Consider the following 115343-nt stretch of genomic DNA (forward strand, 5'->3'; position numbering starts at 1 on the left):
CCTCTCCGGCTTCACGTCTTCGGCGCTCGGGATGGGTGAGGGCGAGCCCGATGGGACCGGGGCCTCGGCGCGTGTATCGGGGGTGGCCACCCGCAGGAGCTGGAAGGGTTCCGCCCGGGGCAAAGTCAGGGCGCCCGCGTCTCTGCTCATGTGCAATCCCTTTGACAATTCGTTTGCGTGTCAATTCTTTGCGGCCTGCCCATAGGACGGCCCTAGGCGAGGACGGATCCCATCATGTCGTCGTGAGACGGGATGCCCTTGGCCAGGGCCGAGGCGTCATCATGGCTCTCGACCTCGTCGAGCAGGCCGCTGAAGGCCACGGCCTCCGACACCAGCGCCAGCGTATCCGGGCTCAGGACCGCCGAACTCGCATCCACATATTCCGCCTGGATCAGGATCGCGTCGGTGTAGTGCTCGCCGCCCAGATATTGGTCGAAGACGCCACCCACATCGATGATCTTGGCGACGTTCTTCGCGTCGTTGCCGCCGCTCGCCAGCCACTGATCACCACGGCCCCCGGGCAGATGCTGGAAGGCGACATCGGCATCGACGATGACGTTGGTCTGGGTGACGACGTTGATATCCCAGTAATCCCCGCGCACGAGGAGCACGCTGAGATGCCCGGTCGCGCTGCCCGCGAAGCCCGACCAGTCGTCGAGACTCGCCTGCTCGTGCCGTCCAAGCCTGCCGATCAGATCTTCGAGATGGTCGGTCACGCTCTCGAAGCCGCGGACGCCGTAATTCTCGATGGCGGCCTCGTTGACGAGATGATTGCGGCCGCCATGCAGGTGGGTCTCGCCGATCTCTTCGGCGGCTGTCGCGCCGAGGATGTCGTCGTCGATGAGAACGTTGGTCTGGGAGATCAGATTGAAGTCATGATAATCCCCGAGAACGATGATGACGTCGTAGTTTCCGAGATCGAGGAAACGTGCGGCATTGCCCTGTTCGTTACCGCCGATGAACGCTGTACTGTATCCATCGGAGGCGCTCTGGATCGCCTCGTCGTTGTCCAGAATCCAGTTGCGCTGCACCAGGGCCTTCACATCGAACACGTCGCCATCAGCAATGGTGACGTCGACCTTGAGACCATCGGGCCCGATCCTGTCGCCCCGTCGGCCTGCGATCTCATCCGCCATGAAAGTTGCGACGTTGAGCGCGAGGTTGTCCCCCGTGAGCGCCTGGGCGGAATGCGCCGTCTCCGGCAGGACCTGGTCACGATCGCTGTAGACGTTCGCCTGAACGATGGCGTTGGTCTCGAAATAGTCCCCCAGCACGACGAGGGTTCCCGCCGACTCGTTCAGGTCAGCGAGGACGGCAACATTGATGGCCTTGTTTCCGCCGGTCTCGAGAACCTGTGTGCCGGCGCCGCCGGTCTCGGGCGGTTCCGGGCGGGCCGGCGGCTCGGAGGGCTCGCTCTCCACGAGAGTGCCGTTGACGTAGGTACCGGCCTCAGCCTGCGCACCACCGCCATTTCCGTTCTCCCGGAGCGCAGCATCGTGTTCGGCGACGAGGTTTTTCCAATCGAGCGGTGCCTGCCCCGCGGGAACGAGAGCCTCGGGTATCGCCGCCCGGGCCTCCCCGAGAAGGGTTGCCAGGGTTTCAGGAACATCGAGCGGGTGCATGCCGCTCAGGCCAACACCTGACTCGCCGATCAGCGAGTCGATGTCGGATAGGAGATTCATCTGGGTGACGGCCGCGAGCTTGTCGTTCGCGCCGGCCTCGTAAGTGACGCCGTATGCGGGCGGAGCCGAATCGCCGGGCCCGGAAGGTAAAGGCTTGCCATGGGCATAGCCAAAGGACGCCGGCGCGACGCCCGAGGCGATCAGCGGGACCTTGGCCAGGACAGCGCCGAGCGAGGAGTGGACGGTCGCGGGCGCTTCAACGAGTTGCAGTGTCGGCTCAGCAAGAGGCTTCAGGAGAGATGCAGCGGGTGCAACCGGGAGGCTGACTGTAATCGCCTTGGACCCCAACTCGGGAAGATCACCCCGCGGGAGGCCATCGGGCGTCAAGTCGACGTGATACTCGACGGCACGAGTTTCGTAGGCGAACGGGTCATGAGTGACGCGGTCCGCAGGGGTGTCCTCGAAAAGGCGCAGGTAACTCGCAAAATGCCAAATGATTTCCGTAGTGCCGCCGTCCGACATGCCATTCCCTTCGCATCGATGCGGTACAGGCAGGATCCTCCCCGCCTGAAGGCAAGGGAGCCCGCGCAAATGCGCGGGCTCCTGTCGTCGCGATGGAGACTAGGAGATGTCGCCGCCGTCGGTGACGGTGCTGTCGCCGCCCACGACCGACATGTCGATGTTGTTGTACTGGATGTTGGCACCCATGACGATGTTCTGGGTGAATGCCTCCATCGACGCGACGCCGTCTGCGCTCGCCGTGACGCTGCCGCGATCGTCCAAGTCGTCCGCACCATCGGCCCGGCCACCGTCCGCGTAGGCATCCTGCTTGAACCAGGAGTCGTTCTCGACCTTGGGATTGTAGAGTCTGTCGTTGTCAGTCATCTCGCTGACTTGCGAGATGTTGAACATCGCGTCGTTTCCGGCGCCCGCAAGCGTGCCGGCGCCCACTACGTTGAGGACGTCGAAATTGAGGTTGTCGAGCTCCAGCCAGTCGTCGTCGGAGTTGTAGCTGTCCTCGATCTTCTTGAACGCGTCGGAAATGGCAACATCGACCGTGGTGTCGATATCCGTTGCATTGTAGCTGTCCTTGACGTCGTCGTCGGACACCGAGACAGACTTCGAGAAGCTGTCGTTATCCTGGTTATAGCTATTCTCGATATCGTTATCTTGGTTGTAGCTGTTCTTGACGTCGTCGTCGGACAGGTTCACCGACTTCGTGATGGTATCGTCGTCGGACAGGGAGACCGTTTTGGTGTAGGTATCGTTGTCCGTGATGGTCTTCGTGAAGGTGTCGTTGTCCGAGTAGTTGTTGCTGTTGGTATCGTTGTCCTGGTTATAGCTGTTCTTCACATCGTTGTCGGACAGAGATACCGTCTTCGTGTAGGTGTCATTGTCGTTTTTGGTGTAGCTGTCGTTATCGTTGTCGGTCTTCGTAACGGTGATGTTGTCGTTGTCGCTGGAATTGTGACTATTGGTATCGTTGTAGCTGTTGGTGTCGTTACCGACGTTCTCGATATCGTCTACGGCAACCGCAAGGCCCAGGGCCGCTGCAGCAGAGCCGGAATTGACGTTACGGGTATCGGAATCGCGAGACATGTGCGTGCTCTTTCGTCTTCGGGCACGGCTTCTCCGTCGTCGCTGATCATCTTCGTCTGCGACGGGTGCGGTCGGCTCGTGCCATTACTGTGCGGATTGTGAAATTTACGGTCGGATCTCCCGAGGCCCGCCCGACGCAAGGACCCATGGCTCTCCGTGCCGTGAGGAAGTAGTTGGTTCTTCCGAGTGCGTGACCTCCTTCCATTGCGACTGCTGTGAGGCCGCCTGTGGTGCCCCAGCCCCGCCCGAGGCGCGCGTCCGCATTCGACGTCCCGGCAAACGGGGCGGCGACAGAGACGCGAAACTCGGGACACTCGCTGTTTGAGGAAGCGCAGATGGTGAATTGCAGACGGCTCAGGCAACAGCCCGCGCACCGTCAACATCTGCTACTGGATCTCAGGCCAGCGCCCCCCATCGTCCTTTTCAGGCGGCTACGGCCAGCGATCCGGTTTTCTCGTCAACCCCAGACAGTGAACGAATGGTAAAAATAACTTTACGTTGGGTCAATGTGGAAGACGTCTTAACGGCTTCCGCTTTCGACGTAGCCGTCGGATTAAAGACCGTGGAGAGTTCATCCCTCGGGACAGCTTGCCGGAGCGCAGATGTGAGCGGATTGACGGCGTGGCTTGGACCAAGGTGAAAATGCGTGTGGGCCGTGCCCGAAAAGTACACCAACCGAGGAGTATTCCGTGACGACCCGACTGCCGCCGCGTCCCGGTTTCGAAGCGATCGAGGCCGCTGCTCCGGAAACTGCAAGCCGGCGCACTCTCATCCTGGCCCTGATCGGCAATATCAGCTTCAGCTGGTCCAACAACGAGAGCATGTTCATCTACGTGCTGATGCTGCTTCTCGACACCGATCAGACGGCAGCGGCCATTGTCTTCTCGACCCTGAACACGACGCGAGCCCGACTCGACCTCGTGCAGCGTCTTGCAGCCGTGAAAATCATCGACAAGGCAGTAGCTTCCCGGCTCGAGAAACTGATCGAGCGCTTCAATGCCTGTACGAAGATTCGGAACGAGTTCAACCACTGCATGTTCGGCCTTAATGAGAGCGGCGAGATCACCCACACTCACCTGATGAAAATCACGGAGACGAAGGGGCGCCTGAAGTTCGGCGCCGTGCGGCCGGTCGATGATGACCGGATCAGGGAGATGCAGGAGGTGATTGCCGATCTGAAGGTGCTCAATCGCGACCTGTGGGACTTTCTGCCCGTGCTGGAGGCCCACATCCGTCAGCAAAGCCAGCCCGACGCCCGCTTGCGGACCGAGCGTATCGAGCCGTGATACGAGAGGCCACCTCGGCCGCCCGCTCCTGCGCGCCATGTCGTATCGCGCGAGATGGTCATGGCGGCCCTATCGAACTCGCGGCCATGACATTCGTGTCGGGAACCTGGGCAGGCCGTCGGCGTTGTCGACGGTTTGAGCGGAAAATGCGCGGCGATCCGGGCGTTGGAGGGGCATAGATACTGGAAGTTCCGCCGGGCGAGCTCTTCCGTTCGCGGCCTTCCGGGTGTTGAATGTTCTTCGAAGGCGTTGCGTGATGTTGCGTTGCTAGTCGAGGCAGGGATGTCGAACAGATCCCGGGCCCGTCACCTGGGGGCTCAACGAGTGGCGGCCGAAGGGTCCGATCATCCCTTCATGGCTGCCTTTTATGCGGCAAGCGTCCCGATGCTGATCGCGGACGCCCTGCTCGACGACAGCCCAATCCTCTTCGTCAACGATGCCTTTCTGGATCTCACGGGCTATGCGCGCGACGAGGTCATGGGACGGAATTGCCGATTCCTGCAGGGTCCGGGCACCGACCAAGCCGTTGCTTCCCGGATTGCAGCGGCGATCTCAGCGGGCGAGCGGATCGAGACGGAGGTCCTGAACTACCGCAAGGACGGCACGCCGTTCTGGAATGCTCTCACGATCAGCCCGATCCGCAACGAGGCTGGCCGCCTTCGCTACTTTGTCGGATCACAGGCCGACATTAGCGCCAGGAAAGAGGCTGCCGTACGTTTCTCCGCTGCGGAAGAGCGCCTCGAGCACGTGGCCGACGAACTGCAATCCGCCCTCGATCGGAAGACGGCCCTCCTTCACGAGGTCGACCATCGGGTCAAGAACAATCTCCAGGTGATCGCATCGCTCGTTCACCTCCAGTCGCGGTGCCTGAACGGCGAGTCCGCAGAGAGCGCGCTTTCCAATCTGGCAGAGCGCATCGGCGCGCTGTCGACGGTGCATCGCCTGCTCGACCCTTCCGGCGATACCGGGCGTTTCGATATCGCGGCCTTCATCCGTGAGCTTCTGGAGGAAATCGGAGCCGAACCGGGCGCGAGCGGCGTCCGAGTCGATCTCGCTCTCGAGCCCCTGACGGTCCCGGCTTCGCAGGCTTCGGCCCTGGGTCTCCTCGTCAACGAAATTGCAGGCCGTGCCATGCGGCAGGCTTCCCTGGAGAGCGACGACGGACGGCTGCATATTGCCGTCCGGCAAGCGGGAACGAATCTGGTCATGACGGTCGAGGGTGACGGAGTTGGGCTGGGCGGCGATCCGGATGCCTCGGGGCTCGGTCACCTGCTGATCAACATGCTCTCGAAGCAGCTCAAGGCCGAGATCGATTGGACAGATGCACAGCCTGGAACGCGCGTCACGATCACCGTGCCGCTCGCCGGGCGCCAGGATTAGGCCAAACCTATTCCGAGCCGATCGCCTTCAGGCGATAGAGCGCCTCGAGGGCCTCGCGAGGCGTGAGAGCGTCGGGATCAAGGTCCGCGAGCGCTTCCTGAAGACGATCCGGAGCAGGCGCCTCCGGGGCCGGGCGCGCCGCGGCTGCGAACAGCGGCAGATCCTCGACGAGGTTGCGCGCCGGACGCTCGCGCTCCGTTCGCTCCAGTTCCGACAGGATGACGCGCGCCCGCTCGACCACGGCCGGCGGGAGCCCCGCAAGGCGTGCGACCTGCAGGCCATAAGAGCGATCCGCCGCGCCTGGCACGACCTCGTGGAGGAACACCACGTCGCCATGCCATTCCGCAACGCGCAGCGTGGCGTTCGAGAGCCGCGGGAGCCGCTCCGCAAGGGCCGTGAGCTCGTGGAAGTGGGTCGCAAAGAGCGCACGTCCTCGGTTTCGCTCGTGCAGGTGCTCGATTGCCGCCCAAGCGATCGACAGCCCGTCGAAGGTGGCAGTGCCGCGACCGATCTCGTCGAGGATCACGAGGGAGCGCGGGCCGGCCTGGTTCAGGATCGCAGCCGTTTCGACCATCTCGACCATGAATGTGGAGCGGCCTCTTGCAAGGTCGTCCGCGGCGCCGACACGAGAGAACAGCCGGTCGACCACGCCGATCCGGGCGATCCGGGCCGGAACGAAGGAGCCCATCTGGGCGAGGACCGCAATCAGGGCGTTCTGGCGGAGATAGGTCGACTTGCCGCCCATGTTCGGACCGGTCACGAGAAGGATCCGGCCGGCCTCCTCGCCCGAGAGATCGCAATCGTTGGCGATGAAGGCGGTTCCTCGCGCCTTGAGGGCCGCCTCGACGACGGGATGCCGCCCGCCCTTGATCGAGAAGGCGAGGCCATCCTCCATGACGGGCCTGACCCACTCCCGGTCGGCTGCGAGTTCCGCCAGGGCCGCCGTCACATCGATGACCGAGAGTGCATCGCAGGCGCGCGTGATGATCTCGTGATGGCCGACGAGTTGCGCGACGAAGCTCTCGAAATGCGTGAGCTCGATCTTCACCGAGCGATCGGCCGCGGAGGCGATCTTCGCCTCGAGGCCGCTCAATTCCGTCGTCGAGAAGCGCATCGCGCCGGCCATGGTCTGGCGATGCACGAAGGTGTCTCTAAGCGGCGGCTTCACGAACTCCTCGCCCGCCGCCTGTGGGACCTCCACGAAATACCCGATCAGGTTGTTGTGCTTGACGCGAAGCGCCCGGCAGCCGGTCTCGGCGGCATAGCGCGCCTGCAGCGCCGCAATGACCTGACGTGAATCCTGTTGAAGGGCGCGCGCCTCGTCGAGGTCCGGATCGTAGCCCTCGCGGATGAAGCCGCCGTCGCGTTTCAGGAGCGGCAGGTCGTCGGCCAGCGCGGCCGCGAGCGCCTCGGCGAGCGCCGTGTCGAGTTCCGTGAGCGCTGCGGCAGCTGCCCCGATCTCCTCCGGGAGATCGCCGGCCTGGCCGAGGAGGTCCGCCATCGCGCGTGCGGCGAAGAGCCCGTCGCGAAGAGCGGCGAGGTCACGCGGGCCGCCGCGATCGACCGCGAGCCGCGACAGGGCACGGGCCATGTCGGGCGTGCGCGCCAGCGCGGTCCGCAGGGCGTCCCGCAGATTGGACTCGGCCCGAAGATGATCCACGGCATCGTGCCGCCGGCGGATCAGCGCGAGATCCGTCAATGGCCCTGCCAAGCGCTCGGCAAGAAGCCGCGCCCCGCCGGGAGACACGGTGAGGTCGATCGAAGCGAGAAGGCTGCCGTCCCGCTGCCCCTGCAGGGTTCGCGTGAGCTCCAGATTGGCGCGGGTCGCGGGATCGATCGCGAGCGTCCGGTCCGAGGCACGCCGCCGAGGTGGTTCCAGGACCGGGCGTTGCGCGAGCTGCGTGCGCGCGACATAGGCGAGGGCGCAGCCCGCCGCTGCGATCTCGGCCCGGTCGAACGCCCCGAACGCATCGAGCGTCGCGACCCCGAAATGCTCCTTGAGGCGGCGCTCGGCGGAAGCCGGGTCGAGCCCGTCCCGGGGCAGCACCGAGATTGCCGCGGAACTCTCGGTCCAGAGGGCGCGCAGGTCCGGGTCGTCGTGGATAGCGTCCGGAAGCACGATCTCGCGCGGCGCAAGGCGCGCCAGGGCCGACGGGAGGTCGGGCTGGCCTGCGCTTTCGACGAGAAAGCGGCCGGTCGAGATGTCGATCGCCCCAAGGCCGTAGGTCCAGGCCGTGTCCGAGAGACGGCGTCGCGCGACGGCCACGAAGAGATTGGCCTCGCCGGGATCGAGGAGACGCTCCTCCATGAGCGTGCCCGGCGTCACGAGGCGGATCACGTCCCGGCGTACGACGGATTTGGATCCGCGCTTCTTCGCTTCCGCGGGATCCTCGGTCTGCTCGCAGACCGCGACCCTGTGGCCCTGTGCGATCAACCGCTGGAGATAGTCGTCGGCACGCTCGACCGGCACGCCGCACATCGGGATTTCCTCTCCGAGGTGTCGGCCGCGCTTCGTCAGGACGATCCCGAGGGCCCGGCTGGCGATCTCCGCGTCCTCGAAGAAGAGCTCATAGAAGTCGCCCATGCGGTAGAACAGGAGGCTCCCGGGATGAGCCTCCTTGATGGCGAGATACTGCGCCATCATGGGCGTGACCCGGCCAGCCTCCGCGGGGCTGCTGCGGGGCGCTTCGGGAGCGCCTCGGGCCTCTTCTGTCTCTGGCAGTGATCCGATGCGGGATTGCGCCTGTGCGCCGGCTTGGGACATGCCGGGACCCTATCAGAGGCGGTGCATGCCCGCACCCGAGGCGAACGGCCGCCGGGAGGAGTGTGGACAATCAGGGTTGCCGAAGCGGAGGCCGCTCGACGGGTTCTTGCTTGAGCGGCGGCGAGCGGGTGCTAAGGTCGCCAGCCCTTCCGCTCCGGAATAATACGACCATGGACGAAAACCGCCCCGCCCGCCGCAACCGGCCGAGCTTCACGGATCAGGAAGCGCTGCAGTTCCATGCCCAGGGCCGGCCGGGCAAGCTCGAAGTCGTGGCTACGAAGCCGATGGGGACCCAGCGAGACCTCTCGCTCGCCTATTCGCCAGGGGTGGCCGTGCCCGTGAAGGCGATCGCCGACAATCCGGTCTGCGCCTACGACTACACCGCGCGCGCCAACCTGGTGGCGGTGATCTCGAACGGGACCGCCATTCTCGGCCTCGGCAATCTCGGTGCGCTCGCCTCGAAGCCCGTGATGGAGGGCAAGGCGGTTCTCTTCAAGCGCTTCGCGGATGTGGACGCCTACGACCTCGAGATCGATACCGAGGATGCGGAAGCCTTCGTGAACTGCGTGCGCTATCTCGGCCCAACCTTCGGGGGCATCAATCTCGAGGACATCAAGGCCCCCGATTGCTTCATCATCGAAGAGCGCCTGCGCGATCTCATGGACATTCCGGTTTTTCATGACGATCAGCACGGCACGGCGATCATCGCCGCCGCGGGCCTCATCAATGCGCTTTACCTAACCGGCCGCGACATGGCCGAAACCCGGCTCGTCGTGAATGGGGCCGGTTCGGCCGGCATTGCCTGCACCGAACTCCTGAAGGCGATGGGCTTCGCGCCGAACAACGTCATCCTCTGCGACACGAAAGGCGTGGTCTATCGCGGTCGCACCGAGGGTATGAACCAGTGGAAGTCGATGCATGCGGTCGAAACATCGGCACGCAGCCTCGCGGATGCTCTCGACGGTGCTGATGCGGTCTTTGGCCTGTCCGTGCAGGGGGCCTTCACGGAAGACATGATCCGCTCGATGGCCGACAAGCCGATCATCTTCGCGATGGCGAATCCGGATCCGGAAATCACGCCGGAGGAGATCGCGCGCGTGCGGGACGACGCCATCGTCGCCACCGGCCGGTCCGATTATCCGAACCAGGTCAACAACGTTCTGGGCTTCCCGTACATCTTCCGGGGCGCGCTCGACGTGCGGGCCACGACCATCAACATGGAGATGAAGATCGCGGCGGCTCAGGCGCTGGCCGAGCTCGCGCGCGAAGACGTCCCGGACGAGGTGGCTGCCGCCTATCAGGGCACCCGGCCACGCTTCGGCCGCGATTACATCATCCCGGTGCCGTTCGATCCGCGCCTGATCCAGAAAGTGCCCATGGCCGTCGCGCAAGCAGCCATGGACTCGGGCGTCGCGCGGCGGCCGATCCCCGATATGCGCTCCTATCGCGCGCAGCTCTCGGCGCGCCGCGATCCCGTGGCGGGAATGCTCAACCAGGTCTTCGAGCGGCTGCGGCGGTTCCCGAAACGCGTGGTCTTCGCCGAGGGTGAGGAGGAGCAGGTGATCCGTGCCGCCTTGTCCTTCGTGAACCAGGGCCTCGGTACGGCCATTCTGGTCGGGCGCGAGGAGCGCATCAACGCGACCGCAGCAGCGGGAGGCTTGGACATCAGCGGGCGCGGCATCGAGATCCACAATGCGCGCCTGTCTCACCGCAACAGCGTCTATGCGCAATTCCTCTATGATCGCCTGCAGCGGCGCGGCTATCTCTTCCGCGACTGCCAGCGTCTCATTAATCAGGATCGCAATCACTTCGCGGCGTCGATGGTCGCGCTCGGCGATGCCGATGCGATGGTGACGGGCGCGACCCGCAACTATTCGACGGCGCTCGAGGACGTTCGGCGCGTGATCGACACGAAGCCCGGTCATCGTGTGATCGGCATATCGCTGTGCCTGGCACGCGGCCGTGCGGTTCTCGTCGCCGACACGGCGATGCATGAAATGCCCAGCGCCCAGGAGCTCGCCGAGATCGCCATCGAGGCGGCCGGGGTGGCTCGCCGTTTCGGTTACGAACCGCGCGTCGCATTGCTGTCCTTCTCGACTTTCGGACACCCGAAGGGCGAGCGTGCGGAGAAGATCCAGGAGGCGGTCCGGATCCTCGACGAAATGCGCGTCGAATTCGAGTACGACGGTGAGATGGCGGCCGATGTCGCGCTCAACCGGGATGCCATGGCGCTGTATCCGTTCTGCCGCCTTACGGGTCCCGCAAACGTGCTCGTGATGCCGGCTTTCCACTCCGCTTCGATTTCGACCAAGCTTGTTCAGGAACTCGGTGGCGCGATGGTTGTCGGCCCGCTGATCGTCGGTCTCGACAAGCCCGTGCAGATCGTCCAGCTCGGCGCGACCGATACGGATCTCGTCAACATGGCGGCCCTCGCGGGCTTCAATATCGGAGGCTAAAGTCCTCATCGTGCGGGCGCCCACGGCACGCCCGCTTCTCCCTTCCTTTCTCGGATCTGCAAAAATCCTTCATGACGAACAAGGCCACCACCGTCGTCTTCGACGTCGGAAATGTTCTCCTGCGCTGGGACCCGCGCAATCTCTACCGGCGGATCTTCACCGGGGCCACGGAGATGGAATGGTTCCTCGCGAATGTCTGCACGCCCGAATGGAACGTGGAGCAGGATCGAGGCCGCGACTGGGACGAGGCCGTCGCCCTTCTCGTGAAGCAGCATCCGAAGCACGAGACCGCCATCCGCGCCTTCCACGAGCGCTGGCACGAGACGATCTCGGGCGTCTTCGAGGACAACGTCGCTCTTCTCGGAGATCTGCGGATTGCGGGAGTTCCGACCTATTGCATCACGAATTTTTCCGGAGCGAAGTTCCGGGAGGCCCGTGAGCGGTATCCGTTCCTTGCCCAGTTCGATGGCGTCATCGTATCCGGCGACGAACGTCTCCTGAAGCCCGACCGGGCCATCTTCCGCCTTCTCCTCGACCGCTATGGGCTCGTCGCGGAGGACTGCGTCTTCATCGACGATTCTCCCGCGAATGTGCGTGCCGCCCGAGATGTCGGGATGGGTGCGATCCACTACGTGGAAGGCCTCGATTTGCGCAACGAATTGCGGGCCTGGGGCATTCGCGGGATCTGAAGGACGAAGAGGCGTGCGACGGGCCGCTGTGCGCAAAAGCGCGGGAATCTATGCGAGGGGAATGGCAGGACGAGACACCTGAACGGCCTCGTCATTGCGAACGGAGTGAAGCAATCCGGGTGCGCATCCGTCGATGGGTGGATTGCTTCGCCTGCGGCTCGCAAGGACGGTGAGGCGACGTCTCAGGCTAGAGGCCTGCGGTTCGCAAGCACGAGGTGGCAACGACGACGAGGACTGAGGCATCGTAACCGGCCTCTGAACCTTGCCCATCACGCCCGTTTGCTCGATCAGGCCGCATGCGCCGGTTCGATACTCCGCTTCCCATCGATGACGTCCTCGACGATCTCGCGCGGTCGCTGCGCGAGCGCGCGAACGCCGTGCTCGTCGCTCCTCCCGGCGCGGGGAAGACGACCCGCGTTCCGCTGGCGCTCCTCGACGAGCCATGGGTGAGGGGCGGCAAGATCATCCTGCTCGAGCCGCGCCGGCTCGCGGCCCGCGCGGCCGCCGACCGGATGGCGCGCACGCTGGGCGAGGAGGTCGGCGGCACGATCGGCCTGAGGGTCAGGCTCGGTTCGCGCATTTCTGCGCGGACGCGGATCGAGGTCGTGACCGAGGGCGTCTTCTCGCGGATGATCCTCGACGATCCGGCCCTCGAGGGCATCTCCGCGGTTCTCTTCGACGAGTTCCACGAGCGCTCGCTCGATGCCGATCTCGGCCTTGCCTTCGCGCGTGATGCGCAGACGGGGCTCCGGGAGGATCTGCGCCTCCTCGTGATGTCGGCGACCCTGGACGGTGCGCGCGTGGCTTCGCTCCTCGACGATGCGCCGGTCATCCGGTCGGAGGGGCGGGCCTTCCCGGTTGAGACCCGCTATCTCGGGCGGGACCCGAGCCGCCGGATCGAGGATGCGGTTGCCGATGCGGTGCTCCGGGCCCTGAGAGCCGAGACCGGCTCGATCCTGGTGTTCCTTCCCGGCCAGGGGGAGATTCGCCGTGTCGCGAGCCTTCTTGAGGAGAAGATCAGCGATCCGGCCGTGGACATTGCGCCGCTCTATGGGACACTCGATCGCGGCGAGCAGGACCGCGCCGTGGCGCCGGCCCCGCCCGGCCGCCGCAAGGTCGTTCTCGCGACGTCGATCGCCGAGACCTCGCTCACGATCGAGGGGGTGCGCGTGGTGATCGATTCAGGGCAGGCGCGCATTCCGGTCTACGAGCCCGGTGTCGGTCTCACCCGTCTGGAAACGGTCCGGGTCTCGCGGGCCGCTGCCGATCAACGCCGCGGCCGCGCCGGGCGAACCCAACCGGGTGTCTGCATTCGGCTCTGGGACGAGGCTGCCACGGGCTCGCTCGAGCCCTTTGCGCGGCCGGAGATCCTCGCCGCCGATCTCGCGCCGCTCCTCCTCGACTGCGCGGCCTGGGGCGTGACGGAGCCCACGACGCTTCCGTTTCTGGACAAACCTCCTGCCACGGCCCTCACGGAGGCACGCGGCCTTCTCCGGGACCTCGGGGCGCTCGATGAGGCCGGCCGCATCACGGAGGCCGGCGAGCGATTGCGCGCGCTGGCGTTGCCGCCGCGGCTCGCTCGCATGGTGACGGTCGCGGCCGAGAGCGGGCGCGAAATGGCGGCGGCGATGCTGGCGGCGGTGATCGTCGAGCGCGGCCTCGGAGGCGATTCCGTAGACCTGGGCGAGCGGCTCGAGCGGTTCCGCCGGGACCGATCCCGGCGCGCCGAGGACATGCGCCGGCTCGCGCAAGGCTGGGCACGCACCGCTCAGGAGGGCGTCACTGCGGCGCCCGAAGCAAACGACGACGAGGAGCCCGGCCTTCTCGTTGCACTCGCCTATCCCGACCGGATCGCGAAGGCGCGAGGCAAGCCCGGGGAGTACCTCATGGCAAATGGGCGCGGCGCCTTTATGGAGCCGCACGAGCGCCTCGCCCGTGAGTCCTTCCTCGCATTGGCGGAGATCAGCGGCGGGGCTGCCGCGGCCCGGATCGTGGCGGCGGCGACGCTCCCGCCGGATCGGCTCAACGAGGCGGTTGGCAGTGCCGCGACCGAGACCGACGAGGTTCTGTTCGACCGGGAGGCCCGTGCCCTGCGCGCCCGACACGTCCGGCGCTACGGCTCGCTCGTGCTTGCGGAGCATCCGCAGCCGGTGCCCAGGAGTCCCGAATCGGCCCGCCTGCTCGCCCGCGGAATCGGCTCGCTCGGGATGTCAGCTCTGCCGTGGTCGAAGTCGCTCGAGCAATGGCGGGAACGGGTCCAGTTCCTTCGGGCCGCGGAGGGAGCGGAATGGCCGGACCTCTCGGACGAAGCCCTGCAGAGCACGATCGAGGATTGGCTCGCGCCCTATCTCGAAGGGTGTACCAGCCTCTCCGAGATCGGCCCCGACCGTCTCTCGGAGGCTCTGAGGGCATTGCTGCCGTGGTCTCTGCAGCGGCGCCTCGAGGCGGAGGCGCCGACGCATGTCGAGGTCCCGACCGGATCGGCAGTTCCCATCGATTACGGCTCGCCGGAAGGTCCGGTATTGGCGGTGCGCGTCCAGGAACTGTTCGGCCTCGACCGCCATCCGACGATCGCAGGCGGCCGGGTGTCGCTCATCCTCCATCTCCTCTCGCCCGCTCACCGGCCGATTCAGATCACCAGGGATCTGCCGGGGTTCTGGCGCGGCTCCTGGGCTGCGGTCCGGGCGGAGATGCGCGGCCGCTATCCGAAGCATCCCTGGCCGGAGGATCCGCTCAGCGCGCCGCCGACACGGCGAGCGAAGCCCCGCGGAACGTGACGCCCTCAGGAGACTTCTGCTGCCCGTCGCTCCTCGGCGAAAGTCTTGATCAGCCGTTCGGCCGTCGCGCGGTTGAGCGCCATCGGAATATCGTAGACGAGGGACAACCGCATGAGCGCCTTCACGTCGACATCGTGCGGATGGGGCGAGAGCGGGTCGACAAAGAAGAAGAGCGCCGTGATCCGCCCTTCAGCGATGAGCGCACCGATCTGCTGGTCACCCCCGAGCGGGCCGCTCTTGAGGCGCCTGACGGCGAGATCCGGGCAGCATTCGATGACGCGCTGGCCGGTCGTGCCGGTCGCGAACAGGCTGAAGTGCCGTAGCACGTCTCGGTGACGGCTCACGAAATCGACCAACTCCGCCTTCTTGTGGTCGTGCGCTACGAGCGCGATGGTCGGCCGCTCATCGAAGGTGGGAGTGACTCTGCTCATACCTCATCCAATTCCATCGTCGCGTCGAGCAAAGTCACTATTCGTTGCCCATCCGGTCCCGCCATTGCGTCTCGCCGACCATGCAGTTGGTGCGCGCCATGTCCTGTGCCTTCCGCACCAGTTCCTGCGGCGGGGCGGCCGCGACCTCGAGCAGGATCTTCGTCTTGATCGCCTGTGCGAACTGTTCGCGCTCACGGATGGGAACCATGAACGACCCCAGCCCGCCGATGACGCAGTCCCGGTAATACAGGTCGAGATCGGGGACATCGAGATATCCCGGCTTCTTGAGCATGAGCGGCAGGCCGTTGATCGTGATGCCCTTGGCCACCGCCTCGTCTCGCGCGGGCACGACGGGACGGCCCTGGTTGTTCGGCCCGTCGCCGGAAATGTCGATGACCTGCCGTGTCGCCTCGAATCCGCTCTCAGCGAGGAGGTTCGCGGAAAAGTCGATGGCGCCGGATACCGACGTTCGCTGGGCGCGCCGCAGCGGCACCGAAGCGATCCTGTCCGCGAAGGCGAGAACGCTTTCCGGGTTGTCGAGCACCGACCACGGCACGATCACTTTCTGGTCGCCGCTGCCGGCCCATTCGACATAGGTCACCGCGATCCGGCCGATCATACCGCGCTGGATTGCATCATGCACGAGGGGTGACTTGAAGGCTTGCGCAAAACCCTCGCGCTGCAGCGCCTGTTCCTCCGGGTCCATCGAATACGAGATGTCGACGGCGAGAACGAGGGCGAGATCCACGTCGGTTGCGGCGCGGGCCGGTTGGAACGGGGTGAGCGCAAGGAGCAGGAGCGCCCATGCAGCGACGGCACGACTGCAGATCACCCGCGGCATCATGGCCTCCCGCGTTCGTCGACCCGGCACACGAGTGTGGCAGCTTCGGTCGTATCTGAAAACACGCGAAAGCGGCACAGGTTGCAGGAAGGAGCGCGAGCGGGCCCCTCCTTCCTCAGATCTTCCGGCGTTCGTCCACCAACGCCAGGGCCGCGCGAAAGGCGGCATCGGCGTCGAGATTGGTCGTGTCGAGCGTCAGGGCATCCGCGGCCGGTTTCAGGGGAGCGGTCGCGCGGGACCGGTCGCGCTCGTCGCGCCTACGGATATCCTCCAGAATGGCCGTGAAGTCGGCCGCCACACCCCGTCCGACAAGCTCGAGATGGCGGCGTCGGGCCCGTTCCTCCGCAGTGGCGGTGATGAAGAGCTTCACCTCGGCGAGCGGGCAGACCACGGTTCCGATATCGCGCCCGTCGAGCACGGCGCCGGGGAGCTGCGCCGCGAAATCCCGCTGGAATGCGAGCAGCCTTTCGCGCACGCCCGGGTGAGCCGAGACGATGGAAGCGGCATCGCCCATGCCTTCGTCACGCAAATGGGCGTCGTTCAGATCGCCGGCTGTCAGCGCCTCCGCAGCGCGCTCTGCGGCCTCCGCATCGTCCAGGCGCGCCCTTGCGTCGAGTACATGTCGCGCGACCGCCCGGTAGAGGAGGCCGGTGTCGAGATGCGGCAGGCCGTAATGCGCCGCGAGACGCTTTGCGAGCGTGCCCTTGCCCGATGCTGCCGGGCCATCGATGGCGATGATCATGGCCGTCAGTCGAGGATGGTCGCTCCGAGGCCGCGCATCAGACCCAGGAAGCTCGGGAAGCTCGTCGCGATCATGCGCCCGTCGTCGATGCGCATGGGCTCTTGTGTGGCAAGGCCCATCACGAGGAAGGCCATGGCGATGCGATGATCGAGATGGGTTGCGACTGTACCGCCGCCGGGGACCTTCCCGGCACAGCCTTCCACGATGAGATCATCTCCCTCGATGCGGTGGCGGACGCCGGCAGCGGCAAGTCCGGCAGCGACCGCGGCAAGACGATCGGACTCCTTCACCCGCAATTCGTGAAGGCCGCGCATCCGCGTCTCGCCTTCGGCGAAGGACGCGGCGACGGCGAGCACCGGGTATTCGTCGATCATTGCCGGCGCGCGTTCGGCCGGCACGTCGACGCCCTTCAGGGGCCCGGCGACGACTTTGAGATCCGCGACCGTCTCGCCACCCTCGTCGCGCTGGTTCAGGGGCTCGATTGCAGCGCCCATCTCCATGAGCGTCGTGAGGAGCCCGGTCCTGAGCGGGTTCATCATCACGCCTTCGATGACGATCTCCGATCCGGGCGTGATGAGGGCGGCGACGAGCGGGAAGGCCGCCGAGGACGGGTCCGTCGGGACCACCACGGGAGCGCCCCTGAGTTCCGGCTGGCCGTCGAGAGAGATCGCGCGGCCGTGCGGGCCAAAGGGCTCGACGGTCACGGTCGCGCCGAAGTGGCGCAGCATCCGTTCCGTGTGGTCGCGCGTCGCCTCGCGCTCGACGACGGTCGTCCGGCCCGGCGAGTTGAGCCCGGCGAGGAGCACCGCCGACTTGATCTGGGCGGAGGCCGCGGGAGTCTCATAGCGGATCGGAACCGTCTCCCGCGGGCCCAGGAGCGTGAGCGGCACGCGCCCGCCCGGGGCCTCCTCGACCACCTGGGCTCCCATCTCGACGAGAGGATCGAGAATGCGGCGCATCGGCCGTTTGCGCAGGGACGCGTCTCCGTCAAAGGTCGCGCGGATAGGATGGGAGCCGGTGACGCCCATCATCAGGCGCGCGCCCGTTCCGGCATTCCCGAAGTCGAGAACGGCTGTAGGTTCCGTCAGGCCGCCGACCCCGGCGCCCCGTACCCGCCAGCGCCCGGGGGCTTCGCGCGTGATCGCCGCGCCCAGCGCCCGGCAGGCCTCGGCTGTCCGGAGCACGTCGTCGCCCTCGAGCAGCCCCTCGATGGCCGTCTCGCCGATCGACAGAAGGCCGAGAATCAGCGCCCTGTGCGAGATCGATTTGTCACCGGGAACGCGCACGCGTCCCTTGAGACCTGCGCCGCTACGCGCCGTGATGGGAGATGGCTCTCCGCTCGTCTCGCTCACCTGACTGCCCCTTGGTTTTCGTGCCGCTCGTAACATGCGTGTCCGGCTCCGTCATCGCCCCGGCGGGTGCGGCGAGAAGGGCCAATATTGCGTTTGACAAGCCTTCCCCCCGCGACTAACGGGAGCCCTCTTCCATTACCCACAGGGCGAGCAAGCGTGGCCAAACCGGAACTCGGCACGAAGCGCCAGTGCATGAGCTGCGGCGCGAAGTTCTATGACCTCAACAAGATCCCGGGGGTGTGCCCGAAATGCGGCACCGTGTTCCAGGCTGCGATGATTCCCGTCGCGGGCCGGGTGGCTGCCCCGGTCGTGGCCCGCGGCGGCCAGGACACCGACGACCACGAGCTCGAGGCGGAGACCGGCGGTCCGGAACTCGTCTCCCTCGAGGATGTCGAGGCCGACGAGGCTGATAAGAATGTTCCCGCCGAGGAGGATGACATCGACGTCGGCGACGATGTCGCGGACGACGACACGTTCCTCGAAGAAGAGGAAGAGGGCAACGACGACGTCTCGGACCTCATTGACGGCGACATCGAAGACGACGAAGAGACTTGAGTCCCCGACCGGGGACGACTATAGAGACGCCGCTCGCTTCGGCGGCGTCCTTTCCGCGGTTGTCCCAACACCGCGGCCAGCGTGGGGCCATAGCTCAGTTGGGAGAGCGCTTGAATGGCATTCAAGAGGTCGGCGGTTCGATTCCGCCTGGCTCCACCAAATTCCCTCCTCAGAACATGAGAATCTCGATGATGAGCCGCCTTTGGGCGGCCTTCGCGTTTTAAGCGGCGAATCACCGTGAGGGTGTCGCACGCGCGCATGCACACCACGCGGCACCGCCGATGCGGGGCCGAACTCCTTCCCGCCTTGAATCAGATGACCTTCCGTGCCGGAATCCCATCGACCTGAGTCGGCTTGCAGAGTGCAGGGTGACTGTCGCCCCGGGTGATCAGGTCAGACTCGAGGGAGACGAACGGCGGAAGGGCAGGGCGATGATGGCAGTCATCTTTGAAGTCTGGCCTGCAAGCGGACGCAAGGACGATTATCTGAAGCTTGCGGCATTGCTGCGGGCAGAGGTCGAGCAGATCGACGGCTTCATCTCCGTCGAGCGCTTCGAGAGCCTCTACGAAGAGGGTAAGCTCCTGTCATTGCAGTTCTGGCGCGACGAGGCGTCCATCACGGCCTGGCGCAACCACCTCAAGCACCGGCAGGCGCAGGCCGTCGGGCGCAATGGCATGTTCGCCGATTATCGGCTGCGAATCGCCAAAGTCGTGCGCGATTACGGACCGCAGGACCGGGCGCAGGCGCCGGCCTCTCCGGAAGAGGCGGTTCCGGGCTGAAGCCGAAGATCGATTGCGTCAGGAAGACTCGTGATTCGTGGAGCGACTCGGAAAGGGGAGAGGCCTCCCCGCTCGGTTGCGGAGGTGCAGACGCTCCGATGCGCCGATGATACCCTGACTCGAAGCTCAATTCCTTGGAGAGTGTCCATGAACGAGCGCATCACAGCCACCTCGACCGGAGCCACGTCCCAACGTTCCGCTGCCGGCTTCGATCTGAGCCCCCCGACCACGGACCAGCGTAAAACTCTCGCGGCAGATCTGACACCCGACGAGAGGGAAGTGATCCTGGAGCACGGGACGGAGGCGCCGTTCTGCGGCGTGTTCAATGAGGCGAAAGCGGCGGGCACCTATGTCTGCCGCCAGTGTGGACTGCCTCTGTTTCGTTCGGGCACGAAATTCGAGTCCGGAACCGGGTGGCCGAGTTTCTTCGATCCCATCGATCGCACACATGTCGCCATCGTGCGAGACACCAGCCACGGAATGGTCCGCACCGAGATCCGCTGCGCCCGCTGCGAGGGCCATCTAGGACATGTGTTCGATGATGGCCCACCTCCGACGGGCGAGCGCTTTTGCATGAACTCCGTTTCCCTGCAGTTCGTCCCCCAGGGCGAAGCGCTTCCTGATCGGCTCGGCCGCGGAGCGCCTGAAGGAGAGCCGCTCTCCTGAAGAGCACGCCCGACCCACCGGCAAGCCCAAAAAACCCCGCTCGGAATGAGGCGGCCGAGCGGGGCAAGATAGGGGCGGGCCGGTGCATGCCGGCCTCATCTCAGGGTGGCCCAAGCCGGCTAATGAATCCATTCGCCCATTGAGACAGTCCGCCGTAGTACCTTGGGCGTATTCGGGTGAGCGATCGCGCCCTGACCTCACTTGCGCTTGAACTGACCGACGCGATTCAACACTTCGGTCGGGATCCCGTAGTCCTTTACGACGGCATCCCAGTAGCGCAAACCACAGAGCTCGCGCTGAATCATGAAGGCCCAGACCCGTTCGGCGGCTTGGTCGAGCAAGTCGGAGCGACGCGCCTTCCTGTCGGTCCCGGGCACTCCGGCATCGAAGGCGCGCAAGGTCGCAAGGGCCTGTTCGACCTGATGGCCCAGATTTCCGAGGGTTTGCGCCTTTTGCTGGAGGATCTCGTAATCGAGCACGCTCCATCCGGTCTCCGGGCTGAGGCCGGCTGATAGGCTTCGGGGCATGCGAACTGGCATCTCGGGCCTCGGCACCGTGTGAGAACGTGAAAGAGGACCCCATCGCAACGGTCCCTTGCATGCTCAGCAAGCTAGCGCAGAGAAAATCAGCGTCCAACTTTGCGCCGTATCGCGCGTTGCATCTCTGTCCAGAGAGGGAGATGCCTTGGACAGCCGCCAATACCCCAAAGATCGAAACCACATGAATGCTTTCATGAAGGTTCGCAGTGGGTTGCGCATCCAGTGCGTTGGCGATCGTGCACAGTTGGGGCAGTATTCCGGACGGGATGGTGGGTGCAGCCTCGGGACCTGGGTCCAAGGGAAGGCGACATCATGAAAAAGGTTATCCTATCGGCTGCCCTTTGGATTCTTGTGGCAAGCCTCGCTTCCACGGAGGCCTCGGCTCAAGCGACACTGGCCAGCGTCAAGCAGAAGGGGTTTCTGACCTGCGGCACGCACGACACAGGCTTCCCCGGTTTCGGCATGCGAGACCCGCAAGGGAACTGGACCGGCTTCGACGTCGATTTCTGCCGTGCCGTTGCAGCTGCCATATTCGGTGATCCGACGAAGGTTCGCTTCATGTCTCTCACGGCGAAAGACCGGTTCACAGCGGTTCAATCAGGTGAGGTGGACGTTCTGGCCCGCAACGCGACTGCCACCGTATCGCGCGAGACGCAGCTCGGCCTCGATTTCCCGGCGATTACCTATTACGACGGCCAGGGCTTCATGGTGCGCAAGGCGCTCGGCGTTTCCTCGGCGAAGGATCTGAGCGGCAAATCGATCTGCGCCGATCAGGGCACCACGACCGAGTTGAACCTCGCTGACTACTTCCGCGCCAACAACATGGAATACGAAGCGGTGAGCTTTGCGACCTCGGACGAGGCAAAGAAGGCTTATGATGCTGGTCGCTGCGATGCCTTTACCACGGACATCTCCAGCCTTCATGCCGCACGCCTACAACTCTCGAACTCGGATGATCACGTCATTCTGCCAGAGGTCATCTCCAAGGAACCGCTCGGCCCAGCCGTGCGTCACGGCGACAACCAGTGGGGCGATGTCGTCAAGCTCGTGCACACAGCCATGCTGGATGCCGAGGAACTCGGCATTACCAGAGCCAACGTCGACGAGATGAAGAACTCGAGCAATCCCGAAGTCAGGCGCCTGCTCGGAGTCGAGGGCAAGTTCGGTGACGCGATCGGTTTGAGCAACGACTGGGCCTACTGGATCATCAAACACGTGGGCAACTACGGCGAGAGCTTCGAGCGCAACGTGGGAGAGGACTCGCAACTTAAGATCAAGCGCGGCCAGAATGCCCTATGGACCAAGGGCGGCCTGCAATACGGTATCCCAGTCCGGTAGTCAGTGGCCTGTGCCGGCACCGGAATCGCACTGCCCGCTCTCGCACTCGCTGATGATCGGGTGCACGAGGACAGTGAGAAACTGCAGCCTCGTTTCACCTATGTGAGCGCAGAAGAGCGGCCCTCTGGGATAGAAAAAATCCGAGGTCCACTGCCCCCTACCACCGACCTCGACTGCGGCCTGCCAACTCCTGGCGGGCCTTTTCTTTGGGCTAAGAATGCAGGTCGGTCATCCATGGCAGAGTCGGGGACGGGCGCTGTCCCGAAAAGAGCCCGCCCGGCCCGCATAGGACCGAGCGGGAGTGCCATGGGAGGAACCGCGAACTGGAAGGATCCGGCTCGAGATCAATTTGAGCCGATCGGGTTAAAGTTTGGTTGACGTAACGGAATGATGGGCATTTTTCGGTGTCTTTCGGCAAAGGCGACTCATCCGGCGACAGGAAGATAGCCTTCGTCCGTTACAGCCAGTCCGCTTCGACCCGTCGCCATCCACAGGACTATGTGGCCGTAGCCTGCCCGAACCATCCTTGCGGGTCGCCAGCCCTCCCGCGGGTCAGGCTCAGCTGATCGCTCTCCCACCCCGTATTCGGCCCAGAGCCGTATTCGTCGGGCGGCACATCTGCCTCGGCTCGGCGTTCCATTGTTGTATGCCGCCGGCACTTGGTGCAGGAGATGTCCCGGCAGCGTGTGCACCCCTCGTCGAGGGGCTGCCGCCCTACGCACGGGCCCTCAGGCTCGGCGCTGACCTATTCCACCCGTACCGTATCGGAAAGGACACGTCATGAAACGTCGCGACTTCATCCAGAGCGCTGCAGTCGGCGTTGCCGGCGGGCTCGTCGCGAGCCCTGCCATTGCACAATCGTCGCCCGATATCCGCTGGCGCCTGTCGTCGGGATTCCCGAAGTCGCTCGACACGCTGTTCGGCGCGAGCGAACTGCTCTCCAAATATGTCGCCGAGGCGACGGATGGGCGGTTCCAGATCCAGCCTTTTGCGTCCGGAGAGATCGTCGGGACCGCCCAGGCCTTCGATGCGGTGGGCAATGCCACAGTCGAGATCGCCCATACCTGCTCGTACTACTATGTCGGCAAGGACCTGACCTTCGCGATCGGGACGGCGATCCCGTTCGGTCTCAATTCCCGCCAGATGAATGCCTGGCTGTATCACGGCGGGGGGAACGATCTGCTCAACGAGTTCTATGCGAAATACAACGTCTATGGACTGCCGGGGGGCAACACGGGAGCCCAGATGGGCGGCTGGTTCCGCAAGGAGATCAAGTCGCTGCAGGACCTGCAGGGGATCAAGTTCCGCATCCCCGGATTGGCCGGACAGCTCATGGCGAAGCTCGGAGCCGTTCCCCAGCAGATCGCCGGCGGTGATCTCTATCCGGCTCTCGAGCGCGGCACGATCGACGCGGCCGAATGGGTGGCGCCCTACGACGACGAGAAGCTCGGGTTCTACCGCGTCGCGCCGTTCTACTATTATCCCGGCTTCTGGGAAGGCGGACCGACCATCCACTTCTACATCAACCTGCAGAAGTGGCAGGAACTCCCGAAGCAGTATCAGGCCGCCCTGCAGGCTGCTGCTGCCTATGCGAACATTGACATTCAGGCGAAATACGATGCAGTCAACCCGCCTGCGCTTCGTCGACTGGTCGCCAACGGCGCACAGCTGCGCCCATTCTCCCAGGACATCATGGAGGCTGGTTACAAGGCAGCAAACGAGATTTACGATGAACTCTCGGCGAACAATGCCGCCTTCAAGAAAATCTTCGACAGCTACCGTGCATTCCGGAACGAGGAGTATCTCTGGTTCCAGGTCGCGGAATACACCTACGACAATTTCATGATCCGCGCCCGCGCCCGCGGCTGATTACGAGACATCCGCAGCACATCCCCGATGTGGAAGGCCCGCCGGAGCTATGCTCCGGCGGGCCTTCTCGTTAGAGCCGTCTTGCTGAACGCAGAGCTCCTGAGAAGGTCCAGGGGCATCCCGGGTCATCGCAAGAGCCCGCAGCCGGATGTTGACTTCGGCAGGTCCTAGAGTTCTGATCGACCCAACAATACGTACATCAAATCCGGCGCAGCGTCTCGACACGGTGCCGTCCGCCGCCGGCGATCCCTGGAGGGATCTTCGAGTGGGCGATCGGTACGGGAGGAAACGATGGCATGCTTCTCGAAAGTCTGGCCCTCGCTCGCCATTGTTGTCGGCCTTGCGCTGCCCGTAGCCGCGCAGGACTATCCGGCCCGTAACGTCAAGATCATCGTGCCCTTCGGCGCCGGAGGGCCCGCCGACGTCTATGCGCGCGTGATCGGACAACACCTCGAGGTGAGCCTCAAGCAGCCATTCGTGATCGAGAATCGGCCTGGGGCCGGAGCCATCATCGGCACCGAGGAGGTCGTCAAGGCTCAGCCGGACGGCTACACGCTGCTCATGATGTCCAATACGCATACGACCAACGAGACGCTCTTTCCAAAGAAGTCGTATCAATTGCTGCGCGACCTCGTGCCGGTTGCGCCGGTGAACTATTCCGATCTCGTGATGGTGATCCATCCTTCGGTTCCCGCGAAGGATTTGCAGGAGTTCATCGCCCTTGCGAAAGCAAAGCCCGGATTGCTGAACTATGCGTCGTCCGGACCCGGCACGCCGTATCACATGGCGGGTGAGCTCTTCAAAGCCATGACCGGAACGGACATCGTCCACGTCTCGCACAGAAGCAGCGGTGAGGCGCGGAACAACATCATCGGAGGCCACGTGCAGATGATGTTCGATGCCGTCACGACCATGGTCCCGAATGTGCAAGCCGGACAGGTCCGAGCCTTGGGCGTGACGGGCCAGAAGCGATCCGAAGTCTCGCCCGACATTCCGACGATTGCGGAGGCCGGCGTGCCCGGCTACGAGGCGACCATCTGGCTCGGTGTCATGGCTCCCAAGGGAACGCCGCAGCCCATTATCGAGAAGCTCAATGCCGAGATCGGCAAGGTCGTGAACCGGCCCGACGTCAAGGAGGCATGGGAGAAGCAGGGGGCATCGCCGATGACCATGACGCCCGCGGGATTCGGCGAATATCTGCGCAAGGATATCGACAAATGGGCCAAGGTCATCGAAACGGCCGGCATCAAGACGCATTGAGTCATCTCCATGCTTCAAAGGGTTCAACTCTGCGTCAATGGCGTCGATAGGACCATTCACGCCGATGGAGGAACATCTCTCCTGGCGGTCCTGCGCGACATGCTGAAGCTGACAGGCACACGTTTCGGGTGTGGTGCAAACCAGTGTGGCGCCTGCAATGTGCTCGTCGATGGTCGGGCCGTCGCCTCCTGCGACCTGTCGATTGGGGCTGTCGACGGCAAACGCATCACGACGATCGAAGGATTGGGAACCCCAGAGAAACCTCATCCGCTCCAGATCGCATTCGAAGCGGAGCAGGCCATGCAATGCGGCTACTGCGTCTCGGGCATTCTGATAAGTGCCGCTGCTCTGCTCGAGCGCAATCCATCCCCGTCGGCGGAAGAGGTACGGAACGCCCTCGACCGCAATCTCTGCCGGTGCGGCGCGCATAACCGCATGGTTCGTGCCGTGCTCCGCGCTGTGGCGAGCCGGCAATCATGAGCAAGGCTCCTCCCCCGGAGGGCAGTGATGGAGCCGGCTTGCCCGGCAGCCTGCGCACGAACCCGCAGCTCGCCCAATGGCTTCGCTTTTCTCCGAGCGGGTTCGTCGAGGTCTCGCCAGGAAAGATCGAGATCGGCCAGGGAATTCTCACGGCTCTTGCCCAGATCGCAGCCGACGAGCTCGATGTGAGTCTCGAGCGCATACGAATGGTTGCGGCGAGCACGGCGCGAAGCCCAGACGAGGGTGTCACCTCGGGAAGCCTGTCGGTTCAGAATTGCGGGACGGCGCTGCGATTCGCCTGCGCGGACGCGAGAGCCATCTATCTTGCTGCGGCGGCCGCGCAAATCGGCGTTCCCGCCGAAGTGCTCGACATCCAGGACGGGACGATCATCGGACCGGGCAACGCCCGCACGAGCTACTGGGAACTGGCAGATTCCATATCCCTCGCCGTGAACGCGACCGCGACGGCCAAACCGAAGGCGGTTTCGGCGCGCACGGTCGCGGGAACGGCCGCGGCGCGTCGTGACATCCCCGCCAAAGTCTTCGGCCCGGCAGGCTTTATCCACGACCTGAGATTGCCGGGCATGCTGCACGGGCGGGTGCTCAGGCCCCAATCTCCCGGCGCAAGGCTGCTGTCGCTCGACGAGGCAGCCGTGCAGGATATCGCCGGGTTCGTTGGCGTCGTCCGCGACGGAAACTTCATCGGCGTGATCGCCGAGACCGAAGAAGGGGCGCACACTGCCCTGCTTCGGCTCCGGGGCGGTGCCCTCTGGTCGGACGGCGAAACTCTGCCGGATGAGGTGCAATTGCCAGCGTGGCTCAAGAGCCAGCCGTGCGAGTCGAGCATCGTCGCCAGCCGCGAGGCGGGAACCGGTGCCACCGTGGCGCGAACGCTTCGGCGCGAATACTCGCGTCCTTTCCTGGCCCATGCATCGATTGCCCCTTCCTGTGCGCTCGCGCAGTGGAGCGAGAGTGGCGTCCACGTCTGGAGCCATAGCCAGGGAATCTACAATCTCCGGGCCGATCTGAGCCTGGTGCTCTCGACGCCTCCTGACAAGATTGTGGTCGAGCACGTGGAGGGGGCAGGTTGCTACGGTCATAACGGGGCGGACGACGTGGCACTCGATGCGGTGCTTCTCGCTCGCGCGACAGGTGGACGTCCGGTCCGGGTGCAGTGGTCCCGCGAGGATGAACTCGTTCATGCGCCCTTCGGGGCCGCCATGGCGATCGGGATCGAGGCCGATTTCGACGAAGGCGGCGAGATCGTCGGCTGGCGGCACGAGATCTGGGGCAATGGCCATGTCGCACGGCCGGGGCGAGCCGAGGTCCCTCGGCTGCTCGCGGCGACGGAACTCGCGAAGCCGTTTGCACGCGTTCCTGCATCGAATCCGCCGCTGGCGAGCGGCGGCGGAGCGGAGCGGAACGCGGTGCCGTTCTACGAATTTCCGTCATGGCGGATTATGAGCCACCGGGTGCTCGCGCAACCTCTCAGGACATCTTCCCTGCGGTCGCTCGGGGCCTTCGCCAATGTCTTCGCCATCGAGTCGTTCCTGGACGAACTCGCGGAAGAGCGGGGCGAAGATCCGGTCGCGTTTCGCCTGCGCCATCTGCGCGACCCGCGGGCGCGCACCGTCCTGGAGGCTGCCGCGGCCCGTGCCGCCTGGGCGTCGTGGGAAAAGCGCGACGGTGTCGGGCACGGCGTCGGATGCGCCCGCTACAAGAATTCCGGTGCGTATTGTGCGGTCGTTTCGGAGGTCGAGGGCGATGCCGAGATCCGGGTCAAGCGGCTCGTGATCGCCGTCGATGTCGGCGAGGTCATCAACCCGGACGGCGTCGCGAACCAGATCGAGGGTGGGGCCATCCAGGCGACGAGCTGGACGCTCAAGGAGGCCGTCCGCTTCGACCGGAACCGCGTGACGAGCGATTCTTGGGAGAATTACCCGATCCTCCGGTTCTCGGAGGTTCCCGCGGTCGAAGTGGAGATCGTCTCCCGTCCGGACGAGCCACCGCTCGGGGCCGGCGAGGCCGCTCTCGGTCCCACGGCCGCGGCAATCGCAAACGCTGTATCCGATGCTCTGGGCATACGGATACGCGATCTCCCCATGACCCGTGATCGAATCATCGCCGCGATGGCATAGGTATGCATGAACAAGCTCAGAATTCTCAGCGGAGGCGCGGCGCAGGGACTGGTGAGTGGGCTGGCTGCACAGTTCGAGCACGCGACCGGCTTTTCGATCGCAGGCGAGTTCAGCGCAGTCGGGCGGATGAAATCTAGGCTCCGCAACGGGACTCCGGCGGACGCCGTCATCCTGACCTCGGCCGTGATTGAGGAACTCACGCGGGACGGCCATGTCACCGGAGGATCCGCTGTCGCCCTCGGTACCGTCCAGACCGGTGTTGCCGTCCGCTGCGGTGATCAGGCTCCGCGGGTGGACACGACCGACACTCTGAGAAACACGCTTCTCGCTGCGGATGAGATATTCATTCCCGACTTTCAGCAGGCCACCGCTGGCGTCCACTTCGCCAAGGTGCTCCGTACGCTCGGCATCTGGAATGAGGTCGAGCCGCGTCTCAGGAGCTTTCCGAACGGAGCGACCGCGATGCGGGAGCTTGCGGCTGCGACGAGTGCACGCCCGATCGGCTGCACGCAGGTGACGGAGATCGTGAACACACCGGGAGTCCGCCTCGTCGGTTCCCTTCCGCCGGGATGCGAACTCGCGACGGTCTACACGGCGGCGGTTTGCACGGGAGCCCAACACCCGGAAGAGGCGCGGGCATTGATCGCACTCCTGTCCGGTGACGGCGCCCGCCAGATCCGCGAGCGCCTCGGTTTCATGTGAAGTCCTGAGGGGAGATGACCACGAGGCTGTGGCTCCACATCAGGATTATGAGCCGGAGGCGGGGCGATCCATCCTTAGACGGGTAGATTGCTTCACTTTGTTCGCAATGACGAAGAGGGTTTGAGGGCGGGCTGTGCAGGGCCGGAAACGGAGTAGCGCCGGACCCACTGCCGTCCTTGTGAGCCGCAGACGTGATGCACAGCCCGTCCGCCACACCTCCGTCATTGCGAGCCGCAGGCAAAGCAATCCAGAGTCATGCGCATGACTTCCGAATTTCTGCGCAGGGCTCGCCATTCGAAAGCGCATCCGGCTATGTGATGCAGCACCGCCGATTGGGCGTTACGTCAAGCTCGTGTTCACGCCCTGAAGCGTGCGAGGATATTTTCCAGCATCCGGACCGCACTGGCCTTATCGACTTTCTGCATGTCGAGTATGACCTTCAGGCCGTCCTGCTCCTCTCGAATGATCCTCTGTTCCGATGCCAGCCGATCAGATCCGCCGATGACTTTGTAGTTGCGGACCGGCTTGGAAAAGCCCTTCGCCAGAACGGGGCTCTGCTCCTCGGCCACAACGATGTCTTTGACGAGCGAGTAGGTTTCATGACTGATGAGAATGCCGCCCGGTTCGGCAAATGACTGCAGCCGCGATGCGAGGTTCACGGCGCTGCCGATGATCGTGTAGTCCATGCGGTCCTCGCTGCCGAAATTGCCCACGGTGCAATAGCCGGTGTTGATTCCAATCCTAAGTTCGAACGGTTTCTCCAATCCGGCGTCGCGCCATTCGGCCTGAAGCTCCCGCATGCGGGCCTGCATGGCAATGGCCATGGCAACACAGGCCGCGGCGTCCTCCCTGACGCCCTTGGTCTCCGGATCGCCGAAGAATGCCAGGATCGCGTCACCGACATATTTGTCGATCGTTGCTCCGTGATCCAGCGCGATCTTCGCCATCTCCGTGAGATAATGATTGAGGAGGGACGTCAGCTCTTCGGATTCAAGATCATCGGTTGTCGCCGTGAAATCTGCGATATCGGAAAAGAAGATCGTCAGCTTCTTGCGGTTCGAGGCGATCTCGACGCTCTGCTCACCCGTGAAAATCGACGAGTAGACCTGGGGCGACAGGTATTTCGAGAGCTTCGTCGACAGCACCTCCAGCTCTCGCTTCTGTTCGCTCACGATCTCATTGGCGAGGTCAGCCTGGCGCTTGGCCTCGCGGATGGCCTCTTCGGCGCGCTTGATCTCGGTAATGTTCGTATAGACGGCGACGGTGCCCCCTTCTGCGGTCTTCCGTTCGTTGATCTGGATCCAGCGGCCGTCGGCACGGCGTTGGACATGGGCCTCGCCCGGCTGTCGATGCTTCGTCAAGCGCTCGGCGATCCAGTCGTCCTCCCGCCCCTTGGCGTCCGCGACGAGACCTTGCTCGACGGCCTTGCGGATGAGCAATTCATAAGGTGTCCCGGGCGCCGGCACACCCAGCCCCGGATAGAGGATTTCGCCATATGCGCTGTTGCAGACGATCAGTCGGTCCTCCGCGTCGTACAACGAAAAGCCTTCCGAGATCGATTCGATCGCTTCGGTCAGCCGTTGCTCGCTGCGCCGGAACGCAATCTCTGCCTCCTTGGGGGCCGTGACGTCGCTCCACGAGCCGACGACCTCGACCGGTTCACCGTCGCGGTTTCGGATCAGGTGCTGCTCGTCAATCACCCAGCAATAGGTGCCGTCCTTTCTGAGGAACCTGTACTCGACCGTGTGGCGTCCTTTCTCGAAGAGGCGGACGGACTCGGCCTCGACACGCGCGAGGTCGTCGGGGTGCACGCGGCGCCGCCAGAAGTCGGCGTCTTCAAGATATTCGCGCGGCTCGTAACCGAGCCAGTCGGTGATGTTCTCGCTTACGAAGGTCGGCGCAAAATCACCCGTCGCCTTGTAGCTGTAGATCACGGCCGGTGCGCACGACATGAGATGCACGAGGCGCTCCTGTGCCGCGACGAGTGCCTCACTGAGTTGCCGTCGCGCTGTGATGTCGTTCCAGGACCCGACCACCTCGACCGGCTCACCCGCTGCATCGCGCAGCACCTGCAGTTCGTCGCTCACCCAGCAATAGCTGCCGTCCTTCTTGCGGAAGCGGTACTCGCTGGCGAGCCGTTCCTCCTCGAAGAGGCGTGAATAGGCTTTCAGGATGCGCGGCGTATCCTGGGGGTGGATTCGAACTTCCCAGAAGTCCGGACTCTGGAGATACTCCTCGCGCTCATAGCCGAGCAGTTCTTTGACGTTCTGGCTGATGAAGGTCGGCGCATAGTCGCCGCTCGCCTTGAAGCTGTAGATCACGGCCGGTGACGTAGCGAGCAGGTGCTCGATCCGCTCCCGGGCCGCCGCCGCGGCTTCCTCCGCCTTCTTGCGCTCGGTGACATCGCTCCAGGAGCCGACCACTTCGACCGGCTGGCCCTCTTCATCGCGGATCAAGTGCTGCTCGTCATTCACCCAGCAATAGGTACCATCCTTTTTCAGGAAGCGGTACTCGACCGTATTGCGGCCCTTCCTGAACAGCTGGAATGCCTCTGCCTCCACACGCACGAGGTCTTCGGGATGTACGCAGCGACGCCAGAAATCGGCATCCTCGAGGTACTCCTGCGGCTCGTAACCGAGCCAGTCCCTGATGTTCTCACTCACGAAGGTCGGCGCGAAATCACCTGTTGCCTTGTAGCTGTAGATCACGGCCGGTGCAGACGTCAGCAAGTGCACGATACGGTCCTGCGCCGCGACCAGCGCTTCGCCAATCTGCCTACGTGCCGTCACGTCGTTCCACGAGCCGACCACTTCGGTCGGCTCGCCCGCCGCGTCATGCAGCACCTGCAGTTCGTCGCTCACCCAGCAATAGCTGCCGTCCTTCTTGCGGAAGCGGTACTCGACACAGAGGTGGCCATCCTCGAAGAGGCGACCATAGTCGGCGAGGATGCGTGGAGCATCCTCCGGATGAATGCGGCTTTCCCAGAAATCGGGACTTTCGAGATATTCCTCGCGCTCGTAGCCGAGCAGATCCTTCACGTTCTGGCTGATGAAGGTTGGCGCATAGTCACCGCCCGCCTTGAAGCTGTAGATCACGGCCGGTGACGTAGCGAGCAGCCGTTCGATTCGGTCCTGGGCCGCCACTGCGGCTTCCTCGGCTTGCTTGCGCTCGGTGATATCACTCCAGGAGCCGACCACCTCTTCCGGCTGGCCGTCCGCGTCGCGAATCAGGTGCTGTGCGTCGTTGACCCAGCAATAGGTGCAGTCTTTCCGGAGGAACCGGTACTCGACCGCGTGGCGGCCTTTTCTGAACAGCTGGACGGACTCGGCCTCCACACGGGCGAGGTCGTCGGGATGCACGCAGCGCCGCCAGAAATCGGCGTTCTCCAGGTATTCCCGCGGCTCGTAACCGAGCCAGTCCATGAGGTTTTCGCTCACGAAGGTCGGCGCGAAGTCGCCCGTCGCCTTGTAGCTGTAGATGACGGCAGGAGAACTCGCGAGCAACCGGGACAGGCGGGCATGCGCAGCCGCCTTCTCCGCCTCCGCCGCCCGGCGTGCCGTGATGTCGCTCCAGGAGCCGACGATCTCGAGGGGCTGACCATTGGTGCCGCGGATCAGATGCTGCTCGTCGTTCACCCAGCAGTAGCTGCCGTCCCGTTTCCGGAAGCGGTATTCCACCGCATGCACGCCATTCTGGAAGAATGTGGCGATCACTTCCTCGACGCGGGCGAGGTCATCGGGATGGACACGGTCACGCCAGAAAGAGGGATCCTGGAGATACGCGGCCGGTGTGTAGCCGAACACGCCCCTGATATTCTCGCTGACGAATGTGGGGGCATAGTCGCCGAACGCCTTGAAGCTGTAGATGACTGCGGGAGACGAACTGAGCAGCCGCGCGAGGCGCTCCTGGGCCGCTTCATGCGCCTCCTTCAATCTTCGGCGGGCGCGGTTCTCATGCTCCCGTTCGGCGTTCCTGAGAGCCTGCTCGATGATGGCCGCGGCGCCCTGGATATCGATACCGTTCGGTGAGACCTGCAGGACCTGATGAAGCGCGGCCGTGGCGTTCCGGACGTGCTCCCTGGTGGATTCCCGAGATGTCGTCATGGCCCGAGATCCTCGACCACGCATTCACGAGCGTGGTCAAACTAAGCTGATCACGCCGCGTCTACCTGCCGATATATCCTAAGGCCCGCATTCTTTCACCCTGTGTCGCGCCTCGCACTCGACAGAGGCCCTGGCCGATGCCGCTGCCGGGGAAGCATGACTCTCGTGGGCACCGGAACTGCTCAGCTTGCCAAACGAGTGGGCCGCCGGAGCAGCATCTCCGGCGGCCCGTCGCTCGTTGCGTGATCGTCGCGCTACGATGCTGACGGCATCTCGCCCGTCAGCCAGTATTTCACGCGTGCCGGATGCTCCGTGATGTACTTTTCGACGGCTTCGTCGACCGAGGTTTCATTGGCAGCCGACATGGCGCTCTGAAGCTCGTCGATCGGCAAGTGCATGCGCATCAGGAACTGCGCTACTTTCGGGTAGTCGTTCTGGAAGTCCTGGCGGGAGATGACGTAGACACGCTCGATACCGCCCAGGGCGTTCTTCGGATCGTCCAGGTAGCGCAGCTCGTATTTTCCGAACATCCAGTGCGGGCTCCAGCCCGTCGCCACGATCCATTCCTTCTTGCGGATCGCACGGTCGAGAGCGGCTACCATCGCGGCATCGCTCGCTGTCGTGAGGTTGTAATCATCCAGATCGTAGGTCTTGAGCGCCTCCTTGGAGAGACGTGTGAGACCTGCGCCAGGGTCGATGCCCTGCACCTTGCCACCCAGCTTCTTCTGGACGTCCTCCTTGGCGAGATCGGCAATCGAGGAAACCTGATCCTCCGGGACGTAGGATGGCACGACCCAGCCGAGCTTGGCATCCGTATAGATCACGCCGAGCTGCACGGCCTTGTTGCCGACGCGGGCCCAGTAGTCCTTGTGGGTTTCCGGCAGCCAGGCCATCATCATGAGATCGATGTCACCCTTGGCGACGCCCTGGTATTGGGGCGCAATATCCGTCTGGACCAGCTCCACCTTATGATCGAGATTGGTCTCGATCAGCTTCTTGGTGAGTTTCGTGACGAATTCCGCATCGGCCCAAGCCGTCCAGCCAATCTTGATAGGGGCCTTCTGCTCTTGCGCGTGAGCGGCGCCCGTGAGGCTCAAGGCCAAGCCCGCCGTGAAAGCAGCGCGGGCAAGCGTCTTCAACATGAGAATCCTCCTTCTGAGATTCGGGTTGGGGAGTTCCGACGACAGTCGTCGCGGTGTCCGTCAGGTGCCAGCCCTGACGAAATCCGTTCCTGTTCCTGCCGTTTCCGTTTCGGCTCTTTCCGGTTTAGCCGTCGAGCCGGTGCGAGACGGGAGCATGCGCGGCAACTGCAGGGCTGCCGGGCGCGAGAGACTCTGTGTCAGCCTGTCGAGGATGATCGCGAGAACGACGACTGCGAGTCCGCCCTCGAAGCCCAGCCCGACATCGAGTCTCTGGATGCCGGTGAGTACCGTGTTGCCCAAGCCGCCGGCGCCGATCATCGAGGCGATGACCACCATGGACAGAGCGAGCATGATCGTCTGGTTCACCCCCGCCATGATGGAGGGTAGGGCTAGCGGGAACTGAACCTTCGTGAGCAATTGCCGATCGGTGCAGCCGAATGCGAGGCCCGCCTCGACATATTCACGGTTCACCTGCGTGAGTCCGAGCGCGGTGAGGCGCACGACGGGTGGCATCGAGAAGATCACCGTCGCGATCGTGCCCGGCACGGCGCCAAGACCGAAGAACATGGCCGCCGGGATCAGGTAGACGAAGGCCGGCATGGTCTGCATCAGGTCGAGCACCGGACGCGTGAGCAGGGCCGCAAGCCGGCTCCGCGCCATCACGATACCGAGCGGGATCCCGATCGTGACTGCGATCGCCGTGGCCCCGATGATGAGCGCAAGAGTCTCGATCGTCTCCTTCCAGAGGTCCATGAAGGTGATCAGCAGGAGCGCAGCCAAGGTGAAGGACGCGAAGCGCCAGCCCGTGCGCCAGAGCGCAAGTGCCGCAAGGGCGGCAATGAAGACGGGCGTCGGGACCCAGAGGAGTATATCTCGGATACCCTCGACGAAGAGGCCGATTCCGTCTGCGACGGCATCGAGGGCCGGCGAGAAATTGTCGAGAATGTACTGGACGACGGCGTCGGCGCCCGCCCCGATGCGGAACTCGTAATCCATGGTTATCCTTTCGCGCGCACTCAGGCGGCGCGATCGAGGGTCATCAGGAGGGAGGACTTGGAAATGGCGCCAAGATAGCGACCCCGTCCGTCCACGACCGGCACGGGCCAGCGGCTCTCGGCGACGCGCCCCATCACCTGACAAAGCGGCGTGTCCGCCTCGATGGGCGCCGTGTCGGGCAGGAAGGCGCGATGATAGGGGTCCGGCCCGCCCGAGCGCACGGCTTCCCTCAGCGACTCGGCGCTCACCATACCCTGGAAGCGCTTGTCGCGGGCCACCACGATGGCGACGTCGCGGTCATGCGAGCGCATCTGCTCCAGCGCAGCATTGACACTCAGGCCGGCGCGGTCGATCAGCGTCAGCTGGCTGTGGCGCGCGATATCGCCTGCGCGGAACACGTGACTGACATCGACGTTGCGGAAGAACGATCGCACGTAATCGTTTGCCGGCTGCATTACGATCTCTTCCGGCGTGCCCACCTGGACGACGACACCATCCTGCATGATCGCGATCCGATCGCCGATGCGCATGGCCTCGTCGAGATCATGGCTGACGAACACGATCGTACGGCTGTGCTCGCCCTGCAGACGCAGCAACTCGTCCTGCATCTCGGTGCGGATCAGCGGATCGAGCGCCGAGAAGGCTTCATCCATCAAGAGGATCGTGGGCTCGCTGGCGAGCGCGCGGGCAAGGCCGACGCGCTGCTTCATGCCACCCGAAAGCTCGTCCGGCCAGCTGGTAGCGTAGCGCTCGAGCCCGACTGCAACGAGTGCCTGAAGTGCCTTTTGCCTGCGCTCGGCCTCACCCACGCCGGCGACTTCGAGCCCGAAGGCAACATTGTCGATGACACTGCGGTTGGGGAGTAGCGCGAAGCCTTGGAACACCATGCTCATGTCGCGCCGGCGCAGCTCGATGAGATCACGCTTGCTCATGCGCGTCACATCCTGACCATCCACGAGAATGGAGCCCAGAGTTGGCTCGATCAGGCGGTTGAGAAGGCGCAGCAGCGTCGATTTTCCGGAGCCCGAAAGCCCCATGACGACAAAAATCTCGCCTTCGCGTATGCCGAACGTGGCATCGTTGACGCCGATCGTGCAGCGGGTCTGCGCCTGAACGGCGTCCTTGCCTTCGCCTGCCTCGATCATCTTGATGGCGCGCGATACGTTCGCGCCGAACACTTTGAACACATGCCGCAACGCGATCTTGTCGACCGGTGCGGCACCACGATTTTCTTCAGAGTGCAGCGGTGAGTCTGCCTCAGTAGTCATCGACACCTCTTTTGTCCCTTCCTCGTACCGAAGGGTGCATTCACTCCATATTGAGCCAAAATGCGCCTGAAGAGGTGCGAATATCTCTGGCGTGACGTGCACATGCGCGAGGTCACACGCATGACCGCATCCGCGAAATCTCTTCAGCGCAACAGCGATGGTCGGGCTTATCTAGACCATTGTGGCTGGCAAGCCAACCCCCTGTGACAGATTCGTGGCTTTAGGCCTGCACGCACACCGCTGATGCGAGCGCGGAGCGTTTGAGCAAAAGCGTGGAAACCTGCACGAAATCGTTGCGGCGATTGATACAGGATGAAAGCACGGTCTATTGAAAATTGACACTGCAGCGGCGTGCGAGACGATGTGTACTGCCGCGCAAGTCTCGTTCTGCGTGAGCGGCAGGAGATCTGTGAGTTGATCTCCGAGATCGAGCGTGCCGCAATGCTGCACAAGTTCCCTCGTACCATCGACAATGCTGCCGTCGCCTTACGAAGGAGCTCGCGCGATTTCGTCGGCATTCAAGCATGCGGATCGAGCGGAGCCACGACGGGTGTTGTCCGTGGCAGAGCCTGATAGCGTCCCTGCTCTTCCTGAGGCGGCGACGGGCGCATCCAGATGCGCCAGAAGCCGAAGAGGAGGCATAGGCCGCTGATTCCTCCCGTGAAGGCAAACAGACCGGCCGCTCCGGTGAAGGCCATCGTGCCGGAGGAGAGCAGAGGGCCCAAAGTCGCGCCTGCGGAATAGGCGAGGATCAATCCGCCGCTGGCGGAAACGCGTTCCGCATTGCCGAGATGATCATTGGTGTGTGCGACGCACAACGGATAGAGCGCGAACGAAAATCCTCCGAATGCGAGAGCGGCGAGGGTGAGGCCAAAGATGCCGAATTGCGTCGCAGCTGCCATGAAGCCGCTGACCAGAACCATGCCCCCGAGAACGCCGAGGATCACCAGCCGGCGATCGAAGATGTCCGAAAGCCGGCCGACCGGGAGCTGGAGCAGCACGCCGCCCAAGATGACGGCGCTCATGAATAGGGCTGTTCGAGACAGGTCGAGGCCAATCTCCCGCGCGAAGATCGCGCCCAGGCCGTAGACAGAGCCGAGGACAAGGCCGCTCGCCACCGTACCAACCATGCCGAGAGGTGAGGCCGCATAAAGGCGCCGAAAGCTCAGCCCCGCGACATCGGGCAGGTGAGGAGGAGTCATGCGGGTCAGTGCAACCGGAATGACGGCAGCCGAGAGGAGAATCGAGATCAGGACGAACAGCAGGAAGCCGGAGGGGTCCGGCAGATTCAGCATGAACTGGCCGATCGACTGACCTGCATAGAGACAGATCATATAGGAGGCGAGAATCCTGCCTCGTGTCTGGGCCGTGGCGCTGTCGTTGAGCCAGCTCTCGATACAGATATACAGGCCCGCCATGCAAAAGCCCTCCGCGAGGCGCAGGACACCCCAGAGAGGAGATGAGACATATAAGGCATAGGCCAGGGCAATCGCCGAGAGCGCGGACGCAAATGCCGTGAAGGCCCGAATGTGGCCGTATTGGGTCACCGCCCGGTACGCGAAAAGGGATCCAAGTGTCAGGCCACCGAAATAGGCGGACATCACGGCGCCGATGACCGGCGATGCCGTCCCTGCCGCTTCCAGCCGAACGCTGATGATCGTGGTGAGGGGGCCGTTCCCAGCCATCAGTAGAAAGATGGCGAGGAGGAGAACGAGCACGGAGCGAAGGATTCGCAGCATTCCGATCACCGATTACGAGCTCCGGCGCGTACGCCATGTTCCAGCTTCGTCTCTTCTCGCACGGAAAATGTCATGAACACCGCCAGCTCCTCATCGATCGGGCCAGAGTGAGAGATGGATGAGCACTGCGTCTCCTGCCCTGGCTCGATCTCGCTTGAATGCTGATGTGCGAAAGCGAACCACACGCTGCCTCGCAGTATCATGGCAAGGCCTGTCAAGTCCGCGCGCACATTCGTCAAGCCCCTGTCCGTGGGTGGACGAGCAGTCATGGTGTCGGTGCAATCGGGCGTTTTGGTCTTGTGGCGCAGCGTTTCCCTCCCTCACTCGGACGCTTTGCATCCGACCTCTCCCGCCAGGGGAGAGGCGATGTGCAAGCCGACTCCGCTGCATCTCTCCCTTGACGGGAGAGGTCGCCCCGAAGGGGCGGGTGAGGGTGGCAGCGCCAATGTCGAAAGGCATGCAAAACCCGACTCCTTGCGCAGCTCAGCTTTACGCATTCATCACTTGTCCACCGGGCATGCACTACGGATTTGGCTTGGCAGGAAAGTGCGTTTTACGGTGCCGCAAAATTGAATCCCGCGCCTCCCGTCGGGATCACAGATGGGGTATGGACCATGAGCAACCAAGCGCAGCAGCCGAAGTGCGTTACCAGCTTTCCGCGGCCTGTGGAGGGAGCGCCCGCCGACGAGAATACTGCGCAGATCATCGATCTCCTCCAGGAGCATTTGCACTTGGCCCGCGAGGGCAAGCTGCGGTCGATTGCGGTCGTGTCGGTTTCGGCCGATGGCGCCGCTATCGGAACGCAATGGTCCTGTGCTCATGGCGACAGTGCGAGCCTCATCGGCAAGCTCACCGTGCTGACGCATGATCTCATGGCAGCTCGCAAGTAGTCACAGCCGCGCTTCTGCGTGACTGCTGCCGTCACGCTTGAACTTCCCTCTTATCCGCATGGCGCGGGCCGGCACGCTGAGAGACGCCGATTCGCCGGGCCGGTGCGCGCTTTCCCTTGCAGTCTTGGAACCGGCGACCTGACAGCGAGTTCACCGGTCGAGAGTGAGACCTGGGAGGTGCGCCGTGGGCGCGAGCGGTCTCGACGTCTTCGACCGGACACTTCAGACCACCCACATTTGGCTGAACGAGATCACGGCGGCGGCCGGATCCGATCGCGAAGCTGCATGGCGCATGCTAGGCTCGGTCCTGCGGGCGATCCGGGACAGGGTGCCGCTCGAACTGGCTGTGCATCTGGGGGCGGAACTGCCCATCCTGGTACGCGGGGCCTACTATGACCAGTGGCGCCCCGAGATCCGGTGCGAGCACTATCGCACGCTCGACGAGTTTCTCGACCGGGTCGAGGCCGATCTCGGCGAGGCCCAGCCCGTCGATCCGCGGGAGGCCAGCCGCGCCGTGTTCGGCGTGCTGTCCCGCCACTTGCCCGAAGGGCAGATCCGGAAAGTCTGCAATGCCCTTCCCGAAGGAGTCCGCTCGCTCTGGCAGCGCGGGCCGGTGTCGGACGAGCTTGGCCAGATCGGGATAAACCCAGGCGGGAGCACCTGAGAGACCAAGCTCGGCCGCGTTTCTGGCCGGTGCCTGGAGCAGGGAGTGCGTGACATGGCCGACAGGCAGAGCCAGGACGGATCGGTGAACCACAGCTACGACAGGCCGGAGGTGTTGGTCTCGGTCGGAGATCTCGGACTTCCTGGAACATTGGTTCACCCGGCAGCGGGACATGGCGTCGTGATGTTTGCCCATGGAAGTGGCAGCTCTCGCCTGAGCCCGCGTAATCGCGTCGTGGCCGAGCATCTTCAGAAGAAAGGGTTCGGCACGCTCCTCTTCGATCTTCTGCTACCCAGTGAGGCGGCGGACCGGGCGAACGTCTTCGACATCACGATGCTGGCCGAACGGCTTGCTGCCGCTACGGATTGGGCGCGCACCAAGGAATTGCGAGACGTTCCGATCGGCTATTTCGGGGCGAGCACCGGCGCGGCTGCCGCGCTGGTTGCGGAGACGATCAGCCATCATCGCATTGCCGCAATCGTGTCTCGCGGCGGGCGCCCCGATCTTGCCGGTGTTGCTATCCCGCATGTTCGTGCGCCGACGCTCCTGATCGTCGGTGGCAACGATACGGAGGTGATCGACCTGAATGAGCGAGCCTTCGCGGAACTCGGCTGTAAAAAGGAATTGAAGATCGTTCCAGGAGCGGGTCACTTGTTCGAAGAGCCGGGAACACTCGACCAGGTCGTGGCGATCGCTTCCGAATTCTTCAACCGCTTTCTGCGCCAGGAAAACCTGACTCATGCTCTTCGATGATGCGAACTTTGCCGATCGCGCTGATGCCGGGCGCCAGCTTGCACGCCGCCTGTTGCCCTACAAGAGCGCCAACCCTGTCGTGCTGGCACTGCCGCGGGGCGGAGTGCCGGTCGCCTTCGAGGTTGCGCGGGTGCTCGAAGCTCCGCTCGACCTCGTTCTCGTGCGCAAGATCGGCGCCCCAGGTCATCTCGAATTCGGCCTCGGCGCCGTCGTCGATGGAGCGCATCCGGAGATCGTCCTGAACGAAGAGGCGATGGACCAGATCGATGTATCGCCACGCTACATCGAAGAGGAGGCCGCACGACAGTTGCAGGAAATCGAACGGCGGCGTCAGCACTATCTTGCAGGTCGAAGCCCGATCGACGTGCAGGGTCGGATGGCAATCGTCATCGATGACGGCATCGCGACGGGGGGGACGGTGCGTGCAGCCTTGAAGGGGCTCGCGCGGGCGCATCCGGCGCGTCTGGTGCTGGCCGTGCCGGTTGCGCCAAGGGATACGATTGCCCGGCTGCAGGATGAAGCCGACGAGGTGATCTGCCTGATGACACCCGAACCGTTCTATGCCGTCGGCGCGCATTTTGCGGATTTTACGCAAACCACTGACGAGGAGGTGATCGATCTCCTCAATCGCGCCCGTCTCTGGACGCGGCAGGAGACATCCTGAGCTTTACAGCGTCGTCCGGATCGATGGCTCGGCACGGCATTGGGATCCGGCCCTCCTGGAAGCTTCGCCAGGCTGGGATTTCCATAGCCGCGCCGGATGGCTGAGAGCCCGCGTGCTCTCGCGTATCGCCCCGTGCGTCTTGACGGATGCACCTGACCGGACGATGAGCGGACCGTCTTCATTTCGGCATTGTGCTGCGCACCTCTCCGGCTGCGATTCGAACACGGCTCCATGATCGACTATCCGCTCCATGCCTATGCGATCGTCTGCGACAATGATTGCATTGCCGATGCCGAAGGACGCTTCCCGGATGTTCTCAGGAACGATGCAGATTGGCTCTACTTTCAATCCGGGCTCGATCGTGCGGCGATCACGCTCATGGGGCGGCGGTCTCACGAGACGAACGCAAATCACAGGAACCGTCTGCGGCTCGTGATGTCCCGCTCCGTATCGGCTCTGGTGCATCGCGCCGATGGCTGGTGGTGGAACCCTGCCGAGCGATCGCTTCCGAAAGCGCTGAAAACGATCATCCCGGAGGGCGGCGAGGTGGCCGTGCCGGGAGGTCGAGACGTCTTCGATCTCCTGGGGGCTGCAAGCTTTACCGCCTTCCACCTCGCGCGAGCCCACGGACGCGCGATCCCGCGAGGGAGAGGGTTGTTCCACGTGTGCGAAACCGGCACGCCATCGGATCTTGTCCTGCGGGACGGCGGGCTCAGGCCTGGATCGATACAATGGCTCGACGAGGAGAATCTTGTCAGCTTGACAGTGTGGCGGCGCAGAGCGGAAGAAGAACTTGGCAGTTCCGAATGATGCTGGCGCCTCGGATGTCGTGAAGTGGCCGGCTGTGACTTTCGAGTCACAGCCAAAGCCGGGGGACTTCTCTAGTATTCTTCGTGCCCGACCATTGGGCGCGGGCCAATCTCCTCCCATTCTTTTATCTCGGCGCCCGGGAGACCGGGCGTCATTTTTATGGAGTTCGAGAAAGGTAGAGTGGGCTCGCCGCGAATAGTGCGCCGCAACCGCTTCCGGATCGATGACGGCACAGACCGCCACGACCGCAGCGCGATGGGCAACACCTTCGGGACGAGATGGGACGAAACGACGGGCTCGGACGGCGGGAACGAAGCCGGCGTTTGGAGCCCTATCGGATTCGGGGCAGAAATGGGCGAACAGAGTCGAGAACAGAGCAGCGTGGTGGCCTTTCCGCGGCCGGTCGAAGAGGCGCCGGCCGATGAGAACGTCGCTCAGATCATCGATCTTCTGCAGGAGCACCTCAGACTCGCACGCGAGGGCAAGCTGCGGTCGATCGCAGTCGTCTCCGTATCCGCCGATGGTGCCGCCATTGGAACCCAGTGGTCCTGCGCCTATGGCGACAGCGCCAGCCTGATCGGAAAGCTGACCGTGCTGGCGCATGACCTGATGTCTGCGCGAAGGTGAGCCGCGGCGGGCAGCCCCGCTGATGTCCGGGCTTGCTTCATAGGCGTCAATGACGGTCGCCGGGCCGATCCCATCAGTATAGCGGGCCGACAGCGCCCTGAACACCGGAGTGGTGTGACTCCACCGGTGCCTTAACCGCATGGGCTGTGATGGCCGGCCGATGCAGTCGGCGTGTCGCGCCGGAGCCATCGCCCATCGGCGACGTGCACGTGAACGATGCGCGACATGAGCAACGATGTCTTTAGGCCAAGGTAAATTCCTCGCGCCGAAGACGGCGCGGTTGCGTCCTGCCAGTGCCGCAGCGGTCTCGGGACATCGCTGGACTTTGAATGCAAATCGGCTGGTTGGACGGCGCGACAGAAAAAAGCGGTTGCCGGAGGCTGTATTTTGAATTCAAAATCGTGGTAGGAGAGGCGCAACTGCTCACCAAGAGGCGGCAGGTTGGAAATGCCGAACACCGCATCCGCAGGTCCAGGCGGAGCACAAGGAGGACTGAATGCTCTCGAAAGTTGTTGATGTGCGTTGGGCACTTGGTGTCGTGGCGTCCGCCGCTGTCGCCCTGGGGCTGGGGGCAGTGCCGACGGCTGCCCACGCCGAGTGGAAGCCTACAAAGCCTGTCGAGTTCGTTGGTGCTGCGGGTCCTGGCGGCGGCACGGATATTTTCGCGCGCGCGGTGCAACTCGCGATCCAGAACCATAACCTGATCGATCAGCCGATCCTCGTATCGAACAAGGGTGGTGGCAGTGGGGCCGAGACTTTCATTTACGTGAAGGCCGCTGCCGGCGATGGCCATAAGCTGGCCTTCGGGACCTCGAACCTCTACACGCTGCCGATGGTCGCCAAGGTGGCGTTCAAGCACACGGATTTCGAACCCGTGGCAGCCATGGTGTTCGACGAGTTCGTTCTCTGGGTGAAGGGCGATGCGCCCTACAACGATTACAAGTCGTACACCGAGGCTGCCAAGGCCGCGAACGGAACCTTCAGGATGGCGGGCGCCCTGTCGAAAGACACGGACCAGACGCTGACGCGCCTCATCGAAAAGGATACGGGCGCGAAATTCATCTATGTTCCCTTCAAGAGCGGCGGCGAGGCCTCGGTGCAACTCACGGGTGGGCACGTCCAGTCGGACACCAACAACCCGAGCGAGAGCGTCGGTCACTGGCGGGCCGGGCAGGTGAAGGCGCTGTGCGTCTTCGCGAAGGAGCGGATGCCAAAGGGCGACAAGGTGAGTCCGACTCAGAGCTGGGGCGATATTCCGACCTGCAAGGAGCAGGGTTCCGGCATCGAGACGTACCAGATGCCGCGCACCGTCTCGCTTCCGCCGGATACGCCGCAGGAGGTGGTGGATTTCTGGGCCGGCGTCCTGAAGAAGGTCACCGAGACACCGGAATGGAAGGATTATCTGACCAAGACCGCGCAGACGGGCCGCTTCATCGCCGGGGCTGAGCTCAAGACCTTCATCGACGAGGACGAGAAGCGCACCCGCAAGGTCTACGAGGAAGAAGGCTGGCTCGTGAACTGAGCCGTCTGATCCAGTGAAAGGCACGGCAGGAACGGCCGTGCCTTTCGCCGTTCAAGCAAGAGGTTGGTTCAGTGGCAAATGAACGGTCGCTCGTGTCTCGCACGAGCATGGAGGTGGCGACGGCGCTCGTCACCGGAGCCGTGGGCGTTGCCGTCATGTGGGGCGCCGTCGAACACGACATCGGATGGGGCGATTCGGGACCCGCGGCAGGGTACTTCCCGTTCCGTATCGGGATACTCATCGTCCTGGGCAGTCTCACGAACCTCATTCTCGCGCTCCGTCGCGCCCGCACCGACACTTCGACTTTCGTCACGTTCGTGCAGGCGCAGCGCGTGCTCGCCTTTGGCCTGCCGATCATAGGCTTCGTGATCGTCGCAAACTTTCTCGGGCTCTACGTCGCGTCGGTTCTGTACCTGATCTTCGTCATGGTGTTCCAGGGCGGCTATCGGCCTCTGTTCGCAATCGGCCTGGCGCTGGCTGTCGCCGTCGCGATGCGGCTCATCTTTCCGATCTGGTTCAAGGTGCCCCTCCTGACGGGGCCGCTCGAAGCTCTACTCGGGCTCTACTGAGGCGCCGATGGCCAATATCGATTCGCTTCTCCACGGCTTCAGCGTTGCGCTGACCGTGCATCACATCGCCCTGATGATGGTCGGCGTGCTGCTCGGCATCCTGGTCGGCGTGCTGCCGGGGCTCGGTGCCCCTAACGGCGTGACGCTCCTGCTGCCGCTGACCTATTCGATGGACCCGGTCGGAGCCATCATCCTGCTCACCAGCATGTATTGGGGCGCCTTGTTCGGCGGCTCGACGACGTCGATCCTGTTCAACATTCCAGGTGAACCATCCTCTGTCGCGACGACCTTCGATGGTCATCCGATGGCCAAGCAAGGACAGGCGGTCCAAGCGCTTTCCTTCGCGTTCCTGTCGGCCGGATGCGGCGCCATGGTCGGCGTCATCGTCATCACGCTCCTCTCCGGCTGGGTGACGAATTTCGCGCTGCAGTTTTCGTCCCCCGAATTCTTCGCCGTCTATTTTCTGGCTTTCGCGAGCTTCGTTGGACTGTCGGGTGCAAATCCCGCGAAGACGCTCGTCTCCATCCTTCTGGGGTTCGCCTTTGCGACCGTCGGCATGGACACGGTCTCGGGCAGCCTCCGGCTCACCTTCGGCCTCGACGAACTATTGCGTGGCATCAGCTTCCTCATCGTCGTCATCGGGCTTTTCGGCATCGGCGAGCTTTTGCTCACCATGGAGGAGGGGCTGAAGTTCGAGGGCGTGAGAGCGAAGGTGAACCTCTCGGGCGTCCTGTCGACGCTTGCTCGCCTGCCGCAATACTGGGTCGCACTCTTGCGCGGCAGCCTGATCGGGGTCTGGATGGGCATCACGCCAGGCGGGCCCACGGCAGCCTCCTTCATGAGCTACGGCCTCGCGAAGAGGTTTTCACGGCGGCGCGACCGGTTCGGGCACGGTGAGCCGGAAGGCGTCATCGCGCCCGAGACGGCCGACCACGGTGCCGGCACTGCCGCGATGCTGCCGATGCTGGCGCTCGGCATCCCGGGCTCCGCTACCGCTGCCGTGATGATGGGCGGGCTCATGATCTGGGGTCTCAATCCCGGACCCATGCTGTTCATCGAGCGGCCCGACTTCGTCTGGGGCCTGATCGCCTCGATGTATGTCGGCAATGTCGTGGCCGTGATCCTCGTGCTCACGACCGTGCCGCTCTTCGCCGCGATCCTGCGCATCCCCTTCGCGATCATCGGTCCGCTGATCGTCGTCATCTGCTTCATTGGGGCCTGGACGGTGGCTTCCTCGAAGCCGGATCTGTGGATCGCGCTGATCTTCGGCTTCGTCGGCTATGTCTTCAAGAAGCTCGACTATCCGATTGCGCCGCTCGTCCTGGCCCTCGTGCTCGGCGACAAGGCGGAGGATGCCTTCCGCCAGTCCATGCTGATGTCACAGGGCGATCTCGGCATCTTCTTCTCGAACGCCCTCGTGAGCACGATCACGATCCTTGCGATCATTCTTCTGACCTGGCCGCTCTGGGCCATGCTGATCGGACGCGCGAAGATGTTCCGTGCGAAGCTGAAGCGGGCCGAACTGGCCGATTGACAGCGGAGGCGTCGCCGGCACGCCAGAATGGCGACGACGGGTCGGCCAAGCCGTGCGACCACATCAGCGCGTGGTGTGGCGGGGAACCGCAGTCCTCGCCCGGGCCAGGACGGCAATGATGAGCGAGCTCATGGCGAGCAACTGAAAGGCCGCGCCGACGGCATGGGAATATTCCCAGCGCATGCGCAGTACCACCCAGTCGTCCGGAATCATCGTCCAGTTCCGGGTCGCGACGTTCGCGGGAAACGTATAGGTCCAGAACACGGCCTGAGCGGCGAGGAGGAACAGGACCGCGAAGACGGCGGGCCAGAAGACGAAACGCTCGCGCCGCGACATGATCACGACTGCGATCATTGAGACCAGTTCGACGAGCAGAACATATGCGAGCCTGTCCCAGCCGCGATAGGCTTGCTGAACGACGAAGTATTCTTCTCGCCGCAGGTAGATCTTGTTCGGCAGCTCGAAGAGATGCGCCAGTGCTCCGCCAAGCGCGATAGCGGTCGAGAGCAGAGCAATGAAGAACACGACGTCGTACGCCGCCGAGTGGCGGTATCCGCCGTGCATCGATGGGCCGGCAGGGGACATGCCGTGAGCATATCATGAATCGCGGCCCTTGTGGGCGACCGCGCGTCACGTGCTCGTTGTGCTATGCTGTGCTTGCAAGCATTGCAGAGCCACCCTCACCCCCGCACGCATTGCGCGGGTGAGGGAAAAACACTGCGCTCTCGCCATAGGCAGAAGTCAGCGCGCGACGATTGCGTTCTCCTTCATGAAGACCTCGATCTCCTCGGGGGTGAAGCCGTGTTCCGCGAGGATTTCTCGAGTATCTTCACCGAAGAGCGGTGCAGCCTTCCGAACCTTGCCGGGTGTCTCGGAAAACTTGACCGGCAGGCCGAGCGTCTTCACGGCGCCGAGGGTCGGATGCTCGACTTCGACGACCATTTCGCGCGCCTTGGTCTGCGGATCGGAGAGCGCCTGGTTCATGTCGTAAACCGGCCCGCATGGTACGCCCTTCTCTTCGAGCAGCGCGAGCCAGTATGCGGCCGGTTTGGTGCGAAAATGCGCGGCGAGTTCGGCCTCGAGCTCGGGCAGATGAGCCATGCGGCCGGCATTGTCGCGGAAGCGCGGATCCTCTGCGAGTTCCGGCGCGCCGATCGCCTCGAGGGTGCGCATCCAGTTCCTCTGGTTCGCGCCGCCGACGACGATCCAGCCGTCCTCGGTCTCGAAGGCCTGATAGGGAGCATTGAGCGGGTGCGCCGAGCCCATGGCGCGGGGCGCCTCTCCCGTTGCCAGTGCGATCGCCGATTGCCAGTAGGTCTGGACGAGGGCGGCTTCGAGCAGTGAGGTCTCGACGAACTGGCCCTCTCCGGTCTTCAGGCGATGCGTATAGGCCGCAAGAATGCCCATGGCCGCGAGAATTCCGGCCGTGATGTCGGAGAGCGGCGGCCCGCATTTCGCAGGAGCTCCGCCGGCCTCTCCGGTAAAGCTCATGATGCCGCTCATCGCCTGCGCGACGAGGTCGAAGCCGCGCCGGTGCTTGTAAGGGCCGGTGCGGCCGAAACCCGAGAGCGAGCAATAGATCAGGCGCGGATTGTCCTTCCGGAGATCCTCGTAGCCGAAGCCGAGGCGTTCCATGACGCCGGGGCCGAAGTTCTCGACGAGCACATCGGCGTCCTTCACGAGCCGATGCAGAATGCGGGCGCCGCCGGGAGTTTTCAGATCCAGCACGATGCCCCGTTTGTTGCGGTTCATCATCAGATAGGACGCAGCCTGATCGCCGATTTTCGGCGGGATCATGCGCCGCGTGTCGTCACCATCCGGTGACTTCTCCACCTTGATAACATCCGCGCCCATGTCGGCCAGCATCAACGTACAGGTTGGCCCAGCCATCACATGCGTGAGGTCGATCACCTTCAGACCGGCCAAAGGACCCATGGATTCCTCGTCGTCGTTCGTAGATTGCGGAGTGCGGGCGGCAGTGCCGGCCCGCGAAATGTATCGCTCAGGGGAGCGGGTGCTTTCGATCGGCGCGGCGGCCGTCGAGGTCATTCCCCGGTGAAGTTCGGAGCGCGCTTGTTCAGGAAGGCATCCATGCCTTCGCGGAAGTCGCGGCTCATGTAGCACTTCAGGATGAGGTCATCGCCCTCACCGCGCGGAATGGTGGGGCGCAGCCGGCGCAGCGCCTCCTTGCAGGCCTGTAGCGTGAGCGGCGCGTGGCTCGCCACGGTCTTCGCGAGTTCCTCTGCGCGGGTCATGAGGTTCGCGGGGTCCTCGACGACCTCGTTGACGAGCCCGATCGCCAGCGCCTCCGGGGCCTCGATCAGCCGTGCCGTGAAGATCATCTCCTTGAGGCGCGCCGAGCCGATGAGATCGGCGAAGCGCGAATAGTTGGACATCGAGAGGCAATTCCCGAGCGTTCGCGCAATCGGTAGGCCGAACCTGGCGTTGCCGGCAGCGATCCGAAGGTCGCAGCAGCCCGCGATTCCGGCCCCGCCGCCCGTGCAGGCACCCGCAATTGCCGCAATCGTCGGGACGCGGCAGCTTTCGAGAGCCCCGAGCACCCGGTCGATCCGCGACTCGTAGCCCAGGGCATCTTCCGGGGTGTCGAAGGCGCGAAACTGCGAGATATCCGTTCCCGCCGCGAAGGCCTTGCCGCCCGCTCCGGTCAGCACCATGGCCCGGATCGACCTTTCCTGATCGACTTCGGCGCAGATCTCGGCGAGCCGCTCGTACATCGCGAAGGTAAAGGCATTGCGGGCCTGCGGCCGATTGAACGTCACGGTGGCGATGCCGTCCCTCACCTCGTAGAGGATGTCCTCGTTCGCCGTTGCAGGATCGGTCATGAAAGAGAGCTTTCCGTAAGCTGGCATCGATCTCGTCGATGCAAAGCTGCTGATTTTCGGATGCCGGGCGATCCGGGGGTGTCGTTGGAGCTCCCGTTTCGGCTTTGAAGCTCGCGGACCCGTGTATCCGTGCCCGCGACCTTGCCTGGAGGGAGACGTGCGACCGGACTTTGAATTCAAACTCGCCCAAGTTCAACCGTTTTTTCATTGACGGAGGCTGCTTGGGCGTGGATTGAATTCAAAATCACCATGGATTGGCATCTGCGGGTGCAGACAGCGCCGATCGGCGCGGCACAGGTGGAGGCAGGTGAGATGCTGCACGAGGACGTCGTCGCGCGACTCCGTCACATGCTGCTCGAGGGGGAGATCCCTCCCGGGGCGCGGGTGCCGGAGCGGGAGCTCTGCTTGGCCTTCGGAATTTCCCGCACCCCTCTGCGGGAGGCCCTCAAGGTGATGGGCGCCGAGGGCCTCGTCGTCCTGCTGCCCAATCGGGGAGCCAGGGCCGCGCGGCTGACGTCCAAGGATGTCCAGGACCTATTCGAGGTGTGTGAGGGTCTCGAGGCCAACGCGGGAGAACTGGCCTGCGGCCGCATCACCGATGACGAACTGCGAGATATCGCCAGGCTCCACCACGAGATGCTCGACCATTACCGTGAGCGCGACCAGGTGCAGTATTATCGCTGCAATCGCCAGATCCACGAGGCGATCGTTCGGGCGGCAGGCAATGCGGTTCTCTCGACCTTGTACGAGTCGGTGACCGCCCGCATCCGGCGCGCCCGCTTCGTCGCCCCGATGACGCCGGCCCATTGGGAGCTCGCGGTGCAGGAGCACGAGGCGATCCTAAATGCCCTGCTCCGGCGCGACGGGGCCGCACTCTCCCACGTGCTGCGGCGCCACTTGCGGCACAAGCGGGAAGCGGTCGAACGCGCTGGCTTCGCCGAGAACGTGGACGAGGCCAGCGGCGGGCAAACTGAGGAAATCGCGCCCCGCCGAAGCCGCCGCTCCGGTCCTTCCGACGTCAAGTCAAGACCGAGCGCGCGCATCTCGGGGTGAGCTGTTCTCAGGCCATGCGAGACCGCGGCACCTCAGTAGAGAACGCGATGCGAATGCTCGGGAACTGACGTGCGCTTGAAATGGCCGCTTGCTTCGCGGCAAATGACCCGGAACGAGGAGGGGCCATGGAAATCGCGGACACGATCGCACAGGTTCGAACTGCAATCCGTGAGCGCCGGCAGGCCGGCTTGCGCGTCGGGCTCGTGCCGACGATGGGCTTCCTGCACAACGGCCATGTCGCTCTGATCCGGGAGAGCACGACCTCCTGCGACGTGACGGTGGTCAGCATCTTCGTGAACCCGACGCAGTTCGGGCCGAATGAGGATCTCAGCACCTATCCGCGCGATCTCGGCCGGGACGAGCGCACCTGCATCGATGCGGGTGTCAATATTCTGTTCCTTCCCACTGCGGCAGAGATCTACCCCGAGGAATTTCAGACCTTCATCGAGCCGGGGCGGCTCGCGGAACCGCTCTGCGGGGCGGTTCGGCCCGGCCATTTCCGCGGTGTTGCCACCGTCGTGGCGAAGCTCCTGAACATCGTGCAGCCGGATGCCGCCTTCTTCGGACAGAAGGATTATCAGCAGGTCGCTGTGGTCCGGCGCATGGTGCGCGACCTCGACATGCCGGTCGAGATTGTGACTGTCCCGACGGTGCGCGAGGCCGATGGCCTCGCGATGAGCAGCCGCAACGCCTATCTCAGCGTCTCGCAGCGCGAGCGCGCGACCTGCATCAGCCGCGGCCTCCTGGCCGCGCAGGCCGCCTTTCGCGGTGGGGAGCATGACGCATCGAAGCTGGTTGCGATTGCGGGCGCCGAGATGGTCGATATCGACAGCCTGCAATATCTGGAGCTGCGGGACGCGGAGACGCTGGAGCCTGTGATTGGGAGTGTAACCAGGTCTGCCGTACTGCTGGCTGCAGCCTTCATTGGGTCGACGCGGCTGATCGATAATGTGATCCTGTAGCGGATTCCGGCTCGATGAATTCTATGTGCGATGCGTGTTCGGAATCTGCCGGCGCGGACGTCTGCGCAAATGCTCGAGGCGATAAAGGGCTGCCTGAGTGAAAGTTCCTCAGCTGTCCTTGCACTTCGCGCCCTCACGCTCTCCTCGTCATTGCGTGGCGCAGGCGAAGCGATCCAGGAGTGCACCTATCGACGGGTAGATTGCTTCGCCTTCGGCTCGCAAGGACGGTGAGGCGGCGGAAAGGGCTGTTCATCACGCCTGCGGCGCGCAATTGCGCAGTGAGTCCGCGGCAGATCTGATGATGACAGACCACAAGGACGGCAGTGGGTCCGGCGCTACTCCGTTTCCGGCCCTGCTCCTCCCGCTCTCAGACCCTCTTCGTCATTGCGAACGCAGTGAAGCAATCTACCCGTCGACGGATGGTTCGCCTCGCCTCCACCTCGCAAGGACGAGGTGGATCCGTCGCAGTGACGCTGTGGTGTGACAGTGTGCCTGGCGTGATCCGGCACCGCTCTCAGAAGCGGTACGTGTCACTTCATGGGCATCTGGGTGACTGTCGCCAAAGTCGAGAACGACATCTTTATCGGGCGGGATCGCACAATTTGTGAGGGCGCACCTCTGGCGCGCCCTCGCGTATGTCTGAGGTCTCATCACCTCATCGAGAAGTAGGGACCGATTCACCTACACCCGTTCAGCTCTTCTTCGGAGGCGAGGCCGGCCAGCTCTTGATGAGGGTGTCGTAGTCCACCGTCTCGCCCTTAGGCTTCTCGTTGGCGAGCTTGCGCTGCGGCGCCACGGTGCCGGAAGTTTCGGCCTTCTTGAACCATTCCTCCGCGGAGGTCTTCGGGTTCAGCTTCGGGCCGCACTCGCCTTGGACATTGGCGCGTTCGAGCCGGGCGAGGACGTCGTCCTGCGCGGCGGCGAGCGCGTTCATGGCCTCCTGCGGAGTCTTGGCGCCGGAAGCGGCATCGCCGATGTTCTGCCACCAGAGCTGCGCGAGCTTCGGGTAGTCCGGCACGTTGTTGCCCGTCGGAGTCCATTGGACACGGGCCGGCGAGCGATAGAACTCGACGAGCCCGCCGAGCTTCGGAGCACGGTCCGTCATCGACTGGTGCCAGATGTCGCTCTCGCGGATGAAGGTCAGGCCGACATGGCTCTTCTTCAGCGAGACGCTCTTCGAGGTCACGAACTGCGCATAGAGCCAGGCGGCCTTGCGGCGCTCCACCGGAGTCGACTTCAAGAGCGTCCAGGAGCCGGCATCCTGATATCCGAGCTTCATGCCGTCCTTCCAGTAGGACCCGTGCGGAGACGGCGCCATCCGCCATTTCGGGGTGCCGTCAGCGTTCACGACGGGCAGGCCCGGCTTCACCATGTCGGCCGTGAAGGCGGTGTACCAGAAGATCTGCTGGGCGATGTTGCCCTGCGCGGGAACGGGACCGGATTCCGAGAAGGTCATGCCGCCCGCCTGCGGAGGCGCATATTTCTTCATCCACTCGAGATATTTGGCGATCGAGTAGACGGCGGCCGGGCCGTTGGTGTCGCCGCCCCGCTCGACGGACGAGCCGACCGGCCGGCAGCCCTCCATTCGGATGCCCCATTCGTCGACGGGCAGACCGTTCGGAATGCCTTTGTCGCCATTGCCGGCCATCGAGAGCCATGCGTCGGTGAAGCGCCAGCCGAGCGACGGATCCTTCTTGCCGTAATCCATGTGGCCATAGACTTTGACGCCGTCGATCTCCTTCACGTCGTTCGTAAAGAACTCGGCGATGTCCTCATAGGCCGACCAGTTCACCGGGACGCCGAGATCATAGCCGTATTTGGCCTTGAACTTTTCCTTGAGATCCGGGCGCTGGAACCAGTCATAGCGGAACCAGTAGAGGTTCGCGAACTGCTGGTCGGGCAGCTGGTACATCTTGCCGTCCGGAGCCGTCGTGAACGATTTCCCGATGAAGTCGTCGACGTCGAGTGTCGGTAACGTGACGTCCTTGCCTTCGCCTTTCATCCAGTCGTCGAGTGCGATGGCCTGCTTGTAGCGAAAATGCGTGCCGATGAGGTCCGAGTCGTTCACCCAGGCGTCGTAGATGTTGCGACCGGACTGCATCTGGGTCTGGATCTTCTCGACGACGTCCCCCTCCTGGATGAGGTCGTGGTTGAGCTTGATGCCTGTGATTTCCGTGAAGGCTTTCGCGAGCGTGCGGGCCTCGTATTCATGCGTCGTGATGGTCTCGGAAACGACGTTGATCTCCATGCCCTGGAATGGCTTCGCGGCATTCACGAACCATTCCATCTCCTTCAACTGGTCTTCCTTCGAGATCGTCGAAGGCTGGAACTCGGACTCGATCCATCGGCGTGCCTCCTCCATTCCGGCAAACGCCGTGCCGGCGCCGAGCGTCATGGCGAGGGCGCTGGCGGAGATAAGAAGCGTGAGGTTGCGTGTCCTCGATAACATGGGGTCCTCCCGACGATGCCTGATCGATCTTCCATCGATCGTCCCTTCAGCCAAAATGGCCGGAGAGCCATTCTTGGCACTGCGCTTCGCGGAAGCATGCTGGCGCGAAACGCAGAGCCGAAACCGAATACGCGTCACACGAAGCGGAACACAGCCGCCGCGAAGAGAAGAGACAGGACGAGGGCCGGCCAGAGGTTCGAATCGACGAGGCCAAGCCAGCCGAGATGGATGAAAGCCGCTCCGATCAATGAGATGAAGAGCCTGTCGCCGCGGGTGGTCGGAATCCGCAGAACGCCGACGCGGACCGTCTCGGGGCGAAGGATCGCAAGCGCCGTCATGATGGCGAGCAGGCCTGCAATCGTCGCGAAGAAGACCGCAGTCTGCCAAGTCCAGGCCATCCAGGCTAGATCCATTGCCGGCACTCCCGATGACATGCCGTGCCGGAAATTCTCTGGCGCATGACGGAACCTACAGCGAGCGTTCCCGGCATCACACCCTCCCGAGGGCGAAGCCCTTGGCGATGTAGTTGCGCACGAACCAGATCACGAGAGCTCCCGGTACGATCGTGAGAACGCCCGCTGCGGCGAGAAGGCCCCAGTCCATTCCGGCTGCGGAAACCGTTCGGGTCATCGTGGCGGCGATCGGCTTCGCATTCACCGTCGTCAGCGTGCGCGCGAGAAGGAGCTCGACCCACGAGAACATGAAGCAGAAGAAGGCCGCGACACCGATCCCGCTCGCGATGAGTGGCATGAAGATCTTGATGAAGAACCGCGGGAAGGAATAGCCGTCGATTGCCGCGGTCTCGTCGATTTCTCGCGGCACGCCTGACATGAAGCCCTCGAGAATCCACACGGCGAGCGGCACGTTGAACAGGCAATGGGCCAGGGCGACCGCCCAGGGCGTATCGAACAGGCCGACTGCGGAATAGAGATTGAAGAACGGCAGTGCGAACACGGCTGGCGGCGCCATCCGGTTGGTGAGCAGCCAGAAGAACAGGTGCTTGTCGCCGAGGAAGCGATAGCGCGAGAAGGCATAGGCCGCGGGAAGGGCAAAGGCGAGCGAGAGAGCCGTATTGATCAGCACGTAGGTCAGGGAGTTGATATAGCCCGAATACCAGCTCTCGTCGGTGAAGATGCGGACGTAGTTCTCGAACGTGATCTCACGCGGCCAGAGCGTGAGGCCACTCGTGATTTCCGTATTGGTCTTGAGGCTCATGTTCACGAGCCAGTAGATCGGCAGCAGCATAAACAGGAGATAAAGCGCCATCACGACGGTTCGCCCGTTCAGGCGTGATGGCGCGAGGGTCCGATTGGCCGCGATGGGCGCCGCTTCGGGCGTGGTCCCCGAGGGTCTGATAACCGCGGTATCGCTCACGCCCGAGGCCTCCGGTGACGCTTTATGTCGAAGCGGGAGATCATCCCTCGACCCTCTCCCGGTCCGCATCGACGTTCGTCATCACGGTGTAGAAGACCCAGCATAGGGCCAGGATGATGAGGTTATAGACGAGCGACATCGCGGCCGCCCTGCCGAGATCGAACTGGCCCAGTGCGAGCTTGACGAGATCGATCGACAGGAAGGTCGTCGCATTGCCAGGCCCGCCGCCGGTGAGCACGAAGGGCTCCGTGTAGATCATGAAGGAATCCATGAAGCGCAGGAGGACGGCGATGAGCAGCACGCGCCGCATCTTCGGCAGCTGAATGGTGCGGAAGACCGCCCAGCGCGAGGCGCCGTCGATCCGGGCCGCTTGGTAATAAGCGTCCGGAATGGATTTCAGACCGGCATAGCAGAGGAGGGCGACGAGGCTCGTCCAGTGCCAGACGTCCATGACGATGATCGTGGCCCAGGCGTCGAGCGGGTCGGCCACGTAGTTGTAATCGATGCCGAGGCTGTTGATCGCGTAGCCCAGAAGGCCGATGTCGCCCCGGGCGAAAACCTGCCAGATCGTGCCGACGACGTTCCACGGAATCAGGAGCGGCAGAGCCATGAGGACGAGGCAGAGAGCGACGGTCCAGCCCTCCCGCGGCATCGACAAGGCGATGAGAATCCCGAGCGGAATCTCGATCGCGAGGATGATCGCCGAGAACAGAAGGTTGCGCCACAGGGATTCGAAAAAGCGCTCTCCGAGCTGGCTCGATGGGTCGAGCAGTTCCTGGAACCAGCCGACGCCATTCCAGAAGAACTGATTGTTCCCGAAGGTGTCCTGGACGGAATAATTGACGACCGTCATCATCGGCAGCACGGCCGAGAAGGCGACGATCGCGAAGACGGGCAGGACGAGGAACCAGGCCCTGTTGTCGGCAACCTTCGTCATGATGCCGCAACTCCTGCAGCATCGCCCGTGACGAGGTGGCCATCGGCATAGATGTGGACGTGGCGCGGGTCGAATTCCAGCGATGCTTCGTCGCCGTCGGGAACGAAATCTTCGGTGACGCTCGCAGCCAGCGCCTGTCCGGCCATTTCGACGCGCGCGATCCGCACCCGGCCGAGATCATCGATCCGCTTCAACCGCACCGGCAACCCGTCTCCCTTCAGTTTCAGGAACGCGAATTCCGGCCGTATGCCGAGCTCGATCCGGGCCCCTTTCGGCAGGCGCGCATAGCCGCGTGCAAGCTGGATGGGCTCATGTCCGACATAGGCAGTTGTCCCTTCGACGCGACAGGGCAGCACGTTCATGCCCGGCGAGCCGATGAAATAGCCCACGAAGGTGTGGGCAGGACGCTCGAAGAGTTCATCGGGCGTTCCGGTCTGCACGACGGCGCCGTCATGCATGACCACGACCCTGTCCGCGAAGGTGAGGGCCTCCGTCTGATCATGGGTGACATAGATCATCGTGACGTCGAGTGCGCGGTGCAGCTCCTTGAGCATCGATCGCAGCTGCCATTTGAGATGCGGATCGATGACCGTGAGCGGCTCGTCGAACAGGATCGCCGCGACGTCGGGGCGGACGAGACCGCGGCCGAGCGAGATCTTCTGCTTCATGTCGGCCGTGAGGTTGCGTGCCTTGCGGTCGAGAACCGGGTTGAGACCGAGAAGGCCGCCGATCTCCTTCACGCGCGCCTCCGTCTCGTTCCGGGGCACGCGCCGGTTCTTGAGCGGGAAGGCGAGGTTCTCGCGCACCGTCATGGTGTCATAGACCACGGGGAACTGGAAGACCTGCGCGATGTTGCGGGCTTCGGTCGGAAGGTCAGTGACGTCGCGATCGCCGAACAGGATGCGACCGCGCGTCGGACGCACGAGGCCAGAGATGATGTTAAGAAGGGTCGTCTTTCCGCAGCCCGACGGCCCGAGCAGCGCATAGGCGCCGCCCTGCTCCCAGACATGGCTGATTTCCTTGAGAGCGTAGTCCTCGGGGCCGCTTGGATCGGTCTTATAGCTATGCGCGAGGCGACTGAGCGTGATCCGTGCCATCGCGCGCTCCCCGTCAGGCCGCCTGCGCGAGAGCCGGCGACGCGAGCCGGCCGCTCTCGTCGAACACGAACAATCGTCGCTGATCGAGGGACGCCGTGACCGGCGTTCCGGGCTCGAGCCTCGACACGCCGGGCATGAGCGCGATGAAGCGATGATCTCCCGAATCGAGGTGCACGAAGGTCTCCGAACCGGTGATTTCCGCGACCGAGACCGTCGCCGGCAGTGGAATGCCGGTGCCCCTGTGTTCCAGGCCGAGATGATGTGCCCGGAAGCCGAGAGTGTACACCCCGTCGGGCAGGCCCGCGAGCACGCCCGTCGCGTGGATGTCGCCGCCGGTGTCGAGGGAGAGGGTCGATCCGCGCTTGCGAGCCGTCAATGTGTTGAGAGGCGGGTCCGAAAAGACGGAGGCCGTCCTCAGATCGTCGGGGCTGCGATAGACACGCGGGGTCTCGCCGAATTGGGTCACGCGGCCCTGGAAGAGTGTGGCGGTTCGCCCGCCGAGGAGCAGGGCTTCCGAAGGCTCGGTCGTGGCATAGACGAAGATTGCGCCGGAGGCCGCAAAGATACGGGGCAGCTCTTCCCTGAGCTCCTCGCGGAGCTTGTAATCCAGGTTGGCGAGGGGCTCGTCGAGCAGCACGAGATCGGCCCGCTTCACGAGCGCGCGCGCTATCGCGGTACGCTGCTGCTGGCCGCCCGAGAGGTTGAGGGGTTTGCGTTCGAGGAAGGGCTCGAGCCGCAGGAGGCGGGCGGCCTCGCGCACCCGGCTCTCGATCTCCGCCGCGGGCAGCCGTGCCACTCTCAGTGGAGAGGCGATATTCTCGTAAACTGTGAGCGACGGGTAATTGATGAACTGCTGATAGACCATCGCAACGCTGCGGCGCTGCACGGGCCAACCGGTCACATCCTTCCCGTCGACGAAGACGCGCCCGCTGGTCGGCGCATCGAGGCCCGCCATCAACCGCATGAGCGAGGTCTTGCCCGAGAGCGTCGCGCCGAGAAGGACGTTGAGTGAACCGCGCTCGAGCGTCAGCGATACGTCCCGGATGTGGGTTTCCGCCCCGACCTCTTTTGTGACGCTTTCAAGGACGAGAGTCACACCGTGGCCCTCCCACTGGAAGTCCTGATGGGCTCCCCGGAACCACCCGCATCGGGACAGGAATCGTCCGCTACGCAGCTACGCGACGGCAAGCGCTCCTCCCGGGTCGGCCTCACGAGAGGAGACCTCCGCCTCGACTATTGTCGTTGGGTCGAGGCTAGGCGAGTGACCTTACGAAAGCAAGACGGGAGGGTGGGGCGGACCGGTATCTCACTGTGTGATGTGATGCGCACGTCGTACGCGTCCCACCGATTCGGTGATCCGGTTCACCGAAGAAGATATATGAGATCTAAAGAAGTGAGCCAATTCCACGTGGGTTGGAATGGCTCCCAGGACACGGCGGACCCGCTACTGACGTATGACCGCCGATGGTATGGTAGCCCTCACGCCACGCGGTCACCCTTCTTGACCTGCACCGCGCGGTTGTCTGCCGCCGGCAGCATTTTCGCAGGGTCGCGTGTCACCACGACGTCGAGCACGACGGGGCCGGATGTCCGCAACGCCCGCTCCAGGGCCGACGCAACGCCTGCGGGCTCCTCGACGCGAATGCCGGTGCAGCCGAGCGCGTTCGCGACGTCCGCATAGTTGATCTCCGCAAGATCGGAGGCGTGGTAGGAGCCGGCCCCGTACATGAGATGCTGGAGGGCCTTCACGTAGCCGGATGCGGCATTGTTCACGACGATGAGCGTGAAGGACAGGCCCATCCGGCGCGCCGTCTCGAGCTCGCCGAGCATCATGTTGAAGCCGCCGTCGCCCGTGAGGCTCACGACCTTGCGGCCCGGCGCGGCGAGCGCAGCGCCCATGGCGCCGGGAAGCCCGTAGCCGATCGAGGCAAAGCCCCGGTCCGGGACGAAACCGCGGCCCGCCCGCTTGGTGTCGTAGAGCAGTCCGCCCCAGTGGGCGGCGAAGCCGCCATCGGCGACAAGCAGGGCGTCCTCCGGCATGATGCGGTTCAGCTCGCCCATGAGACGGCCCATGCTCACCGGGACCTCGTCCGAGGTGTAGCGTTCGGTGGCCGTTTCGCGCCAAGCCCCCATGCGCCGGCTCACCTCCGCGGCGTAGGCCTCCTGGCGCGCCGCGATCGCCGGGGCATCCGCTTTCAGCGCTGCATGGAGATCCTCGACCCCGGCCCGTGCGTCGCCCCAGAGCGCAATATCCGGCTCCATGGTGCGGCCGAACTCCTCCGCGACGATGTCGAGGTGGATGATCGTCTTGCCGCGGGGCGGGACGGTGTAGCGCTTCGTGGCGATCTCTCCGAGCTTGCAGCCGATCACCAGAAGCACGTCGGCCTCCTCGATCAAGCCGTTGGCGATCCGGTCGTAACGTCCGAACAAGCCGGCGCTCAGCGGATCGGAGCAGGGGATCGCGCCCTTGCCGGTCATGGTGTGCGCCACGGGCAGCATCAAGGCGCGTGCGAAGGCCGTCAGCGCCTCGGCAGCGCCGCTGAGATGCACACCGCCGCCGGCGAGGACGATCGGGCGCTTCGCCTTCGCGAGGAGAGCGGCAGCCATCGCGAGGCTCGCAGCGTCCGGGCGGCACCGGATCGCCGGAGCCGCTTCGTTCGCTGGGTTCGCGCGGAACGCGTCTTCTGCAAATGGATGTGTCGCGTGACAAATGTCCTCGGGCACGTCGACGACGACCGGACCGGGCCGACCCGTGGTGGCCACGGCGAAGGCGCGGCGCATCAGTTCGGGAATGCGGTCCACGACCTCGATCCGCAGCAACTCCTTCACTGCAGGGCGAAGGATTTCGAGCTGACGCGATTCCTGGGTCATGTTCTTCCAGGAGTGCTGCCGGTGGGTGTTGCCCGTCAGGACGACGAGCGGGGTGCCCGCATTGAGCGCCTCGACGAGACCAGTGACGAGGTTCGTGGCGCCCGGGCCGAGCGTGGCATCGGCAAGGCCAACCCGCCCCGAGACCTTGGCATAGGCATCGGCTGCGAATACGCCCGCGCGCTCGTCATTGATGAGGTGGTGCTGCATGCCGAGCCGGCGCGCCGCGTCGTAGAAGGGCAGGAGCTGAAAGCCGCCCATTCCGAACATCGGCCCCCCGTTATGGGCCTGGATCATCCGGACGAGCGCTTCTCCACCGGTCATTTCATTCGCGGACATGCCGAGCCTCTCTTTGTCAGGTGCGGGAGTTTCAGTAGCCGAGGACGCGCGGCAGCCAGAGCGCAAGCTCGGGGAACACGACGACGAGGCCGAGAACCACGAGCATGGCAACGACGAGCGGGAAGATGTAGCGCAGGGTCGCTTCCATGGGCACGCCGGCGATGCGGCAGGACACCATCAGGTTGACGGCCATCGGCGGCGTGAATTGGCCGATTGCGATCTGGAGGGTGAGAAGAATCCCGAACCAGACGGGATCCCATCCGAAGCGATTCGCAATCGGAATCAGAAGCGGCAGAAGGATCAGGAAGATCGATACACCGTCGAGGAACATGCCGATCACGATCACCAGCGCAATGAGAAGCGCGAGGATCACGAATGGGCTTCCACCCGTCTCGACGATCGCATGCGCCGCCTGGTCAAACACGCCGAGCGTCGCGCCGGCCCAGGCGAAGATCGAGGCGAGCGCGACGACGATCAGGATGACGCCGGAGATCTCGGCTGCATCGACGAGCATCTCGTAGACGTCGCGCAAGGTCAGCGAGCGATAGATCACGAAACCCACGAAGAGGCCGTAGACGACGGCCATCACGGCGGCTTCGGTTGGCGTGAACCAGCCCGCGCGCATGCCGCCCAGGATGATCACGGGCGCCAGCAGGCCCCAGATTGCTTCCTTGAAGGATTTCCAAAGGGGCGGGCGGGGAAGATCCTGCTCGGCGAGGCCGAAACCTTGCTTCTTCGACATCCAGAAGACCGGCACGAGAAGCGCGATGCCCGCCAGAATTCCAGGGATCATGCCCGCCGCGAACAGGGCCGGTACAGAAGCCTGCGGAACGAGCACGCTGTAGATGATCAGCGCGATCGAGGGCGGAATGAGGATGTCCGTCGCGGCGGCCGCCCCGATCACGCTCGCGGAGAAGGCGCGCGGATAGCCGGCGCGGGACAGGGCGCCGATCATCGCACCGCCGACCGCTGCGGCATTCGCAGGACCTGAGCCCGAGATTCCGCCGAGAAACATGCTCACAATCACCGTCACGGCTGCGAGCGAACCCGTGCGACGGCCGATGAGAGCCGACGTGAAATTAACCAAGCGCATTGCGACGCCGGAGCGATCGAAGATGGCGCCAACCAGCACGAACATCGGCACGGCGAGGAGCGGATATTTCGCGATGCCCGTATAAGTCTGCGTGGGTGCTGCGAGGAGATTGAGATCCGCAAGATAAATCGCGAGCGAGCCAGCAAGGCCGAGTGCGACGCCGACCGGCGCGCCGACGACGAGGAGAAACGCGAAACTCAGGAAGAGAGCGGCTGCGATCATCAAAATGGCTCGATCCGGTCCTGCACAGCGCCATGTCGGGTCCGCAACGTCCCGATGAGATAGCCGATGGCCCGCGCAACGACGACGACGGCGAGGAGCGGCAGGGCGAGCGTATAGATCCATTGCGGCTCGCCGAGGCCAGGGGAAGTGACCTCGAACCGGTATTCGTCCCAGACCACTTGGCCGCCGAGAACGATCAGGAGAACGAACATCCCAATCGTGGCGAGGGTTGCGAGGATCTCGGCCCAGAACTGGCCCCGCGGGGGAAGGAGGCTCGCGAACCAGGTGATGCGGATCTGGCGATCCATGGCCGTTGCTATGCTTGCACCGAGCATCGTGACGACGACCATCAGCGCGATCGAATATTCCTCCGTGAACGCGAAGGAATAGTTCGTGAGATAGCGCGCGATGACATTGCCCAAGGTGATGAGGCAGAGCGCAGCCATGGCTATGGCAGCCACGATCTTCTCGAGCGTCAGCGGGACCGTCGGCTTCGGCTCGCTCGTCGTGAGGATGGGATCGCCGTCGGAGGGCATGAGGGACTTTCGAACCTGATCAGATGGGGGCGGGCATTGGGCCCGCCTCCCGGACTGTTATACGAGAGACGACTTCAGCTGCGGCTTTCCGCGACCGCCTTCTCGGCACCGTTCACGAGCTCGGCGCCGATGCGGGTCTTCCACTTGTCGTAAACGGGACGCGTGGCCTCCCGGAACGCCTTGAGCTCGGCGTCGGACAGGCGCGTGATGGTCACGCCGAGCGCTTCGATCTCCTTCAGCGTCGAGGGATCATCCTTGGTGATGCCCTTGCGCGCGACCTCCTTGCCGTACTGGCCGGCCTCGATGGCCGCCTGCTGGACGATCTTCTGATCCTCGGGCGAGAAGGTCGACCAGACCTGCTTGTTCACCGAGAAGATGAGCGGATCCGCTACGTAACCCCACAGGACCACGTGCTTCTGTCCGACCGTATGCAGCTTCGCGACCGTGAAGATCGAAAGCGGGTTCTCCTGCCCGTCGACAGCTCCCGTTGAGAGCGCCGGCTGCGCATCGGCCCAGCTCATCTGGGTCGGGTTGGCGCCGAGTGCCGTGAAGGTCTCGTTGAACAGCGGCGAGCCGACGACGCGAATCTTGAGGCCCTTGAGGTCGGCCGGCGTGCGCACGTCGCGCTTCGAGTTCGAAAGCTCGCGGAAGCCGTTCTCGCCCCAGGCGAGCGGCACGACGTCTTTCGAGGCGATGATCTCGAAGAGCTTCTTGCCGACCTCGCTGCCCGTGATGGCGTCGATGGCCTTGTGATCGGGCATCAGGAAGGGCAGGGAGAAGAGGTTGAGCTCTGCGACCTGCGGGGACCAGTTGATCGTCGAGCCGACCGCCATGTCGATGACGCCCTGACGCATCGCGGTGAACTCTTTCGTCTGATCGCCGCCGACGAGCTGCGCGCCGGGATAGACCTTCATGTTGATGCGGCCGTTGGTCCGCTCCTTGACGAGCTGGGCCCAGCGCTCGGCCGAGAGGCCCCACGGGAACGGCGCACCAACCACCGTCGAGATCTTGTATTCCGCCTTGTAGTTCTGGGCGATGGCTTGGCCCGCGAACAAGGCCGCGAGGAGGCCGAGCCCCAGGGTCTTCATCAGTTTCATCGTCAGTTCTCTCCCGTTGCTGTTGTTGGATCAGGCGCGGACGAGCGCCTCGGCGGTATCGAGGATGGTTGTTTCGGACACGCGCACCGCATCCTCGAGCGGTGGTGCGTATGCGATCGGAGCTCTCGGCGCGCCGAGGCGCTTCACCGGAGCCTGGAGGCACCGGTGCAGGCGTTCTGCGACGGTTGCCGCGATCTCGGCTCCGAATCCTGCCACGCTCACGGATTCCTGCACGACGAGCAGGCGGCCCGTTTTCTCGACGCTCGCGAGCACCGTCGCCTTGTCCCAGGGCCAGAGAGTCCGGAGATCGATGACCTCGGCCTCAATGCCGCGATGCGCGAGGGCTTCCGCGGCCCTGGTGCAGACATGGACCTGCGCCGACCACGACACGATCGTGAGATCGTGTCCCGTGCGGGCCATGCGGGCTTTCCCGAAGGGCACCGTCACATCCGGATCGTCGGGCGTTTCACCTTCAAGGCCCCAGAGATTCTTGTGCTCCATGTAGACAACCGGATCGTCGGAGCGGATCGCCGTCTTGAGGAGGCCCTTGTTGTCGGCGGGCGTCGACGGACAGACGACGACGAGACCCGGAATATGGGCATACCAGGCTTCGAGGGATTGCGAGTGCTGTGCCGCCGACGAGCGCCACATGCCGATCGGCTCACGCACGACGAGCGGCACGCGCGTCTGGCCGCCGAACATGTAGCGGGCCTTGGCGGCCTGATTGACGAGTTCGTCGATCGCGCACAGGGCGAAGTCGGAGAAGCGCATCTCGACGACCGGGCGCGTCCCCATCATCGCAGCCCCGACGGCCGCGCCCATGATGCAGGCTTCCGAAATGGGCGCATCGGAAATCCTGTCGGATCCGAACTCGTCGACGAGCCCCTTGTATTGCCCGAAGACGCCGCCGCGGCCGAGGTCTTCGCCGACGGCCCAGACCGTAGGATCCCGCCGCATTTCCTCGGCGAGCGCGAGCCGCGATGCCTCGATATAGGTCAACATCGCCATCAGAACGCCTCCACGCGTGGGTCGCCGATATCCTGCACGTCGGAGAGCGCATGCTCGACGGCAGGGAAGGGCGTCTCCTTCGCGTGCCGATAGGCCTCCTGCATCTCGTCCTGAGCCGCTTTGCGCGCGTCGCCGATTTCAGCCTCGCGGCCCGCATCGCGCAGCATCGCCTCCACTTGGGCGATGGGATCGTCGAGCCAGCGCTGCTCGACCTCTTCCTTGGGGCGGTAAAGAGCCGGATCGGCCCCCGTATGTCCGGTCAGCCGGTAGGTATGGGCATGGAGGAAGCGAGGCCCGCCGCCGGCCCGGATGGCGGCGACGAGTTCCTGTGTAGCCGCATCGACGGCGAGCACGTCATTCCCGTCCACCTCGATGGCCGGGATCCCCATGCTTCTCGCGCGGGCGGATGGCCCGTCGCCTGCCGTCATCGTGCGCGTCCGCGTCGTGGCCGCGAAGCCGTTGTCCTCACAGACGAAGAGCACGGGCAGATTGAAGACCTTCGCCCAGTTGAGACCTTCGAGAAACGGACCGCGGTTGATCGCACCGTCTCCGAAGATGCAACAGACCACCTTGCGCTCGCCTTTGAGCTTGATGGCGTGCGCCGCACCGGCGGCGATCGCGATGTTCGCGGCGACGACTCCGTTTGCGCCGAGCATCCCGACACCGAAATCGGCGATGTGCATCGACCCGCCCTTGCCGCCGCAATTGCCGCCGTCGCGTCCGAAAAGCTCGCGCATCATCGCGAGGCTGTCGGCACCTTTGGCGAGCGTGTGGCCATGTCCGCGATGGGTGGACAGGAGAACGTCATCCTGCTCCAGGTTGAGGCACACGCCGGAGGCGATCGCCTCCTGCCCGATCGAGGGGTGAATGGCGCCGAGCACCAGCTTCTCGTTCAGGCTCTCCAGCGCGGCTTCCTCGAAGGCGCGGATGCGCACCATCATCCTGTGATGCTCGGATAGGCGTTGAAGATCGAGATTCGTTTGCGCATGAGGCGCCGTCAGCATCGCGCACTGTCCTCCGAGTCCCAGGAAGCCATCAGGTCAGAGACACGCGCGGCCTCGCCTTGCAACTTTTCGACCAGACGAGGCAGCCGATCTTGGCCCATGCGCTGGCCGATCGCCGCGATGCTGAGGGCTGCCAGCGGGCTGCCGCTCTGGTCGACGATTGCCACGCCGATCGCGCACATCCCGGCAACGATCCGGCCCTCGTTGAAGGCGTAGCCCTCGTGCCGCGTGCGGGCTACGAGGGAGCGAAGCTCTTCGGCGTCGAAGCCCGGATAATCCTTCAGCCAGAGCGCATTGAGGCGCAACACCTGCTCGACCTCACGGTCGGGGAGTGCCGCAAGAAGGGCTAGACTGCCGGCGCCGACCCCGAGCGGCCGACGGTCCCCCAATTCGAGGGTCAATGTCCGGATTGGATAGGAGCCGACTTCGCGTGCCACGCAGATCGCGGAGAGACCTTCGCGGATCGAGGCGAAGACGGTATCGCCGGTGTCCTTGGCGAGCCGCTTGAGCACCGGCGTGACGAGCGCCGCGACGCCCTGCTCGTGAGCCTTGCGTCCGATCTCGATGGCGAGCGTTCCGAGACGATAGCGGCGGTTCGATGTGTCCTGGTGGACGAAGCCGACATCGACGAGCGCGCCGAGAAGGCGGTGCGTCGTCGTCTTGCCGTAGCCGGTCTCACGGGAGATGTCGCTGAGCGCGAGCCCGTCCGCGCGGTCGCCGGAGAGCGTGCGCAGAATGCGCGCAACACGATCGACCGTCCTGACTGCCCCCTCGCGTAGCATTGCCCCTCCCAGAGCCGTTCAGCATCGATGTGCTGTGTTCTTGTTCCGCTGAACGGAATAGGACAAGCTTAATTTCGGAACGGGAGGGGCGTCAAGATGCCGGAAATGAAGTCAGCCGGGCAGTCCGGTTCGAGCATGGAGAGCTCGAAGACCATGGGCGTAGGAGGAGGCGACGATAGCGTCAAGAGACCGAGAGAGGCGTCGGACGCTGCTGTCCTGACGGCCGACACCATCACAAAGCTACCGGCCGAGGCTACAGGCGCTGTCGTGGTCAGCGGCTCGCATGGTGGACTCTATCCCGGCACACTGGCCGCGAAGGCACGCGTCCGGGCCGTCATCCTCAACGATGCGGGCATCGGCAAGGACGAGGCGGGCATTGCGAGTCTGCACCTCCTCGAGCGCTTCGGGATCGCCGCCGCTGCCGTCTCGCACATGTCGTGCCGCATCGGCGACACGGCCGACATGATCGATCGTGGGGTGATCAGCCACGCGAATGCTCCGGCGCGGGCCTGTGGCGTGACCGGCGGGATGTCCTGCAGAGAGGCCGCGGAAGCGCTGCGTAAGGCCCCTCTCGCCGCGCCGGATGTCCCCACGCTCGTGGAAGGTCGATCAGAGGTGCAGGTGCCGGCTGCGCACCGACGCGTGATCCTCCTCGATTCCGCGGCCCTCGTGCGGCCCGATGATTCCGGGCATATCGTCGTCACCGCGTCTCACGGGGGACTGGTGGGTGGAAACCCTGCCATGGCTTTACGGACGGACGCCTTTGCGGCCGTGTTTCACGATGCGGGAATCGGGGTCGATGGTGCCGGTCTGACACGCCTGCCGGCCCTCGACGAACGCGGCATCGCTGCCGTGACCGTCGCAGCCTCATCGGCCCGGATCGGCGAGGCGCTGTCTGTCTTCGAGGAGGGCGTCGTCTCGGCCGCGAACGCGGCTGCGCAGCGGCTCGGAGCGCAAATCGGCCGGCCCGTTCGCTCGCTGCTCGAAGCCTGGGCGAGGTTATGAATATCAGGCATTGCCTGCCCAACCCCGGGCGATGGGCTCGTTCCCGGAGCGCTTCGCAGCCCTTCTCCGATCAGCCCTGCGAATGCGCCACGCCCGCAAGTTCCTTCGGCTGAACCGGAATCATGCCGCCTTTCAGGTCCGGTTCGATGCCCTCGATCTGCACCCATCGAGGGTGGCCGGCCTCCTGAAAATCCAGCGGGATGCGCTCTCCCACGCGTTGGCCGAGAAGAGCGGTCCCGAGCGCCGTGAGCACCGAAATTTCAGCCTCAGGCTGTATCCCCTTGCCGGGGAATACCAACGCTCGTCGGGCAGGGGCCTCTCCATCAATGCGATAACGCACGATCGAATTCATCGAGACGACGTCCTCTGAGAGCTCTTCCGATTCGAACAGAGTTGCATTGCGCAACTTTCTCATGAGGCGCTCGGCCGCGTGAGGGTCACGTTCGGCATGGTAGTACGCCTGCGCCAGAAGACGCTTGTGATCATCGGATGTGAGGGCAATCATCGCCTGGTTTATGTGCATTATTTTCTCCTTGTGGCGCGCCATGCCGCATGAAACCAGCACGGGCCTCCCTCGGGGAGGCCCGTTGCAGGCAGGGTCATGGCTTGGATAGGGCAGCAGCGGCACACATGCGCGCGTTCACTTAGGCTTACGCACATGGGAACGCACCCCGCTGCAGATGCTGAGGGCGCCTCACGGCTCAAGGCGCCTGCAGATTCGTCGGATGCGTTGTCGAACGGTGCTTTTCCTGCCGTCGTCAGTTCCACCAAAGGGTCGCGATCACGCCGGCCGCAAGGACGATCCAGAACGTCCAGCGCAGGGCTTGCGCCCGAAGCTCGGCGATCTCTTCGGGCGTCAGACCGTTCAGGTCATCGTTTCCGATGTTGTTCCAGTGCCCATGAGGATTCAGCGTCGTCATTCATTCTCCTTTCTCGAATTCGTGTTAGTCTATCCTGAGTTCAGCGTCGCGCACGGCTCTGGAATCCCGTGCAATGCCATGCGCTGCGGTTGGTAGAGCACCCGCAGGACCGTCAGGGTCTTCCATTCTCCCGTCGCGGTTCGCCAGCGGATCGACTGGCCCTCCGACAGGCCGATCAGGGCCGTGCCGATCGGCGTCAGAACCGAGATCAGCCCCGTGTCGCCGTCGTCCTCGCCTGGATAGACGAGGGTCAGCCGAGAGGTTTGGCCGGTGGTCTCGTCCCGGAACTCCACGCGGGAGTGCATCGTTACGACGGACGGTGGTACAGCGTTCGCGGCTACGACCGTGGCGCGCACGAGCTCATCCGCGAGCATCTCCGCGACCGGCGGAGCGCGGCGGCTCATCATGCCTGCCGTCGCGATCCAGGCGAGTCGATCGTAGTCGTTCGTCGAGATCGTGACGGGGGGAAAGTTCGCGGGTTTGCTCATGTCATCCTCCTTGCACAAGGTCGATCAAGCCGTACCCAGGTGGATACGGCGCGCCTTTCAGTCATTCTTTTGGCGGCTCCGTCTCGTCGCGCGTGCGGCGAGACGGAGCCGCCGTCATGATACTTCGATCAATCAGACGTCCTGCGCCTCATAAGGCGTCCGGACGCTTCTGCACTTCGGAGAATGCTAGCCCTGGAATCAGGAACCGGGAGAAGATCAGGACCAGTATGTCATGCATCGCGCTCTCCTTTTGCTTGCAGCGAAACGATCGAATAACGCGCAGTTCAGCAATGCGCCCGTTCCGTGCCCATGTGCGGTTCCCGTGATGCGGCCCGGAAATTTTCCGCAGATCCGTCATCATCGACGAGGCGCACCTCGATGCCCTCGACGATGACCTCATGGGCGGGTTGACCGTTCGATCCCCCATAGGCCATCCGATCGCCGACTCGCAGACCGAGGAGCGCCGCCCCGAGCGGCGTCGTTACGGAAAGCTCGGCGCCCGGGAAAACCAGATCCTGCGGATGCACCAGCAGATGCGCATGTCGTTCGGGGCTTCCATCGATGCGGTAGATGACGCGGCAATTGATCGAGACCACGTCATCGGGCAGATCATCCGGGTGGCAGACGGAAGCCCGCATGAGTTCGGAAAGCAGAAATCCGGCATTCTGCTCTGTACTTCGACTCGAGAACACGGCCGTGATCAGCAGGTCATTGTAATCGCGGGTCGTCAGCATGATGGACGGCAGATCGCGGTGCGTGTTCATGAAATTCCCCTTGCAAATGTCATCCCGCCGGGCGTCGATACGCCCGGGCAGCATGCCGGACATGCGGTGTCAGAGCGCACCAGACGCACGCAAGGCACAAGTTATCTTGGAAGAGATCGAAATCCCGGGCGGCTGCGAAAAGCGCGAAGCACTTGCGCCCGGGCTTACTTGCCTTTTTTGAGGCAACCCGCGCGAAGGGGAATATTTTTTATGGGCTCGATCATGGCTTCTTCTATGTAGCTCTTTTACTTCTCGATTTCAAGATGGCGTCCAGTTTGCCGGCTGATCGGACGTCGAACCGCAGGACCCGGTGGCAAGGCGCAGTTTTTCGAGGTTTGGCTCATCCGAGCACCTCCATCACGATTCGCCGAACCTCCTCTCTCGTCATCCTCGGGCCGTCAGGCGCCCACGCGCTTTTCTGCCCGCGTTTTTCCGTAACCAAGTGGTGATCCCGTGGGTTCCCAACTGCGATCAGGGTTGCGGGGCCTTTCGGGGACTCGATTTTTATTTTCATGGTTCTTCTCCTTTCGTTCTTTTCTTTGGCCGCACTGGCAAGCCGCGCGGCGTGTATTGCTGGTCTGCCGACCGGCAGTCAGAGGCAGATCGTCACCGAAACCGGGTCACTGGCCGGGAACGTTTCTTCCAGTGCCTGATCGAGCCTCCGGTCCAATTCTGCCTTGCTGTTCCAGCACGCGCTCGACGTCTGCTCATGCGTTGCGGGACCCATAGACTCGCTCGCAATTGCCCGAAGTCGAGGGTTGTTCTCTGAATATTCGAAATGCTTCATATCTTTTCCTTCCTTTCTGTTATGTCGGCTTTGCGCCCGCTCCGGCGACGCCCATTTCGAGGCCAAAGCTTCCGGTCATCACACCGGAAGGGGGTCCAGGGCTGCCAAAAGCCTGTTTCTGCGTAATGCCAGGTTTCTGCTGAGCGATTGGCCTGCAATGCCGGCGCCGCGCATGCCCTTCGTGAGGCAGGCGCGTTCGTCGCTCCGAGTCGGTCGTGTCCTAGATGGCGGGTACGGCGCGCGGCCAGCGTCAGTTGTATTCGAGCTGGCAGCTACACGCAAACGCCGTTTAACTCAGTGTAGCCATAAGTTATATATATGTCAGATTGGACGAGAAACAAGATGCAACAGGATTTTAAATATCTCTCTAGTAATACTCCTGTGTATAGAGAGTTTTACTAGGATCTGTCGGCGTTCATCGCTTCGCTCGGGATTCCGCAGCGGCGGCAAATCGGATTCAAGGCTGGCTAACAACGGAGGTCAATCTTGGATCGCAGTGTGTTGAGCGATGCGCAGTGGGAACGGGTGGCACCGCTGCTGCCCGGCAAAGCGGGGGCTCCGGGCCGCTCAGGGGCCGACAACCGGCGCTTTCTCGAGGCGTTGCTGTGGATCACGAGCACCGGCGCACCCTGGCGCGATCTCCACCCCCGCCTTCGGGAACCGGAACCCGGCCTGTGGAGCGCCGACGATCCCAGGTGTCTTCGCCGCACTTCGGGCCGGGGTGGATCGGCTTCTTGCGATGCAGCATACGCGTCAGAACATGTGGCGCATGTGTCGATCGCATGGAACAGTCACAGATCTGTCATGAAACGCCAGAATTCCTCACACGAGGCGCAGAGTGGCGGCAGTTCATGCAGGTTTTCCGGCGTTTTCGGAACGTGCTGGACAAATCCGGAGGGTGCGTGCCTTGCATTCTGATGCGATGCGCCATATGTGCGCCGCGTGACGCGCGATTGGCGTCGCGTGTCACTGCCCTTCTTGGGCGTTTCCTCCCTAAACTTCGGGCCGCTCTTCGGGGCGGCCTTTTTTTGTCATACGAGCAGGTCACCTCTGCGGTCCGCAGAGGCGATTCGGTGAGGCATTACGAAATGGTGAGATGTTCGTGCGTCGGGTTCAAGCTGCCGTGGACGGCGCACGCTCGGTGTCCGATCCAGTTGTAAAGGGCTTCGCCAGACCATAATTCCTCGGCACAAAGCAGAATGAGTCGACCTTCTCCTCGCAGATCGTGATCATGCCCAATCTGACCGCGTTCAGAGAAGCTGCGGTTACCGGGTAAAAACAGGTCGCCGACCTTGGGACGGAAAACTTCGCACATGACAGCTCACGGCTCGTTTGGTCTCAACGAGGCTTTTGACCCGGATACGACCCGTCTTCTCGCCAGCGCGTTCGAGAGCGCGCTGGGCGCGCTGAATGCCTCCGATGCGGAACAATTCAGCGCCCATTCGATCCGCCAGATCCTGGCCAAGAGCATCATCGATGACGCACTTGGCGGAGAGCGCGATGTGGCTCAACTCGCCGAAAGGGCACTGGCTCATCTGTGGGCTCAGTCCTATCCAAGTGAAGGCTCAGTCCCACAGACGAATCGATATTCGGGAGTCCAAGCCACCGAGCGCTAGCGGATCGGTCTTCTCATCCAACCTTCACTGCCTGAGATAACGCTCTCCGGTTAAAACCCGAGGCAGAAGCCTCTTTCGCCTCAGCGCAGGCTGATTTGCACTCCGCTCATGCTGGCATTGAACTCCAGTCCGATGTTGCGGCCCTGCAGGTCGAGAACGACCCCTTTCGCATTCTGCAATCGAATGCCCGATACGCCGCCGCCGGCGGCGACTGCTGCGCCGACCGCTGTGTAGGTGCCGGCGATATCGGAGGCTCGGCGCAAATTGTAGGCCCGCCCGACCAGGTCGGCCTTCGAGGCGCCAATCGTCGCGCCGAGGCTCAGGCCGCCGACACTCAGGGGATAGCGGTGTCCCTTGAAGACAAGGGTCCCGCGGCCGCCTCGAACGCCGACGATGAACCCCGCATTGGCAATCTCGACGTAGACCCTACCGGTCGCGGCCCAACTCGGTGCTCCCAACACCGGCGTGACTGTCGCGGCCAGCGCCACTAAACCACAACGAAAAGCATGTCGGAACGTGAGCATGGATCTCTCCCTCGTCTTGCAAGCAGAGATGAACGCGGGGCTCATCATGCTCCTAATCGCGGCGTTTTGCCACCCGCTATCGGGTTAGCTTCGGGCATGACCTGCTGAGCCGCCATGCGGCCTGAGCTTCAACAGGAGCCAGTCCCGGAACGCATTCATTCCTAGCGTCAGCGGCTTCGATTTCAGCCATGTTAGCCAGTACGATCCCGTGGAGATTTCGGTGTCAAACGGCTGGACGAGCCGGCCTCCTCCGAGTTCTCGCTGGAACATGCAGACAGGTACGAGGGCCACACCGATCCCTCGCGCGGCCGCCTCGACCATCGTCACGGAACTGTCGAAAATCGGCCCTCGGATCGCAGGGCACGGGACGCCTGCCGCTCCAAACCAGAGAGACCATTCCTCCATGCGATACGAACTCAGGAGAACCTCCTGCACGAGATCTGACGGCTGGCGGAGAGGCGTCGCAATGTCCGGCGCGCAAATCGGTGACAGCGGCGCGGAGAGGAGATGAACGGCTTCGGCTCCGTGCCACGACCCATGGCCGAAGCGCAGCACGAGATCCAGGCCGTCCCCTGCCATGTCGACTCGGTTGTTGTTGGTGAGAAGACGCAGATCGACGAACGGGTGCCGGGCCTGGAAGTCGCCGAGGTGCTGCAACAGCCACCCGGTCGCGAAGGTGCCCACACAGCCGAGCGTGACCACTTCCTGATCGACACCGTGCTCGAGCCGGTCGAGCGCCGCACTGATCCGTGCAAAGGCGTCCGTGAGCACCGGCACGAGCACCAGTCCCTCGTCCGTCAAGGCAAGCCCGCGCGGCAATCTCCGAAAGAGCGTCACGCCCAGGATCTCTTCGAGGCCTTTGACCTGATGGCTGATCGCAGCCTGCGTGACGCGCAACTCCAGCCCTGCCCGCGTGAAGCTGAGATGCCGCGCCGAGGCTTCGAAAGCTCTTAGGCTGTTTAGGGGCAGGTGACTCCGGATCACTGTAATGGCCTATTTTTCCTAATGGCTCCTTCGAGAATTGATCGTTTGTCAGCCGCGTGTCCAGCGGCCAAGTTCCGCGCGTCAACGGAGAACAATGGCGATGATCACGAGACGGCAGTTCGCAATCGGCTCAGGTGCAGGGCTTCTGGGCGGCGCGTTGGGCAGGGTTGAAAGCCTGCGCGCAGCAAATGCCTGGTCCGGCGACCTGAGCCGCGAGATCGCCCGCATCGAGTCCGGACTCGAGGCGCGGCTCGGTGTAGCCGTTCTCGACACCGCCACGGGGCAGCGCATGAGTCATCGCGGGAGCGAGCGCTTTCCGATGTGCAGCACCTTCAAGATGCTCGCTTGCGCGGCCGTGCTGAGGCGCGTCGACGCGGGTCAGGAGGATCTCGAGCGGCGGATCCGGTTCGGCGCCAGCGATGTCGTAACCTACTCGCCCGTCACGAAGGACCGGGTTGGCGACGGAATGACGCTCGCGGAACTCTGTGAAGCCGCCATGACCCAGAGCGACAACACGGCCGGCAATCTCATCCTGAAAACCTTGGGCGGACCATCGGGCGTCACGACCTTCGCGCGCTCCCTCGGGGATCTCGTGACCCGGCTCGATCGATGGGAGACAGACCTCAACGAGGCGGCCCCCGGCGACCCGCGCGACACCACCACACCGGACGCGATGACAGCCAACCTGCATTCGCTCGCTGTCGATAATGGCCTGTCGCCGCAATCACGCGACCAGCTCACGGCATGGCTCGTTGCCAACAAGACCGGGGACGCGAGACTGCGCGCGGGCCTGCCGAAGAACTGGCGCATCGGTGACAAGACGGGAAGTGGGGAGCGCGGAACCGCGAACGATGTTGCCGTGATCTGGCCTCCCCAGCGCAAGCCGCTGATCGTCAGCGTCTATCTGACGGAGACGAAGGCCTCCTCTGACGAGCGCAATGCAGCGATCGCCGAAATTGGTCGAGCCGTGAAAGCAGCATTGACGATGTGACCGCATTTTCTTGAGAACGGTAGCCGAGGATCGGCATCGCCTCGACATCTCTCAACAGCTTGACATCGGACTGCGCGCTCGGGGCAGTTCCCCCGGGTGCCTGCTCTTCGCCTGGGGCTAATCGCTGATGCCTGCTCGACGTGCCTCGACACGACAAGCCCGTTAGCTCAGAGCACCTGTCCGAGCCGCATTGATGACGTCACCCTTAAGCAGCCATCTCCTGCTGATCGGACCTCGATCCTTCTGCGCCGCTCTGGAGCATGCCATCGGAAAGCGGCCGTTGCAGACTCCGCTCGACCCTGAGGGCAGAATCGAACAGAGCAGGTGCCCGCTCAAGATAGAATCGACTGTCTCATTTGGGCCTCGTCGATCATGTGCGGCTCCCATTATTGACCTTCAGGAAAAGACTTCGGCGAGCGATCCGGGTCGATTATCGAACGCGTGCGGGTCTGTTGTGCGAGGCGTGAATCTCTTCGGAGCGCTCGATCAGATCGTCCAGATCGCGCCGGAACTGCTCCAGCGCGAAGCCGATCCCGAACAGGCGACCGAGCGTCGCCGTCGAAAGGGAGCGGGTCAGGCCGGCTCGCCTCATCTCATCCAGCGCGTTCCTGTAGGCACGAACAGCTTGGGCCAACGCGCTGGAATCCTCGGGCGCCTGCCGGCCCAACAGAGCTTGGCCGACCCTCCTCAAGGTTACGGCGCCGGTCCCGGCCGCGCGCAACCAGGATCGCGCCGCATGCTCCGGAAGTGCGTCGTGGCCCGCCTCCCGCGCTGTGCGACGGAGCGTGCTCACGTCATGGCGCAGCCGCCTCATCGTCCGAAGCAGGGGCTCGCCATCGGGAATATCGGTCAGCCAGCTTCGCCTCTCGCGTGCGGCCTCCTGCACCAAGGCCTCAAGCCGGATCAGGCTTTCGCGCGTGGTCACGGCCAGGGAGCCGAGTTCGGCTTGCCTCGCGTCGCTGCCCGACGCCAACGCCTCGAGCTGCGCGGCCAAGAGGTTGGCCACCTGAGCGGTCGTCTCGAGGACCGAGCGTGACGCTCGGGCCGGCACCACGAGAACGGAAACCAGGAGGCCAACCCCGCATCCCAAGCCGACCTCCAGGATGCGGTTGGCTGCCAGTCCGAGGGGACCTCCTTCCACATCAGCATCGCCCAGGAGGAGCATAAGGGCGGCTGTGATCGGCGCGATGCGAAAGCCGAAGGAGAATGCGGCCAGGATCGAGAGTGGGGCGAGAGCGATAACCAGGGCGGCCGCGCTGGTGAGCGGATCATCCGCGCGATCGCGAGGGCGACCGCGGCACCGTAGACGGCGCCAAACAATGATCCCACAAACTGCTCGAAGGCCACCTTGAGCGAGCCGCCGACGCTGCTCTGGGACACGACGAGCGCCGTGATGACGGCCCAGAGCTCTCCTGGAAGCCCAAGAGCATGGGCAGCGACGAAGGCCACGACGCTGGCAGCCGTCATGCGCGCGGCATGCACCAACTTCGATCGATGTCGGATCAGCCAATGCTCCATGGCAGTCATTGTGACTCCCGTGAGGGCCTATGCCCGCCCGAGCCGGACCCGGATGCTATCGTGGCCAGCGCGAAATCGCGACCAAACCCGGGATGCGAGCATGACGGACCGACTTCCCTGGTGCACCGACGTCTGGGGCCACGTAAAGGACCTCGAGCGCATTCCGATGATCGTGACTACTGCACACCATCTCACGATCGCTGATGCCCGCCCGGACTCTCATAGCATCTGCTTCGGGGAGGATTCGCTCGACTCGTTCGACGCGGTGTCTGTTCCCGATGGGCCCTTGTGCGGCTGTCAACGACGCCACTTCCTTCGCCATCGGGATCATGGCGACCGGTAGGGGAGCGGCTTTCCCGTCCAATTGGGGCGTTCTCTTCCACCGACGTCACGAAAGCGTCCGAATGTGTTGCCACTGATTGATGCATCCATCCGCAGGGGCTGCACTGGGCGACCCGGCACGGCGACCTTTCCCGCCGGGAACCGTTCGGCCGAGGTGACGACGGGCTCGTGTAGCCGTTCCAACCACAAGGCGTGAGCCTTGGTCTTTGCGGTGCCTTGAGGGACCGTAGCATCGAGGCCGCGCCATGCCGAAGGACAAGGAAGCACGCGAGCAGAGCGAGAAACGGAAACTGGACGACGAACTGGACCGAGAGCTGGAGGAAACCTTCCCGGCCAGTGATCCGCCAAAGGTCACGCGCAGCATCCCGGCTACCCAGATCACGCCGAAGCCACACCGGGGGCGAAAGGCCAAGGAGTGATTAGTGATTGGACGCTCGCCGACCTCGTCGGCGCGGCTATGAAAGCTCTCTCCGCATCATCCTCTCGGACATCTGAAGGCAGCCATCGAGACAGTCGATTGTCGGTCGCCAACGCGCTTGGCCGTATCTTGAGAATTCGCGAGCATTCAGTCGGACGTGACGGGAATGACGCCACGGGTCATGGCTGCCGCGATGCAAATAGATCCTGCAGCGCTGTCACCCGTTGCGATGACTCATACGGGTCGCGCGCGCCATTCCGATGCAGGCTTTCGACGGTTCGAATCTCGCGCCAGGGATGCAAGGAGCAGATTTTCACACTCCGCAAGTGGCGGGGCGGGATGCGGCATGTGTCGATGCTGTGCGGCGATATTGACCTGTCAATGGTCCCTCACATGGACACCGTCGTGCTGTGACGGGTTCCGTGCTTGCTTGCGTGCGTCGCGCGCCTGACCGGCACCACGGATACCTGCCTCACCGCGAGCGTAGCAGTGATGCTCAGTGCCATTATCGTGAATATTGCCATGACTGCGGTTATGATAGCCGTTCCACGCAGCAGTCCCAGGGCCGAAGGCCGGGTTGCCGCCGGCACGCCTTCGGCAGGAGGTCATGGTGCCCGAAGATACCACACAGGAAGGCGCATCTGCGATTCTGGCGAACATGCGTCCATTGCTGCCGGAACTGGAGGCGCTCTACAAGGACATACACTCTCATCCCGAACTGTCGATGCAGGAGACGCGGACGGCAGGAATCGCCGCAGACAGCCTCAAGAAGGCCGGCTACGAGGTGACGACCGGCGTCGGTCGGACGGGCGTGGTGGGACTGCTGCGCAACGGCCCAGGGCCGACGGTGATGCTGCGCGCCGACATGGATGCACTGCCGATCGCCGAGAACACCGGCCTTGCCTATGCCAGCAAGGTCACGGCGACGGATGCCGAAGGGAACACCGTGCCGGTCGGGCATATGTGCGGCCACGACATGCACGTTACTTGGCTGGCCGGCGCGGCAACATTGATGTCGCAGGCACGCGATGCCTGGAAGGGTACGCTGATGGCCGTCTTCCAGCCGGGCGAGGAAACGGCGCAAGGCGCGCAGGCCATGATCGATGACGGTCTGCTCGAACGCTTCCCCACGCCGGAGGTCGTACTGGGTCAGCATGTCATGGTCGGTCCCGCCGGTTTCGTCGCCGGAAGCTCAGGCCCGATTACCTCGGCGGCGGACAGCCTGCAAATCCGCCTGTTCGGGCGCGGTGCGCATGGATCGATGCCGCAGGCCAGCATCGATCCCGTCGTCATGGCCGCATCCGTCGTCCTGCGGCTCCAGACCATCGTGTCCCGCGAGGTCGCCGCCACCGAGTCGGCGGTGGTAACCATTGGCGTCCTGCAGGCCGGCACGAAAGAAAACGTCATTCCCGACGACGCGACGATCAAGCTCAACGTGCGGACGTTCGACAACGGCGTCCGGAAGCGTGTGCTCAAGGCGATCGAGCGGATCGTCCAAGCCGAGGCCGAAGCCTCAGGCGCCCCGCGCAAGCCGGAGATCACGCCGCTCGACCGTTATCCACTGAACGTGAATGACGAGACCGCCAGCAACCGCATCGCCGCGGCTTTTCGCGACTATTTTTCTCCCGACAGGGTGAAGCACACGGGCCCCGCGCCCGCCAGCGAGGATTTCGGCTGTTTCGGCACCGCATGGCAGGTGCCGTCGGTGTTCTGGTTCGTCGGCGGCACCGATCCGGCAACCTATGCGAAGGCGAAGGCTGAGGGCAAACTGAACGACCTGCCGGTCAATCACAGTCCGAAATTCGCGCCAATCCTGCACCCGACCCTGGAAACGGGCATCGAGGCGCTGGTCGTCGGCGCGCTGGCTTGGCTTGGCACGAAACCGAGCTGAAGGATTCGGATCCCGGACGGGGGAGCATGTTCACCATCGATGACCTCATGCTCGTTCTCGATCTCGTCGGCACCTTCGTCTTCGCGATCAGCGGAGCGGTCGCTGCGGTCAATCGCCGGCTCGATGTTTTCGGCATTCTGGTTCTGTCCTTCGTGGCCGGGAATTTCGGCGGGATTACCCGCGACGTGCTGATCGGTGCGGTGCCGCCGGCAGCGCTCACGGACGAGCGATATCTTCTGGTCTCGATCCTGGCAGGGCTCATCACCTTCTTCTGGTATGCCGGTATCGACCGGCTGCGCAGTCCCGTGCTCCTGTTCGATGCGGTCGGCCTGTCGCTCTTTGCGGTCACCGGTGCTCAAAAGGCGATCGCATTCGGACTGAACCCGGTGATGGCCGCTCTTCTCGGCATGTTGACCGGGATCGGTGGCGGCATGACCCGTGATATTCTCGTCGCGGAGATTCCGCAGGTCTTGCGGTCGGACCTCTACGCAGTCGCGGCACTCGCCGGCGCATCCGTTGTCGTCATCGGCGACAGGCTCGATTTCTCTTACAGCGTCTCGGCTCTGACCGGAGCGGCTTTGTGTTTCGGCCTACGCCTCATAGCCATCAGATATGGCTGGCGTCTGCCGGTCGCACATCTGTCCGCCCAGCAGCGCGCCGAAGCAGACCCTTCGGATGATGAAGGAGCGTAGTGAACCGCAGTTCGCGGAGTCGCCGCGAACAGGCCAACGAGGCCGACGGTCAACATCCGACAAGTCCGGGAGCGCGCTCGAACGTGAACTCGAACGGGGCCGTGACATTGTCGAGATACCGATCACCGAAAGTAGGTCGGTCCAGGCGCCACGGGAGCGTCCTGGGCATAGGCTTCAGCCATCGGCTCATGGCCCAGCGGGACGGTCCGCGGGTCGGGCGGTTCGGTTCCCGGCTTGAACGCTTCCAGGATGAAGCGTTCCCCAGGACCGCTGCGTTCTCCGGTGCGTGGATCGACCGGAATCAGCTTGATACCGGCAGGAACGCGGAAGGCCGTTTGGGGCTTGCCCGAGAGTGCCCGCTCCATGAAGTCACGAACAATGGGGGCTGCGTGGGTCGAGCCATACGCTGCTTTCCCCAACGAGCGGGGCTGGTCGTAGCCGAGGAACACACCGACGGCCAGTTCCGGAGAAGATCCGACGAACCACAGGTCCTTGGCGTCATTCGTCGTTCCGGTCTTGCCGGCGAGCGGTCGGTCGAAGCGGGAGAACACACTTGGCAGCGTCCGCTCGACGACCCCCTGGAGCAGGGACGTCACCTGATAGGCCGTCAGTGGATCGATGACCTGTTCCTGATCGTTGCTCAGCCTGGGCACGCTCTGGCCTTGCCATGAGGCTGCCGCGCAGCCGGCGCAGGCTCGCCGGTCGTGCCGGAAGATGGTCTTCCCGTATCGATCCTGAATGCGTTCGATGAGGGTGGGCCGGACGTAGCGGCCGCCGTTGACGAACATCGCATAGGCGGTCGTCATGCGCAGGACGGTCGTTTCGCCGGCTCCCAGGGACATCGAGAGCAGAGGCGGCAAGTCGTCCTGGACACCCAGCCGTCTCGCATACTCGGCAACGAGCGGCATTCCGACGTCCCGTGCCAGCCTGACCGTCATCACGTTCTTGGAGGCTTCCAGTCCCCTTCGGAGCGTGGACGGGCCATCGTAGCGGCCGTTGTGGTTGGTCGGGGACCACGGCGCCTGCCCTGCGCCTTGGCCGATGGTCAGGGGGGCGTCGAGAACGCGGCTGGAGGGGGTGTATCCGTTGTCCAGGGCCGCGGCGTAGACGATCGCCTTGAACGCGGAGCCAGGCTGACGCCAGGCCTGCGTGGCACGGTTGAATTCATTCAGATCGAACGAGAAGCCCCCCACCATGGCCCGGATGCGCCCGGTGTCCGGCTCGAGCGCGACCAAAGCTCCGGAAATCTCCGGGATCTGACGCAGGCGATGCTCGTCGGACGTTCCCTTGATCGGCTCCACATAGATGACGTCACCGACGCGCAGGACATTGTTCGGGCGGGCCTTGCGTGTCCATCGAATGCCACGCGGGGTGATCCGACCCGTTCGGCGGGTCGTCTCGACGGACCCGGTCACGTCCCTCTCTGGTCGCAAGCCGATCCGGGCACCCTTCGCATCGACCGTGAGCACGACGGCCAGTCGCCACGGACGGATGTCCTCGGGCATGGGCAACTCTGCCAGTTCGAGGCCCCAGTCACCGCGCACGGATGCGAGGCGCGTGTCCGCTCCCCGCCAGCCCCTTGCCTCGTCAAACCGGACCAGTCCATCGGCGAGGCTCTTGCGGGCTGCAGCCTGAACCGAGGGATCCAGGGTTGTCCTCACGGAAAGCCCGCCCTCGTAGAGCGTCTTCTCGCCATAACGATTGGCAAGCTCCCGCCGGACCTCCTCGGCAAAATAGCCTGCCTGACCATCATGAGGCGATACCGAGCGCGGATTGACCGAGAACTCCTCGGCAATCGCCGCGTCGGCCTCATCGCGCCCGATGTAGCCGTTGGCGGCCATCCGCTCGAGAACCCAGTTCCGCCGGGAAATCGCCGCCTCGCGCTGACGGAAGGGATGATAGTTGTTCGGCCCTTTCGGAAGGGCCGCGAGATAGGCCGCCTCGGGCAGGCTCAGCTCGTAGACGGACTTGTCGAAGTAGTTGAGTGCTGCCGCAGCGATGCCGTAGTTCCCCATCCCGAAATAGATCTCGTTGAGATACAGCTCGAGAATCTTGTCCTTGCTGAAGGCCTCCTCGATGCGGAAGGCGAGGAGGATCTCCTTGAGCTTGCGGCTGTAGGTCTGCTCGCGGGACAGCAGGAGATTCTTGGCGACTTGCTGGGTGATCGTGGAGGCCCCTTGAGGGCGGCGCCCGTCGCTTGCGAGGTTGGCCACCAAGGCACGCCCGATGCCCGCGGGATCGATGCCGTTGTGCTCATAGAAATTCCGGTCCTCGGCGGACAGGAAAGCCGCGACGATCCGCTTCGGGACGGCCGATAAGGGGATGTAGAGCCGGTTCTCGCGCGCATATTCGGCAATGATCTTGCCGTTGGCGTCATGGATGCGCGTCGTCACTGCAGGTTCGTAGCGCGCGAGTTCCGCGTGATTGGGCAGGTCGGCCGAGAGATGCCGCAGCAGGACGCCGACGGCCAACGAGCCGCTGACCAGGAGGAGCGATCCCAAAGTCGCGGCAAAACCGAAGAGGCGGAGAACGAAGCGCATCGCGAGGACCCGGAGTTCAGGCGAGTGCATTCATGGATGCGCTCGCTCGATGGCGGTGAGTTGCAAAAAGCGCGGGCAGCGACGGACGGAGATCCCGTCAACGGCAACGACATCGCGGAACCAATGACAGCCCGCCGTTCAATGAGCCGTGGGCTCAGGCTCCGATACCGGTGGCGAGGACGGTGACGCCGCGGCGGTTCTGCGACCAGCACGAGATATCGTTGCACACTGCGACCGGGCGCTCCTTGCCATAGGAGACCACGCGGAAACGTGATGCGGGGATGCCGCGCGCCACGAGATAATCCTGGACGGACCGTGCGCGCCGGGCCGCCAGCGAGAAGTTGTACTCCCGGGTTCCGCGTTCGTCGGCATGGCCTTCGATGATGAAGGTGTAGTGCGGATAGAGGCTGAGCCACTGGGCTTGCTTGTCGAGAGTCGCGGTTGCCGTAGGAGTCAGTTCGGTCGAGTCGGTCTCGAAGAAGACACGGTCGCCCACATTGGCGACGAAGTCCTGGTGGCTGCCAGGGGCGGCCGCACCGGAGAGGGAGCCCGGCGTGGAATGACTCGCGCACGCGGACAGCAGCAGGGCGGCGGCAAGGATTGTGGAAACATGAATACGTGGGAGGAGCATCGTGATGAATCCTTCACGGCAAGAGACCTGGTCATCCTCGATCCGCCGTTGCAGCTTCCGTCTGGTGCGGAACCGTGTTTGGCAGCTCGACTGAACGGGCAGCCGTCATCATTCGCGCGTCACGCGATGCACGGTGTCAGATCGTGGGCCGTCAGCGCGATGCGCGCCGCGGAGACGGTCGACGGACGTTCGGGTATGCGGTCGCGTTGCGCGTCAGCGGCTCAGCCGTGATCGGCACGTCGGGTTCTTCGCTGGCGGCCGTGGCAAACCGGACGCATCATGGCTTATGGAAACGCGAGAGGAGGGCATTCATCAGGCTCCATCACATTCCGCAGCTGATGCTGCGGCGGAGCCCCCTCTGTCATTGGCCTGAGAGTTTCGTCGGGATGCCGTCGGCAATCGCGACTTTCACCATGGGCGGGAGCTGGATGCTCCACTTTTCAGAGTGTCGAGCAAGGAAGCGGTCCTTGTGCCTGAGAGTTTCCGGGGCAGTTGCTCCTTCGGCGGCCAGCGTGCTGGCTCTCTCCCGCTCATTGCTGAGGTCAAGCTACTTTGGTTTGTGGCAGATTTTTGTTCTTTAAAGGTGCGCGGTCAGACTTCCGCGGGAAATCCAGCCGATGCCGTTCGATCCTCGGCCGAGGCATCCAGCACCGTGACGCTCGTGCCCACGGGTACCCGCCGGTGCAGATCCACGATGTCCTGATTGAACAGGCGAATGCATCCACTGGAGACCGAGTGGCCGATCGTGTCGGGCTCGTTCGTGCCGTGGATGCGGTAGAGCGTGTCGCGGCCATCGCGATACAGATACAGCGCCCGCGCACCGAGCGGGTTCTGAAGACCACTCTCCACACCGCCGGCATAGGGACCGTAGCGCTCCGGCTCGAGCTTGATCATGTTGGGCGTTGGCGTCCAGCGCGGCCAATGAGCCTTGCGTCCGATCAGGGCGCTTCCTTGATAGTCGAAGCCGGCCTTACCGACCCCGCAGCCGTAGCGCAGAGCCATCCCATTCTCCTGGACGAGGTAGAGGAACCTCCTTGTGGGATCCACGACGATGGTCCCACTCCGCTCGGGGCCCTGGAATGCGACGAGCTGCCGGAGATACCGCGGCGGGACCCGGCTGACGTCGACCGCCGGAATGGGAAACGGCTCATCGGTCAGGGAGGCGTACATCGCCGCGATGTTGGGATCGACGATCGGTTTCGGCGGGTGGGTGGTGCGCCCGGCCGAGACACAGGCCGTCAGCGATAGAGGCATTCCGGCGAGGAACATTCGCCGGGTGACGGATAACGGCAACCTTATTCTCCTTTCGGGTGGATGGGGCCGGCCGTCAATCGCGTCACCATTATGGCCATGGTGCGACGTGACGGGGTAATTACGGCGATGGTCGCTGCGTGTTGCGCGGGTGCATCACCTTCAGAGGATGAATTGATCGCCTCAGTGCTCGCCCAAGCGATCATGGAGGCGTTTCGTGGCGGTGATTTCGCGAGTTCGGCAAGAATCCGCCGCTCTTGAAATGCCTCGGGACTAGCCCGCACTCTGAGGTTGGCGCACTGGGTGATCGCGTCCGCTTGCTCCTCGGCGCGCCAACGCAGCCTCGGTGCATGCGATCAGTTCTTGGAGCGGCCAAAGCGCATCGGGAACGAATTGGTGCCTTGCTTTTATATGCGGAGATCAGGTCCTTGCACGAAGCCGACCTGGGTCGAACTCCCGGTGTCAGACACAGTGGAGAGATCGGGCCTTCCTGACTGTTCACCGGCGTTGCTGGCCCGCTGGGGATGAAACGGCGGCGCACATCACCTCATTCGCCCTCAACCGGGTTTTGTCGCTTTCTCCTCGCTCGTCTGGACCGCTGATCCAGACCGCGTCCTCGCCGCCATCGATCGAGGGGAGCAAGTGGTGGAGTCAGTCCACCAGGCCTTTGCTTCCCGTGATCAGGTCTCCTGTTCCAGGAACGGGCTCGCGGCCCGGACGGCCGGGGCGCAGGACGGGGAAAGCTCGAGGAGCACGGCAATGGGCTGCGACGAACCAACCCACAGCTCGAATGTCGTGCCAATGGCCCACATGGGTTCGTTGACCGCTCGCTGGACGATGAGCGGTGCGGCCGTCCGGAGACAGGCGGCTGCGTCCGTCACGATGGCTTGTGGCGCACGGGCGGCCGCGAGCCTTTCGGACATTTCGGCCTGAACGGGGTCGATGATGAAGAACGCGACCAGGGCGGCGATGAGGTCCTGCATGGGCAGCATATCCAGAAACCGGCGAGGATGTCGGGCAGGGTCCGACATCGCGAGAGCGCCGGCTGCGCTCGCCAGAGGGGCCCGGACCACGGGGTGAGGCTCAGGTAGGGACGAGCCTGTCCATCAGCAAGCGCTTCGGGGCCGAGCATCGAGATGAGCGTGGCCATGGAAAAGCGGCAGAAGCCTCCCCAACGGAAACCTGCCGATTCCATGCGACTGCCGTGGAGTCTCTCGGTCACCACGGACCTGCCCATCCGCTCCTTCGGGTGTCGGGGCGCTGACCTCGTGGCCGGAACCATTCCTCCCGAGAGCTCATTGCTTGAGCACGAGATGAAGGTCGCGATGCCTGACGAGAAGATCGGTCCCAAGCGCAGTGTATGAGGCCACGTTCAATTACGCTCCAACCCGCGATCGTGACGATCCCGACTGCGACATCTGTAACGAGCTGATGGTTGAATGGGATGGCACGGCAATCCCAGCGTTCAAGCTCATCCGGATGATGAACACTCGCCGTCGGATTGAGACCATCCGGAATGACCAAGCGTCCCGAACGGCGCAACTGGCGAAACGAACTCCCTGATCCGCCGAGTTCGATGAGTTTCATCTGCGCACCGCGGCGGTCCCCGGAGGGAACGCTCATCCGGGCGGCCACTCCGTTTGCTGGTGAGGGAGGCCTCGGATCTAGCTCTTTTGAAGCTGATGATCATTTCTCCAATCATCAGCACGCGCGGTCGTGTTGATGCCGCTTCAGGATGGCCCTGCACCAGCGTGCGATGTCCCCAGCGGGGCTGAGCCGCTTGCCTTCACCGGAAACAGAAATTCCAACCCGGCATTCTGGTCCCGACAACCACCCGCTCTTGATCCACGTCAATGACAGTATGCTCCCGGACCGCCATCCTTATGTGGCGTCGCCCGGGATGGTCGGCGTTCTGCCTCTGAAGTGGAGATCGGAATGACTCCACCGCACACCAAGGTAGTCTTGACCGTTGCGGGATGCGCACGGACCGCAGCCTAGCGGCTCAGAACGCGAGCGGCACGCCGGAGCGCCCCCGGAGCTGCATCAGTGAGGCAAGGCTCCAATTGGGCCCCTCTGGCGTCTCCCTCCAGGAACGCATCACGACGGGAGGAAGCCATGACGCAGATTCAGACCGAAGCCGATCAGTCGACCGCAATCCACGGGTCACGCTATCGTTTGTTCCGACGTAAGGGACAGCCGGATCTCTTCTGTGCCGTGCCGGAGGATCACCCTGTCCCGGGCTTCATCACGGGCGGGTGCTGGACATGCGTCGGCACCCCGGACAGGAATGCGCTTCCGCCCGGCGTGAACCGAACCGCCGCCGAGCTGGGCGTGCACCTCAACGGCTTCCACCTGTTCCAGAGCACCAGTCCGCTGCGGCGGCCCGCAGGCCAATTTGGCGGGACGCGGGATCTGCGCCTGACTCAGCGACAGCATGGGCTGCAATCGCTCGTGGAGGTGACCATGAGAGGATTCATGAAGCGGCGCGTCGAACAGCAGTCATGCAACATGGCAGCCATGATGGTGCACCTCGATGCCGGCGTCGCAGCGCGTGACGTCTGCGAGGCTGAATTCGTAGCCGCCACGGCGCGTTGCCTGATGTGCGCTCACTCGCTTGCCTGCGACGAATGGCTGGCCGGTTCAAACCGAGCTACGGACGCGCCGTCCTTCTGCCTCAACGCAGAGTTCTTTGCGCGCCATGGCCTGCACGGCCACCGTGCGGGAGGCGCCGCGGGATTGCGATAATCGGCCGATGAGAAGTTCGCGCCGCCAAGTCTTGACGCAGCAGCGAACGCGGAGAGCCGCTGCTCGCACAACATGCCCGAGAGTACCCGGTCCGCGTCAGGTCGCCGCCGAACGTGCTCATCGCTGGCTGATATGAGAAAGATCAAGACAGCGGTGCGTTCGAGTGGGTAAACATTCTATGCTGGAATTCCCGCTAATCAGCTGGCGGCAAGGCCACAGGCAATATCGCCGCAGAACATTCCTGCCCTTGCGCTGATCACGCAGTTGCAAGGAGAACGTCCATGACCGAGCCCCGCAACCGGGTTGTTCAAGTCGCGCGCTTCGGCGGTCCCGACGAGCTGGAGGTCGTCGACGCTCCCATGCCGACGGCCGGCCCCGGCGAGGTGCGGGTCCGTGTGCTCGCATCGAGCGTTGTTTACACCGACGTCACAATCCGGCGTCACCTCTACCCGCAAACGATGCACCTCCGGCCACCATTCGTGCTGGGCTACGACGTGGTCGGGGAAATCGACCAGCTCGGCGATGGCGTCAGGGGCTTCCAGATTGGCGATCGCGTGGCCGACATGACAGTCGTCGGCTCGAATGCTGCCTATCGCACACTCCGGGCCGACGATCTGACGCGTGTGCCGGCGAGCGTCGACGCGGCAGAGGCGGCCACGCTGATCTTGAGCTGGACGACCGCATACCAGCTCCTGCACCGTGCGGCCCGGGTACAGCGAGGCCAACGCGTGCTCGTGCAGGGAGCCGCTGGCGCCGTCGGTCAGGCGCTGCTGACGCTCGGCAGGATGGCCGGGCTCGAACTGTGGGGCACCGCACGCAGCGAGCATACCGGACTCGTCCGCGAACTCGGCGCCACGCCGATCGATTACCAAAGCGAAGACTTCACACGCGTCCTGCCAGGCGGATTCGACGTCATCTATGACGGCGTTGGAGAGGATGGCTATCGCCGCTCGTTCGCAGCGCTCGCGCACGGTGGCCTGCTCTGCGCCTACGGCTACTCGGCGAGCGTGGAGGCGCAGCGTCGCATCTTCACCATCCTGATGTGGATCGCGCGCCTGTATCTGTGGCGGTGGTTGCCCGGCGGCAGGCGTGCCCGCTTCTACTCGATCAATGCGATGCGGGCGCGCCATCCCGCCTGGTTCCGGGAGGACCTGGAGCACCTCTTTGAGCTGCTGGCGACCGGCGCCATCCGGCCGCGCATCGCTAAGCGGATTTCCTTTGAGGAGGTCGCCGAAGCGCATCGCCGTCTCGAAGCGGGCAGTCTCGAGGGCAAGATCGTCCTGTGCCCGGACCTCGGCTCGCGGCTTGACCAGACGCCGCCTGAGCGCAGGCCGGACACTTCCGTGCACTCGTCCTCCGCCGCGGCGCTTGGAGCGCCGACCCCAATTTCGCGCGCGCCGTGACCCAGGATGGTTCGGCTCGGAGTCCGTACTCCGATGGCGTCATCCGATTTGGGTCGGCAGCAGCTATGCTTTGCTCAGCATCAGTGATTCTGCTTTCGGGCTTTGTCGAATTGGCGCATAATTCCGCAGCTGCGTCATGCAGCGAACCCACCATAGGAGGGCAGCATGAAGGCTCTGCTCCTGGCAATTCCGGTTGTGGTGGCGTCTCTTCTCAGCGCTCAGGCTGAGGAGAAAGTAATCAAGATGAAGCTCGTCACAAAAGTCGTGAGTGAAAGTCCTGCTGGTGCACAGGTCTTCGGTGTCACGTTCCAGGAGAACGGGACAATCGGAACGAAGGACTTCTTCGTCAAGCCATCTGGTAACAATGACGAATATGTTGGCCTCAGCACCTACACGTTCGAGGACGGCACGATCACTGCCGCGTTCAGAGGCTGGCCCGAGAAGGGGCGCGAAGTCGGCACCTACATGATTCAGACAGGCACCGGCAAATACGCTGGAGCGAAGGGCGGTGGCGGTTTCGAGGGACTCCCGGACGGCAAGAGCGCCATCAAAGGGGTCGGCATCTGGGACATCACCCTGAACGTCACCCTCCCGCCCAGCCAGTGAAACCCGGCGAGCGCCTTCGGGCGCTCGCTTCACCCGCTTCGAGGGGCCTCGTCTCTTCGACTGACGCAGGGGCGCTGCTGTGCACCATTGCCCTCCCATCAATTCGAGCATGGGGCGGACAGCGGAGTGGGAAAAGCAGAGGGAGAGTGTCGATGATCTTTCGGCAATTGTTCGACCAAACCTCCGGCACCTACAGCTATCTCCTGGCGAGCCGCCGGGGTGGCGAGGCCCTGATCATCGACCCCGTGCTGGAGAAGGTTGATCGCTACGTTCAGCTTCTGCGTGAACTCGATCTGAAGCTGGTCAAGGCGGTCGATACCCATCTTCATGCCGACCACATCACGGGTCTGGGAGTCCTCCGGGATCGCACGCACTGCATCACGGTTATGGGCGAGCAGAGCGGCGTCGATGTGGTCTCGATGCGGGTGACGGAGGGCGACACTATGGAGATCGAGGGCATGGCTCTCGACGTGCTCTACACGCCGGGCCACACTGACGATTCCTACAGTTTCCTCCTGGCGGATCGGGTGTTTACGGGCGACACCCTGTTGATCCGGGGCACTGGGCGTACGGACTTCCAGAATGGCAACCCGCGCGCTCAATACGAGTCCCTGTTCGGCAAGCTTCTAAAGCTGCCGGACGAGACGCTCGTGTATCCCGCCCATGACTACAAGGGCGACACGGTCAGCACCATTGGCGAGGAGAAGGCGTTCAATCCCCGCCTCCAGGTCAAGTCCGTGGACGAGTACGTCGACCTGATGAACAGCCTCAACCTGCCCAATCCCAAGATGATGGATGTCGCCGTTCCGGCGAACATGCATATCGGGCTCGTTCAGGAAGAGGTGAAACGCAAGGGCTGGGCGGTCACGACCGAGGAGGGTCTCGCACTCCTCGGCAGATCGGACATCGTGCTGGTCGATCTTCGCGAGCCGCGCGAACGGGAGAAGTACGGCGCCATTCCCGGCTCGCTGCACGCCCCCTATCCTGATCTGCGCGAGAACGTGCAGAAGGGCGGGATGCTCTATGAGCTTGCCGCGACGAGCGGAAAGCGGGTCGTGTTCTACTGCGCGTTCGGCGAGCGTTCCGCCATGGCCGTGCAGGCGGCGCAAGATGCGGGAATTGCCTTGGCATGCCATCTTCACGGCGGCCTCGATGCCTGGAAGAAGGCGAATGGCCCTGTCGCAAGCTGATACTCCTGGCAGACAGAAGCGCCACGTCACAGGAGTGGGTAAAAATCATCGGCGGAACAGATGTCCCACCCGCCTTGCGATCGCGGATCGGCTGCGCCCTGTCAGGGCCGTAGCACGCCAGACCAAAGTGCTGAACTTGACGCACATAACTGCACAGTTCCGAGGCAGGCGCGCTTGGAGCCCCTCCGAGTGTTGCACGATGGTCACCGCGACCCGTGGCAGGGTCTCGGTATTATGGGGGCACCTACGGACGGCAGGATGAGAGCGGCCTCCCGAAGCGCATCCGCTTGGCAGTCATGATCTCCGGGACGCGCATAGCGGCTGGACGGAGCATAAGCGTCACCGAGCGATATCGTGACGCTGGATGTGAAATGCTTCCATCACGATCACCTCATGGCGTACCGAGATGGATCCTGACTGACTGCTCCTGAGCCCTAACGACGGAGCCCTATATCTGCTCATGCCGGATAGCGCAGGATGGCTGCGAGGGATTCGCCGCCGGGAATGTCCGCCTTGCGGGCGCCGATGACACGCCCCCCTGTCGCGAGGACCCGGGCGGCGATCTCATCGACCAGGCCATAGTTCGAGGCGCTGGCCTGTTGGGCAAATACAATGCCGCCGTGCTCGTCGATCGAACCGGGGATTGTTTCATCGATGTCCACCAGGATCGAGTCGATGGCCCCCACGGTCGCGGCCTTGGCCGCTTGGGCGAGGTCCGTGGTCGTCCGTCCCTGGCCGGAGCGAGTCTCAAAGAGACTTCTCCAGGCCGCGAGTTCATCGCGGTAGATACCGTCGAGAATTGTCCGCGCCTGATCCCCGAGTTGGGCGTCGGTCATGGCCTCAGGGCTGCCCTCGATTATGGCCTCGGCCAGGTGACTGTAGGTGTTGACCGACCGATAGATCGACGCCAGGGGTTCGGCGGCAGCCAGGATCAGCGGGATCCCACTGCCAGCCAAAAGAGGCCGTAGCGTCCTGTCGACGTTACGTGCGAACTGCCGCAGAAGAACCTTCTGTCCTTCAGCCCCATGGATCCGCCCACTTGGCCAATGGTCGACGATGCCTGTGCCTTGCACGGCTCTGCCGGCGTCTTCGGGCATGCCCTCGACATGGATGACTTGCGCTGGCAGGTCTGGGGCAACTTCGATGACGCGAATGGATTTCTGTGCGAGAGCCAATACGTAGCAAGCCTGGGGGAAGCTGATGCTGCGGAGCAGCGGCTTTACGTGAAACCGGTCAGAGACCTCTACACGCGACTCGAGCGCATTCGGAACACGGAACGTCCGCACATTATCGGGCGTCGCGAAGATCGCAAGGCTATGGGCCTGATACCGCCAGAACTCGTCATCATCGATGAGATCATCGAGCTGTTCGGCAATTGCACTGATCTGGTTTTCGCCGATGCCGGCTGCCTCGAGCTGCCGGGCGGCCTCCTTCGCGAGGTTCTTCAAGGAAATCCGATCTGCCTGAGCCTTCTGGGTCACGGGCGTCGTCCGCACGTAAATGGAGACGCAGGCGTCTCCCCGTTGGGAGGTCAAGGCGTTGATTTCAGCTGGCGTCGGAATATCGACATACAACATTGTTCTGCTCCTTAAGTCTCTGGATGAGTGCAAGTGTGTAGGTGTAGACCTGCATGTGTCGGGCTACATGGCAGTCAAGACGGCCGACAGCTATGGGCCACGGTGAATCAGGGATCGTTCGGCAGAGATCCCGAAGTATTCAACTTCTCCTCTGGCGCCTTGGTTCACGCTCCAGCTTTAGTGCAGCGGATCGCTCCGCGATGAGGAGCCCCAGCCACCGCTCCCGACGAGATTGCTGCCAGGGTCGCCGACGCGAACGGATGACGTGGAGTAGGCTTCGTAAGCAGGCTCTTGCATCGCATCCAGCACGCTTGCCGCAACAACGGCCAGGACGATGGCGGCCACCACGGACAGGATCATGATTCTCATCCGGCTATCCTCCCGGCTTGATAATCCTGATAAGTTTCCTTTGCGACCCACGCGGCGAAAGCCGTGACAACGATTCCGTAAATGGCGAGAATTGAGTCGTCGGCGACGAACATCGACCCGAGCACGCCAAGAGCCAGACACAGGCCAGTAAACATCACGGCAGCCAAAAGAGCCGCACGCGGGCGTGTCGTGACGTTCCCGCTTTCTGCGCGCGAGGCGCTGCTCCGCTGGAGCGGCGACGCATTTGCCGCCGCGACGCGAGACAACCGACGCTCCTCCACCATGCAGGCCGGAGGGGAAAATGCCACCATACCCCATTGCGCGGAGACAGGAGCGATCCGGTGCGTCGAGGTCAAAGCTTTGGTCCGGGCCGCCATATCTTCGTAGACGGTATCCCTCCCGACGCATTCACGAGTCCTGAGCGTAGGCCCGATACCGAGGCAATTCTCCGTTCGGATGGAGAGTTCTGCAGCCTGAATGGCGTAAAAGGGAGCAGGGGTGGAGTCTCGTGTCGCGTTCAGCCGAATGGTGACAGGCCCAAGTGAAAATGGATCGCTGCCGAAGAAGCCGGGACTGGAGGCAGGCCGGGACAGCACGTGCCGTGACAGGGGCTCCAGAAGCTTGCGGTCTAAAACGGTCAATCTCTGCTCTCTCGTGACAAGGCCGCGCACGCAGCCGAGCGATGAGCTCGCGATACGCATGCGGCAACGGATCCCCTCGAACGGGGGCTGATGGTTCAGGAAGGAAGAATGATCGAGGCCCGAATGGCGAGGGCGCGCGGTGCGGCAGCCTTCGGGCTCAGTCGCCTGCGAAGAGGCGGCCCGCGCGGAAAGACATCATGTGGCGCGATGTGATCATGATGTATTGGATGTATGGAGCAACAAAGAAAATGCAAGTCGGTGCGAAGAGTTCACCATGCGTTCTGAAGAGTTGACGACGCTCGGTGGTGGTGCCGGGCAGATGCGTGGGCGAGCATTGGCTGGATCGCATGGCCGGGCGGGGCCTCGGCCGAGCCAAGCGCCGTTTGATCGGTCGCTTGCCTTGCCTTGCGGGTGTAACGAAATGTTCAGCGAGAATCGGGCCTCTACGAGCTTGTTCCGGATATTTCTGTTCGCGAATGCGATCGCAGGACGTCTCCGGTGCGACGGGAACTTCCACTCTTCGCGTGATTGCCGCACCGCCTCATGGATGAAACGGGAATGAGCGCGTCGAAGGCCGTCTCGCACCCTCCCGGCGCCGGCACCGATGCAGCGCCACGCCAGGAGGCACCGGTAATCATCGACACGGACGCACAGGCGCGGATCGGCCTGGGCGTCTTGCTCGTCGCGGTCGCAGGATACGTCGACGCCGTTGGTTACATCGCGCTCGGTGGCTTCTACGCGTCGTTCATGAGCGGTGCCAGCATTTCGCTGGGCATCGGGATGAGCGAAGCCCACTGGAATGCGGTCTATCAGGCAGGCCTTCTCATCACAGCCTTTCTCGTCAGCGCGACCACCGCAACGATCATAGGCGGACTCACGGGGGGCTGGGCGTTGCCGATCGTGCTGCTGCTCGAGGGCGGCTTGCTTGCCTTCTCCGTGGCCCTCGCCGGGTTCGGGTGGTCTCGAGCCGATGCAATCCTTCCCGTCGTGGCGGCCATGGGAGTTCAGAATACCGCTTTGCACTCTGTGGGAGGCGTGCGTCTGGGCGTGACCTTCATGACGGGCACGCTCGTGAGCGTGGGCCAGGGGCTCGGGAGAGCTCTCCTCGGGCGCGGCAGGCCGTGGAGCTGGGCTCCGCATGCTCTCCTGTGGTGTGCATTCACTGCGGGCGCCGGCAGCGGTGCGATCCTCTACGCGATGTTCGGCTTCAAGGCCGTGTCGGCCCCGGCTGCTCTCGTGGCGGCCATGGGCGTGCTCTTCATGGTGATGGTCTTCTTCAAGAGGCGCCGCCACAGACGGATCCAGTCGGCGGGTGCACTTTGATGACCGACATTCGCGGCGAGCAGGGAATGCCGAAAACCACGGCGGGGGAGGGCCCCCGCGCCTCTCGACGAATGGACTGCGGGCACAGCCGGCTTGACCCGGCGACCTCGTGCGCCGCAAACTCGACCCGGCTCCTTCGGGGCCTGTCACGCCTGTTCCGCCGCTGCTCTGAGGTCCCGGTTTGTCCTTCATCTCACCAAACCCTTTCACCACGCGCCCCGAGATCGATGGGACCTTCGGCGTCGTCGCCTCCACGCACTGGATCGGAACGGCCGTCGGGATGGGGATCCTGGAACGCGGCGGCAACGCCTTCGATGCGGCAGTCGCGACGGCCTTTACCCTCCAGGTTGTGGAGCCGCATCTCAATGGCCCGGGCGGAGACGTGCCGCTCATCGTGTATGACGTGAAGCGTGGAAAACCGGAGGTGATCTGCGGGCAGGGGCCAGCGCCGGCCGGAGCCACCATTCCCTATTACCGGTCGCTCGGCCTCGATCTCGTGCCGGGCACCGGATTGCTCGCGGCATGCATTCCCGGTACCTTCGATGCCTACATGCTGCTCCTGCGGGATTACGGCACAATGCGCCTCGGTGACGTGCTGGCGCCGGCGATCTCCTATGCCCGGAACGGCTACCCGCTCGTCGAGCGCATCTGCGCCACGATCGAGACCGTCGAGGGCCTCTTCCGGGAACACTGGCCCACCTCCGCGGCCCTTTATCTTCCAAACGGTCGCGTTCCGAAGCCTGGCGATCTGTTTCGCAATCCCGTCCTCGCGGACACCTATGCCCGGGTGCTATCCGAGGCCGAAGCGGCCGGTGGCGATCGTGAGCGGCAGATCGAGCGAGCCCGCCAGGTCTGGTCGCAAGGGTTCATCGCCGAGGCGATTGATCGCTATTGCCGCACCCAGGAGGTCATGGATGTCTCCGGTCACCCGCATCGCGGCGTCCTGACCGGCGCGGACATGGCGGCTTGGCAGGCGACGGTAGAGGCGCCACTCTCGTATGCATATGGTCGCTATACCGTCCTGAAGCCGGGACCCTGGGCGCAGGGACTGGTCACTCTGCAGCAGCTTGCGCTGATGAAGGGCTTCGCGCTCGACGGTCTCGATCCGGCAGGCCCGGATTTCATCCATCTCCAGGTCGAGGCCGCGAAGCTCGCCTTTGCGGATCGCGACACTTTCTATGGCGATCCGGCCTTCGTCGAGGTGCCGGTCGAGACTCTCCTGTCGGACGCTTACAACGACGAGCGCCGCTCGCTCATCGCGGATCGCGCGTCACTCGACCTGCGCCCCGGCACCGTCCCGGGCTTCGGAAAACGAATTGCCGTGCGCGCCACGCAGGGCGCGCGCGAAGCCGTCGGGGCTTCCGGGGCGGGCGAGCCGACGGTCGGCCGCATGGGGCAATCCCGCGGCGACACGGTGCATTTCGACATCATCGACCGGATGGGCAACATGATCAGCGGCACGCCGTCCGGAGGATGGCTGCAATCGTCGCCGATCATCCCGGAACTCGGCTTCTGCCTCGGGACGCGCGCGCAGATGTTCGTGCTCGACGAGGAGCATCCGGCGGCACTCCAGCCCGGGAAGCGCCCGCGCTCGACGCTCTCGCCCACGATGGCATTGCGCGACGGCGAGCCGTATCTCTCGTGGGGCACGCCCGGCGGGGACCAGCAGGATCAGTGGATCCCGCAATTCTTCCTCAGGCATGTCCATGCCGGGATGAATCTCCAGGAGGCGATCGATGCCCCTGCGTGGCACACGGAGCATTTCCCGTCCTCCTTCTGGCCGCGGACCTCGCGACCGGGCGTCATCGTCGTGGAGGGTCGGGTGCCGGCGGCAACGGTCGAGGAACTTCGCCGGCGCGGCCACATCGTCGAAGTCGGTCCGGACTGGTCGGAGGGACGGCTGACGGCTGCGTCGCGGGACGGAACCCGCCTCCGAGCCGCCGCGAACCCGCGCGGCATGCAGGGTTACGCGGCCGGCCGGTAAGGCCGCTGCGACTGTCGTTCGCGGACCATGGGAGAGACGAACAGTGACCTGGTCGATCGTTTCCCGGGATAAGAAAACCGGACATTTTGGAATCGCGGTGTCGACCTGCGCCTTCGCGGTCGGCGCGCGGGTGCCTTTCATCGCAACCGGCGTCGGCGCGATCGCATCGCAGGCCTTCGTGAATCCATTCTATGGCTATCGCGGACTCGAATTGTTGCGCGCCGGCGCGAGCGCGGAGGACATGATCCGGATTGTCACGAGCGCCGATCAGGGACGCAGCCAGCGGCAGGTTCACGCGGTCGATCGAAACGGACTCTTCGCGGCCTATACCGGAGACGGCTGCGTGCCCTGGTGCGGGCATCTCGTGCGGGACACTTTCTCGGTTGCCGGCAACATGCTCGCCGGACCGGAGGTCATCGAGGCAACCGCAGAGGTATTCGCGGCGTCACAGCATCTGCCGCTCGCACAGCGCTTCCTCGCGGCCCTGAAGGCAGGCGAGGCAGCCGGCGGCGACAAGCGCGGAAAGCAATCCGCCGCACTCCAGATCCACGACGACGAGGAATATCCCTACATCGATATCCGGGTCGATGATCATCCGGATCCGCTGACCGAACTCGCTCGCCTCGAGGAAGTTGGCCGCGGCCGTTACCTGCACTACAGGAAGTTCATGCCGTCTCGGCACAATCCCGCCGGGATCACGGATCGCGACGAACTCGAACGGCGCATCGCAGAGTCGATGGTGGCCGAAGAGAAGGAGAATGCGTCCGCATGACCGAGCCTCTCCTCGACGTGCGAGACCTCGAGGTCGTCTTTTCGGGCCAGGACGGCCGCACGACCCGCGCCGTCGACGGAGTGAGCTTTTCCGTCGAGGCGGGGCGGACCCTCGGCATCGTTGGAGAATCTGGCTGCGGGAAAAGCGTGACGTCGCTCGCGATCATGGGGCTCCTGCCGAAGGGCAGCGCCCGGGTTTCTGGACAAGTCCGGTTCGAAAAAAAGGATCTCCTGAAGCAGAGCGACCGCACTCTGCGTGACCTGAGGGGCAATCGCCTCGCGATGATCTTCCAGGAGCCGATGACGTCGCTCAACCCGTCCTATACGGTGGGCGATCAGATCGTCGAGGCGATTGTTCAGCACCGCGACGTCTCGCGAAAGGACGCGGATCGGCGTGCGATCGACATGCTCCGCCGCGTCCGGATTCCGAATCCGGAGGCTCGCTTCCACGATTACCCGCATCGCTTGTCCGGCGGCATGCGCCAGCGGGTGATGATTGCAATGGCGCTTGCCTGCGACTCGAAGCTCCTCATTGCCGATGAGCCCACGACGGCGCTCGACGTCACGATTCAGGCGCAGATCCTCGAGCTCATGCGCAAGCTCCGTGAGGAGAGTTCGGCTGCGATCATCCTCATCACCCATGATCTCGGCGTGGTGGCGGAAGTGTGCGACGAGGTGATCGTCATGTATGCCGGCCAGGTGGTCGAGCGGGCTTCCGTTGACGAGCTCTTCCGGTTCCCGCAGCATCCTTATACGGTTGGGCTTCTCGGCGCGTTGCCGAGACTCGAGCACCGCCGTCCACGGCTTGCCGCGATTCAGGGTGCCGTCCCCAACATGTCGGCGCCCTTGCAGGGATGCCGTTTCCAGGCCAGGTGTCCGTTCAGGATTTCGCAATGTGAGGAAATGCCGCCACTTGCCGAGATCGAGGGAGGACATCTTTCGCGCTGCTGGCGTGCGCCGCTGGAGAGGCTCGTCGCGTGATGGTGATGGTTCCCCTCGTAACGCTGTCACCCTCACCCGGACGCTTTGCCCCTTGTAGGAGAGGCCGCCCGAGTTTGGCAGAACGAACCCAAATGTACCTTCACCTCTCTCTTGACGGGAGAGGTCGCCCCGAAGGGGCGGGTGAGGGGGGAAACGCCGCGCTTTGTCGCGAATGGGATGAAACCCAATCATGACGGCGCCCGTCCTGGAGGTCGAGAATCTCGTCAAGCATTTCGCGGCGACACGTTCCGCCTTCGGGCGTCCGCTGACGACCGTCAAGGCGGTCGACGGTGTTTCGTTCGCTCTCAAATCTGGCGAGACGCTTGCCATCGTCGGAGAATCCGGCTGCGGCAAGTCGACGGTCGGGCGTCTCGTGATGCGGCTCATTCCCGCGACCGACGGACGGATCCTGCTCGACGGCGAGGACGTGACGACGCTCGACGATCGCAAGTTCAGGCCCTATCGGCGCAAGATCCAGCTCATCTTCCAGGATCCGTTTGCATCCCTCAATCCACGCATGACGGTCGGGGAGATTCTTTCCGAGCCGCTGATGCTCCACGGCATCGTGCCGGCTGGCGAGCGACGCTCGCGCGTTGCGGAACTGTTGCACCTCGTCGGCCTCCAGCCACACCAGGGCGCTCGCTATCCGCACGAATTCTCCGGGGGGCAGCGCCAGCGGATCGTGATCGCCCGGGCTCTTGCAGTCGAACCAAAGATCATCGTCTGCGACGAGGCCGTTTCGGCTCTGGACGTCTCGATCCGCGCCCAGATTCTCAACCTCCTCAAGGATCTTCAGGCACGGCTCGGCCTTGCCTACATCTTCATCTCGCATGACCTCGGCGTGGTAAAGCATATCGCCGACCGGATCGCGGTCATGTATCTGGGCCGCATCGTCGAGACCGGCTCATCCGACGAGGTCTTCGCCGATCCGCGGCATCCCTATACGCGAGCCCTTCTGTCGGCCATCCCGGTCGCGTCGCCTGCGGCCCGGCGCGAGCGCCGCATCCTGGAAGGAGATGTTCCAAGCCCGATCCATCCGCCTCCGGGCTGCCACCTGCATCCGAGATGTCCCTATGCCACCGATCTGTGCCGGCGCGACAGGCCCATGCTCGAGGATGACGGCACGGGACATGCCAGCGCATGTCATTTCTGGCGGGAACTGCCCTCGGCGGCCGACGCCCTTCCCCGTGAGGGCCGCGTCGACCCGCGCCTCGAGCGCCTCTTCGGAGCCTTTGCGGCCGGAGAGCCATGACCCGGCTTTGCATGGCACGCGAAGTGCTTACAATCGTGGGGCGCCAATGAACGACAACCGCGTCCGATCGGGACGCGAACCAGGGAGAAGAGGATGAGGAGAACGCTCGTCGCCGGGCTCGCCAGCTTTGCAGCCATTGTCGCAAGTGCCGGGTTCGCACAGGCACAGACGAATATCAGGATCGGGCTCGCGGAGGATCCCGATGTGCTCGATCCGACACTCGCCAGGACCTATGTGGGCCGGATCGTCTTCGCGTCCCTTTGCGACAAGCTGTTCGACATCGACGAGAAGCTGAATCTCGTCCCGCAGCTCGCGCTCTCGCACGAGATCTCTCCGGATGGAAAGCAGGTGACGATCAAGCTCCGCCCGAACGTCAAGTTTCACGATGGCGAGCCGATGGATGCGGAAGCCGTGAAGTTTTCGCTTGACCGGCATCTGACGATGCAGGGCTCCTTCCGCAAGCCGGAACTCGCGGCTGTGGACAGGGTCGAGGCCGTCGATCCCACGACGGTCCGGCTCGTCCTCAAGACACCCTTCTCGCCGCTCCTGGCGCAACTCACCGACAGGGCCGGCATGATCGTTTCCCCGAAGGCCGCCAAGGAGGCTGGTGATAGGTTCGGCCAGCAACCGGTCTGTGCGGGTCCCTTCAAATTCGTCGAGCGTGTGCAGCAGGATCGGATTGTTCTCGAGAAGTTTGCCGATTACTGGGACAAGGACCGAATCTACATCGATCGTGTCACTTTCCTTCCGATCGCGGACTCGACCGTACGCCTCGCGAATCTGAAGGCAGGACAGCTCGATCTCATCGAGCGTGCGCTCGCGACCGACATCAAGGAGATCCGCTCGAACGCGAGCCTGAAGCTCGTCGCGATCACGGAACTCGGCTATCAGGGCATGACGATCAATATCGCGAATGGCGAGGCTTCCAAGGGGCCGCTCGGCCAGGATGCGCGCGTCAGGCAGGCTCTGGGACTGGCGATCGACCGTGAAGCGATCAACCAGGTCGTCTTCAACGGCGAGTTCGTGCCGGGCAACCAATGGGTCAGCCCCGAAAATCCATATTACCAGGAATCGCTGCCAGTTCCGAGCCGCGACGTCGAGAAGGCGAAGGAGCTCCTTCAAGAGGCCGGCGTCAAAACCCCGGTCACGGTCGATTTCATGGTGCCCAACAATCCCGAGGTCCGCGCGGTGGCTGAGGTGATCCAGGCCATGGCCGCCGAAGCCGGATTCGACATGAAGATCCGGATCGTGGAGTTCGCCACCGGCCTCAAGGAAGCCGAGGATGGCCGCTATCAGGCCTTCATGCTGGCCTGGTCGGGACGGACGGATCCCGACGGCAACGTCTACAGCTTCCACAAGACGAAGGCGCCGCTGAACTACAGCGGCTACTCCGACGCGCAAGCCGATGCATGGCTCGACGAGTCGCGCGTCAAGAGCGATCCGAAGGAACGCAAGGCGATCTACGAGAAGCTTGCGCAGAAGCTGCTGAGCGAAGGCGGAATCCAGTACCTCTACCATCGCAAGATCCTGATCGCGCATTCGAACAAGGTCGAGGGCTATAAGCAGATGCCCGACGGCCTCGTGCGCCTCCAGGGCGTGAAAATGAAGTAGAGCCGGCATGGGCATCGGGCCGCCGCTTCGCGGCCCGATGCCGTCTGGTCGGCTAACGAAGCGAAACATCCCGATTCACGTCATGGATCTCGGAGCGATGTAAGACCGCGATGCTCACCCTGATCGGCAAACGCCTCGTTCAGCTCGTCCCGACCCTGTTCTTCGTCTCGGTGATCATCTTTTCGCTGCAGCAACTGCTACCGGGCGACCCGGCGCTGATCATGGCGGGGGAGGAGAGGGACCCGGCAGTCATCGAGCAGATCCGCCGCCAGTATCGCCTCGATCAGCCCGTGCCGGTCCAGTATCTCTACTGGATTAAGGGCGTCCTGACCGGCGATCTCGGCGAGTCGATGCGCCTGAAGACCTCGGTGGGTGATCTGATCATCCAGAAGCTTCCGGTGACGCTACAGCTTGCCACCATGGCGATGGTCATTGCGCTCGTGATCGGGATCAGCGCCGGGATCATCTCCGCGGTCAAGAAGGATACCGTGTGGGACTATGCCGTGAACGTGCTGGCGCTTTGGGGCATCTCGACCCCGAACTTCTGGCTCGGGATCATGATGATCTTCCTGTTTGCGGTGACGCTCGGCTGGCTGCCGGCCTCGGGCTACGTTCCGCTCTGGGAAGACTGGCGTCAGAGCCTTGCGACTACGATCATGCCCGCCTTCGTGCTCGGCAACGCGATCGCCGGAGTCATCATGCGGCATACGCGAAGTGCGATGCTCCAGGCCCTGCAGAGCGATTACGTGCGCACGGCCCGCGCGAAGGGCCTTGCGGAGCGCCGCGTGGTCCTGAAGCACGCCATGCGCAATGCGCTGACGCCGGTCATCACGCTCGGGGCTCTCGAATTCGGAACTCTCCTGTCGGGCGCGGTGCTCACCGAACAGATCTTCACGATCCCGGGCTTCGGCAAGCTGATTGTCGATGCGGTCTTCAACCGTGACTACGCAGTCGTGCAGGGCGTGGTGCTCGTGACGGCGACGACCTACATCGCCCTCAACCTCCTGGCAGATATCGGCTATATTCTCGTCAATCCGAGGCTGAGGTCATGAGCACGGCGACTGCCTCAGGGACGAGCACCCATGATCGGGAACCCCGGCATCCCGGCGCCGAGGTCATGGATCCAACTACGGCCCCGGCACCCGAAACGGCCGATTCCGCATTCGCAATCGAGAGTCCCAGCCGACGGGCCTTACGCCGGCTCGCGCATCGCAAGGGTGCGATGGTAGCCCTCGGCATAATCGTTCTGATCATCCTCGTCGCGATTTTTGCGCCATTGATCGCGCCCTACGATCCGGCCCAGCAGAGCTGGTCAGCCGTGCGCAAAGCGCCTTCGGCGGCCCATTGGTTCGGGACGGACGAGGTCGGCCGCGACATCCTCAGCCGTATCATCTACGGCGCTCGCGCATCGCTCTCCGCCGGTGTCATATCGGTTGCGATCGCGATCGCCGTCGGCGTGCCGCTCGGCCTCCTGGCAGGTTACGTCGGCGGGCTGCTCGACGGGCTGATCAGCCGCCTGACGGACGCGATGCTGGCCTGCCCCTTCCTGATCCTCGCGATCGCGCTCGCGGCTTTCCTGGGCCCGAGTCTCGGAAACGCCATGATCGCGATCGGCATCACGGCCACGCCGATCTTCGTCCGGCTGACGCGCGGGCAGGTGCTATCCGTCAGATCCGAGGATTACGTCGAGGCCGCCCGGGCGATCGGGAACCCGCATTGGCGCATCGCCGTGCGCCACATCCTGCCAAACGTGCTGCCGCAACTGCTCGTCCAAGCGACGCTCACGATTGCGGCCGCCGTGATCGCCGAGGCGAGCCTGTCCTTCTTGGGACTCGGCCAGCAGCCGCCTGCACCCTCCTGGGGTTTCATGCTGAACGCCGCTCAGCGCTTCCTCACGAATGCACCCTGGATGGCGGTGTGGCCGGGCCTCGCGATCTTCATCACCGTCCTCAGCTTCAATCTGCTCGGCGACGGCTTGAGGGATGCCCTCGATCCGCGCGCGAAGTGAAAGCTCGGCCATTCGATTGGGTCGCGCACGGAGTCCCGTTGCGCGGCACTCCGGCTCTCCATACGTGACATCGCGGCTCATCTCGACTACCCCGAGCAGCAAATCGGGAGTCGATCATGGATGCCCTCAGGACGGAAACCGGAGCCGTTTCGCATGACGAGCGCCTCGACCGCTTGGCGCTCATTGCCGTTCACGTCGGCCTCGGACTGAGGCCCGGACAGGAACTCGTCATGACGGCCCCGGTCGAGGCGCTGCCACTCGCACGACGCATCACGGAACACGCCTATCGGGCCGGCGCTTCACTCGTCACGACCCTGTTCGAGGACGAGGAGGCGACGCTCGCTCGATTCCGGCTGGCGCCGGACGAGAGCTTCGACAAGACGAATGGTTGGCTCTACGACGCGATGGCCGCAGCCTACCGGAGCGGTGCGGCGCGCCTCGCGATCCGCGGCGACGATCCGGCTCTCCTGGCCGGGCAGGATCCCGACAAGGTCGCCCGCGCGAACCGGGCCCGCTCGCAGGCCTACCGCCCGGCGCTCGAGCTCATCACGCAATATGCGATCAACTGGAGCATCGTGGCCTATGCGACGCCCGCCTGGGCGAAAGCCGTGTTCCCCGATGAGCCGGAGCACCGGGCCGTTGCGCTCCTGTGGGACGCGATCTTCGCGGCATCCCGCGTCGATGGCGCGGATCCGGTTGCTTCATGGCGGGAGCACAATCGGAGCCTTCAGGCCCGGTGCGATCTCCTGAATGCGAAGCAGTACCGGACCTTGCACTTCAAGGGCGAGGGGACTGACCTGCAGGTCGGCCTCGCCGACGGCCATCTCTGGCTCGGCGGATCGACGGCAGCGCAGAACGGGATCGTGTGCAACCCCAACATCCCGACCGAGGAGGTGTTCACGACACCCCACAAGGACCGGGTCGAGGGAACCGTGCGGAGTACGAAGCCGCTCTCCTATCAGGGCACGCTGATCGAGGACATCGCCGTGCGCTTCGAGGGCGGGCGGATCGTCGAGGCGCGGGCTCGCACCGGAGAGGAGGTGCTCCGCAAGGTGCTCGAGACCGATGACGGTGCCCGCCGGCTCGGCGAAGTGGCGCTCGTGCCCTATTCCTCCCCGATCTCGCGGTGCGGTCTTCTGTTCTTCAACACGCTCTTCGACGAGAACGCGGCAAGCCACATCGCGCTCGGTCAGGCTTACAGCAACTGCCTGCAGGGCGGTCTCGCGATGAGCGCGGAGGAACTTGCTGCCAGAGGCGCAAATTCGAGCCTGATCCATATCGACTGGATGATCGGCTCGCAGAGCATCGACATCGATGGCATTACCGCGGCCGGCGAAGCCGAGGCGGTTATGCGTTCGGGCGAGTGGGTTTCCTGAATCGTGACATCTGGCGGGACGTCCGGGGACGGCCCGCTCGTTCAGCAATGCCGAGGTCAGCAGACGCGAGGTGCCTCCTCAGCGCTCCCAGGATGGCCTCGGCCCCGATTGCGCCCTTGCTCCGTCCATGCTCCATGCGCCGGGCCCGGTGAAGACGAGGAGCAGGAAGACGAAGCAGTAGAGGATGGCAGCATCGCCCCCGTTGTTGGTCGGGAACAGGTCTTTCGGAGCGTGAAACATCCAGTAGGCAGCGGCCATCTCGCCCGCGACAACGAAGGCCACTGGTCGGGTGAACAAGCCGAGGATCAACAGGATCCCGCCGACCAGCTCGATAACGGCACCGATCCAGAACAGTGAGAACATGGGGGGTAAGGGATTCCCCGAGGGCGGGAACCCAAACAGTTTCTGGGACCCGTGCAGCAGGAATATCAGCGCCGCCACGATGCGCAGGACCGCTAAGGCCTGAGGGGCCCAGCGATTGAGGCCGCTATTCGTATCCAGCATTCCATTCTCCATCAGTAGAATTCATCAAGGGCTTCGGACGAGGCTCCGATCGTTTGGCGCGACAACGCATCCGCGGGACGCTGGCTCCATGGGCCGTGCCATTTCCGAACTGGCTGCACCTGTGCCCGGAGGGGCGAGGCAGATCCCGTCAGTCAGGGGGAGAAGCCAGAGAGGCGGCTCCATGCAGGTGGAGCCGCCTCTCTCGTTTTTACGCGAACGCGTCCTCCCGGGTCACCGCGAGGCGCCTTACCGGAAGGTCCGTCAGGCGACCTCCAGCCGGAGATTGACGTTGCCGCGGGTCGCATTGGAATAGGGGCAGATCTGGTTCGCCATCTCGACGAGACGCTCGGCCTGGGCGCGGTCGGTCCCCGGCATTGCTACCCGAAGCCCGACATCCAGACCGAAGCCCCCTTCGGAACGCGGACCGATCCCGACGGTAGCAGTCACGGTCGTGTCAGGCGGAACCGGGACCTTCTCCTTCCCGGCTGCGACCTTCAGAGCACCCAGGAAGCAGGCGGAATAGGCAGCGGCGAAGAGCTGCTCGGGATTGTTCCCCTCGCCCCCGCCGCCCCCGAGCTCCTTCGGGGTTGCCAGCTTCACGTCCAAGCTGCCGTCAGCCGTCTTGGCTCTTCCGTCACGGCCACCGGTCGCGGTGGCCTGTGTGGTGTATTTCACATCGACTGGCATGGGGTGTCTCCTTCGAGTGGGTGGGCGCCTCCCGAATCGGAGGGCGCCGCGCTACGAGGGGTGCCCGAGACGCTACTCCGCCGCCTGCGGGATCACTTCGGCAGGGGAGAGGCCCATGCGCTCCGCGACCCCGAGGCCGTAGGCCTTGTCCGCCAGATAGAAGTGCACGATCTGGCGCTTCACGATCTCGGCCCGCACACCCTGCATGGCCTCGGCGATGTTGTCCATCAGCCTTCCCTGCTGTTCCGGCGTCATCAGCCGGAAGAGATTGCCGGGCTGGGTGTAATCATCATTGCCGGCGCGGTGATCGTAGCGGTCCGCATCGCCGGAAATGGCGAGCGGCGGCTCGGCAAAGCGCTTATCCTCGACCGGGCCGTTGAACGAGTTCGGCTCATAATAGGCGTTCCCGCGCTTCGGGATCTCCATCAGCATCGATCCGTCGGCATGATAGTGATGGACCGGGCAGCGCGGCCGGTTCACGGGCAGCATCTCGTAATGCGTGCCGACGCGATAGCGATGCGCGTCCGCATAGGCGAAGATCCGTCCCTGCAGCATCTTGTCCGGCGAGAAGCCGATCCCGGGTACGATGTTGGAGGGCGAGAACGAGGATTGCTCGACCTCGGCGAAGTAGTGCTCCGCGTTACGATTGAGCTCAAGGATACCGACCTCGATCAGCGGGTAATCGGCATGTGGCCAGACCTTCGTGATATCGAAGGGATTGTAGGGTGTCTTCTCGGCATCCGCTTCGGGCATGATCTGAACGCAGAACCGCCAGCGCGGGAATTCGCCACGCTCGATCGCCTCATAGAGGTCGCGCTGAGCGCTCTCCCGGTCCTTCGCGACGACGGCTTCGGCTTCCCGGTTCGTCCAGGTCTCGATGCCCTGCAGCGACTTGAAGTGGAACTTCACCCAGAAGCGCTCGCCCGCCTCGTTGAGGAACGAGTAAGTGTGCGATCCATAGCCGTTCATCGCGCGGTAGTTCTGCGGCAGCCCGCGATCCGAGAACAGGATCGTGACCTGGTGCAGGCTCTCCGGGGACAGGGACCAGAAGTCCCACATCGCGGTCGGCGACCGAAGATTCGTAGACGGATGGCGCTTCTGCGTGCGAATGAAATCGGGGAATTTCAGCGGATCGCGGACGAAGAAGACCGGCGTGTTGTTGCCGACGAGGTCCCAGTTGCCTTCCTCTGTGTAGACCTTAAGGGCGAAGCCGCGCACGTCGCGCTCGGCATCCGCCGCGCCACGCTCGCCAGCCACCGTCGAGAAGCGCAGGAACACCTCGCTCGACTTGCCGATCTGCGACAAGAATTTCGCCTTCGTGTACTGCGTGACGTCGTGCGTGACGGTCAGCGTCCCGTAGGCGCCGGAGCCCTTTGCGTGCACGACCCGCTCCGGAATGCGCTCCCGGTTCTGGTGCGCGAGCTTTTCGACGAGCTGGTAATCCTGCAGCAGCACCGGCCCGCGCGCGCCAGCCGTGACCGAGTTCTGGTTGTCGGCAACCGGCGCGCCGGCGGTGGTCGTCAATGTGGGAGTGGGGTCACTCATTCCGATCCTCCTGTGAAGCTTGGCCGGCACCATGGCAGGGAAGGGCGATCAGGGCAAATCGCATTGTCTTTCATCCACGATCAGATAACCTGATCACGTGATCACCCTTCGCCAGCTTCGCTATTTCGAGGCGCTCGCCCGTACGCGCCATTTCAGGCAGGCAGCTCAGCAATGTGCCGTGACCCAGCCGGCCCTTTCGATGCAGGTTCGCGAACTCGAGCGGGAACTCGGGGTCGAACTCGTGGAGCGTGGCATCGGCCCGGTATCCCTGACTCCGACGGGGCAGGAGATCGCGCGACGGGCCGAGGAGATCCTGATGCAGGTGCGGGAACTTGCAGAGCAGGCCCATCTTCGGCGCGGCCCGCTGATGGGACCGTTTCGCCTTGGGCTCATCCCCTCCGTCGCGCCCTATCTCCTTCCGCGCCTGCTCTCGCTGGCGGAGCAGGCTCATCCCTCTCTCGATCTGCAGATCCGGGAGACCCAGACCGCCACTCTGTTGGAGGAACTCACCCGCGGTGACCTGGATGCCGCCGTGCTGGCTCTTCCCGTGGGACAGGCGGGCATCGAGAGCGAGAAGTTGATCGAGGACCGGTTTCTGATCGCCGTCGAGGCTCGAGCCGAAGAGAACTGGACGAACTACCCGGATCTACGCCTCCGGATACAGGAGGAGCGGCTCCTGCTGCTGGAGGAGGGGCACTGCCTGCGTGAGCAGGCGCTCCACTATTGCCAACTCGCGCGCGTTCAGGCCCGGCAGGCTCTTGCCGCAACCTCGCTGACGACGATCATCCAGATGGTGGCGGCGGGTCGCGGCATCACGCTGCTGCCGGAGATCTGCGCAGAGGCCGAGGTCGATCGGCGCCGTGTCGCGCTCATTCCGTTTTCCGACGATGCCCCGTCCCGCACGATCGGGCTGGCATGGCGGCGTACATCGGCGAGGCGTCCGGACTGTTGCGCTCTCGCGACGCTCATCCGGCAATCCTGGCCGGTCCGGACGAACGACGTGCGACAGGGCGAGAGCGGAAAGGCACAATCAGAGAAGCACGGAGGGTTTCGGTAGCGGCTTCGAACGCGCGCGGGATGCGAACAGTGCGTCCCGCACGGCGCGGTGGATGGCCTGCGCCTCATAGGGCTTCGCCAGGAGCGGAAATTCCGATTCCGTCGCGCGCGTGGCCGCCTCGTCGAACCCGGTCGCGAGAATGATGGGCAGGTGCGGCCATTGCCGCCGGATCGCATGAGCAAGATCGAGCCCATCCTGCTCTCCGGGCATCACGAGGTCTGCAAACACCAGATCCAGCCGCTCCGCCTCTCGGGAGAGGATGGTCAAAGCCGAGACCGCATCCGAGGCTTGCAGGACCACGTGCCCCTGCTCGACGAGGATCATGCGGGCAATCTCCGAAACCTGCTCGTTGTCTTCTACGAGAAGCACACGCGCTGGTGAGACCGGGTCCGGCGAAGTACCGGCCGTATCGAGTTCGGGCCAAGGGCCGGGACCGGCATTCACGCGCGGCAAAAGCATGGTGACGGTGGTCCCCTGCCCGGGAACGCTACGGATATCGATGATTCCACCCGATTGCTCGACGAAGCCGTGGACCTGAGCGAGCCCGAGCCCGGTGCCTTCCCCGATATCCTTCGTGGTGAAGAACGGCTCTCCGGCCCGCGCCAGCACCTCCGGCGGCATGCCTTCGCCGGTATCGCTCACCTCGAGCCCGATCAGGTCACGGCCCTCTCGGCGAGTGGCGAAGGTCCGTATGCGAAACGTTCCACCCTTCGGCATCGCATCACGGGCATTGGCGGCCAGATTGATCAAGGCGATCTGGAGCTGGGAGGGGTCCACCTCGGCCACGCCGAGATCCTCTCCGAGATCGAACTCGCACCGGATGTCGCCGCGTAAGGTTCGCGCCAGCATCTCGTCCATCCTGCGGATGAGGTGATCGAGGTCGACGAGTTCCGGGAAAAGCGCCTGGCGCCGGCTGAAGGTCAGGAGTTGGGACGTGAGGATGCGCCCCTGCTCGACGGCCTGGAGCGCCGTCGAGATCAGGCGGCTGCGCCGGGACTCGTCCTTCGCGCGGCCCAGGAGGTCGAGGCTTCCGAGAATGACGGTCAGGAGATTGTTGAAGTCGTGGGCGATGCCGCCGGTGAGCTGGCCGAGGGCTTCCATGCGCTGCGCCTTCGCGAGCATCGCCTCGGAGGTCTCACGGCGGCGCATCTCGTCCGCGAGCTGGATCGCCGCAAGATGGGCCCGTCGCGTGCGGACGAGGGCAAGGCTGGACAGCGACACTAGTCCGATCATGGCCGGGATCGCGAAGAGAGCATATTCCCACATCTGGTCACGCCACTTGGCGAGGACGGCCTTCGTATTGATTCCGAATACGACGAAGACCGGAAAGCGCTCGAGTTTCCGGACCGTCGTGATCCGCTGCAGCCCGTCGACGGGTGATCGCCCGACCCAGGTGCCGGTGCCGCCCTCGGCAACGGCCTTGAGAAAATTCTCGCCGGCGCGCTCGGTGCCGGATGTTGCCGCGAGATGGGATTGACGGACCAGGAAGACGCCATCGCTGCGCACGAGACCGGCGGAATGAGGCAGGGCAGGCAGGCTCTCCCTGTAGAAGTCCTCGAAGTAAGCTGGAGAGGCCGCAATCAGGATAGCGCCCGCAAAACCTCCGTCCTCGTCGAAGCGGGGGCGGGCAACCGTGAAAGCGAGGCTCTCGGTGGGGCCCCATGCGACGGGCTCTCCGACGAAGGTTGCCCGGTGGCCCTCGCGGAAGGCCTTCATATAGTCATGATCCGACACGTCGATGGGGTCTGTCGGATGTTGCAGGCTGCTTTCGCGCACCTTGCCGTCCGCATCGATGAGCCAGATCGAGCCGATCTGTGGACGGCTCTCGGCAATCTCCTTCATCAGGAAGTGGAGCTCGAGGGTACTCTGCCGTTCTTGCCAGCCCGGATCGGCTACCCGGTCTTCGATCCGTTCGATGGCGAGGTCGAACGCACCGAAGACGTTCTGGGCATGTCCCTGCAGGGCCAGGGCAGTCCGCTCCGAAGTGATCGCAGCCTGACGCAGCGCTTCCTCACGGCTCTGCCATGCCGTCAGCGCGAACAGGGCCGTAGGAATGATCAAGACCGCGGCAAGAAGTCCCCACAGGAGCCCAATCGTTCTCGCGGAGGATGTTTGCGTCAGACTCTCGGGCACACGTGGACCTCTGGCACTGTGCCGAATCGATCGGCTGGCGCAACGTGCCCGCCCCCGGGCCTTACGGTCAAGCTCGGGCCAGCGTGCTTTCGGGATTGATTTCGAGAGCAGGCCCAAGGGCTTGGCAGCGCCCTCTCCGGAGGGCGGAGCCGATGGTGCCGGAGGGTTACCGCCGCGCGCGATGCCCGTTGCCGCATCTTCGGGGAAAAGTCCATCTCTCGCTTTGAAGCGTTAGGGCGCGACTGATGGAGAGCGCGTCCGAACTCCGCCCGGGTCGAATGGCGGAGGCTACGATCGGTTCGTCTCAGGTGATGCACATGGCTGTTATGACGGAGCCAAGCGGTGCAACCTGTCTACAATGCGGGCGACGGGGCCAGGACAAACGACACGAGCGGCACAGGCAGGAGGAATGATGATACCGATACGGCGATCATCGAGGCTTGTTCCGAGACTGGCATTTCCGAGAGCCGCTGATCGCCGCGGATCAGCATCGCAATCCAAGCCTAACCGGAAATCGCCGAAGACCCCGTGAGATCGCCTGCCCACTACGGCGCTGTGGAAGGCGCGCGGACAGGCGATCTCTCTGCCATCCAACTACACCACTCCAGGGGACATAACCTGAAGATGGCGCAGCGCGCAGATCACCTTTGGGTTCGTTCTGCCAAATTAGGGCGACCTCTCCCGCAAGGGTCGAGGTGATGAGCGAGCGGCCGCCGCTTAACCTCTCCCTCGACGGGCAAGGTCGACGCCCGCAGGGCGGCGGGTGAGGGTGGCAGCGCCGACACTTCAAAAACAAGCAACCAAAGCCTCACCACTTCACACTACACGGCAAGCGCCTCCCGTCGACCTGCAACCGTATCACTACGGCCGGGAGCATAGCGCCGGATCATCGTTGCGCAGAACTCGGCGAATTCCTCCTTCACCTGCGGCGGGCTCGTGTGATGGGGGGCAATGCCGCGATGCTCCGGGGTGAAGCAGAACGTGACGGTCACGTTGAAATCGGCCAGTGCTTCCATCTGCCTGTCGAACCAGTCGAGCGCATTCGGGCGGAAGCTGTCGGCCCATGACAGCCCGGTTCGCAAATACGTAACGCCGAGTTCTTTCATCCAGGCAACGGCGTCGTCGAGGCGGTGGTCTTCGAAATGGAACCACTGGCACAGCCCGAGTTCCGGTGCGTGTTTCCTGAAGGCTTCGAGGGCCGGCTTCGGCGTGCCGTTCTCACGCAGGAGTCCCATGTAGAAATGCCGGTAGTAGGAGGAACCTTCTGCTTCGCGGTGGCGGGTCGTGGCTTCCCACGCGCGCGGCAGGTCGTAGAGGCTGTACCAGTGGATGCGCGGCGCGCGGCCGATGAGGAGTTCCGCCGTCCGGTCGAGTCCCCAGACCTGCACCTCTTCCGCACCGAAGGTCGACACTCCGACTTCGCTGACCCAGATCGGCTTGTCCGTCACGGCGCGGATCTCGTTGATCTTGTCCGGCCATTCATGGATCTGCCACAGGTTCCAGTCGAGGGGGAAGCCATGCACGGCGACCACGTCCATGTGGTCGAGGACGCCTTTTCGTTGCAGATTGACGATGAAGGCCGGGTCGATCGGCGAGATTCCACCGAGCACGCGCGGCAGAAGCGGATTCTCGGCATGAATAGCGCGCGATGCGGAGATCGCCATTTCGGCGAACAGCGTCCAATCCGGATCGAGCTCGGGGTCCCAATGGGACTTGTTGTTGGGTTCGTTCCAGATCATCGCAGCTTCGATCATGCGCAACTCCCTCCCGGCGGATAGGCCGCGCCGATGCCATGAGGCGTCTCGGCGCGGATCATGTTCGTGGGTTTACCTGAGCCCATGAGGCGCCGTCATGGGCAAGCGCCTCGCGATGGGTAGACCGCACTCGTGCCGTGGGGCGCCTCGGTGCGGCGGCAGATATAGACCTCGCTTTCGGGGTGACCCACGATCTCGAAGCCGGAGCTTCGAAGCATGGCTTCCGCGCAGGCTGCGTTCGGCGCCCACCAGTTCGTCGGATCATCCGCGTAGCGGTGCTCGATGAAATGCAGCTTGGGATATCCCGGCCGTTCGAAATGCGCAGTCTCCCAGAACGTATAGTTCTCCGCCACCTCGTCGACTTCCGGTGAGCCGCGCTGCATCGACTGGAAGACGAGCATGTCCTTCGCGACATGATCGTGGATGAGATCGAGTGCCAGCAGCGGATGCCTCAGATGATAGAGAACACCCATGAAGAGCACGACATCGAAGCGCTCCTGGAGTGCGCCGACGTCGTAGACCGAAAGCTTTCGAAACTCGATATCCAGCCCGGTTACATCCGCGGCAAAGCGGGCCTGCGCGAGGTAGTCCTCGTCGAAGTCAATCCCGAGGACACGATCGGCGCCGCGCTTCTTCATTTCCAGAGAGTAGAAGCCACCATTGCATCCGATATCGAGCACCGTCTTTCCGGTTAGATCCTTGGGGATCTCGTCCGCGAAAGCACGCCACTTCACTGCGGGATAATTTCCTAGAAAGTGATTCGGCGCCGTCCAGACTCCGCGGAGTTCGATGTTGTGAAACCAGGGGCCGAGCGCCTCTGCGCGACGGCGGATGTCTTCGGGCGAAGTCGGCTCGATCAGATTCATGGCTCCTGCACTACTCCCTGGCTGCATCATGCAATCCCTGACCTGCGCGACCCGCGGGCCAGCCCAGTGCTACGCGCGCTCCCGCCGTCTCGTCCCGCTCGGCGGTATCGGCGAGCAGCCTGATCGCAGCACGGTATCCGTGCAATGTACCGACATCGACATAGGATCGGCCTGCCTTTATGCCGATAGCCTTGTGGCCCGCGGCGAGATGAGCATTCACGAGCGTTCCGAAATATTCGTCCTTGCGGTCGCGATCGCGCCAGAGGCTATGCAGATCGTGCAGCACATGCCCGGGCATCTTGAAGGCACCCCAGACCCAAGGTGATGCGGCATTCCTCTGCTTCACCTGAATCTCCAGCACGCCATCGTTCTCGTCGAGAAGGACCGCGTCGAAGAATTCAGGCTGCTCGACCGGGAAGAGCAGGAAGGACAGGATATCGTCGGGCAGGGCCGACAACGCGTCCTCGGGGAACCAGATCGTATCAGGGAGGCCGACGATCACCTGATCGTCTTGCGCAATGAGTGCAGCGGCACGAAAGATAGCATCGCACAGACCCATCGGCTGCGGTTGGACGACGTAGGCGATCGAGGCACTGCCATAGCCAGCGCCGTAATACTCCATGATGTCGGATTTGCCTGGCGAGATGACGAAGCAGATCTTGTCGGCGCCTCCGCGGATCATGCGTTCGACGAGATACTCGCTGACGGCACAGGGGCGCTCGATACCGTGATCGAGACGGCTGCCGACCGGCAGGAGTTCCTTCGAGAAGGCGAGGGGTTGAATACGGCTCCCAAGGCCTGCCGCCGGCACAATTCCCCACATCTTACACCTCCAGGACTGACCCGCGCAGCCGATGCTCGACCGGAAAGGTCGATGATGCGTCGAGCTTCGCTAGTCGGCACATGTCACGCCTCCAATGCTGCGTCGTGCGGGCGTAGCTCGGCAGGCGTCGCCAGGAGAGCCTCGAGTTCCTCGACACGCCGCTCCGACGTATGCTCCTCGAGGGTGCGCTCCCGGCCTGCTCGAGCAATGCGGCGGAGTTCGGAATCGCCCTTGTCCAGTGCGGCGATCGTATCCTCGCTCGTCCGCGCGACCAGGATCTCGCTCCCTGGCGTGAAGAATGCATCGAGCCCTTCCCAGTCGTCGGACAGGATCGCTGCTCCACAGGAGGCCGCCTCGAAAAGACGACCAGAGGGACACCAGCCCATTGCAGCCATCGGGGCACGGGTGACGTTCAAGGTCAGTCGCGACGACGAGAAGAAGGCTGGATGATCCGATGGCGGTGTGTGGCGAACGAAGAAGATGTTCTCCGACCAGGGGAAGTCGGGCGGGTATTGCGCACCGCCGATCAGGAACCTGCGTTCGGGGCACCGGCGTGCCGGCTCCACGAAAAGGGCTTCGAGAGCATCCTGGCGATCCGCCGCATAGGTCCCGAGATAGGACAGGTCGGCCCGAAAATGGTCAACCGGCGTTGCGGGTCGGTGGATTTGGGGATCGACATGCCCGTAGAGCGGGGCAACCCGGCGGGCGCCGAGGTCGCGTGCGAGCCGCTCCAGTGCAGCTCCGCCGGTATAGCTCAGAACCAGATCGAAATCCCTGAGGCCCTGCGCTCCGATATAGGTGGTCGTCTCCCCGGCGGCGAGGCGCGAGAGGGTGACAGGCGTGTCGAGATCATAGAACGTCCGGCATCCCCGGCCGTGTTCGACGACGAGCTCGGTCGCCTCGATTCCGTGCGGACAATAGGAGGTCACGATGGCAGCGTCGGCATCTGCGACTTCGGCCGCGGCCCTGTATCGAACATCCTCCCAGGCTCCGTAGAGCACGAGATCGTGTCCCTCGATCTCCCAGAGATCGCGATTTTGGGCATAGTAGGGGACATCGTGCTCGAAGAAGACGAGGCGGTGGCCGCGCCGGGCGAGCGCGCGGGCGAGACCACGCCACAGGGTTGCGTGTCCGTTGCCCCACGACGACGAGATGGTCAGCCCGAAGACGACGAGCTTCATCGGGAGCCCTCGGAGCCGTGGAGCGCCCCCGTGGACCCGGTACTTGATCGCAAGGCATCGCCTCCGACACGCTCCTGCCCGTACCGCCGAAGTGCCGGGGCCGCGATCGCCAATCCGACGCAATCAGGGCGGTGATCGTGCTCGGCAGCTTCAGACGGAAGCCATGAAATCCCCGACTCTCGAGACATGACGTGCCAACGGAGAAAGGCAGGATCCATCATCAGACCGCTTCGTTCAGGCGCAGGAGGCGGGATCCCCAGTCGCCCAGGACGAGCGTGCTGATCGAGGCCGGATCGATGTCGAAGCGCCCGTAATGGTCCAGCGAGAGCCCCAGATGGTACAGGATCGCCGCCTTGATGACGTCGCCGTGACTGACGAGAAGGACGGACGCCTCGCCATAGCGACGCCGCAGACTTTCCATTGCCGAGAGCATGCGGCTCTGCACCTGCTGCATCGTCTCGCCGCCCGGTGGGCGCGATGAGCCGCGGGATTCGTTCCAGCGCACCCACTCCGGGTCGTCTGAGAGGCTCTCGAACGATTGCCCCGTCCACGCCCCGAAGTCGATTTCCGTGATCCCGTCGCAAGTCTCCGCCGCCAAGTCGCAGCGTGACGCGATGGGATCCGCGGTTTCCCGGGCTCGTTCGAGGGGCGATGTCCAGATCGCGGCAAGTCGCGATCCGGAGAAGCGATCGGCCAAGCGCGCAGCCTCCCGGCGCCCCTGCTCCCCGAGAGAGACGCCGGGCATGCGACCACAGAGGATGCGCCCGACGCGATCGTGCGTGGCATGGCGGACGAGAAAGAATGTCGTCGTCACGACAGACCTCTTTCGCCTCAATCGTCATGGCCTGCGATGAACCGGATGGTCCGCTCGCGCGCCTCGGTGTCCGTGAACTGCTCCGGGGGCGATTTCATGAAATAGCTCGAGGGGCCGATGAGAGCGCCGCCGATCTTCCGGTCCAAAGCCAGCTTGGCGCACCGCACGGCATCGATCACGATCCCGGCCGAGTTCGGAGAATCCCAGACCTCTAGCTTCACTTCGAGATTGAGCGGCACATCGCCGAAACTCGTGCCTTCCAGGCGGATGTAAGCCCATTTGCGGTCGGTCAGCCACGGTACGTGATCGCTCGGACCGACATGGATATCGCCAGGGGCCAAGGGCATGCCAAGCTGGCTCGTGACCGCCTGCGTCTTGGAGATCTTTTTCGATTCCAGGCGCTCGCGCTCGAGCATGTTCTGGAAATCCGTGTTGCCGCCGAAATTGAGCTGATAGGTGCGGTCGAGACGCACGCCCCGTTCCTGGAATAGATTGGCGAGGATCCGGTGGACGATGGTCGCCCCGACCTGGCTCTTGATGTCGTCACCGACGATGGGAAGGCCCCGCTCCTCGAAGCGCTTTCGCCAGTCCGCCCGCGATGCGAGGAAAACGGGGATACAGTTCACATAGGCGCAACCGGCTTCGAGGGCCCGTTCGGCGTACCATTCGGAAGCCTGTTGCGATCCTACGGGAAGGTAGGACACAAGCACTTCGGTGCCGGATTCTCTAAGCACGCCTGCGACGTCGGCCTGCTCCTCCTCCGACTCCGAGACCGTATCACGAAGATATTTCCCGAGGCCGTCGAAGGTCGGTCCGCGATTGACCCGGATCCCGCTGGGCGGGACATTGGCAAAGCGCTGGGTGTTGTTGGGGCCCGCGAAAATCGCCTGTGAGACGTCGAGCCCAACCTTTGCAGCATCGATATCGAACGCGGCGGAGATCTCGACGTCGCCGACGTGATACCCGCCGAGCTCCACGTTCATCAGCCCCGGCACGGGCTCATTGCCCCGAGCGTCGCGGTAATGGTGAAGGCCCTGGATGAAGGAGGAGGCGCAGTTGCCGACGCCCACGACTCCGACCCGTACCTTGCTGGCGCCCATGTCGATATTCCCTCGAGAGCAAGGCGGCAGCCGCAGAGCATGCGCCGGTCGTGCTCAATCCAGAGCCCAAAGCTTGGCCGTCAACGTCGGGACAAGGTGAGTTGTTCCCTCGATTTCTCCACGCGGCATCTGCAGCTTGGGGAGCCTTGGGAGGCATAAAGGTCGAAGCGGGGCGGGAACAAAGATGAAGCCGAGGCGTTGAGTCGCGGAAATGCCAAGCTCAGGAGGAACAATGCCCAGCTCGGCAGTCGCCGACCGATCCATGCCTGCAGACCATCGCTCGCGATAACGATTCCGCATCCTGCGGCTTTGCGCAACCTGTCCATCACTGACAGCGCATTCTGAATGCTTCCGGCGACGCTTCGTCGTCCATCGAAACTCCAGAACGAGGCCCTTCGTGGCAGAACTTGTCCTCATCACAGGCGGGGCCGGCTTCATCGGCCGATATGTGGCGCGAGCCTGTCTGGCCC

99 protein-coding genes, 1 tRNA gene, 3 pseudogenes and 1 riboswitch (2 of these 104 only partly in view) are annotated in these 115343 nt (G+C 63.8%); of the genes and pseudogenes, 48 read left to right on the top strand and 55 right to left on the bottom strand.

Features of this window, described 5'->3' with window-relative positions; genetic code table 11:
* The 3 genes from BN1233_RS04155 to BN1233_RS04165 form a co-directional block, all read right to left on the bottom strand.
* Positions 1–150, bottom strand: partial view of a type I secretion system permease/ATPase gene (locus tag BN1233_RS04155; protein ID WP_082145131.1) — the 5' end (the start) only. 1794 nt of this gene lie to the left of the window's left edge; the window shows 150 of its 1944 coding nt (coding positions 1–150); it begins with the start codon at positions 148–150; the stop codon falls past the left edge of the window.
* A gap of 62 nt (positions 151–212) precedes the next feature.
* A complete protein-coding gene (locus BN1233_RS04160) occupies positions 213–2144 on the bottom strand; it encodes a hypothetical protein (RefSeq protein ID WP_046862114.1) in 1932 nt (643 codons plus the stop codon).
* A 99-nt stretch (positions 2145–2243) separates the two neighbouring features.
* Positions 2244–3221, bottom strand: coding sequence for a hypothetical protein (locus BN1233_RS04165; protein WP_046862115.1), 978 nt, complete (start codon positions 3219–3221; stop codon positions 2244–2246).
* Positions 3222–3910: 689 nt separating this feature from the next.
* Here BN1233_RS04165 and BN1233_RS04170 point away from each other — a divergent pair.
* On the top strand, positions 3911–4507 hold the full coding sequence (locus BN1233_RS04170) for a hypothetical protein (protein ID WP_046862116.1): 597 nt from the start codon (positions 3911–3913) through the stop codon (positions 4505–4507).
* 282 nt (positions 4508–4789) lie between these two features.
* Positions 4790–5887, top strand: a complete 1098-nt coding sequence (locus tag BN1233_RS04175; RefSeq protein WP_046862117.1) for a PAS domain-containing protein — start codon at positions 4790–4792, stop codon at positions 5885–5887.
* A gap of 7 nt (positions 5888–5894) precedes the next feature.
* Here the strand turns inward: BN1233_RS04175 and mutS are convergent, their stop codons facing one another.
* Positions 5895–8651 carry a DNA mismatch repair protein MutS gene (gene mutS, locus BN1233_RS04180; RefSeq protein WP_052763692.1) on the bottom strand — a complete coding sequence of 919 codons (2757 nt, stop codon included), beginning with the start codon at positions 8649–8651 and terminating at the stop codon, positions 5895–5897.
* Between the two features lie 170 nt (positions 8652–8821).
* Between mutS and BN1233_RS04185 the strand changes: the two genes are divergently transcribed.
* The 3 genes from BN1233_RS04185 to hrpB all read left to right on the top strand — a co-directional run bounded on the left by BN1233_RS04185 (position 8822) and on the right by hrpB (position 14573).
* On the top strand, positions 8822–11107 hold the full coding sequence (locus BN1233_RS04185) for an NADP-dependent malic enzyme (RefSeq protein ID WP_046862118.1): 2286 nt from the start codon (positions 8822–8824) through the stop codon (positions 11105–11107).
* A gap of 71 nt (positions 11108–11178) precedes the next feature.
* Positions 11179–11796, top strand: a complete 618-nt coding sequence (locus BN1233_RS04190; protein WP_046862119.1) for an HAD family hydrolase — start codon at positions 11179–11181, stop codon at positions 11794–11796.
* Positions 11797–12092: 296 nt separating this feature from the next.
* Positions 12093–14573 carry an ATP-dependent helicase HrpB gene (gene hrpB / locus BN1233_RS04195; RefSeq protein ID WP_046862120.1) on the top strand — a complete coding sequence of 827 codons (2481 nt, stop codon included), beginning with the start codon at positions 12093–12095 and terminating at the stop codon, positions 14571–14573.
* A 5-nt stretch (positions 14574–14578) separates the two neighbouring features.
* Here the strand turns inward: hrpB and BN1233_RS04200 are convergent, their stop codons facing one another.
* The 4 genes from BN1233_RS04200 to aroA all read right to left on the bottom strand — a co-directional run bounded on the left by BN1233_RS04200 (position 14579) and on the right by aroA (position 17975).
* Complete coding sequence (locus BN1233_RS04200) at positions 14579–15004, bottom strand: methylglyoxal synthase (RefSeq protein WP_046862121.1); 426 nt, start codon at positions 15002–15004, stop codon at positions 14579–14581.
* Positions 15005–15041: 37 nt separating this feature from the next.
* Positions 15042–15848 carry a DUF1194 domain-containing protein gene (locus tag BN1233_RS04205; protein ID WP_082145132.1) on the bottom strand — a complete coding sequence of 269 codons (807 nt, stop codon included), beginning with the start codon at positions 15846–15848 and terminating at the stop codon, positions 15042–15044.
* A gap of 112 nt (positions 15849–15960) precedes the next feature.
* A complete protein-coding gene (gene cmk / locus BN1233_RS04210) occupies positions 15961–16587 on the bottom strand; it encodes a (d)CMP kinase (protein ID WP_046862122.1) in 627 nt (208 codons plus the stop codon).
* Positions 16588–16592: 5 nt separating this feature from the next.
* Positions 16593–17975, bottom strand: coding sequence for a 3-phosphoshikimate 1-carboxyvinyltransferase (gene aroA, locus BN1233_RS04215; protein WP_046862123.1), 1383 nt, complete (start codon positions 17973–17975; stop codon positions 16593–16595).
* Positions 17976–18095: 120 nt separating this feature from the next.
* Between aroA and BN1233_RS04220 the strand changes: the two genes are divergently transcribed.
* The 4 genes from BN1233_RS04220 (at position 18096) to msrB (ending at position 19939) form a co-directional block, all read left to right on the top strand.
* The gene (locus tag BN1233_RS04220; protein ID WP_046862124.1) at positions 18096–18494 is read left to right on the top strand and encodes a TIGR02300 family protein; all 399 of its coding nucleotides are present in this window, start codon (positions 18096–18098) and stop codon (positions 18492–18494) included.
* Between the two features lie 83 nt (positions 18495–18577).
* Positions 18578–18653: transfer RNA gene (locus tag BN1233_RS04225), tRNA-Ala, on the top strand.
* Positions 18654–18925: 272 nt separating this feature from the next.
* Positions 18926–19273 carry an antibiotic biosynthesis monooxygenase family protein gene (locus tag BN1233_RS04230; protein WP_046862125.1) on the top strand — a complete coding sequence of 116 codons (348 nt, stop codon included), beginning with the start codon at positions 18926–18928 and terminating at the stop codon, positions 19271–19273.
* A gap of 147 nt (positions 19274–19420) precedes the next feature.
* Positions 19421–19939 carry a peptide-methionine (R)-S-oxide reductase MsrB gene (msrB, locus tag BN1233_RS04235; RefSeq protein ID WP_046862126.1) on the top strand — a complete coding sequence of 173 codons (519 nt, stop codon included), beginning with the start codon at positions 19421–19423 and terminating at the stop codon, positions 19937–19939.
* 197 nt (positions 19940–20136) lie between these two features.
* Here msrB and BN1233_RS04240 read toward each other — a convergent pair whose 3' ends face one another.
* Positions 20137–20478 carry a DUF6665 family protein gene (locus tag BN1233_RS04240; protein WP_046862127.1) on the bottom strand — a complete coding sequence of 114 codons (342 nt, stop codon included), beginning with the start codon at positions 20476–20478 and terminating at the stop codon, positions 20137–20139.
* Positions 20479–20790: 312 nt separating this feature from the next.
* Here BN1233_RS04240 and BN1233_RS04245 point away from each other — a divergent pair, with 312 nt between their 5' ends.
* The 6 genes from BN1233_RS04245 to BN1233_RS04270 all read left to right on the top strand — a co-directional run bounded on the left by BN1233_RS04245 (position 20791) and on the right by BN1233_RS04270 (position 28265).
* Complete coding sequence (locus tag BN1233_RS04245) at positions 20791–21816, top strand: amino acid ABC transporter substrate-binding protein (RefSeq protein WP_046862128.1); 1026 nt, start codon at positions 20791–20793, stop codon at positions 21814–21816.
* A gap of 780 nt (positions 21817–22596) precedes the next feature.
* A complete protein-coding gene (locus BN1233_RS04250) occupies positions 22597–23685 on the top strand; it encodes a TRAP transporter substrate-binding protein (protein WP_046862129.1) in 1089 nt (362 codons plus the stop codon).
* A 291-nt stretch (positions 23686–23976) separates the two neighbouring features.
* Positions 23977–24945: a Bug family tripartite tricarboxylate transporter substrate binding protein gene (locus tag BN1233_RS04255; RefSeq protein ID WP_046862130.1), complete on the top strand. Its 969-nt coding sequence runs from the start codon at positions 23977–23979 to the stop codon at positions 24943–24945.
* A gap of 9 nt (positions 24946–24954) precedes the next feature.
* Complete coding sequence (locus BN1233_RS04260) at positions 24955–25425, top strand: (2Fe-2S)-binding protein (RefSeq protein WP_046862131.1); 471 nt, start codon at positions 24955–24957, stop codon at positions 25423–25425.
* Positions 25422–27563, top strand: a complete 2142-nt coding sequence (locus tag BN1233_RS04265; protein ID WP_046862132.1) for a xanthine dehydrogenase family protein molybdopterin-binding subunit — start codon at positions 25422–25424, stop codon at positions 27561–27563. Before BN1233_RS04260 ends, BN1233_RS04265 begins: the two co-directional genes overlap by 4 nt.
* A gap of 6 nt (positions 27564–27569) precedes the next feature.
* Positions 27570–28265: a molybdate ABC transporter substrate-binding protein gene (locus tag BN1233_RS04270; RefSeq protein WP_046862133.1), complete on the top strand. Its 696-nt coding sequence runs from the start codon at positions 27570–27572 to the stop codon at positions 28263–28265.
* Positions 28266–28621: 356 nt separating this feature from the next.
* Here the strand turns inward: BN1233_RS04270 and BN1233_RS50945 are convergent, their stop codons facing one another.
* The 5 genes from BN1233_RS50945 to BN1233_RS04295 form a co-directional block, all read right to left on the bottom strand.
* Entirely contained in the window at positions 28622–32368 is a 3747-nt protein-coding gene (locus tag BN1233_RS50945) for a PAS domain-containing protein (RefSeq protein WP_052763694.1), read from the bottom strand.
* 254 nt (positions 32369–32622) lie between these two features.
* Positions 32623–33510, bottom strand: a complete 888-nt coding sequence (locus BN1233_RS04280; protein ID WP_046862134.1) for a glycine betaine ABC transporter substrate-binding protein — start codon at positions 33508–33510, stop codon at positions 32623–32625.
* A gap of 60 nt (positions 33511–33570) precedes the next feature.
* The gene (locus tag BN1233_RS04285; RefSeq protein ID WP_082145135.1) at positions 33571–34506 is read right to left on the bottom strand and encodes an ABC transporter permease subunit; all 936 of its coding nucleotides are present in this window, start codon (positions 34504–34506) and stop codon (positions 33571–33573) included.
* A 20-nt stretch (positions 34507–34526) separates the two neighbouring features.
* Complete coding sequence (proV, locus tag BN1233_RS04290; RefSeq protein WP_425311678.1) at positions 34527–35651, bottom strand: glycine betaine/L-proline ABC transporter ATP-binding protein ProV; 1125 nt, start codon at positions 35649–35651, stop codon at positions 34527–34529.
* 641 nt (positions 35652–36292) lie between these two features.
* Positions 36293–37513, bottom strand: a complete 1221-nt coding sequence (locus BN1233_RS04295) for an MFS transporter (RefSeq protein ID WP_046862490.1) — start codon at positions 37511–37513, stop codon at positions 36293–36295.
* Between the two features lie 614 nt (positions 37514–38127).
* Here BN1233_RS04295 and BN1233_RS04305 point away from each other — a divergent pair.
* The 9 genes from BN1233_RS04305 to BN1233_RS04345 all read left to right on the top strand — a co-directional run bounded on the left by BN1233_RS04305 (position 38128) and on the right by BN1233_RS04345 (position 45546).
* Entirely contained in the window at positions 38128–38403 is a 276-nt protein-coding gene (locus BN1233_RS04305; RefSeq protein WP_046862136.1) for a hypothetical protein, read from the top strand.
* A 184-nt stretch (positions 38404–38587) separates the two neighbouring features.
* Complete coding sequence (locus BN1233_RS04310; RefSeq protein WP_046862137.1) at positions 38588–39067, top strand: DUF2267 domain-containing protein; 480 nt, start codon at positions 38588–38590, stop codon at positions 39065–39067.
* Positions 39068–39121: 54 nt separating this feature from the next.
* A complete protein-coding gene (locus tag BN1233_RS04315; protein WP_046862138.1) occupies positions 39122–39820 on the top strand; it encodes a dienelactone hydrolase family protein in 699 nt (232 codons plus the stop codon).
* On the top strand, positions 39807–40484 hold the full coding sequence (locus BN1233_RS04320) for a phosphoribosyltransferase (protein WP_046862139.1): 678 nt from the start codon (positions 39807–39809) through the stop codon (positions 40482–40484). The genes BN1233_RS04315 and BN1233_RS04320 overlap by 14 nt, the downstream gene beginning before the upstream one ends.
* A gap of 231 nt (positions 40485–40715) precedes the next feature.
* Complete coding sequence (locus tag BN1233_RS04325) at positions 40716–41294, top strand: dihydrofolate reductase family protein (RefSeq protein ID WP_046862140.1); 579 nt, start codon at positions 40716–40718, stop codon at positions 41292–41294.
* A gap of 351 nt (positions 41295–41645) precedes the next feature.
* Entirely contained in the window at positions 41646–41921 is a 276-nt protein-coding gene (locus BN1233_RS04330) for a hypothetical protein (RefSeq protein ID WP_046862491.1), read from the top strand.
* A gap of 496 nt (positions 41922–42417) precedes the next feature.
* Positions 42418–43443, top strand: coding sequence for a Bug family tripartite tricarboxylate transporter substrate binding protein (locus tag BN1233_RS04335; protein ID WP_046862141.1), 1026 nt, complete (start codon positions 42418–42420; stop codon positions 43441–43443).
* Positions 43444–43514: 71 nt separating this feature from the next.
* Positions 43515–44012 carry a tripartite tricarboxylate transporter TctB family protein gene (locus tag BN1233_RS04340; protein WP_147706953.1) on the top strand — a complete coding sequence of 166 codons (498 nt, stop codon included), beginning with the start codon at positions 43515–43517 and terminating at the stop codon, positions 44010–44012.
* Positions 44013–44019: 7 nt separating this feature from the next.
* On the top strand, positions 44020–45546 hold the full coding sequence (locus BN1233_RS04345) for a tripartite tricarboxylate transporter permease (RefSeq protein WP_046862143.1): 1527 nt from the start codon (positions 44020–44022) through the stop codon (positions 45544–45546).
* Positions 45547–45609: 63 nt separating this feature from the next.
* Here the strand turns inward: BN1233_RS04345 and BN1233_RS04350 are convergent, their stop codons facing one another.
* The 3 genes from BN1233_RS04350 to BN1233_RS04360 all read right to left on the bottom strand — a co-directional run bounded on the left by BN1233_RS04350 (position 45610) and on the right by BN1233_RS04360 (position 48389).
* The gene (locus tag BN1233_RS04350; protein ID WP_244470822.1) at positions 45610–46131 is read right to left on the bottom strand and encodes a DUF1772 domain-containing protein; all 522 of its coding nucleotides are present in this window, start codon (positions 46129–46131) and stop codon (positions 45610–45612) included.
* A 156-nt stretch (positions 46132–46287) separates the two neighbouring features.
* Positions 46288–47481, bottom strand: coding sequence for a CaiB/BaiF CoA transferase family protein (locus tag BN1233_RS04355; protein ID WP_046862492.1), 1194 nt, complete (start codon positions 47479–47481; stop codon positions 46288–46290).
* A gap of 110 nt (positions 47482–47591) precedes the next feature.
* On the bottom strand, positions 47592–48389 hold the full coding sequence (locus BN1233_RS04360; protein WP_046862493.1) for an enoyl-CoA hydratase/isomerase family protein: 798 nt from the start codon (positions 48387–48389) through the stop codon (positions 47592–47594).
* A 249-nt stretch (positions 48390–48638) separates the two neighbouring features.
* On the opposite strand from BN1233_RS04360, the gene BN1233_RS04365 reads away from it, so the two are divergent.
* Positions 48639–49442 carry a GntR family transcriptional regulator gene (locus tag BN1233_RS04365; protein WP_048708769.1) on the top strand — a complete coding sequence of 268 codons (804 nt, stop codon included), beginning with the start codon at positions 48639–48641 and terminating at the stop codon, positions 49440–49442.
* Positions 49443–49567: 125 nt separating this feature from the next.
* The gene (gene panC, locus BN1233_RS04370; RefSeq protein WP_046862145.1) at positions 49568–50404 is read left to right on the top strand and encodes a pantoate--beta-alanine ligase; all 837 of its coding nucleotides are present in this window, start codon (positions 49568–49570) and stop codon (positions 50402–50404) included.
* A 691-nt stretch (positions 50405–51095) separates the two neighbouring features.
* On the opposite strand, the gene BN1233_RS04375 is transcribed toward panC, so the two are convergent.
* The 13 genes and pseudogenes from BN1233_RS04375 to BN1233_RS04435 form a co-directional block, all read right to left on the bottom strand.
* On the bottom strand, positions 51096–52853 hold the full coding sequence (locus tag BN1233_RS04375; protein WP_046862146.1) for an ABC transporter substrate-binding protein: 1758 nt from the start codon (positions 52851–52853) through the stop codon (positions 51096–51098).
* Between the two features lie 134 nt (positions 52854–52987).
* Positions 52988–53266, bottom strand: a complete 279-nt coding sequence (locus tag BN1233_RS04380) for a DUF2160 domain-containing protein (protein WP_082145139.1) — start codon at positions 53264–53266, stop codon at positions 52988–52990.
* A gap of 76 nt (positions 53267–53342) precedes the next feature.
* Positions 53343–54101 (bottom strand): annotated as a pseudogene (locus tag BN1233_RS04385) (carbohydrate ABC transporter permease); the annotation flags it as partial.
* Positions 54102–54267: 166 nt separating this feature from the next.
* Complete coding sequence (locus tag BN1233_RS04390; RefSeq protein ID WP_046862148.1) at positions 54268–55164, bottom strand: carbohydrate ABC transporter permease; 897 nt, start codon at positions 55162–55164, stop codon at positions 54268–54270.
* Positions 55161–56261: an ABC transporter ATP-binding protein gene (locus tag BN1233_RS04395; RefSeq protein WP_046862149.1), complete on the bottom strand. Its 1101-nt coding sequence runs from the start codon at positions 56259–56261 to the stop codon at positions 55161–55163. Before BN1233_RS04395 ends, BN1233_RS04390 begins: the two co-directional genes overlap by 4 nt.
* A 13-nt stretch (positions 56262–56274) precedes the next feature.
* Positions 56275–57357: an ABC transporter ATP-binding protein gene (locus tag BN1233_RS04400; RefSeq protein ID WP_046862150.1), complete on the bottom strand. Its 1083-nt coding sequence runs from the start codon at positions 57355–57357 to the stop codon at positions 56275–56277.
* A 383-nt stretch (positions 57358–57740) separates the two neighbouring features.
* Positions 57741–59468 carry a thiamine pyrophosphate-binding protein gene (locus tag BN1233_RS04405; protein ID WP_046862151.1) on the bottom strand — a complete coding sequence of 576 codons (1728 nt, stop codon included), beginning with the start codon at positions 59466–59468 and terminating at the stop codon, positions 57741–57743.
* Between the two features lie 31 nt (positions 59469–59499).
* A complete protein-coding gene (locus tag BN1233_RS04410) occupies positions 59500–60783 on the bottom strand; it encodes a TRAP transporter large permease (protein WP_046862152.1) in 1284 nt (427 codons plus the stop codon).
* Positions 60783–61319, bottom strand: a complete 537-nt coding sequence (locus BN1233_RS04415) for a TRAP transporter small permease (protein WP_046862153.1) — start codon at positions 61317–61319, stop codon at positions 60783–60785. Before BN1233_RS04415 ends, BN1233_RS04410 begins: the two co-directional genes overlap by 1 nt.
* A gap of 74 nt (positions 61320–61393) precedes the next feature.
* Positions 61394–62416, bottom strand: coding sequence for a DctP family TRAP transporter solute-binding subunit (locus BN1233_RS04420; RefSeq protein WP_046862154.1), 1023 nt, complete (start codon positions 62414–62416; stop codon positions 61394–61396).
* Positions 62417–62446: 30 nt separating this feature from the next.
* On the bottom strand, positions 62447–63424 hold the full coding sequence (locus BN1233_RS04425; RefSeq protein WP_046862155.1) for an alpha-ketoacid dehydrogenase subunit beta: 978 nt from the start codon (positions 63422–63424) through the stop codon (positions 62447–62449).
* Positions 63424–64428, bottom strand: a complete 1005-nt coding sequence (locus BN1233_RS04430) for a thiamine pyrophosphate-dependent dehydrogenase E1 component subunit alpha (RefSeq protein ID WP_046862156.1) — start codon at positions 64426–64428, stop codon at positions 63424–63426. Before BN1233_RS04430 ends, BN1233_RS04425 begins: the two co-directional genes overlap by 1 nt.
* On the bottom strand, positions 64422–65210 hold the full coding sequence (locus tag BN1233_RS04435; RefSeq protein WP_046862157.1) for an IclR family transcriptional regulator: 789 nt from the start codon (positions 65208–65210) through the stop codon (positions 64422–64424). Before BN1233_RS04435 ends, BN1233_RS04430 begins: the two co-directional genes overlap by 7 nt.
* Positions 65211–65306: 96 nt before the next feature.
* On the opposite strand from BN1233_RS04435, the gene BN1233_RS04440 reads away from it, so the two are divergent.
* On the top strand, positions 65307–66215 hold the full coding sequence (locus tag BN1233_RS04440) for a hypothetical protein (RefSeq protein ID WP_197094572.1): 909 nt from the start codon (positions 65307–65309) through the stop codon (positions 66213–66215).
* A 70-nt stretch (positions 66216–66285) separates the two neighbouring features.
* Here BN1233_RS04440 and BN1233_RS04445 read toward each other — a convergent pair whose 3' ends face one another.
* The 4 genes from BN1233_RS04445 to BN1233_RS04455 form a co-directional block, all read right to left on the bottom strand.
* On the bottom strand, positions 66286–66762 hold the full coding sequence (locus tag BN1233_RS04445) for a GreA/GreB family elongation factor (protein ID WP_082145140.1): 477 nt from the start codon (positions 66760–66762) through the stop codon (positions 66286–66288).
* A gap of 211 nt (positions 66763–66973) precedes the next feature.
* Entirely contained in the window at positions 66974–67135 is a 162-nt protein-coding gene (locus BN1233_RS46615; RefSeq protein WP_154678249.1) for a hypothetical protein, read from the bottom strand.
* 29 nt (positions 67136–67164) lie between these two features.
* Complete coding sequence (gene rnk, locus BN1233_RS04450; protein ID WP_046862158.1) at positions 67165–67623, bottom strand: nucleoside diphosphate kinase regulator; 459 nt, start codon at positions 67621–67623, stop codon at positions 67165–67167.
* Between the two features lie 284 nt (positions 67624–67907).
* The gene (locus BN1233_RS04455; RefSeq protein ID WP_046862498.1) at positions 67908–68387 is read right to left on the bottom strand and encodes a GreA/GreB family elongation factor; all 480 of its coding nucleotides are present in this window, start codon (positions 68385–68387) and stop codon (positions 67908–67910) included.
* A 1273-nt stretch (positions 68388–69660) separates the two neighbouring features.
* On the opposite strand from BN1233_RS04455, the pseudogene BN1233_RS44435 reads away from it, so the two are divergent.
* Positions 69661–69901, top strand: a pseudogene (locus tag BN1233_RS44435) (transposase); the annotation flags it as partial.
* A gap of 586 nt (positions 69902–70487) precedes the next feature.
* Positions 70488–70790: a hypothetical protein gene (locus BN1233_RS04465; protein WP_046862160.1), complete on the top strand. Its 303-nt coding sequence runs from the start codon at positions 70488–70490 to the stop codon at positions 70788–70790.
* Positions 70791–70870: 80 nt separating this feature from the next.
* Here the strand turns inward: BN1233_RS04465 and BN1233_RS04470 are convergent, their stop codons facing one another.
* Positions 70871–71314: a lipid-binding SYLF domain-containing protein gene (locus tag BN1233_RS04470; RefSeq protein WP_046862161.1), complete on the bottom strand. Its 444-nt coding sequence runs from the start codon at positions 71312–71314 to the stop codon at positions 70871–70873.
* A gap of 84 nt (positions 71315–71398) precedes the next feature.
* Positions 71399–72295, bottom strand: a complete 897-nt coding sequence (locus tag BN1233_RS04475; RefSeq protein ID WP_046862499.1) for a LysR substrate-binding domain-containing protein — start codon at positions 72293–72295, stop codon at positions 71399–71401.
* Between the two features lie 103 nt (positions 72296–72398).
* On the opposite strand from BN1233_RS04475, the gene bla reads away from it, so the two are divergent.
* Positions 72399–73289 (top strand): class A beta-lactamase, encoded by an 891-nt coding sequence (gene bla / locus BN1233_RS04480; protein WP_074078254.1) that lies wholly within the window; start codon positions 72399–72401, stop codon positions 73287–73289.
* 430 nt (positions 73290–73719) lie between these two features.
* Here the strand turns inward: bla and BN1233_RS49490 are convergent, their stop codons facing one another.
* Together BN1233_RS49490 and BN1233_RS49495 are read right to left on the bottom strand one after the other, a co-directional pair.
* Positions 73720–74430, bottom strand: coding sequence for a hypothetical protein (locus tag BN1233_RS49490; RefSeq protein ID WP_244470830.1), 711 nt, complete (start codon positions 74428–74430; stop codon positions 73720–73722).
* A gap of 194 nt (positions 74431–74624) precedes the next feature.
* Positions 74625–74816, bottom strand: a pseudogene (locus BN1233_RS49495) (FUSC family protein); the annotation flags it as partial.
* A gap of 578 nt (positions 74817–75394) precedes the next feature.
* Between BN1233_RS49495 and BN1233_RS48215 the strand changes: the two are divergent.
* The 3 genes from BN1233_RS48215 to BN1233_RS04500 all read left to right on the top strand — a co-directional run bounded on the left by BN1233_RS48215 (position 75395) and on the right by BN1233_RS04500 (position 78150).
* The gene (locus BN1233_RS48215; RefSeq protein WP_187144244.1) at positions 75395–75568 is read left to right on the top strand and encodes a hypothetical protein; all 174 of its coding nucleotides are present in this window, start codon (positions 75395–75397) and stop codon (positions 75566–75568) included.
* Between the two features lie 606 nt (positions 75569–76174).
* Complete coding sequence (locus BN1233_RS04495) at positions 76175–77458, top strand: M20 family metallopeptidase (RefSeq protein ID WP_046862164.1); 1284 nt, start codon at positions 76175–76177, stop codon at positions 77456–77458.
* Between the two features lie 26 nt (positions 77459–77484).
* The gene (locus BN1233_RS04500; protein WP_046862500.1) at positions 77485–78150 is read left to right on the top strand and encodes a trimeric intracellular cation channel family protein; all 666 of its coding nucleotides are present in this window, start codon (positions 77485–77487) and stop codon (positions 78148–78150) included.
* 122 nt (positions 78151–78272) lie between these two features.
* Here BN1233_RS04500 and BN1233_RS04505 read toward each other — a convergent pair whose 3' ends face one another.
* The 4 genes from BN1233_RS04505 to BN1233_RS04520 form a co-directional block, all read right to left on the bottom strand.
* Positions 78273–80690 carry a penicillin-binding protein 1A gene (locus BN1233_RS04505; protein WP_046862501.1) on the bottom strand — a complete coding sequence of 806 codons (2418 nt, stop codon included), beginning with the start codon at positions 80688–80690 and terminating at the stop codon, positions 78273–78275.
* 154 nt (positions 80691–80844) lie between these two features.
* Positions 80845–81321: a peptidoglycan-associated lipoprotein Pal gene (gene pal, locus BN1233_RS04510; RefSeq protein WP_046862165.1), complete on the bottom strand. Its 477-nt coding sequence runs from the start codon at positions 81319–81321 to the stop codon at positions 80845–80847.
* Between the two features lie 451 nt (positions 81322–81772).
* Positions 81773–81860: riboswitch (glycine riboswitch) on the bottom strand.
* A 52-nt stretch (positions 81861–81912) separates the two neighbouring features.
* Positions 81913–82614: a L,D-transpeptidase gene (locus BN1233_RS04515; RefSeq protein WP_244470821.1), complete on the bottom strand. Its 702-nt coding sequence runs from the start codon at positions 82612–82614 to the stop codon at positions 81913–81915.
* A gap of 638 nt (positions 82615–83252) precedes the next feature.
* A complete protein-coding gene (locus BN1233_RS04520) occupies positions 83253–83555 on the bottom strand; it encodes a hypothetical protein (RefSeq protein WP_046862167.1) in 303 nt (100 codons plus the stop codon).
* Positions 83556–84687: 1132 nt separating this feature from the next.
* Here BN1233_RS04520 and BN1233_RS49500 point away from each other — a divergent pair.
* The 4 genes from BN1233_RS49500 to BN1233_RS04550 all read left to right on the top strand — a co-directional run bounded on the left by BN1233_RS49500 (position 84688) and on the right by BN1233_RS04550 (position 88516).
* Positions 84688–85317, top strand: coding sequence for a DUF6455 family protein (locus BN1233_RS49500; RefSeq protein WP_063776673.1), 630 nt, complete (start codon positions 84688–84690; stop codon positions 85315–85317).
* A 281-nt stretch (positions 85318–85598) separates the two neighbouring features.
* Complete coding sequence (locus BN1233_RS04540) at positions 85599–86720, top strand: medium chain dehydrogenase/reductase family protein (protein ID WP_082145142.1); 1122 nt, start codon at positions 85599–85601, stop codon at positions 86718–86720.
* A 165-nt stretch (positions 86721–86885) separates the two neighbouring features.
* On the top strand, positions 86886–87326 hold the full coding sequence (locus BN1233_RS04545; RefSeq protein ID WP_046862170.1) for a hypothetical protein: 441 nt from the start codon (positions 86886–86888) through the stop codon (positions 87324–87326).
* Between the two features lie 152 nt (positions 87327–87478).
* Entirely contained in the window at positions 87479–88516 is a 1038-nt protein-coding gene (locus BN1233_RS04550; RefSeq protein ID WP_046862171.1) for an MBL fold metallo-hydrolase, read from the top strand.
* Positions 88517–88974: 458 nt separating this feature from the next.
* Here the strand turns inward: BN1233_RS04550 and BN1233_RS04555 are convergent, their stop codons facing one another.
* The 3 genes from BN1233_RS04555 to BN1233_RS04565 all read right to left on the bottom strand — a co-directional run bounded on the left by BN1233_RS04555 (position 88975) and on the right by BN1233_RS04565 (position 91163).
* Entirely contained in the window at positions 88975–90093 is a 1119-nt protein-coding gene (locus BN1233_RS04555) for a baeRF11 domain-containing protein (RefSeq protein ID WP_046862172.1), read from the bottom strand.
* A gap of 177 nt (positions 90094–90270) precedes the next feature.
* A complete protein-coding gene (locus tag BN1233_RS04560) occupies positions 90271–90462 on the bottom strand; it encodes a hypothetical protein (RefSeq protein WP_046862173.1) in 192 nt (63 codons plus the stop codon).
* A complete protein-coding gene (locus tag BN1233_RS04565) occupies positions 90459–91163 on the bottom strand; it encodes a hypothetical protein (RefSeq protein ID WP_046862174.1) in 705 nt (234 codons plus the stop codon). The genes BN1233_RS04560 and BN1233_RS04565 overlap by 4 nt, the downstream gene beginning before the upstream one ends.
* Positions 91164–91661: 498 nt before the next feature.
* Here BN1233_RS04565 and BN1233_RS04575 point away from each other — a divergent pair, with 498 nt between their 5' ends.
* From BN1233_RS04575 to BN1233_RS04615, 9 genes are all read left to right on the top strand, one after another.
* Entirely contained in the window at positions 91662–92426 is a 765-nt protein-coding gene (locus tag BN1233_RS04575) for a YoaK family protein (RefSeq protein WP_048708763.1), read from the top strand.
* 181 nt (positions 92427–92607) lie between these two features.
* Positions 92608–94410: a gamma-glutamyltransferase family protein gene (locus BN1233_RS04580; protein WP_046862176.1), complete on the top strand. Its 1803-nt coding sequence runs from the start codon at positions 92608–92610 to the stop codon at positions 94408–94410.
* Positions 94411–94453: 43 nt separating this feature from the next.
* On the top strand, positions 94454–95182 hold the full coding sequence (locus BN1233_RS04585; RefSeq protein ID WP_046862177.1) for a DUF1028 domain-containing protein: 729 nt from the start codon (positions 94454–94456) through the stop codon (positions 95180–95182).
* A complete protein-coding gene (locus BN1233_RS04590) occupies positions 95179–96162 on the top strand; it encodes an ABC transporter ATP-binding protein (RefSeq protein ID WP_046862178.1) in 984 nt (327 codons plus the stop codon). The genes BN1233_RS04585 and BN1233_RS04590 overlap by 4 nt, the downstream gene beginning before the upstream one ends.
* Before the next feature lie 190 nt (positions 96163–96352).
* A complete protein-coding gene (locus tag BN1233_RS04595) occupies positions 96353–97414 on the top strand; it encodes an ABC transporter ATP-binding protein (protein ID WP_046862179.1) in 1062 nt (353 codons plus the stop codon).
* Positions 97415–97507: 93 nt separating this feature from the next.
* On the top strand, positions 97508–99025 hold the full coding sequence (locus tag BN1233_RS04600) for an ABC transporter substrate-binding protein (RefSeq protein ID WP_046862180.1): 1518 nt from the start codon (positions 97508–97510) through the stop codon (positions 99023–99025).
* A 110-nt stretch (positions 99026–99135) separates the two neighbouring features.
* Positions 99136–100077, top strand: a complete 942-nt coding sequence (locus tag BN1233_RS04605; protein ID WP_046862181.1) for an ABC transporter permease — start codon at positions 99136–99138, stop codon at positions 100075–100077.
* A 65-nt stretch (positions 100078–100142) separates the two neighbouring features.
* Positions 100143–101033, top strand: a complete 891-nt coding sequence (locus BN1233_RS04610; protein ID WP_046862505.1) for an ABC transporter permease — start codon at positions 100143–100145, stop codon at positions 101031–101033.
* 116 nt (positions 101034–101149) lie between these two features.
* Complete coding sequence (locus BN1233_RS04615; protein ID WP_046862182.1) at positions 101150–102409, top strand: aminopeptidase; 1260 nt, start codon at positions 101150–101152, stop codon at positions 102407–102409.
* Positions 102410–102487: 78 nt separating this feature from the next.
* On the opposite strand, the gene BN1233_RS04620 is transcribed toward BN1233_RS04615, so the two are convergent.
* The 3 genes from BN1233_RS04620 to BN1233_RS04630 all read right to left on the bottom strand — a co-directional run bounded on the left by BN1233_RS04620 (position 102488) and on the right by BN1233_RS04630 (position 105145).
* Positions 102488–102913 carry a DoxX family protein gene (locus BN1233_RS04620; RefSeq protein WP_046862183.1) on the bottom strand — a complete coding sequence of 142 codons (426 nt, stop codon included), beginning with the start codon at positions 102911–102913 and terminating at the stop codon, positions 102488–102490.
* 261 nt (positions 102914–103174) lie between these two features.
* On the bottom strand, positions 103175–103600 hold the full coding sequence (locus tag BN1233_RS04625; RefSeq protein ID WP_046862184.1) for an organic hydroperoxide resistance protein: 426 nt from the start codon (positions 103598–103600) through the stop codon (positions 103175–103177).
* 72 nt (positions 103601–103672) lie between these two features.
* Positions 103673–105145: a catalase gene (locus tag BN1233_RS04630; RefSeq protein ID WP_046862185.1), complete on the bottom strand. Its 1473-nt coding sequence runs from the start codon at positions 105143–105145 to the stop codon at positions 103673–103675.
* Positions 105146–105242: 97 nt separating this feature from the next.
* On the opposite strand from BN1233_RS04630, the gene BN1233_RS04635 reads away from it, so the two are divergent.
* Positions 105243–106202 carry a hydrogen peroxide-inducible genes activator gene (locus tag BN1233_RS04635; RefSeq protein WP_046862186.1) on the top strand — a complete coding sequence of 320 codons (960 nt, stop codon included), beginning with the start codon at positions 105243–105245 and terminating at the stop codon, positions 106200–106202.
* Here the strand turns inward: BN1233_RS04635 and BN1233_RS04640 are convergent.
* The 7 genes from BN1233_RS04640 to BN1233_RS04670 all read right to left on the bottom strand — a co-directional run bounded on the left by BN1233_RS04640 (position 106176) and on the right by BN1233_RS04670 (position 114873).
* On the bottom strand, positions 106176–108335 hold the full coding sequence (locus tag BN1233_RS04640; RefSeq protein WP_046862187.1) for a hybrid sensor histidine kinase/response regulator: 2160 nt from the start codon (positions 108333–108335) through the stop codon (positions 106176–106178). The genes BN1233_RS04635 and BN1233_RS04640 overlap by 27 nt on opposite strands.
* Before the next feature lie 821 nt (positions 108336–109156).
* Positions 109157–110089, bottom strand: coding sequence for a glycoside hydrolase 5 family protein (locus BN1233_RS04645; protein WP_046862188.1), 933 nt, complete (start codon positions 110087–110089; stop codon positions 109157–109159).
* A gap of 95 nt (positions 110090–110184) precedes the next feature.
* A complete protein-coding gene (locus tag BN1233_RS04650) occupies positions 110185–110955 on the bottom strand; it encodes a TIGR04290 family methyltransferase (RefSeq protein WP_046862189.1) in 771 nt (256 codons plus the stop codon).
* A 10-nt stretch (positions 110956–110965) separates the two neighbouring features.
* Positions 110966–111778, bottom strand: coding sequence for a sugar phosphate nucleotidyltransferase (locus BN1233_RS04655; protein ID WP_046862190.1), 813 nt, complete (start codon positions 111776–111778; stop codon positions 110966–110968).
* An 83-nt stretch (positions 111779–111861) separates the two neighbouring features.
* Complete coding sequence (locus BN1233_RS04660; protein WP_046862191.1) at positions 111862–112959, bottom strand: CgeB family protein; 1098 nt, start codon at positions 112957–112959, stop codon at positions 111862–111864.
* Positions 112960–113179: 220 nt separating this feature from the next.
* The gene (locus BN1233_RS04665) at positions 113180–113773 is read right to left on the bottom strand and encodes a histidine phosphatase family protein (RefSeq protein ID WP_046862192.1); all 594 of its coding nucleotides are present in this window, start codon (positions 113771–113773) and stop codon (positions 113180–113182) included.
* Positions 113774–113790: 17 nt separating this feature from the next.
* Positions 113791–114873, bottom strand: coding sequence for an inositol-3-phosphate synthase (locus BN1233_RS04670; RefSeq protein WP_046862193.1), 1083 nt, complete (start codon positions 114871–114873; stop codon positions 113791–113793).
* 397 nt (positions 114874–115270) lie between these two features.
* Between BN1233_RS04670 and BN1233_RS04675 the strand changes: the two genes are divergently transcribed.
* Positions 115271–115343 carry the 5' end (the start) of an SDR family NAD(P)-dependent oxidoreductase gene (locus BN1233_RS04675; RefSeq protein WP_046862194.1) on the top strand. The gene runs 1040 nt beyond the window's last position, so only the first 73 of its 1113 coding nucleotides appear in the window; its start codon is at positions 115271–115273; its stop codon lies beyond the right edge, outside the window.

This window comes from Microvirga massiliensis, assembly GCF_001006805.1.
GTDB classification, from domain to species: Bacteria; Pseudomonadota; Alphaproteobacteria; order Rhizobiales; family Beijerinckiaceae; genus Microvirga; species Microvirga massiliensis.

Bases quoted from the DNA above. Each gene is read 5' to 3' on its own strand.
- BN1233_RS04160 (WP_046862114.1), bottom strand. From the start codon at position 2,144: ATGTCGGACGGCGGCACTACGGAAATCATTTGGCATTTTGCGAGTTAC.
- BN1233_RS04165 (WP_046862115.1), bottom strand. From the start codon at position 3,221: ATGTCTCGCGATTCCGATACCCGTAACGTCAATTCCGGCTCTGCTGCA.
- BN1233_RS04175 (WP_046862117.1), top strand. From the start codon at position 4,790: ATGTCGAACAGATCCCGGGCCCGTCACCTGGGGGCTCAACGAGTGGCG.
- mutS (WP_052763692.1), bottom strand. From the start codon at position 8,651: ATGTCCCAAGCCGGCGCACAGGCGCAATCCCGCATCGGATCACTGCCA.
- BN1233_RS04185 (WP_046862118.1), top strand. From the start codon at position 8,822: ATGGACGAAAACCGCCCCGCCCGCCGCAACCGGCCGAGCTTCACGGAT.
- BN1233_RS04190 (WP_046862119.1), top strand. From the start codon at position 11,179: ATGACGAACAAGGCCACCACCGTCGTCTTCGACGTCGGAAATGTTCTC.
- hrpB (WP_046862120.1), top strand. From the start codon at position 12,093: ATGCGCCGGTTCGATACTCCGCTTCCCATCGATGACGTCCTCGACGAT.
- BN1233_RS04200 (WP_046862121.1), bottom strand. From the start codon at position 15,004: ATGAGCAGAGTCACTCCCACCTTCGATGAGCGGCCGACCATCGCGCTC.
- BN1233_RS04205 (WP_082145132.1), bottom strand. From the start codon at position 15,848: ATGATGCCGCGGGTGATCTGCAGTCGTGCCGTCGCTGCATGGGCGCTC.
- cmk (WP_046862122.1), bottom strand. From the start codon at position 16,587: ATGATCATCGCCATCGATGGCCCGGCAGCATCGGGCAAGGGCACGCTC.
- aroA (WP_046862123.1), bottom strand. From the start codon at position 17,975: ATGTTACGAGCGGCACGAAAACCAAGGGGCAGTCAGGTGAGCGAGACG.
- BN1233_RS04230 (WP_046862125.1), top strand. From the start codon at position 18,926: ATGATGGCAGTCATCTTTGAAGTCTGGCCTGCAAGCGGACGCAAGGAC.
- msrB (WP_046862126.1), top strand. From the start codon at position 19,421: ATGAACGAGCGCATCACAGCCACCTCGACCGGAGCCACGTCCCAACGT.
- BN1233_RS04240 (WP_046862127.1), bottom strand. From the start codon at position 20,478: ATGCCAGTTCGCATGCCCCGAAGCCTATCAGCCGGCCTCAGCCCGGAG.
- BN1233_RS04245 (WP_046862128.1), top strand. From the start codon at position 20,791: ATGAAAAAGGTTATCCTATCGGCTGCCCTTTGGATTCTTGTGGCAAGC.
- BN1233_RS04250 (WP_046862129.1), top strand. From the start codon at position 22,597: ATGAAACGTCGCGACTTCATCCAGAGCGCTGCAGTCGGCGTTGCCGGC.
- BN1233_RS04255 (WP_046862130.1), top strand. From the start codon at position 23,977: ATGGCATGCTTCTCGAAAGTCTGGCCCTCGCTCGCCATTGTTGTCGGC.
- BN1233_RS04260 (WP_046862131.1), top strand. From the start codon at position 24,955: ATGCTTCAAAGGGTTCAACTCTGCGTCAATGGCGTCGATAGGACCATT.
- BN1233_RS04265 (WP_046862132.1), top strand. From the start codon at position 25,422: ATGAGCAAGGCTCCTCCCCCGGAGGGCAGTGATGGAGCCGGCTTGCCC.
- BN1233_RS04270 (WP_046862133.1), top strand. From the start codon at position 27,570: ATGAACAAGCTCAGAATTCTCAGCGGAGGCGCGGCGCAGGGACTGGTG.
- BN1233_RS50945 (WP_052763694.1), bottom strand. From the start codon at position 32,368: ATGACGACATCTCGGGAATCCACCAGGGAGCACGTCCGGAACGCCACG.
- BN1233_RS04280 (WP_046862134.1), bottom strand. From the start codon at position 33,510: ATGTTGAAGACGCTTGCCCGCGCTGCTTTCACGGCGGGCTTGGCCTTG.
- BN1233_RS04285 (WP_082145135.1), bottom strand. From the start codon at position 34,506: ATGGATTACGAGTTCCGCATCGGGGCGGGCGCCGACGCCGTCGTCCAG.
- proV (WP_425311678.1), bottom strand. From the start codon at position 35,651: ATGATCGAGGCAGGCGAAGGCAAGGACGCCGTTCAGGCGCAGACCCGC.
- BN1233_RS04295 (WP_046862490.1), bottom strand. From the start codon at position 37,513: ATGCTGCGAATCCTTCGCTCCGTGCTCGTTCTCCTCCTCGCCATCTTT.
- BN1233_RS04305 (WP_046862136.1), top strand. From the start codon at position 38,128: ATGAGCAACCAAGCGCAGCAGCCGAAGTGCGTTACCAGCTTTCCGCGG.
- BN1233_RS04315 (WP_046862138.1), top strand. From the start codon at position 39,122: ATGGCCGACAGGCAGAGCCAGGACGGATCGGTGAACCACAGCTACGAC.
- BN1233_RS04320 (WP_046862139.1), top strand. From the start codon at position 39,807: ATGCTCTTCGATGATGCGAACTTTGCCGATCGCGCTGATGCCGGGCGC.
- BN1233_RS04325 (WP_046862140.1), top strand. From the start codon at position 40,716: ATGATCGACTATCCGCTCCATGCCTATGCGATCGTCTGCGACAATGAT.
- BN1233_RS04330 (WP_046862491.1), top strand. From the start codon at position 41,646: ATGGGCGAACAGAGTCGAGAACAGAGCAGCGTGGTGGCCTTTCCGCGG.
- BN1233_RS04335 (WP_046862141.1), top strand. From the start codon at position 42,418: ATGCTCTCGAAAGTTGTTGATGTGCGTTGGGCACTTGGTGTCGTGGCG.
- BN1233_RS04345 (WP_046862143.1), top strand. From the start codon at position 44,020: ATGGCCAATATCGATTCGCTTCTCCACGGCTTCAGCGTTGCGCTGACC.
- BN1233_RS04350 (WP_244470822.1), bottom strand. From the start codon at position 46,131: ATGTCCCCTGCCGGCCCATCGATGCACGGCGGATACCGCCACTCGGCG.
- BN1233_RS04355 (WP_046862492.1), bottom strand. From the start codon at position 47,481: ATGGGTCCTTTGGCCGGTCTGAAGGTGATCGACCTCACGCATGTGATG.
- BN1233_RS04360 (WP_046862493.1), bottom strand. From the start codon at position 48,389: ATGACCGATCCTGCAACGGCGAACGAGGACATCCTCTACGAGGTGAGG.
- BN1233_RS04365 (WP_048708769.1), top strand. From the start codon at position 48,639: ATGGATTGGCATCTGCGGGTGCAGACAGCGCCGATCGGCGCGGCACAG.
- panC (WP_046862145.1), top strand. From the start codon at position 49,568: ATGGAAATCGCGGACACGATCGCACAGGTTCGAACTGCAATCCGTGAG.
- BN1233_RS04375 (WP_046862146.1), bottom strand. From the start codon at position 52,853: ATGTTATCGAGGACACGCAACCTCACGCTTCTTATCTCCGCCAGCGCC.
- BN1233_RS04380 (WP_082145139.1), bottom strand. From the start codon at position 53,266: ATGGATCTAGCCTGGATGGCCTGGACTTGGCAGACTGCGGTCTTCTTC.
- BN1233_RS04390 (WP_046862148.1), bottom strand. From the start codon at position 55,164: ATGACGAAGGTTGCCGACAACAGGGCCTGGTTCCTCGTCCTGCCCGTC.
- BN1233_RS04395 (WP_046862149.1), bottom strand. From the start codon at position 56,261: ATGGCACGGATCACGCTCAGTCGCCTCGCGCATAGCTATAAGACCGAT.
- BN1233_RS04405 (WP_046862151.1), bottom strand. From the start codon at position 59,468: ATGTCCGCGAATGAAATGACCGGTGGAGAAGCGCTCGTCCGGATGATC.
- BN1233_RS04410 (WP_046862152.1), bottom strand. From the start codon at position 60,783: ATGATCGCAGCCGCTCTCTTCCTGAGTTTCGCGTTTCTCCTCGTCGTC.
- BN1233_RS04415 (WP_046862153.1), bottom strand. From the start codon at position 61,319: ATGCCCTCCGACGGCGATCCCATCCTCACGACGAGCGAGCCGAAGCCG.
- BN1233_RS04420 (WP_046862154.1), bottom strand. From the start codon at position 62,416: ATGAAACTGATGAAGACCCTGGGGCTCGGCCTCCTCGCGGCCTTGTTC.
- BN1233_RS04425 (WP_046862155.1), bottom strand. From the start codon at position 63,424: ATGGCGATGTTGACCTATATCGAGGCATCGCGGCTCGCGCTCGCCGAG.
- BN1233_RS04430 (WP_046862156.1), bottom strand. From the start codon at position 64,428: ATGCTGACGGCGCCTCATGCGCAAACGAATCTCGATCTTCAACGCCTA.
- BN1233_RS04435 (WP_046862157.1), bottom strand. From the start codon at position 65,210: ATGCTACGCGAGGGGGCAGTCAGGACGGTCGATCGTGTTGCGCGCATT.
- BN1233_RS04440 (WP_197094572.1), top strand. From the start codon at position 65,307: ATGCCGGAAATGAAGTCAGCCGGGCAGTCCGGTTCGAGCATGGAGAGC.
- BN1233_RS04445 (WP_082145140.1), bottom strand. From the start codon at position 66,762: ATGGCGCGCCACAAGGAGAAAATAATGCACATAAACCAGGCGATGATT.
- BN1233_RS46615 (WP_154678249.1), bottom strand. From the start codon at position 67,135: ATGACGACGCTGAATCCTCATGGGCACTGGAACAACATCGGAAACGAT.
- rnk (WP_046862158.1), bottom strand. From the start codon at position 67,623: ATGAGCAAACCCGCGAACTTTCCCCCCGTCACGATCTCGACGAACGAC.
- BN1233_RS04455 (WP_046862498.1), bottom strand. From the start codon at position 68,387: ATGAACACGCACCGCGATCTGCCGTCCATCATGCTGACGACCCGCGAT.
- BN1233_RS04465 (WP_046862160.1), top strand. From the start codon at position 70,488: ATGACAGCTCACGGCTCGTTTGGTCTCAACGAGGCTTTTGACCCGGAT.
- BN1233_RS04470 (WP_046862161.1), bottom strand. From the start codon at position 71,314: ATGCTCACGTTCCGACATGCTTTTCGTTGTGGTTTAGTGGCGCTGGCC.
- bla (WP_074078254.1), top strand. From the start codon at position 72,399: ATGATCACGAGACGGCAGTTCGCAATCGGCTCAGGTGCAGGGCTTCTG.
- BN1233_RS48215 (WP_187144244.1), top strand. From the start codon at position 75,395: ATGCCGAAGGACAAGGAAGCACGCGAGCAGAGCGAGAAACGGAAACTG.
- BN1233_RS04495 (WP_046862164.1), top strand. From the start codon at position 76,175: ATGGTGCCCGAAGATACCACACAGGAAGGCGCATCTGCGATTCTGGCG.
- BN1233_RS04500 (WP_046862500.1), top strand. From the start codon at position 77,485: ATGTTCACCATCGATGACCTCATGCTCGTTCTCGATCTCGTCGGCACC.
- BN1233_RS04505 (WP_046862501.1), bottom strand. From the start codon at position 80,690: ATGCGCTTCGTTCTCCGCCTCTTCGGTTTTGCCGCGACTTTGGGATCG.
- pal (WP_046862165.1), bottom strand. From the start codon at position 81,321: ATGCTCCTCCCACGTATTCATGTTTCCACAATCCTTGCCGCCGCCCTG.
- BN1233_RS04520 (WP_046862167.1), bottom strand. From the start codon at position 83,555: ATGCAGGACCTCATCGCCGCCCTGGTCGCGTTCTTCATCATCGACCCC.
- BN1233_RS49500 (WP_063776673.1), top strand. From the start codon at position 84,688: ATGACGCAGATTCAGACCGAAGCCGATCAGTCGACCGCAATCCACGGG.
- BN1233_RS04540 (WP_082145142.1), top strand. From the start codon at position 85,599: ATGACCGAGCCCCGCAACCGGGTTGTTCAAGTCGCGCGCTTCGGCGGT.
- BN1233_RS04545 (WP_046862170.1), top strand. From the start codon at position 86,886: ATGAAGGCTCTGCTCCTGGCAATTCCGGTTGTGGTGGCGTCTCTTCTC.
- BN1233_RS04550 (WP_046862171.1), top strand. From the start codon at position 87,479: ATGATCTTTCGGCAATTGTTCGACCAAACCTCCGGCACCTACAGCTAT.
- BN1233_RS04555 (WP_046862172.1), bottom strand. From the start codon at position 90,093: ATGTTGTATGTCGATATTCCGACGCCAGCTGAAATCAACGCCTTGACC.
- BN1233_RS04560 (WP_046862173.1), bottom strand. From the start codon at position 90,462: ATGAGAATCATGATCCTGTCCGTGGTGGCCGCCATCGTCCTGGCCGTT.
- BN1233_RS04565 (WP_046862174.1), bottom strand. From the start codon at position 91,163: ATGCGTATCGCGAGCTCATCGCTCGGCTGCGTGCGCGGCCTTGTCACG.
- BN1233_RS04575 (WP_048708763.1), top strand. From the start codon at position 91,662: ATGAGCGCGTCGAAGGCCGTCTCGCACCCTCCCGGCGCCGGCACCGAT.
- BN1233_RS04590 (WP_046862178.1), top strand. From the start codon at position 95,179: ATGACCGAGCCTCTCCTCGACGTGCGAGACCTCGAGGTCGTCTTTTCG.
- BN1233_RS04595 (WP_046862179.1), top strand. From the start codon at position 96,353: ATGACGGCGCCCGTCCTGGAGGTCGAGAATCTCGTCAAGCATTTCGCG.
- BN1233_RS04600 (WP_046862180.1), top strand. From the start codon at position 97,508: ATGAGGAGAACGCTCGTCGCCGGGCTCGCCAGCTTTGCAGCCATTGTC.
- BN1233_RS04605 (WP_046862181.1), top strand. From the start codon at position 99,136: ATGCTCACCCTGATCGGCAAACGCCTCGTTCAGCTCGTCCCGACCCTG.
- BN1233_RS04610 (WP_046862505.1), top strand. From the start codon at position 100,143: ATGGATCCAACTACGGCCCCGGCACCCGAAACGGCCGATTCCGCATTC.
- BN1233_RS04615 (WP_046862182.1), top strand. From the start codon at position 101,150: ATGGATGCCCTCAGGACGGAAACCGGAGCCGTTTCGCATGACGAGCGC.
- BN1233_RS04620 (WP_046862183.1), bottom strand. From the start codon at position 102,913: ATGCTGGATACGAATAGCGGCCTCAATCGCTGGGCCCCTCAGGCCTTA.
- BN1233_RS04625 (WP_046862184.1), bottom strand. From the start codon at position 103,600: ATGCCAGTCGATGTGAAATACACCACACAGGCCACCGCGACCGGTGGC.
- BN1233_RS04630 (WP_046862185.1), bottom strand. From the start codon at position 105,145: ATGAGTGACCCCACTCCCACATTGACGACCACCGCCGGCGCGCCGGTT.
- BN1233_RS04645 (WP_046862188.1), bottom strand. From the start codon at position 110,089: ATGATCGAAGCTGCGATGATCTGGAACGAACCCAACAACAAGTCCCAT.
- BN1233_RS04650 (WP_046862189.1), bottom strand. From the start codon at position 110,955: ATGAATCTGATCGAGCCGACTTCGCCCGAAGACATCCGCCGTCGCGCA.
- BN1233_RS04655 (WP_046862190.1), bottom strand. From the start codon at position 111,778: ATGTGGGGAATTGTGCCGGCGGCAGGCCTTGGGAGCCGTATTCAACCC.
- BN1233_RS04660 (WP_046862191.1), bottom strand. From the start codon at position 112,959: ATGAAGCTCGTCGTCTTCGGGCTGACCATCTCGTCGTCGTGGGGCAAC.
- BN1233_RS04670 (WP_046862193.1), bottom strand. From the start codon at position 114,873: ATGGGCGCCAGCAAGGTACGGGTCGGAGTCGTGGGCGTCGGCAACTGC.